This window comes from Streptomyces sp. NPDC005866, assembly GCF_040629895.1.
In the GTDB taxonomy this organism is placed as follows: domain Bacteria; phylum Actinomycetota; class Actinomycetes; order Streptomycetales; family Streptomycetaceae; genus Streptomyces.
In genome coordinates this window covers 113,545-226,977 of record NZ_JBEXWP010000004.1, presented here as the reverse complement: position 1 = coordinate 226,977, position 113,433 = coordinate 113,545, and the positions used below count along the sequence as shown (strand labels likewise).

Below are 113,433 nucleotides of genomic sequence, written 5' to 3'. Positions count from 1 at the left end.
CTCGATGTCCTCCGCAACGGCGTCAAGGACCGGGGTGTCCTGCTCCGCGTCGCCTACTTTAAGCCGAACCTCGTCGCCCACGACTCCGTGCTGGACGGCTACCGCGCCAACCGCCTCACCGTCGTCCGCGAACTCGAGTACGCGACGAAGCAGGCCGACTGGGGCAACCGGCTCGACCTCACCCTGTTCCTCAACGGAATCCCCGTCGCCACGGCCGAGTTGAAGAACCCGCTGACCAAGCAGGGGGTGGAGCAGGCCAAGGAGCAGTACCGCACCGACCGCGATCCGACCGAGCTGATCTTCACGCGCCGGGTCGTCGCGAACTTCGCCGTGGACCCGGACCTGGTCTTCGTCGCCACTCAGCTCAAGGGCAAGAACACCCGCTTCCTCCCGTTCAACACCGGCTCCAACGGCCCCGGCCAGCCGGGCGGCGCCGGGAACCCGGCCCCGACCACGTACGGCACGTACGCGACCTCCTACCTCTGGGAACAGGTCTGGCAGCCGGACAACTGGCTGGACCTGCTCCAGCGGTTCGTGCACCTGCACAAGAGCAAGACGCCCGGCGGCGGCAGCACCAAGACGATGGTCTTCCCCCGGTTCCAGCAGTGGGACGCGGTCAAGAAGCTCACCGCGCACGCCGCAACGCACGGCGCGGGCCACGACTACCTGGTCATGGCCTCGGCCGGCTCGGGCAAGTCGAACACCATCGGCTGGCTCGCGCACCGTCTCAGCGACCTGCACACCCCCACCGATCCCCGTGAACTCGACCCCGAGGCCGTGGCCAACGGCCTCAAGCCTGGCGTGCCGGTCTTCGACAAGGTCATCGTCATCACCGACCGCCGCAACCTGGACGCCCAACTCCGGGAAACGGTGGGCAGTTTCGAGCAGACCGCGGGCCTCGTCGTGAAGATCGACGAGAAGCACGGGGCGAAGGGCGAGCAGCTCGCCAAGGCCCTCTCCCGTGACACCGGGAAGATCGTCACCGTCACCCTGCACTCCTTCCCGGCACTGCTCGACTACCTCCAGCGCAATCCCACCGAGATCCAGGGCAGCCGCTTCGCGATCATCGTCGACGAGGCTCACTCCTCGCAGTCCGGTGACGCCGCCACCGCCGTACGGTCGGCCCTGCGCGATCTCGGCCTGGACTCCGACTCGGACGACGCGGGCGCGACCACGGTCAAGGCCGAGGCCGCCACCCTCGACGAGCAGCTCAAGAAGAGGGCCGAGCAGCGTTCCCGCGCCGCGAACCTCTCCTACTTCGCGTTCACCGCCACGCCGAAGGCCAAGACCCTCGAACTCTTCGGCACGCTCAAGGACATCGACGGCAAGGCGACCTACCGGCCCTTCCACACGTACTCCATGCGGCAGGCGATCGAGGAGGGCTTCATCCTCGACCCGCTGCGCAACTACGTCACGTACAACACGTACTGGAAGCTGGTGAACCAGAACCCCGACGAGCGGGAGGTCGACCCGTCGAAGGCGAACGGCCTGCTCGCCCGGTACGCGCTGACCCATGACTCGACGGTCGCCCAGCACGCCACGGTGATCGTGGAGCACTTCGTGGCGCACAGCCGGGGCCGTCTCGGCGGGCGGGCCAAGTCCATGGTGGTGACCGCCTCGCGGCAGTCCGCCGTGCAGATGGCGCGCGCGATCAAGAGCTACATCAAGGACCGGGACTACGACACCAAGTACCCCGACCTGGGTGTCCTCGTCGCCTTCTCCGGCTCGCTCACGATCGACGGCGAGGAGACCACCGAGCCGAAGGAGAACGGCGGGCTGTCGGAGAGCGCGCTGCCGAAGGCGTTCGCGTACACGCGTGCCGACGACAAGGCCGCCCGAGCCGGCGGTGCGGGCCAGCGCGAGTACAGGATCCTGGTCGTGGCGGAGAAGTACCAGACCGGGTTCGACCAGCCGCTGCTGACGACGATGTACGTCAACAAGTCGCTGACCGGCATCTCAGCCGTCCAGACCCTGTCCCGGCTGAACCGGACCGCGGAACGCAAGACGCAGGCGGACCTGGCGGTGCTGGACTTCGTCAACGACGCCAACGACATACAGGAGTCCTTCCGCCCGTACTTCGAGGAGGCGAACACCCTTCCCTCCGACCCCAACCTGCTCTACACCGCGCAGAGCCGGGTCATGCAGGCGGGGATCCTGGCCGGGCAGGAGATGGACGAGTTCGCCGCCGCGTACTTCGCCGCCAAGGAGAAGGCGGCAGGCTCACAGTCCAAGTGGGAGAAGCTGCACGCCGAGCTGTACCGGCTGCTCTCCCCCGCCGTCGCCCGCTTCACGCCCCTGCTCGAAAGCGACGACGAGGACGACCAGGAGACGGCGGAGGGCTTCCGCGCCGACCTCAACGACTACGTCAGGAAGTACGGCTTCCTCGCACAGATCGTCCCCTACCGGGACGCCGAGCTGGAGCGGCTGCACCTCTACGGCCGTTACCTTCTCAACCGGCTGCCGCGCCGCGCGGACGGCGGCGTGGACATAGGCGAGATCGACCTCAGCCATATGCGGGTGGAGAAGACCGGCGAGTACGACGTCTCCCTCACTGCCGAGGGGCCGACGACGATGCAGGGCTTCGGCGACGGCTCGGGCGGCGCGAAGGAGGCGGAGAAGTCGCTGCTCTCGCAGTTGATCGACAAGTTCAACGAACGCTTCGGCACCGAGTTCACCGAGCAGGACGTCATCCGGCCCTTCGAGGAGGCCAAGGCCGACCCGAAGGTACGGGCGGCGGCCGTCGTCAACGACGAGGACAACTTCGGCCTCGTCTTCGACAACGTCTTCGCGGACAAGATGGCCGACCACATCGACACCATCGCGGGCATGGGCCGCCAGTACTTCGGCCCCGACAAGGGCTTCAAGTCCAGCCTGGACCGCAGCGCCCGCAAGGCCGCCTGGCGGATGATCCGCCGCGAGGAAGGCCTGGACGACGACGTCTGATGCGTACGCCCCGGCCGGACGTGTCGGCCGGGGCACCCTTTGGCCTCGATTCGTCTGCGGCCTGACGGCCGTGGGTGATCTGGTGGGTTGCCCTGGTGATCGTCAGTTCACCGGCAGGCAGCGCCCGTAACCGAATGCACGAGGTTCATACCGTTCTTGTCTGATGTAAGCCATAGGTTCTTGTGGGAATAAAGGGGGAGACGATGACTGAAGACCGCAAGGCAATCGTTCCGGTGTGGACGCTGGCGACCGGTGACGTCCGGGCACCCGCATTGGCCGGAGGCGAGCCGATGACGGCTGAGCGCCTGGCTGAACTGCGCGGTGTGCTGGCCGCCCTGGCCGACGCGCCGATTGCCACGCTGGAGGTGCATCCGCTGCCCGACAAGCTCGACCGCAGTCGAGGTATCCCGCTCGATGCTGCGAGTCCCCTGGCGCAGCACCTGTCACAGTTCATCACGCAATCGACGCGAAGTTCCCTTACGGCGGCCAGGGCGACCGCTGCCGGCGAAAACCTGTATCGCATGGTGGTTCCGGCGAAGGTTGCCGCCCAGTTCGGTCAGGGCATCGTTCGTCCGATGGCATCGAAGGCGGCGGCCGGTGGCATCCACAGTGCACTCATGAACTCGACGGGCATCGCCGCCAATGCGACGTTCGTGCCAGTCGGTAAAGCGGCCGCAGCAGGCGCAGTCGGCGGAGCCGGTGCGACAGCCGGCGTCGCGGCCGCCGGCAGCGCGGCGCTCACCGTGGCCGCGCCGCTCGTGCTCATGGCCGTAGCGGTAGGGGTGAGCGCGCATGCCGACCACAAGCGCCAGCAGGCTATCGAACACATCACAGAACTGCTGGAGCAACTGCACGAACAAAAACTCGAAGAGGAGCACAGCGAACTCGACGGCTGCCGCGATGCCATCGACAAAGCCACCGCCATTCTGCTCGACCAGGGCAAGCTCGGTATCTCGCTGGGACTGGACTCGGCAGTGCATGCCATCAACACGGCGCTGGGCCGCGCTGACCGCCGCCTTGGCCAGTGGCAGAGCGCACTCGACAAGCTGGCCGACGACAAGCCCGTCGAGATCGGCACGCTGACCAAGTCGTTCCCCGGCGTCGACGAGCATGGCGGCACGTTCCGCACCCACCTGGAACTCGCCGCCTTGGCCATTGCGCTGAAGCGGCGGGTCGTCGTCCTGCAGGCCGTCGAGCATGCCCAGGACAACCCTGACAACCTGTTCGAGAACTTCACCCGCGCACTCAAGCGCGACCAGCAGCGCCTCGACGAACTGGAGTCGAGCATCGCCGGTGTCCTGCAACGCCTGTCGGCGCTGGAGCTGGCAGGCCCGCAAGGTTGGCGGCCCGTCTTCACGACCGATGAAGTCGATCGCCTGATGCGCGCGGCAAACCGTATTCGCAAGCTGGGCGACGGCGTCATGGTCAACAGCCGCAGGACAGACGTGGCGATCGAGATCGCCCGCGACAAGGACGGCTCGGTGGTCGTGTTCCCTGCGCTGCCCATGTAGGCGTAGGCGCGGCCGGATCTGGCCCGACCGGGCCACCTCCCGCGCCGAGGAGCACCGCCGCTGGTCACGCTACGCCACCACCGGGAGCGTTGGAGGCATGAACAGCGAGACCGCTCCCCCCGACCGCGTTCCCCGACCCACCAGCCCCACAGGCCACTTCGCGATGCGCTTCAGCTCCACCCCGCGCGGCGGACGATCCGCCGCGCGGAGGGCCTGGACGACGACATCTGATGCGTACGTCCCGGCTGGATACGCTGGCCGGGGCACCCTTTGGAGGACATCGTGAGCACACAGCCGGACCACGGCACGGAACTGGTCCCACGCCCGGAACGTACCCCCGACGCCGTCCGCGTGGCGCTCGCCCGGATCGCCCCTCACCGCCGGGACGAGATGGAGAAGCACAAGGAAGAAGCTCTCGCCGCCGCCATTCGGACCAGCAAGATCGGGCACCTTCAGCACTGGCTGACCCACTGGGCCGCTCAGGTGGAGATCGAGCGTCGGCCCGATCTCTCCGCACGCCGTAGCCGTGCTCTCGCCACGGTCCACGGCACGACCAGCAAGGACGACCCCGCATTCCGATCCGCCATGGACGAGCTGCGTGCCGTCGAGGACATGGCAACGCAGGCGGTGTCCGAGTGACGTGTTGGTGGAGTACGACCCCAGATGTGGGTGCCCAGTCGCACAGGCGGCTGGGCACCCACGGGCGTTACGAATGTCGGCTCAGATGGTCTGGTCGGCGGCCAGTCGGACGAGCCCGGCCCATGCGTCGGGGGCGACCGTCAGAACCGGTCCGGATCGGACCTTCGAGTCCCGGATGTGTACGGCCCCGGGAGCCTCGGCGACCTCGACGCATTCGCCGCCGTTGCCCGTGCTGTAACTGCTCTTGAACCAAGCGGCTTCCGGCACAGCCGCTCTGCTGCGCTGCACGTTCATGCCTCTCCCATCAGTTGCTCGATGAGCGCCGACGATTCGCTCGGGGTCAGCGCCTGTGATCGGAGGATGCCATAGCGGGCTTCGAGCGTACGGACGTACGAGGTATCGGTGTAGAGACGACTGTCGTCCTGGACCTCCGCATACGCGATGCGGTGCCCCTTGTCGGTGTCGATCAATGTGAAGGGGCCGCCAAGCGCGGCGTGGTCCTCGCGCCCGATCGGCATGACCTGTACTTCTACATTCCTCGATTGCCCAGTGAGCAGGATCTGTTCCAGGGTCCCGCGCATAGTTTTCGGGCCGCCGAGCTGCCGGCGCAGCACCGCTTCCTCGATGACGAAACTCATCAGAGGGGCCGGGCGACGGGTGAAGATGCTCTGCCGCACCATGCGAGCCTCCAAGCGCTGCTCGATCACGTCGTCCTCCAGCAGCGGGCGCTGCATCTGGAAGACAGCCCGTGCGTAGTCCTCCGTCTGCAATAGCCCGGGCACGGCATACACGGCATACACGTTCAGCGCCGTCGCCCGCGCCTCCAAGCGCGCCGCGTCCCGGAAGAACGCCGGATACTGTGCCCGCCCCACCTCCTCCTTCAGGGCCTTGAGGACGCCCCCGGCGTCCAGCACCTCGTCCGCGCGGTCGATGAACCTCGGCGGGGGAATCCGCCTCCCCTGCTCGAAGGAGGCGATCGACTGGGCCGCGTAGCCCGTGAGTTTCCCGAACTCCTGCCGGTCCAGGCCCGCCCGTACCCGCAGCAACTTCAACTGCCGCCCGAACGCTGTCACCACGCCCGATCCCGGCTCGTCCTCCTCCGGCCTCGGCCCGGCGTCTTCCCGCTCGCTCCCGCCCTCGCCGTGCTCCACCGACTCCATCGGCTCCACCGCCTCCCCGACCCGGTTCCCCGGCCCAACGCGCCCGCCCCAAGCCGGTAACGCGGCGCCCCTCGTACAGACCCGACGCCGCCGCGTACAACCAGAACGCGACGGCGCGTCACCACTGGTCACGCTACGCCACCGCCGGGAGCGTTGGAGGCATGAACAGCGAGACCGCTCCCCCCGACCGCGTCCCCCGGCCCACCGGCCCCACAGGCCACTTCGCGATGCGCTTCAGCTCCACCCCGCGCGGCGCGCGGCTCGCCCGGCGTCTTGCCGGGCAGCGGCTCGACGCGTGGGGCATCCCCTACGACTGCGACACGCACCACACGCTGACGCTGATCGTCGCCGAGCTCGCCGCCAACGCCGTCCGGCACGGCCGGGTCTCCGGCCGCGACTTCCATCTCTCGTTGGCCCGCGGTGCCACGACCGTACGGATCGAGGTCACCGACACCCGCACCGAAGGCGTACCGGTCGTGGCGACACCCGCGGACCTCCGCGACACGGGCCGCGGTCTGCTCCTGGTGGAGCACTTCGCCGACCGCTGGGACTGGCACCCGCGCCCCGGCGGCCCCGGCAAGACGATCTGGGCGGAGTACGTCCTGCCGCCGCGAGGCTGACCGGCCGCCGCACCCTCCGCCCGTCGTCCACCGCCGGCCCAAGCCCCTGTCGCACCGCGACCGCTGGACGGCGGATCGACGCAGCGGTCACACTTGACCCCTCACCGTGGCTGTTCTTCACGCACACCGGGGGCAAGGTGCCGCAGGAGGCGATCTCCGACCGTTACGAACTCCTGGAGGAGCTCAGCCACGGCGGCATGGGCGACGTGTGGCGCGGCTACGACGCCGTGCTCGACCGGCCCGTCGCCGTGAAGCTCATCCGGCAGGCGTCGGTCACCTCCCCGCAGTTGGCCGAGGAGTTCGCCAAGCGCTTCCGTCGCGAGGCCCGCATCACCGCGCGCATCCAGCACCCCGGCGTGCCGCAGGTGTACGACGCGGTGCTCGACGCGTCGTACGAGCGGCTGTTCCTGGTGATGGAGCTCGTCGACGGCGTACCGCTGTCCGCCTACCCCGACCCCGGCCGGCCGCTGCCGGTCAGCTGGGCGGCCGCCGTCGCCGCGCAGGTCGCGACCGTGCTGTCGTACGCGCACGACGTGCCGGTGATCCACCGGGACCTCAAGCCCGGCAACATCCTCGTCGCCCGTGACGGCACCGTGAAGGTCCTCGACTTCGGCATCGCGGCGATCCTGCGCACCGACGTCACCAAACTGACCGCCACCGGCAGCCCCATCGGCACCCACCAGTACATGTCGCCCGAGCAGGTCCGCGGCGGACGCATCACCCCGCAGACCGACCTGTACGCGCTGGGCTGTGTGCTGCACGAACTCCTCAGCGGGCGCGTCGTGTTCGAGGCGGAGAACGAGTACCTGCTGATGTACCAGCACGTCAACGCCGCCCCCACCCCGCTGCGACAGCTGCGGCCCGACGTCCCCGAGGCGCTGGAGGAGCTGGTCCTGCATTTGCTGCGCAAGGCGCCCGAGGCACGGCCCGCAGACACGCAGGAGGTGTACGCGCGACTGCTGCCGTTCCTCCCGCCGCCAGGCGCAGAACCCGGTACCTCCGATGCCGGGCCGGCCGGCGCACCCGACCCGACGGGCGTGTTCCGTCACCCTTTCGCGCCCCGCGCGCGCGCCCAGACCCCCGTACCCGGTGCTTCGGCGCCGACAGCCGTCCTCCCGGGGGCCCAGCCGGCGCCCGTCCCCGCCCGGCTACGCGAGGACATCAAGGAGGCGTACGCCCACTCCGACGCCCTGCTGGAGGAGCAGCGGTTCACACAGGCCGCCGAGGTGCTCGGCGAGGTCATCGAACCCGCGGCCCTCGCCCTCGGCTCCGAGAGCAAGCAGGTCCTGGCGCTGCGCCGCCAGAGAGCAGCGATCCGCCTCCTCGGCGGCGACTACCGGGCCGCCCTGCCCGAGTTCGACGCCCTCGCCGACGCGTACGCCCGCATCGCCGGACCCACCGGCGAGCAGGCCCGCGCCTGCCGCGCCCAGGCGGCCCGGTGCCGCGCCGAACTCGGCCAGGTCACCGACGCGCTCGCCGCGCTGCAGGGCGTGCTGAACGTCGTGCGGGCCGTCGACAGCGACGTCAGCGAGGAAGCCGTTGAGCTGCGGCACAACATCGGGATGCTGCTGCTCGCCCAGGGTCGGGCCGTCGAAGCCCGGCAGGTCCTCGAACCGCTCCACGAGGACATGTGCATGGTGTTCGGCCCCGACGACGAGATGACAGTCGAGATCGCCGAGGCACTCGCCGTGATCCGCCTCGGCCTCGACGGTTCTGCCTCCTGACCCGGGGGCCTCCAGCGACGGTGCCCCGTGAACGCCGACGTGCCGTCCGTCCATCGAACTGCGCGAATACGGCCGCTCGCGCGCCTACCGGCTCCCCGACGTCGTCGGGCAATTACCTGCGGCCTCCGGCATCGTGGACGCCGCGCCCGATCCCTGCAAGCCGGGCTGCTGACAGCTCAGAGCCGGCAGCACTGTGGGCGCGGCCACGCTCACCGTGCCGGGCGGTGGGGCGATCATTCTCCGGATCATGCGGAAGGTCCCCATCGCTCGCCTGTCCTTCCTCCTCGGCTACGCGCGCTGTGCGAACCGTCGCGGCGGCGGCCCGGGGTGAGCCCGTCCGTCTCACGGGGAATCGGCACTCTTCTCGCATCTCGGCGAGGTGCGGGTACTGCGCGCCCGAACTGCCTCCGAGTTGTCGATGGGCTTGTCAGCGACAGCGGCGTCCAAGACGGCAGGGTAATCCGGGTCGGTGAGCATCATATGATCCTCCTGACGGGCCACCGGCCAAAGACGTTGTCGCGCACGATCGGCGCATGCCTGGCACTCCCGGGTACCCAGTGGCCCAGGCGGAGAGGGTCTCAACGTGCCTGCTGGGACAGCCTGCAGGGCGGATAGCATCCGGCCGGACACGAGTAGGTCTCGCCGCCCAGCGTCCGGCACTCGCACACACCTATACCGTGGGCCACTTCACCGTGAAGTTCACCGAGGTCGACGTTGGCGACGTAGTTGTCGGGGAGCCGCAAACGTATGTCCTGGCACGGGTCACGTCCCACTCGTGCGACACAGCGATCTATGAGCAGCGCGGCATCGTCGTCTCGCTGATCAAGCCCTCCGGAGCACTGGACGTGCGCACCACCTTGTGCGTGGAACTGGCCGGCGACACCTACGGGGACTACGACACGACCCAAGGCGGGGGCAGCCCGGACCGGAGCGGCATCCGCGTCACGCTGAGCCCGACAGGGCGGCAAACCATGGTCAACAGCGGGCGCCAGGGTGGGCCCGAGATGGCGCCCTGGTACCTGTTACCGCTGGTCAGGCCCAACACGAGGCCCAAAGCGCTGTGATTCCCAAGCTCAGGTCCTGGAGCCGCCAGCTTGCGATACGGTGCGGCATCGTATGACGACCCCTCGGAGAGTCAGTGGATCCGCCGAACAGCCGCCTTGCCCACATTGCGGCCGCGATTTTGCTGGGCTTGGCTGCAATCGCTCTCGCTGGTTGCAACCCTGATCCGACCGATCCCGAGAACGTCGATCCGATCGCCCTGGTGAACGGCACATCCAACCCAGTGCACGTCTTCTGGTGTGCCGGCGACGGGGACGACGAATGCGCGGAGCAGCAAAGCCTAGGAGTCGTCCCAGCCAGGGCGGTTCGCAACGTGCATATCTCGTCCTACGAAGTAATGCTGCACGTCAAGACAGCTTCAGGCCCAGGGGGATACCTCTGCGAAGACGACGCTCCGGGGAGTCGAATAGCTCTGAGCGCCTCGTATCCCTCCATGAAGTCCGCCTACGACCACTGCCTGGACGGAGCTTCTCATACCACCTCGCCCCGCTGAGGTCCCGCGTGGACGTGCCCCTACCGGGACCCCTCGCGCCGTCGTCGGCCGTGCTGCCGATGAGGGCGGAGAGCTCCTCGGAGCAGTGTTCGGCTGCCGACCGCACCGCGCGTTCGGCCTCCGCGAGCCGGGCCAGGAGGTCCCTGAGCGCTGGATTCCCGAGGCGGCTGCGCAGCAGCGGATTGATGCGCAGCAGCCACAACGGCTCCTGGTGCGGGGCCGGGCGGGCCGACTGCGGTGCGGTGATGGCCGGCGTCTGAAGAGCGGTCACCGGACGGCCTCCTGGGCCTCGGCCCACCGCACCCGCCCCGTGGCCGGCCGCTCCTGCCAGGTCTCGCCGAGGACCTCGTCGATCGTCTCGGCGAGGGCATAGCACATGTAGTACCGCTGGATCGGGGAGACGGTGAGCAGGGGCAGCTGCTGGTAGAAGAGGTTGATCAGCATGCGGTACGCGGCGAACCACGGCGGCGGGTTGTCGATCACTCCGGATGCGGCGGTGGCCCGGTGGAACGCGGTGTCGGGGTGCTTGCCCTGCGGGACCACCTCGGGCGCGGCGGGCGGGCCCATGGCCGTGTTGTCCACGGAGGCGGTGACCGCGTCCAGCATCGCGGGCGTCAGCCGGCCCTCCATCACCGCGCTGTCCAGGGCGCCGGTGGCGTAGGCGAAGGCGGTACGCCACCCGGCCGCCGCCGCGCCGACCTCCCCCGCGAGCCGCTGCTCCACCACGGTGCGCAGCACGGACGCCTCCTTGGCCAGGCGCGTGGCGAACGCCGGGCGCATGTCCTTGCTGGGGGCCGCCCAGGCCAGGAGTGCCTCGGCGTGCGAGCGGAACGAGAAGGCACCGTGCGCCAGCCCCAGGACGTACGAGTCGCCCAGCGCGACGAAGGCCTCGGCGAGACGGGTGGTCGCCAGGGAGGGATCCCGGGTCAGTTCCTCGATGGTGTCCATCAGCGAGGGACACACCACCCCATGCACGACCTCGGCCCCCGCAGGCCGTGCAGCAGCGGGTCGCCCGGCGCCACGTCGTGCGGGCCGAGGAAGTCGACCTCCCCGTGCTCGCGCATCGGGAGATACGGCGGCGGCACCGCTTCCAGACGGCCGAACTCCCGTGCCTGCGCGAGATATGTTTCCTCGTCCAGCGCCCGGTCCCCGGGCAGGGGCCCGGCGTCGAGCTGCCGTGCGATGGCATCCCAGGGCAGTTCCTGGCCCAGCGCACCCCGGCCGATGATGTCCACGTGCGGGCCGTGCAGCCATCCTCGGCGCAGCCGTACGACGGCGCCCCCTCTGTCGCGCACGGCGCGGGCGTGGGGCGCCACGGACCTGGAGAGCCACCCCCGCGTCACCGGCGCCCTGGTGAAGAGCCGGACTCCCGCGGGGTGTTCTTCTGGCGCATTGGGACTCGTGGGCACTCATTTTTCAAGAATCGAATGCGATCAGAAAAGGACTGCCGTTACTTACTGACAAGCGTCATGCGCTTCGTGACACCTGTACTGCATTTCGGATGAAGCGCTACGGTAGGCTGGGCTGGTGATCAATGAATCCGGCAGCCGGGAATTGAGCGGAAACCGGCCCGTGCAAGGCGCGGTCATAATGTCCGTCTTCGCATCGATGTGGGAAGTCCTGGGGGTGTCAGGACTGATACCTCGAGTGTCCGATTTGGCGTTGCTCTGCATAGTCGCCCTCGCGGCGGCCGCGGCGGTCGCGGCGATGATCCTCACCGTCCGGTTCGGCGCACTGCCGGGCCGAAGGCGTGTGCGCCGGGTGGCACCGAACAGCTTCCGGGTTTTCGGCCAGGTGAACATCGGTCAGTCCGTGGCGGTCGTCGCGGCGATCCTGGTCCTCGGCCGGCTCGATCTGTGGCTCTACGTTCCCGCCGCGGTATGCATGATCGTCGGGCTGCACTTCCTCCCGCTCGCATGGTCCTTCGCGCAGCCGCAGTACTGGTGGACCGGAGCGCTGCTCATGGCCCTGGCGCTGATCGCGGTCCTGACGCTGGCCGGCGGCGTCGACGCCGCCAACGTCCGTGTCCTGCTGGGATTCGGGGCCGCCGCCATCCTGTGGGCCACCGCGCTGCACCTCGCCCGCCGCGGCTGAACCGCAGGCCCATATTTCGAATTTCCCGGCCGGAAACCAGTGTGCGGCGCCTTTGATTGACACTTGTCACGCGCGTGATTACTGATATCCCGAAAAGGAAAATGCAATTCTTTGTTCCGTCGACCGGGAAGCGAACGCCCCCGTCGAATCGGCGGGGGCATCAATCTGAATTGCTGTCGTTCGGTCAGGTCCGGCGCAGCTCCGCGCCGGCCCATGCCGCCCACTCGGGGTCGTTGACCCATTTCCAGCCCTGCTCCCGGTCCCAGATGCCAGGGTCGCCAGGCGGTCGGCTGCCCAGTATGAAATCGCCCACGGACGGCTCCTGCAGATAGTCGAGACCGGGGGCACGCGCCGCCATGTCGGCGTTCCCGATACCCAGACCGCACGGAGCCACCCCCATCGCCGTCGCCACCAGATACATGGTCTGGTACAGCACGCCGGTGTGCCGCAGGGTGGTCGCGTAGGGCATACCGCTGTACTTCCAGTACAGCCACTGGAAGCGGGAGGTCATCGTGATCAGGACGTCGGGGTCGGCCTCTCTGGACGTCGACACGGACGTCACTTCCAGCATCGACCTGCGGTCGAGGGGCTCGTCGTTCACCAGGACGAGCCGGTGCCCGACCGGGTCGTAGTAGTAGATGCCCGGGGCGATGCCCGTACACCGCTGGATGGTCAGGTACAGCTCGAAGGCCGAGCCGCCGGTCGGATAGGCGCGCGAGACGATCTCCCCGCCCGGTTCGTCGCCCTCGGACGGGACGAAGTGGGTCCTGACCCGGCCAACCCGGTAGAGGAACTCGCCGATCTGCTCGGCGGTGAGCGGCTGTTCGGCGTAGCTGCGGAACGACCTGCCGCCTTCCAGCGCCGCGGTCAGACCGGGATCGCGCCGGGTGACGTCGTCCAGCGAGGGGCGGTGCAGGGCGACCGAGGGGCCGCCGGGCAGCGGCTTGCCCGCGGGACGCGGGGGAATCTTCCCCCTGTGCGGGAACACGCCGCCGAGCGGTTCGTCGAACCGTCCGCTGCGGATGCGTGAGTGGAACAGCAGGTCGTGGAAGTCCCACTGCCGCAGGGCCACGTCCTCCTCCTGGTCGAAGCCCTCGTCGAAGTCGCCGTCGAACTCCTCGCCGGGAGAGCGGACTCCGACGAATCCGGCCGCAGGCCAGCAGGCCCAGCAGCGCGCCGGCCTCCTGCACCGTCAGGTCGCCGCCGGCCGACTCGGGGAGATCGCCGACGCGCGCAGGGGCCGCGAGCGACGCCACGAGCGCCCGGGCAGCCTTGCGCTCGGCTCGCCGGCCGGCCGGATCCGGCCGGGAAGGGTTCGGGTTGTGCTGCGGCGGGCCGGTAGTTGACGGGGCGCGCAGACAGTCCCGGTGGGCGGCGACACAGGTCTCCACGGCCCGGCCGAGGCCCTGCCACAGGTGGAACCGGTCTGCGATCCGGAGAGCGTCGAGGGCGCCGAGGCGGGCGCCCTCGCGTAGGCGCCCCGCCCGGTCCCGGCAGATGATCTCCACGCCGGGGTGAAGGGTCAGCCACGCGGCCAGCGGGGCCCGCTTCGCGAGTCGGAAGCACGTCGACCACTCGATGGGCTTCTCGGCAGGTCGGGATGGTGGAGTAGGTCTGGCCCCGGCGGATCGCGAAGTCGTCCACCCCCACCACACGCGGTGTGCTGACCTGCGGATAGGGCAACGCCATGACCGCGCAGCAAGGTCATCCGCCCCGCACCGAAGCCCAGTTGGGCGGCCAGCCGAGCGCCGACTCGTCTGGCGAGCGCCAGTCCGACGCGTTCCAGGTTGTGGTTGAGCCGCGTGGTGAACCGCGAGTAGGGGACGGTCAACTGGTCGAACGGCTCAGCGAACGTACGGCGCGGGCAGTCCGCCGATCCGCAGATGAAACGCCGGACCCACAACACGATCACGACGCTCTGCAGCGGGATCGGCCGCGGGTCAATCGACGCCCTGGGCCAGGGGCCGGGAGGTCGTCACCAGGTACGCCCCATCGTGTGATCCGCAATAACCGCAAACCTAGCTCAAATCAAGTTAGGTAACCGCTCGACAACGGAAGACTCCAACCGGAGTAGTAGCCCGGACAGTTGTGACTCCGGTCTAGAGATGGGGGCCTGATGGCACTGGAAGAGCATGAGCGCTTGAGTTCCGTCATCGACCTGCGGATGAAGGAGTACGAAACGCTCCGCACTGAAATCATCCAGAGGATCGCTGCTCGGCAGCAGATGGCCGGTTATGCCGCCGCGCTGACCGCGATCGCCGCGACCTTGGGTGGGAATCTGGGGTGGTGGAGGTACTTCATTGTAGTACTGGTTGTTCTTGGTTCGGCGCTGTACCTCCGGGACAGCAACAAGGGGATCCAGCGCATTGGTCTCCATCTGCAGGGCCTGGAGGCGGAGATCAATGCCCTTGCCGTCGAGCTCTACGCGCGGCCAGCTCTGTCCTGGGAAAATCGACGCCAGGGGCAGCGTGATCGGGAGCATTGGATCTGGAAGGCGGTCGGGATCTTCGGTGGGTGGCACTTGCGCAAACCGAGCAAGGAACTGCCCGGCCAGCGCACCGGCTCGAACACTCGCACAGAGAATCGACTCCCAGACCAGTAACCTATGCAGTCTCACCGGTTACAGCAGTCATACGGCGTTCGCGACCACTGACTGAGCGCTCTATGCTGTTCGTTTATGAGTCAACTCCTCTCTCTGGCAAGGCCGTCGAGTGCTCTCACTCGCCTCCTCGTGACGAGCCGTGGCACGTTCTCGGTGGTCGACATGCTCCCCGAAGGACCCACACCCAACGTGAGCACGGTGTTGATGGTTCCAGGCTTCATGGGTAGCAAGGAAGACTTCCTGCCCATGCTGCCAGCACTTGGTCGAGCTGGTTATCGGGTCGTCGCCATTGACGGGCGTGGGCAGAACGAAACCGGTGGCACCTACTCTTCTGCCTTGTACGCGAGGGAGGAGCTCGCTGATGACCTCGTTGCCATCGTTCAGGCTGTTGACGTCGGCCCTGTCCACATCCTCGGGCATTCATATGGAGCCCTCCTGGCACGACTTGCAGTAATCCGGACTCAGGGAAGCCCGGAACTGTGGAGGTCCCTGACGCTGATGAACTTCGGACCGGCAGAAGTTTCGGAGTTCCAATGCGAACGCCTGCGCCTGCTGCTTTCGGTGCTGGACTCGATGCCCCTCGAAGAGATCTGGGCCTTCCTTGATAGCTCCGATTCTGCAGTTCCTGATGACGTACGAGCGTTCATGCGAGCTCGGTGGCTGGCCAATGACCCTGGCCACATCAAGGCGGCTGCCGAGCATTTGTCCACTGAACCTGACCTCACGGCAGAACTCGCCGCGATTTCCCTACCCAAAGCCGTCGTCTCAGGTTCGCCCGATCTGACTTGGGAGCCAGCGGGCGTCCAATCAATGGCCAATTCCCTATCAGCGCACCTCATTACAGTGCCGGAGGGCGGCCATTCACCAAACGTGCATTGCCCAGACGAGACCGCGGCAGCGCTGATCACCTTCTGGAATACCTATGCCCATGCTGCGACCCCGAAACAGGTCACGCTATGAGTTGGGGGGGTGTGGCGATCTTGCGCTGATACGAGGCGCCACCACCGCGAAATCGCAGTGTGCCCGATCAGCAACCACAACCGAGCCTTCTCCTCTATGGTAAGCAACCACCCTCGCAGTGGGGCGGATTGGCAGGCATCATCCAGGCATTGGGCTCCGGCGGTGCCAACGCCGAATCGTTTCCAACTCACCTCCGACGGATGTACCTACTCCCTCTCGGTCGATGACCAAGGCGTGAGCAAGCACGTGGCAGCGGTCGATGTCCGTGCGGTATCCCACGATCTACCACGCGTCGTACTGCACCTGAGCCCGACCGGGACGTGGCCGGCCACGCTGAATCTGCTCGCCCAAGTCGAGATCGGTGTGCCTCCAGATCCTGGGCCGGCGGCTACCGCGTCCCTGGACGCGCTCGACCCGCTGGAAGTCGAGCGGGCCGCGCTCGCGGGGATGGACCTGGAGAACGTGCCGGTGGCGGCACGGCGGCGGTAGTGCGGCAGTTGGCGGAGTGGGCCCGTGGCGCTTGATCTGTCGGGTGTGCGCCGGGTCGTGGAGCGCCTTCTCGATGACGAGTTCGGTTGTGGCGACGCACGGACGGTGACTCGGGTGGCCAACTGGACCAAGCGATAGGCGAGTTGAGACCCGCAGGCCGAATTGGTCCAGGAGGCCGGCACACACTCGATCCTGGATATCTTCCGCGTCGTGGGACCCGACGACGCCCCGAACTACAACACCGTGCGCCCCGTAACGGCCGAGGAGGCAGACGAGTTGCTGGGGACGGAGAAGCTGACCCGCGTACACGTCAAGGGCTTCGACGTCTTCCCCCGGTCGCGATGGATCGGACGATGCACGGTGCTGCTGCACGACGACGAGGGCAATCCCCAGGAGATACTTCTGGGGCCACTCCGGCGACTGAACCGAAGCCAGTCACACGCGGCTGACATGCAGGCCTGACATCAACGAGGGCGTACGCCAGCACACCCAGGCGCCCGGCGGCGACGTTGGCAGGGGGAGCATCTCGCCGTTCTCCTCGGTGAAGACGCGTACGGACTCCGCCCAGGCACTTCCCCATTCCGTGTGGGGGTCCAGCGCGATGGTCCGCGTGCCGGCGTCGGTCTTGGGGGCGTCCCCGTACGCCTCTCGTCTCTCAGCCCCCGGAACGTGGTCAGCGACGTGTTGGTTGGCGTCCGGTCGCGGCCGCTGGGTCGGGGCAGCCGGCCACGACGGGGCCGCGGACGGCGGACGGCACATCGTGGCCAGTTGCTCAGTCCCGCCCTCCCGGCGGAGCGTTTCGTACCGCCCGTCCCACCTCCGTGCGCAGCGCCACGAAACCGGGAGAGCTGCGCGTGGTGATCTGGTCGCGCTTGCCCGGCAGGGCGACCGGCAGGTCCCGGACGACACGGGAGCCGGGGCCGGGAGAGAGGACGACTACACGGTCGCCGACGTACACGCTCTCGTCGATGTCGTGGGTGACGAACACGATGGTCGTGTCGTCGGCGCGATGGACCTCGAGGAGGAGGTCCTCCAGATCCTCGCGGGTGCCCGCGTCCAGCGAGCCGAACGGCTCGTCCATGAGCAGCAGCGAGGGCCGGCAGACGAGGGCGCGGGCGATGGCGACGCGCTGCTGCATACCTCCGGACAGCTCCCGGGGGTGGCGCCGGGCGACCCCGTGCAGCCCGACCCGTTCGAGGATCGTCTCGGCCTCGGTCCGGCGGGCGGCGCGGGCCAGGCCCCGGCGGCGCAACGGCAGGGCTACGTTGTCACGGACGGTGAGCCAGGGCAGCAGCGAGCGGCCGTACTCCTGGAAGACCACCGCGAGCCGCTCCGGCACGCCGGTCACCGGTGTCCCGTCGACCGTGACCGTGCCCTGCTGTGCGGGCAGCAGCCCGGCGACGGTGCGCAGCAGCGTGGACTTGCCGCAGCCGGAGGGCCCGACCACGCTGAGGAGTTGCCCGTCGGGCACGGTCAGGCTGATGCCGTCCAGGACGTGCTGGTCACCGAAGTGCCGGCTGACGGAGTCGAGGCGCAGCATCCCTCACCCGGCCCAGGGCTCGTACAGGGTGCCCGCGCTGCCGGTGACCGCGACGTGCAGCAGGAAGGGGCCGGTGTCGTCGCCCCGGCCCAGGGCGTGGTCCAGGGCGGCCGGCAGTTCCTCGGGGTGCTCGACGCGGGCCGCGGGGCAGCCGAAGGACTCCGCGAGTGCCGCGAAGTCGATGCCCGTGATGTCCGTGCCGGGGACGGGCGCGATGCCGATCCGGCGACCCAGCGCGCGGACGGCCGCGTAACCGCCGTTGTCCAGGAGGACGTAGGTGACCGGTGCCGTGTGGCGGGCCGCGGTCCACAGGGCCTGCACCGAGTACATCGCCGAGCCGTCCCCGACCACGCACACCACCCGGCGTCTGTCGGCGAGGGCCCGGCCCACCGCGAGGGGCAGGCCCCAGCCGAGCGCCCCGCTGCCCGTGGTGAGGAAGCCGCCGCTCAGTTCGACGGGCACGCGCGCGTGGAGCGCGTCACGGTGGCTCGGTGCCTCCTCGACGAGGACCCGGTCGCGCGGCAGCCGGGCGCGGAGCAGGTCGAAGAACAGCTCCGGGGTGAGGTGTCCCTCGTCGCGGGCCGGGACGGGTGCCTGCCGGGGCGGCGGCGGGGCTCGGTCGGGTTCTTTCAGAAGCCCGGTGAGCCTTTCCAGGGCGGGCCGCAGGGTGGTGACGATGCTGGTGCCGGTGGGCAGCCAGGCGGCCTGGCCGGGGTCGCAGTCGAGATGGAACAGCTCGGTACCGGGCGCGAGCGGTGGTCCGCCGTCCGCCACGTGATAGGTGAACACCGGTGCGCCGAGGGCGACCACCACGTCGTACGGCGCGAGACGCGCGGCCAGTTGGCGGGCGACCGGCGGCAGGAAGCCCTGGAACAGTGGATGCGACTCCGGGAAGCCGGAGCGGCCGGAGAGCGGGCTGATCCACACCCCGGCCCGGATCCGCTCGGCCAGCGCCCGCACCTGGTCCAGCGCGTCCTCGTCGTCCACGCCCGGACCCACCACGAGCGCCGGGCGCCCACAGGTCTCCAGCCGGGCGGCGAGCGCGTCGAGGGCGGCCGGGGCGGCGGTGAAACCCGAGTGCACCGTGCGGGGCGTGACGGGCTCGGCGGGCCGGTCCCAGTCGTCCTCGGGCACCGACACGAACACCGGGCCGCGTGGCGGCGCCATCGCGATCCGGTACGCCTCGGCGAGCACGGCCGGCACGTCCTCGGCCCGCTCCGGCTGGCGCGCGTACTTGACGTACGGGCGGGGGAACAGGGCCGGTTCGTCGGCGCCGAGGAAGGGCCGCAGCTGGATCAGCGAGCGCGCCTGCTGGCCCGCCACGATCACCAGCGGGACCCGGTCGCGGAAGGCGTTGAAGACCGCGCCGAGCGCGTGCCCTACCCCGCCGGCCGAGTGCAGGCTGACGAACGCCGCCCGCCGGGTGCCGAGCGCGTGCCCGGCCGCCATGCCGACGGCGACGGACTCCTGCAGACCCAGCACATAGGTGAAGTCGTCCGGCCAGTCGCGGAACATCCGCAGTTCCGTGGAGCCCGGATTGCCGAAGACCGTGGTCATGCCGGTGTCGCGCATGAACCGTACGACCGCCTCGTGCACGGTGGCTGTCGTCATGCTGTCCTCCCTGCGGACGATCCCGGGCCGACGAGCCGCTTCTCGACCGCCAGCAGTCCGGTGTTGAGGAGATATCCGAGTGTGCCGAGCAGCAGCAGCGCCGACCACACCGTGAGCAGGTCGGAGCGCGTCTGGGCGTCGGTGAGCGTGAACCCGATGCCGTCGTCACTGCCCGGCAGCAGCTCCGAGAACACCATCAGGATCAGGCACAGCGACAGGCTGAGCCGGAGCCCCGCGAAGATCCGGGGCAGTGCCGAGGGCAGGATCAGGAACCACAGCCGCTCGGGTGCCGTCAGCCGCAGCACGGCCGCCACCTGGAGCCGCAGCGGATCGGTGGCACGGGCGCCCTCGGCCGAGTTGATCAGCACCGGCCACACGGCGCCGAACACGATCGACGCCACCTGCATGGGCGTACCGACATCGAAGACGACGACGAACACCGGCACCAGCGCGGGCGGTGGCACGGCCCGCGCGAACTGGAGCACCGGGTTGCACAGCGCGTACGCCCGGCGTGAGCGGCCCACCGCGATCCCCAGGGCGATCCCGGCGACGGCGGCGAGCGTGAACCCGGCCGCCATCCGGCCCAGGCTCGGCAGGATGGTGCCGACGGCGCCCGAGGTGAGGAACAGATGGCCGGCAGGGCCCGAGAACCACAGGTCGCGGGCGTGCCCGGCGATCCGCAGCGGCGGCGGGAAGTACACGCTGTCCTGCGCACGGGCGGCCAGCTCCCAGCAGAGAACGGCGCCGAGGAACACCGACCAGCGCAGCAGGAAAGGCACGGCGGCGGTGCGAGGCGAGCCGGGTGCGGATCCGGGCCGTGCGCTGCCCCGCGTCTGCGGCGACTCCGGCTGCGACTGCGGCTCCGGCTGCGACTGCGTCATGGGCGGTCCCGCTCCGACTTCCCCGCCGCTGGGCGGGGTTCCCGCGTCCAGGCGAACAACCGCCGCTCGGCGCCGACCAGTAGGCCGTTGATCACCAGCCCGAGACCGCCCGCCCACACCACCCCGGCCAGCACGTCCCGCGTGCCGTCGGTCCCGGTCTGGGCCTGGGCGATGAAGATACCGAGGCCCTGGCCGAAGCCGGAAAGGATCTCCGTGGCGACGGCGAGGATCAGGGCGACCGCGGCCGAGATCCGCACGCCGGCGGCGATGAACGGGGCGGTGGCCGGCAGCTCCACCCGCAGCAGCACCGCGAGCCGGCCGAACCCGAAGGCGCGCAGGGTGTCCCTGGCCAGCGGGTCGGTCTCGCCGAGGCCATAGACGGTGTTGAACAGCACCGGCCACAGCGAGGCGTACGCGATCAGCGTCACCTCGGTCTGTGTGCCCGACCCGAGCAGCAGTGACACCAGGGGGATCAGCGCGACGGACGGCAGGGGCCGCAGGAACTCGATCACGGCGCGTGCGGCGGCCTCCGCCACCGGCACCGCGCCCAGCAGCAGTCCCAGCGGCACCGCGAGCGCACAAGCGAGCCCGAGGCCGAGCGCCCACGCCCGCAGGGTCACCCCGATCCCGTCGAGGAAGGCCGGGTCACCCGCCAAGTGCGCGGCGCGGTCGAGGACTTCGGATGCGGGCGGCAGATAGCTGCGCCGGACGATCCCGGCCCGGGCCACCGCCTCACAGATCCCGAAGGCGACCGTGGCGCCGAGCAGACCCAGCAGGAGTTCCTGACGTCGTGTCATTTCACCAGCAGGGGTGCCGGGTCGATGTCCTTGCTCAGCATTCCCTGGGTGCGCATGAGCCGGACGAGCCGTCGCAGGGCGGACGGATCGGCGGCCGGTGGATAGGCCGGCAGGTGGATCGACGCGGCCTGGTCCGCGGTCACCTTGGTGTATTTGGGCAGTTCGGTGCGCACAGCCGCCGGGTCCTCGGCAGCCAGCTTGGATGCCGCCTCGATGGCACGCCGGAAACCCGCCGCTGCCTTCGGGTTCTTCTTCACGAAGTCGGCCGTGGTGATGTACCCGCTGGCGGGCAGGCCGCTCGCCGGCCCCGATCCGCCGTCGAGCAGCACCCTCGCGCCCAACTCGCCCTGGATGGCCGTGTCGAAGGGCTCGACCGCGTGTGCGGCGTCCACCTGGCCCCTCTGCAGAGCGGGGCCCATCTGCGGGAACAGGATCTGCCGGTAGACGGGTCGCCCGGCGTGCCGGGCGTCGAGGATCGCGTTCAGGGTCAGGGACTGGACGTTGTTGAGGACGGCGACGGCGACCTTCTTGCCGGCGAGGTCCGCGGGCGACTTCAGGGCGGAGTCCTTGGGCACGAGGACATCCATCATGTGCGGGGCGATCCGCACCCCCTCGGCCAGAATGCGCAGGTCCAGGGTGCCCTTCTCGTACGCCTGGAAGTAGGTGACGTAGTTCGCGCTCGCGATGACGCCCACCTGACCCTTGAGCAGCGCGGGCAGCGCCTGGATGCTCTGCTGCACGGGCTGGATGCGCACGTCCAGGCCTTCCTTGGCGAACAGCCCACGGTCCCGGGCCAGGTAGAGGGCGGCGGAGTCGGTGAGCGGCAGTGCCGCCACGGTCAGCTGCTGCCGGCCGTCACCGGAGTGCGGTGTGCCGCCGCTGTCACAGCCGACCAGGATCAGCGCCGCGGCGGCGGCGAGGGCGGCGAGGCGTTTGGTTCCCGAACGCGATCGACGTGAAGGCATGTCGGCATGCCTACCCGAATTTGTCATGATCGCTACAGATCAGGGGCGGGTTTCCGGGGTCTTTAAGAAACGCGAACGAGCGCCGGGGAGCCGCGCAAACCGGGCGGGGGCGGGAGATGGTTCGCCGGGCCTCGATGCGGCAGGGGCGGGACGGTGCGGATGCGATCTTCGAAGCTGCCTACGCCCCCGTCGACGGGGCGTCTGCTCCCGGGATGATCAGGCCGGTCTCGTAGGCCACGACGACGGCCTGGGCGCGGTCGCGCAGGCGGAGCTTGGCGAGGATCCGGGCCACGTGGGTCTTCACGGTGGCCTCGCTCAAGCGGAATCGGGCAGCGAGTTCGGCGTTGCTCAGGCCGCCGCCCAGTGAGCGGAGGACTTCGAGTTCGCGGGGCGTGAGTACCGCCAGGTCGCGGTGCAGGGCGACGGACCCGGTGTGGCGGGAGACGAACCGTTCGACGAGGCGTCGGGTGATGGCCGGGGCGAGCAACGCGTCACCGGTGCGTGCGAGGCGGACGGCGGCGACCAGGTGTTCGGGCGTGACGTCTTTGAGGAGGAAGCCGCTCGCGCCCGCGGTGAGCGCGGCGTAGACGTAGCGGTCGAGGTCGAAGGTGGTCAGCATGATGACGCGGGGCGGATCGGGCACGGTGCCGGAGAGGATGTGGCGCGTGGCTTCCAGACCGTCGGTCCCTGGCATCCGGATGTCCATGAGTACCAGGTCGGGGAGGGTGCGGCGGACCGCGTCGATGGCCTGGTCCCCGTCGGAGGCTTCGGCGACGACCTCGATTCCGTCCGCCGCCAGAATCATGCTGAAGCCGGTACGGACCAGCGCCTGATCGTCGGCGATCACCACACGCGGCGGCTCGGTCACGCACACTCCTCGACCGGTATGACGGCGCGGACCTGAAAACCGCCGGTGGGACCTTCGCCCGCCTGGAGGCTGCCTCCGTAGACGGCGAGGCGTTCACGGAGGCCGGTCAGTCCGCGGCCGCCGCCGGGAGCGACCCGTGCCGCGGAGGTGCCGCCGGTGTCGGACACCTTGATGTGCACGGCGCCGGGGAGATGGTCGATGGCGATCCGCACTCGGGCGCCGACGGCATGCTTGACCGTGTTGGTCAGCGCCTCCTGCACCACGCGGTACGCGGCCAGGTCGGCGCCGGCGGAAAGTGGCGCCGGGGTGCCGGTGACGGTCAGCTCGACGGGGACGCCGGTTTCGCGTATGCGGTCGGTCAGGACCGCCACCTGGCCGAGGCCCGGTTGCGGCGCCAGTTCGGCCTCGGCGGCCTGCCCCTCGTCGGCCATGGTGAGCAGGCCCATGGTGTGGCGCAGTTCGGCCATCGCGGTGCGCCCCCCGGCCTCGACGGCCAGCAGTGCGTCACGGGCCCGGTCGGGCGCGGTGTCCATCACCTTGCGGGCCGCACCCGCCTGGATCACCATCACACTCACATTGTGGGTGACGACATCGTGCAGTTCCCGCGCGATCCGGGAGCGTTCGCGGTGCACCGCAAGGCGGGTGGCGGCCTCGTGGTCTTCCTGCAGGACCCGTAGGCGCTGCTTCCAGGTGTGGACCGCGTTGGCTCCGAGCCCCACCCCGAGCAGCGCGAGGAACGGCACCAAACCCGGTGTGAAGTACGGGAAGTTCTCGTCGTGGAACACGGCGAGCAGGCAGGCTCCGGCCACCAGACTGGTGAGCGCGGGCGCCCGGTACGGGCTGTAGACGGCGGCGCTGTAGGCGGCGACCACGCACGACAGGAAGGTGTACACGGTCGGGTCGCCGCCGCCCAGGCGCTGGTTGAACAGCAGGCTCGCCCCGGTCACGGCCCAGAACGCGGACAGCGGATACCGTCGGCGCACCACCAGGGGCAGCGCGGTCAGGGCCGCCAGCACCAACTGCCCGGGCTGGACGGCCACGAGATGCTCCGCCACGCTCACCGGCGGCAGCGGAACGGTCGGCGCGGTGCCCGGTACCGGCGGCGTAGGCACCAGAACCGGCGGCGCCGGGTCGGTGATCCCGCCCTGCCTGTGGGCAGTGCTGCCCACCGTGCAGGCGGCGAGGACGAAGGCGAGGATCGCGTCGGCCGTCCACATCCACCGGGACGGGCGCGGCAGCGGGCTGCGGCGCAGCAGCGCCGCGACAGCTGTCCGCCACCGCTCGACGATCTCCGCCCGAACAGGTCCGCCCATGGGCACAGTGTGGCAAGTCCCGTACCCGGCCACATCCCACCCGGCGCTGACGGATGCCCGCATCCCCTACATCCCCCGCGTACATCGCAAGGATGACGTGCTCGGCGGGTCATCCCTGGACGGTAGGCGGTCTCGCCGTCGCAGGCGACGCCCCCGGCCTGCCCCCGCCCCTACCGTCGGCCCGAACCGTCAACCACCGGCCCATGGAGGCACCGTGGCAGCGACCGCGCCCGTCATCGACATCCGCGATGCGACCAGGACGTACGGGGACGGGCCGCCGGCCCTCGCCGACGTGACACTGAGCGTGGCCGCCGGAGAGGCACTCGCCGTCCTCGGGCCGTCCGGCAGCGGCAAGTCGACGCTGCTCAATCTGATCGCCGGACTCGACCGGCCGAGCGCGGGCAGCGTCACGGTCGACGGGCTGCGGGTGGACGAGCTGAGCGAGACCGGGTCGGCGGAGTACCGGCGGACGAGGATCGGCATGGTCTTCCAGTTCTTCAACCTCCTGGACGACCTGACAGTCACCGACAACGTACTGCTGCCGGCCCAGTTGGCGGGCATGCCCCGGGCCGAGGCCCGCAGGCGTGCCGCCGGTCTGCTGGAGCACCTCGGCATCGACCGGCACGGCGGCGCCTACCCCGGCACGCTGTCCGGCGGGGAGCGTCAGCGGGTCGCCGTCGCGCGGGCCCTGATGAACCGTCCGGCCCTGCTGCTGGCCGACGAGCCCACGGGCGCGCTGGACACCGCCTCCGGCGAAGACGTCCGCGAACTGCTGACCGAACTCAACGCCGAAGGGCAGACGATCGTCCTGGTCACCCACGATCTGGGCCTGGCCGAAACCTGCGCGAGCCGCACCGTCGAGCTGGTCGACGGCCGGATCGTCCGGGACACCAGGCATGCGGCGACGGTGACCCGATGAGCGCCCTGGGCCGGGTGGTACGCGCCGGAGTCGCACGGCGACGCGTGCAGACCGCGGTGATGATGCTCACCACGCTCATGGCCGTCACCGCCTCGGTCCTCGCCGCCGGACTTCTCGTCGCCTCCCAGGCACCCTTCGACCACGCCTTCGCCAAGCAGCACGGCGCCCACCTGACCGCGCAGTTCGACGGGACGAAGGTCACGGCCGCGAAGCTCATGGCAACCGCCCACGCGTCGGGCGTGACCGCCGCGGCCGGACCCTTCCGGGCCGTTTCCGTACGCCCGCGCACGGCCTCGCGCTCGGATGTCCTTCCGGCCGGTGTCGATCTGCCGCCGTTGACGGTCGTCGGCCGGGCGGATGCCGCGGGCCGCGTCGACAGGGTCAGCCTTGTCGCGGGCACCTGGGCCACCCGCCCCGGCCAGATCGTGGTCGCCGACGGCGAGGTGCCCGTACAGCCGGGCGCGCGGCTCACGCTCCCCGCCGCGCCGGGCGGCCCCACGCTGACCGTGGTCGGCATCGCCCGGTCGGTGACCGGCACCGCGGATGCCTGGGTGACTCCCACACAGGCCGAGGCACTGACCGCGACAAGCGGCACACCCACGTACGAAATGCTCTACCGCTTCCGCCATGCGGACACGGACGCCCAGGTGGCCGCCGACCGCGCCGCGGTCACGACGGCGGTACCGAAGGGCGCACTGACCGGGTCGCAGTCCTATCTGGCCGTCAGGCAGCAGGAGACCGCCAACGCGAAGGCGTTCGTGCCCTTCCTGGCCGCTTTCGGTGTCCTCGGACTGCTCCTTTCGGTCCTGGTCATCGGCATCGTGGTCAGCGGCGCGGTCGGCGCCGCGACCCGGCGCATCGGCATTCTCAAGTCCCTCGGCTTCACCCCCGGGCAGGTAGTACGGGCCTACGTCGGGCAGGCACTGATCCCGGCGGCGGCCGGCTGCGCCCTGGGGCTGGTGCTGGGCAACCTGCTGGCCATACCGGTGCTCGGGGAGGTCGGCGCGGCCTTCGACGGCCCGGCGGCATCGATTCCCTTGTGGATCGACGCCGTTGTGCCCGCCGCGGCCCTCGCCCTGGTCGCCTGCGCCGCTCTGGTGCCCGCCCTGCGCGCCGGCCGGCTGCGCACCGTCGAGGCCATCACCGTCGGGCGTACACCCGGCACCGGCCGGGGGCGCCTCGCGCGGCGCCTGACGGGACGGCTGCCGTTGCCGCGCGCGGTCAGCCTCGGGCTGGCGAACCCCTTTGCCCGCCCGGCACGTTCGGCGACGACGGCCGCCGCGGTCGCCTTCGGCGCCGCCACCGTCACCTTCGGGGTCGGGCTCGCCCTGACGCTCGGGGCCGTCCAGTCGGGCCGCATGCTCGACTCGGCCGGTTCGGTCGTGGTGGGGACCGGCGGCGGGCAGGCGCCTCCCGGCGCCCAGGCGGTCCACGCGGGCGGTGGGCCCGCCGCGCCGAAGACGGACCCGGCCGAGGTCGCCGCCGCACTCCGTGCGCAGCAGGGGACCCGCCGGTTCTACGGAACGGCCCAGGCGCAGGTGAGCGCATCCGGGGTCACCGGCGCCACCACCGTGGTGGCGTATCAGGGCGATGCTTCGTGGGCCGCCCCCCAGCTGGTCTCGGGCCACTGGCTCGACGGCCCGGGCCAGGCGGTGGTCACCACCCGGTTCCTGAAGGCCGCCGGAATCCGTGTCGGGGACACGGTGACCCTGACGGAGCAGGGGCGGCACGCCTCGGTAGGGATCGTCGGCGAGGCGTTCTTCACCGAGGGCGACGGCATGGAACTCCTGACCCCGACCTCGACCCTCGCGGCACTGGGCCTCGACGCGAAACCGGGCCGGTACAACGTGGAGACGAAGCCGGGCACGGATCTGGCGCACTACCTGACCTCGCTGAACGGCGCACTGGACCCGGTCGGCGCTGTAGGCCTGGCCAACACCGCCAACCCGTCCGGTGTGATCGCGACCATGGACACGCTGGTCGGGATGCTCACCCTGATGCTCGTCGCGGTCGCGGGCCTGGGCGTGCTCAACACGGTCGTCCTCGACACCCGCGACCGCGTCCACGACCTCGGCGTCCTCAAGGCCCTGGGCATGGCCCCCCGCCAGACCGTGACCATGGTCGTCACCTCGGTCGCCGGAATCGGCTTGCTCGCCGGAGTGGCGGCGGTCCCGGCCGGTGTCGCCCTGCATCGCTGCATCACACCGCTCATGGGCGAGGCCGTCGGCATGAACCTGCCCCCCTCGGACATCGCCGTCTACCGCGCGCCCGAGCTGGCCCTGCTCGCCCTGGGCGGGCTGGTCATCGCGGTGGCGGGCGCACTGCTCCCGGCGGGCTGGGCCGCCAAGACCGGCACCGCCACCGCGCTGCGCACCGAGTGAGCGGTGGCCTGAGCAGCCGACGGTCCCTCGGACGGGTGCCGTAGAGAACGGATGCGGCACACATGAGGACGTACTCGTGTGGCGCGGTCGGCCCGGCGCGGACCGGCAGCTGATGAGCCTCCACCTGAGGTCGACGCGGCGCCGCCCGGCGGTGAACCCCTCACCGTCCTGGAACTCGATCAGGACCTCGCTGTCGATGAGGTAGATCCAGCACCTCAACACCACTCCGGTCCAACGGCGACGACCCCACAATCCCGAAACGGCACAGCACGGCAGGGACGATCGCTACCTGTCAGGATTCGATCCCGCTCAGGCCCGGGAGGCAGGGGTCACTCGCTGTGCTGGAGGCGCAGGGCCAGTGCCGGGCACTGGTTGACGGTGCGGCGGGCGGCGTGCTCCTGCCAGGGAGCCACCGGGATGGTGGTGGACGTGGGGTAGCCGTGCGGGCCGAGGCGGATGAGGTCCGGGGCCAGCACGGTGCACAGGCCGTGGCCGGAGCAGCGGGACCAGTTCACCTCCAGCCGGGCGCCCTTCGTAGGGGGGAGCGGCAGCACGCCGTGCACCGGGCGGCCGCAGCCGGGGCCGGAGACGTGGACGTCGACGTCGGCGGCGAAGACGTCGAGCGCGGTGAGCACGAAGCGGGCCGTGCCGTCCGGGTGCGAGCAGGCGCCACCGCGCTGGGCCGCGCCGACGGCACTCCGGGCGTCCTCCAGCACCGCGGCGTCGGCGGCGCCTGCGGCGAGCAGGGCGAGGGCCTCGGCGGCAGCGGGCAGGCCTCGCTTGCACGGTCCGCACTGGCCGGCGGACTCGGCCGCCAGCCAGGCCGCGACCTGGGCTGTCTCGCCGAGCGGGCAGGTGTCGTGCGGCAGGGTGACTATCGCGCCCGCGCCCAGCGTCCCGCCGAGGCCGGCGAGGCCGGCACGGGAGAGCGGCGCGCCGATGGCGTCCTCCGGACGCAGCCAGGCGCCGTGGTAGCCGCCCACCAGTACTCCGGCACCCGGCTCGAGGCCGCAGGCGTCCAGCAGCGGACCCAGCCGGGTCCCCGCCGGGGCCTCGACCACCAGTGGACCGGCGCGCGGCCGGTTGACGGTGAGCAGGACTGTGCCGGGTTCGGCGGCGGTGCCGACGGCGGCGTAGGCGTCGGGGCCGAGCCGGGCGGCGATGGCGAGCTGGGCCCAGGTTTCGGCGTTGGAGAGCAGTGTGGGGCGGCGCCGCACGCCGCCTGTTCCGCCCTCGGCGGCGCGGGTCTTCAGCGGCGTCGGCAACACCGGCAGGCCGTTGACGCCGCGGATCAGGGCCCCGGACTCGCCGGAGACGAAGCGCTCGGGCAGACAGAGGGTCCGGGCCGGGCAGGGGAGCTCACGCTCGGCGAGGGCGGCGGGTATCGAGATCTCGCCGGGGCTGCCTGCGGCGACACCGATCACGATCTCCTCGGCTCCGAACGCAGCCGCCGCCAGGCAGGCCCCGTCCAGCACCAGGTGCGGCGCGCGGGCGAGCAGCATCTTGTCCTTGGCGCTGGGCGGCTCGCCCTCGGCGCCGTTTACCACGATGACCGGCGGCGCGCCGACCCGGTCGGCGGTGGTCAGCGCGGCCCGTGCCTTGCGAGCGAAGGGGAAGCCGGCGCCACCGCGGCCGCGCAGGTCGACGGCCTCGGCCAGGGCGAGCAGACCGTCCCGGTCCAGCCGGGGAAGCGGCGGGTGGACGCGGTGGTGCGCGGCGAGGTCCAGTCGCCGGTGACGGTCCAGGCCGGCGGTCAGCCGGGCCGACCCCAGCCGGCGCACCTCCGGCAGCTCCAGCGTGGGCCCCTTCACCGGCCGCTCCTGGGCTGGGCCAGTCGCAGCGGCCGGAGCTCCGGCGGCGCGGCGTGCTTGGGCTGCCGGGCCGGGTCGGCGTTCGGCACGTACTTGGGGCCTGCCTCCGTCGGCGGCGTGGGCCGGGCTGCGCGTGTGAGAGGGCGGGCAGCGGTGACGGTGCGGCGGGACGGCGTGGACAGACCGGCGAGTGCGGCCGGGTGTGCGGCGGCGGGTCGGTACGCCCTGGAGCCGCGCCGGCGCCGCCTCAGGGCCCGGCGGTAGCCCAGGTAGGACAGGGCGCGGACCATGAGCGCGAGTGCCACCCCGGCCGCGCACAGGCCGTAGCCCCCCAGTACCCATGCGTGCGCGCGACGCCCCGCAGTCAGCCCATGGGCCAGCGCGATCGGCCAGCAGGCGTACGCCATGGAGTGCAGAACCCGCCACAGCCACGGGCGCCGGCTGCCGGCGAACCGGCCCCGGAGCACGCCGGTGGCCGCGACCAGGATGAGCAGGTCGGCGGCGACCGTGCCCAGGCTCACCGCGAAGAGGGTGCCGCCGCTGAACGGCACCACCGCGGTCTGCGGGGCGGCGTGCCGCTCCGCGACCTTGACCGCGACGTGGATCACCAGGAAGCCGAGCGCCGCGACGGCGGTCGCCCGGTGCACCGACTGCACGGCCACCCGCAGCCGGCGGGTAAGCACCAGCCGGTCGGTGGCAGCGAGCCCGCACACCACCGCGGCGGTCAGCGAGAGCAGGGTGAAGACGCCGGCGAAGTAGTCCAGGAAGGCCATCGTCCGGTCAGCTGCTGCGGCCAATGCGGCGCCGACCGAGGAATCGGCGAGCAGGACATGGCTGAACAGGGGGACACCTCTTTCCATGGGCTCGGGTGACGCGACCGCAAGACCGGATCGGTACGCGGCCCGATGTGCCCACGTCGGAGGTGGGCGCCGCGGTATGGGACCGGCGGCACTGCACGGCATCGCCCATTCTTAACCCGCGCACATCCAGCGCCAACGGTCCCTATTACGAACAATGGCCGTAGTTAGCCCCTGCGGAGGCACCGCTTTCTCGCCCGGACGGTGCGCAGTGGCACCTACGACCGTCCGTAGTAGGCCCAGTGAGCGATGTGAGTGGGCTCACCCCCGCGGGGGCCCGAGACCCCGGACGCGCTTCGCCACGCACTGGGACGAGCTCACCCTCGACACGGACATGGCCGACGGAGGCACCTACCGTTTCCGCCGCTACGGCCAGTTCGAGCTCGCCCCGGCCGCCGACGCGCTCCTAGTGCTCGCGGGCACGGCGTGGGGCCGTAGCGCCGCCACCCCGCAGCAGGCGTCAGTCGTCGAGCCAGCCGAGCCGGACGACGCAGATCCCGCTCCGGAAGCGGCTGGCCGCGCCTAGGATGCCTGAGCGCCGTCGCAAGGCCACGTGTGATGCCGGGCGCTCATCTTTCAAGAATCGAATGGGATCGGAAAATGAGTGCCGTTACATACTGACAAGCGTCATGCGCTTCGTCACACCTGTACTGCATTTCGACAGAAGCGCTACGGTAGCCTGGGCCGGTGATCAATGAATCCGGCAGCCGGAAATTCAGCGAGAACGGGCCCGCGCAAGGCGCGGTCATAATGTCCGTTTTCGCATCGATGTGGGAAATCCTGGGGCTGTCCGGACTGATACCTCGTATGTCCGCTCCGGTGTTGCTCTGCATAGTCGCCCTGGCGGCGGCCGCCGCGGTCACGGCGGTGATCCTCACCGTCCGGTTCGGCGCGCTGCCGGGCCGAAGGCGCGTGCGCCGGGTGGCACCGAACAGCTTCCGGGTTTTCGGTCAGGTGAACATCGGTCAGTCCGTGGCGGTCGTCGCGGCGATCCTGCTCCTCGGCCGGCTCGGTCTCTGGCCCTACGTTCCCGCCGTGGTGTGCATGATCGTCGGGCTGCACTTCCTCCCGCTCGCATGGTCCTTCGCGCAGCCGCAGTACTGGTGGACCGGAGCGCTGCTCATGGCCCTGGCGCTGATCGCGGTCCTGACGTTGGCCGGCGGCGTCGACGCCGCCACTGTCCGTGTCCTGCTGGGATTCGGGGCCGCCGCGGTCCTGTGGGCCACCGCGCTGCATGTCGCCCGCCACGGCTGAACCTCAGGTCCGGTCCCGGGCGGACGACGTATCGCCGTTGCCGCCGGAGCGGCCCATCTCGGGCAGGGGCCGGCGCCTTTTATCGACCCTTGTCACGCGCGCGATCACTGGTATCACGAAAAGAAATGGAATTCTTTGCTCCGTCGACCGGGAAGTGAATACCCGGGAAGCGAGTGCCCCTTTCGAATCGGCAGGGGCATCAATCTCATTTGCTGTCCGATGCCAGGGTCGCCAGGCGGTCGCCCCGTCTCCGCTTGCCGTTCCCGCTATGGCTCCTGTGGCAGCCCGTCGGCGCGACGGTTGTTGTGTTCGATGGCCGGCATGTGCTGCTCCGCCCACATCCGCAGGCCTTCGAGCGGGCCGTCCAGGGAGAGGACCAACTCAGTAGGAGCCGAGTACTTCCTCGCCGGCGGCGCTCCGTGGTGGTTCGGCTTCCACGCCGTTCCGGGCCTCGCGGAAACCGTGGTGGAGGGCAATGAGGCCCGCTACATCGACTGGTTCCCCAGCACGGGCACCCTCGGCGACGGCGAGCGTCCGCCGATACGGGACGCGTTCGTCCGCGCCTACACCGGATGTGAGGCACTGCGCTGCGCGTTCGCGTACTACCGGGCGCTGCCCGAAACCGCGGCGCAGATCGAGCGGGCCGTCGCCACCGCACGGCTGGCGGTTCCCACGATGGCCATCGGCTCACACCCGGTCCCGCTCGTTTTTCTTTACGCACTCCTGACGCCCGGCCCCGCATCCTGAGGGGGCCGTCCGGTGTCCTCATCCTTGCCGGATCATTGTCCGGATCTCGTCGGAGAATGGAGTGAGTGCTGATGGACGGCGCCGTCGTAGGGATCGTAGTGGTCGTCGTGCTGGCTCTGCTCGTGCTGCGCAGTGGTATACGGGTGGTCAACCAGATCGAGCGCGGGGTTGTGTTCCGGTTGGGCAAGGCGCTGCCGGCGTACCGCCACCCGGGGATCACCTTCCTCATTCCCTTCGCAGACCGGATGCGCAAGGTGAACGTGCAGGTGGTCACGATGCCGGTGCCCACGCAGGAGTGCATCACCAAGGACAACGTGTCCGTGAAGGTCGACGCCGTCGTCTACTTCCGGGTCACCGACCCGGTGCGCGCGGCGATCGAGGTGCAGGACTACGTCTTCGCCGTCGGGCAGGTCGCCCAGTCGTCCCTGCGGTCCATCATCGGCAAGAGCGATCTCGACGACCTGCTCACCGACCGCGAGCGGCTGCACCAGGGGCTCGCGCTGATGATCGACAGCCCGGCCGCGGAGTGGGGCATCCACATCGACCGCGTCGAGATCAAGGACGTACAGCTTCCGGAGTCGCTGAAGCGGTCCATGTCCCGGCAGGCGGAGGCCGAGCGCGAGCGGCGGGCCCGCGTCATCACCGCGGACGGCGAGTTCCAGGCCGCGCAGCAGCTCGCCAACGCCTCCCGGATCATGTCCGACTCGCCGGAGGCGATGCAGCTGCGGCTGCTGCAGACCGTCGTCGAGGTCGCCGCCGAGAAGAACTCCACGCTTGTGATGCCCTTCCCGGTCGAGTTGCTGCGCTACTTCGAACGCGCGACCAAGCGGCTCGACCAGGAGGTCGAGAAGAACGAGCGGGAGATGGAGGCACCCGAGGGACAGGCCGCGCTCAAGGCCGGGATCGAGCAGATCGCCGCCATCGCCGACAAGTTCGGGCCGACGGCGGAGCTCAGCGCCCCGCGGGAACCGGCGGCGCCGGAGCCTTCCGCTCCTGCCGACCAGCAGTAGCCAGCGTCAGCGTCACCGCGAGTGACGCGAACGCCATGAGTGTCATCGCGCCAGCGGGCGAGGTGAGTTGGGCCACCGAGCCCGCCAGCGTGGCGCTCACCCCCTGCATGGTCAGCATGCCGGCCGAGTGCAGCCCGAGGGCGTGGCCGCTGAGTTCGTCGGGGGTCAGTCTCATCAGCCGCTCCTGCTGGACCAGGCTCGCGCCGAAGCCGACGGAGGCGACGGTGGCGCAGCCGGCGGCGAGGACCAGCGGCGGGTGCAGGAAGAAGAGCAGGTAGGGCGTGGCCAGGAGCAGCAGCAGCGGGGTGGCCATGCGGGTACGGACGGCGGACGGGAGCAGCCGGCCGACGGTGACGTCACCGGCCAGCATGCCGAGGGCAGCGCAGGCGAACAGGGCGCCGGCCGCGTCGGGGGCGTACGACACGTACAGCGATTCGCAGCCGACGACCAGGCCGTTGGGCAGCCACAGGCCGAGATAGGTGAGGCGGCGCGGGCGGGACGACCACAGCAGCGCGTTGGTACGCCGGGTCGCCGCGACGGAGGGCCGGCCGGCGGAACGGGGCGGGCGCGCGGTCAGACCGAGGCGGACCACGACGGCGGACGCCAGATAGAGGGCCGCCGCGAGCAGCAGACAGGTGCGCGGGGAGACGGCGGCGAGCAGGGCGCCGCCGGTGGCGTAACCGGCGATCTGCACCAGCCCGCTCATCATGTTGAACAGCGAACGCCCGGGCAGATAGCCGTCCTTGGTGAGGATCTCGTTCAGCAGGCCCCAGCGGACCCCGCCACCGAGCGCGGCGACGAGGCCGAGCAGCAGAACGGCGGCGAGCAGCGCGCCGGGCGGGAGGCCGGGCAGTGCCATGCCGGCGGTGGCGACGGCGAAGGTGAGCGAGATCGCGGCGAGGGTGGTGCGTGGGGGCAGCCGGTCGGCGCCGGAGAGCAGGAAGGTCGCGCCGAGCACCTGGGCGAGCGAGGGGCCGAACATGCTCAGCGCGGAGAGGAGGGGGGAGCCGGTGGTGCGGTAGACGAGCGTGCCGAGCGCGAGCCCGCCGACGGTACCGCCGGCGTTGTGGGCGGCCGAGCCGAGGAAGAGGGGGGTGAACTCGGGTGTGCGGAAGAGGGATCGGTAGGTGGTGGGCATGGTCGGGAGTCTCGGGGGTGGTTGTAGCGGGCGTTATTGTTTCGCGCGGACGCGAAAGGTTCTAACGGGCACCAAGCCCCTCACGGAAGCGAGAGGCCCTAACCGCAGGGAATCCCCTCACGACAGCGAGAGGCTCTAACAACAGGGAGACCCCCTTGGGTTGGTGGCAGCTCAACGCGGACACGCTCGCCCGTAGCCGCTTCCTGCTCTCCCCCTTCGCCGAGACCTTCGCGAGCCTCAGGCTGCTGCACGACGGCACCGCCGCCCACCCCGGCGAGCGGCGCTGGCTGGACGAGCATCTGCCCGCCTACCGGGCGCGGCTCGCCGCCGACCCCGTCACCGCGCTGCTCGTCCGCTCCGGTCTCGGCCGCGTGTGGACGGCCGATTTCCTGACCCCCACCCCCCGGGACGGGGAGAGCGCCGAGGCCGGTATCGCGCGGGTACGGGCGGCCCGCCCCGACGACGCCCGCGCGCACCTCCGGCTCGCTCTCGCCGGTCCCCTCCCCGCCGCCCTGGACCGGGACGACCTGCCCGGCCGCGCCGCCGAGTTGCTGACGTACGTGTGGGAGGCGACCGCACGGCCGTACTGGGAGCGTCGGCGGCGGATTCTGGAGGCGGATGTGGTGGCTCGGACCGCGCAGGTCAGCCGGGGCGGCTGGGCCGAGGTGCTGGACTCCGTGCGGCCGGGGCGGACCCGCTGGCTCGGTGCCAACCGGCTCCAGGTCAATCTGCACGAGTATCCGCCCCGCGAGATCTCCGGCGCCGATCTCCTCCTCGTCCCCGTCACGCCCAGGACCGGCTGGGTCTCCTGGGAGGAGCCGGATCGTTACGCCCTGGTCTACCCCTGCGCCGGCGCGCTCTCCGACCCCACCGCGCAGACGGTCCCGGCGGCCCTCACCGCGCTGCTGGGCGGCGCGCGCGCCGGCGTGCTGGTGCAGCTCGACGCCCCGCTGAGCACGACCCATCTGACTGCGGTGACCGGGCAGGGGCTGGGTTCGGTCGGACGGCATCTGAGGGTTCTGCTCGACGCCGGGCTGGTGGAGCGCCGGCGGGCCGGGCGGTCGGTGCTGTACTCGCGGACGGCGGCGGGGGACGTGCTCGTGGAGGCCGGGAACCGTTCCGCCACGCGGCGGAGCTAGCATCCGCTTATGACGACTACTGAGAACAACGGGTCCGTGCTCGACATCGAGATCGGTGCTCTCCAGGGCGGTTCCGCCGGCCTGCCGGGCTACACCGGCAAGGCTGTGCTCATTGTCAACGTGGCTTCCAAGTGCGGTCTGACCCCGCAGTACAGCGGCCTGGAGCGACTCCAGGAGCGGTACGCGGCGCAGGGCTTCACCGTGCTCGGGGTGCCCTGCAACCAGTTCCTCGGCCAGGAGCCCGGCAGCGCCGAGGAGATCGCCGAGTTCTGCTCGGCGACGTACGGCGTGACCTTCCCGCTGACCGAGAAGGTCGAGGTCAACGGTGAGGACCGGCACCCGCTGTACGAGCGGCTGGTCGGGTTCGCCGACGGCGAGGGGCACAGCGGGGACATCCGCTGGAACTTCGAGAAGTTCCTGATCGGCCGGGACGGCCAGGTCGTCGGCCGGTTCTCGCCGCAGACCGAGCCGGAGTCGGCGGAGGTCGTGGCCGCGGTGGAGAAGGCCATCGGCTGACTCCGGCAGACAGGCAGGCCCGGCGGCGGTCATGGGAGACGGTGTCCCGTGACCGCCGTCGGCGTTCCCGCCGCTTGACCTTCCCCCTGGGGCAGGGGCGAGCGTTGGTCGCGCCGGGCCACAGGCGCTCGGTGACGGAGGATGTGGGCGTGAAGGACGAGGAACTGCCCGTCCGGTAGTCGACGCGATCGTCTAATCGACGCGATCGTCTGGTCGACGTGATCGTCGATGGCACAAGCCGAGCCCCCTCGGCAAGGACGGCGGGCTAGTCGAGAGGGCTCTTGGGGTGATGCTTGTGCAGTTGTCGTTGTCGGGAGCGCGAGCGGTGGGTCAGCGAATGCCCCCTTATGCCTTGACCGAAGCCACGAAGGCATTCCAGGCGCCGGTCGGAAACGCGAGGACCGGGCCCTCCTCAACCTTGGAGTCGCGTACGGCGAGTCCAGCGGTCGTCGGCGACTTCACCTCGACGCACGCCCCGTTCCCTGCGGAATAGGAGGACTTCGTCCACGTCTCCGTGGCGCCCTGAAGCAGTGCCATGTCCACTCCTGTAGCGAGTTGCTGTGGTGCTTGCTGTGGTGTTGCTGTAGAGCGATTCACGCCAACCCTCTTGACCGGCTGGCGTGATCGACGCTACTAGCCAACTCCCTCGCCCGGAGCACTCGTTCACTCGACCGGATGGCATATTCCAGGGGAGACTTCCGCTGGAGCGTTGCGCCGGTGTACGATCCGGCGCTCGCCCCTCCGGAAGGCCCATGGAGACCCCTGGAGACCCCCTGGAGGCCTCCCGGAAGCTCCCAGGAGGGCTCAGCGGGCGTACTCCTTGGCCGCGTCGGCGATGAACTGCCGGGATGCCTCGACGTTCAGCGACTGGGCCCGCAGGTGCTCGTACATCACGGCGTACTTCTGCACGTCGTGGGCCTTCTCCAGGTACAGGTCGCTGGTCACGCCCTCCAGGTAGACGACGCTGGAGTCGGCCGCGTCGGCGAACTCCAGGATCGCGTACTGGCCGTTGAGCCCGGGATGCGCGCCCACCTCGAAGGGCAGCACCTGGACGGTGATGTGCGGCTGCTGGGACATCTCGATCAGGTACTCCAGCTGCTCGCGCATCACGAGCCTGTTGCCGACGAGCCGGCGCAGCGCGGCCTCGTCGAGTACCACCCACAGGCGAAGGGGGTTGTGTTCGGCGGTGATACGTTCCTGTCGCCGCATCCGCACCTGGACCCGCTTCTCGATGTCGGCGGCGGAGGTCTCCGGCAACGCGCCCTGCACCAGGGCCTCCGCGTACGCCCGGGTCTGCAGGAGACCGGTGACCAGCTGGGGTTCGTAGACCCTCAGCGACTCGGCGTCCGTCTCCAGGCCGATGTAGACGCTGTACGGAATGTCCCCGAACGCATGCCACCATCCTTGCTGCCGCGAATCCCTGGCCATCTCCATAAGGGACTCGACGACCCGCTGGTCCTCGACCTCGTAGACCCCGCACAGGTCGCGGACATCGCGCTGGCTGATGCTCCGGCGCCCGTTCTCCAGCCGGCTGATCTTCGACTGGGAGACGAGCAGCCGCTCGGCCACCTCCTCCGCCGTCATGCCCTTGAGCTCGCGGAGCCTGCGCAGCTCCTGGCCCAGCCGGCGCCGCCTGACGGTGGGATTGACATTGGACGCCACGGGACGTGCACCTCCGGCTGTCTGCCTGTAACTACCACTTTGTGTATCTGCTGTTGAGCAGACTGCCACCAAGGTGCTTCCTACCGCTGAGAAACGGTGGATATGCGGCGCGTACGCGTCGGTTCGGGCACGCTCCGGATTCCCCAGCCGGATTCCCCGGACTCCGGACGAGGACGGTGGGACGAGGAAAGCCGAGCGGGGCGGCGGGGCGCGTACTGCGTGCGCCTCACCGCCCCGCTCGGACCAGCGGCTCCCGAACCGGGTCTCAGGGGTGCTGTGTTGCCGGCTGTCGCTGCCGTGGCACTGCGGCTCAGTGCACCACGGCTCGCGCCATCGCGCCCGCACCTCGGTGCGGCTGCATCGGAACACCGCGGGCGGGTTCCGGCGCACCGGACCTGGCAACTGGTCCGGTCTGCCGCCCGGCCGGGGCGGCCGGGCTACGGCGTGGCTGGGCGCCCGCGCCGTTCTGCACGTCCATGACGGCGTGGGCCACGAGCCCGCCCATCGGGTCGTGCCGGATCAGGTCCCGCAGCCGGGAACGCGAGGAGCGTCCCTCGTTCCCCGGATACAGGTGCTTGCCGAGACCGACCGCGTGGGCCAGGGCGGCGAGCGCCGCGGTCCGCGGGTCCGGCGGTACGCCGGTGCGGATCGCCGAATCCAGCCGGCCACGGATGTCCCGGCAGATCTCGTTGTCAGTCGCCTGATAACGAGTCGTCGGCAGCACCCCGCACATCTGGCCCGCCACGGCATGCACCATGCCGCACCGCTCCAGATGCGAGAGATACGTCTGGCGAAGTCCCAGACGTGGCCCGCCGATCCAGTTCACAGCCCGCACGGGAGCGCCACGCCTTCGCAGCAACTCCAACGCGCAGTCCAAAGTCGGATCTCCAGTCGGCCGTGGCTGCACCACGGCGATACGATCCCCGTCTGGGGCTATCCGTCCGGCCAGCGCCAGCTCCACTAGCTGTGCTCCGGCCAGACCGAGGTCGAGCGACTGCGGCTGTGCAGTGGTACCCGTGGTCGGGTCCAGTGCCAGCAGCAGAAGCTCCTCCGGAAGTGTTCTGCGGCTCCTGCCCATCCATGCCTCCCCGCGTGGATGAATGACAGGGTGACCCCTCTCACATTGGTCTGTCGAGAGTGCGTGACCGGTTTGTAAGGGAACCGAAGGTATGTCGTTCTCGTCTACCGCAGGGGCTAAGCCCGCACACAGGACACTGGTACATGGTTCGGACAGCGCACGGCAACGTGCGGAGCGTGGAGGAGGCATCGGTGGCGGGCGAGTCCCCCGACAGGTCGAAGCAGCGCGAGTCGTCGGCAGAACCGACGTCGGGGAGCGGGGGAACGGTTCCCGAACCACGCGATCCGCGACTGACGGTGGCCGCCGAGGAGGGGAACGAGAACGAGACGGCCGGCGGCGTGGACACCGCGACCCGGATCTTCTCGGTACGGGACCTGAAGACGGCCGACGAGGACGACACGAAGCTCCGCCAGGCGGTGGCGGCGTGGGTGCGCACGGGGCCACCGGCCGAGGGAGCCGAGGGTGCCGAGGACCCCGGGAAGGACGCGGAGGCGTCGGAGCGGCCCGTGGCGGCCGCCACGGAGGCCGAGGAGGGCCCTGAGGGCGCCGAGGAAGGGCAGAAGGCCCCGGAGGCGCCGGAGGACACCGACAAGCCCGTTACGGCGCCTCAGGCAACGACCGAGGCGAAGCCGCAGCACCAGGCCGAGCCGCAGGACCAGGCCGAGCCCGAGCACACCGAGCCGGAGCACACCGAGCCGGAGGACGCCCCGAAGTCCGCCGCCGAGCCCAAGGACGCCCCGAAGGCAACTCCCGAGCCCAAGGACGCCGCACCCGAAGGCAAGCCCAAGGCCGCCGCCGAGCCCAAGGACGCCGCACCCGAGGACGCCCCGAAGGCAACTCCCGAGCCCAAGGACGCCGAGCCCAAGGACGCCCCGAAGGCAACTCCCGAGCCCGAGGACGCCGCACCCGAAGGCAAGCCCAAAGCCGCCGCCGAGCCCGAGGACGCCACCTCCGAAGGCAAGCCCAAAGCCGCCGCCGAGCCCGAGGACGCCACCCCCGACGACGAACCCGCGGCCGCCGACGGCGAGGACGCCCCGCAGGGGCCACCCGCAGCCGACGACGAGACCCGCACGGGTGGTGCGGGTGGGAACGCCAAGACCGCAACCGACGACGAACCCGCACCCGCCGACGGCGAAGGCACCCCGCAGGGGCCACCCGCAGCCGACGACGAGACCCGCACGGGTGGTGCGGGTGGGAACACCACGGCCTTCGAAGGCGAAGCCGAGGCCGCCGTCGACCAGCCCACGACCACGCTCAAGGCACCCCGCGCACCGCAGGTGGACCAGCCCACCACCATGCTCAAGCTGGGCTCCGAGCCCGAGTCCAAGTCCAAGCCCAGGACTCCCGAGTCCGACGACCCCGAGCGCACCAGCAAGTTCGTCGCCCTCAAGTCGGACCTCAAGCCCACCCCCAAACCCGCACCCAAACCCGCACCCAAAACCGCATCCACCCCCCAGCCGGACGCGAAGCCCGGGACGGCCTCCACCACGCGCACCACCGCCATCCCCCAGATCGGCCCCGAGCGCACCACCCAGCAGCCGCTCCCCCCGAAGCCCCCGCTGGACCTGCTCGCCGAGTTGACCAACACTCCCCCGCCGCCGGAGACCCCGGTCAGGACCATCGTCCGGCGGGTCAAGATCTGGACGCCCCTGGTCATCGTCCTCCTGATCATCTTTGCGGTCGTACAGACTGTCCGCCCGCTCCCGCAGCCCACCCTCGACCTCACCGCGAAGGACGCGTACACCTTCCAGGGCAGCAAGGCGGCCATCCCCTGGCCGGCCGACGGTCAGGCCGCCCTGGACGTCCAGGGCATCGGCTCGTTCGGTTCGTCCGGCGACCAGAAGCCCGTGCCGATCGCGAGCGTCGCCAAGGTGATGACCGCGTACATCGTCCTGCGCGACCACCCGCTGAAGAGCGGCGCCGCCGGCCCCAAGATCAGTGTCGACCAGGCGGCCCAGGACCAGGCGAACGCCGGTCAGGAGTCCACCGTCGACGTGACGGCCGGAGATTCGATCACCCAGCGCGAGGCCCTGGAGGGCATCCTCATCGCCTCCGCCAACAACGTGGCACGGCTGCTGGCCCGCTGGGACGCCGGCTCCGAGAAGTCGTTCGTGGCGAAGATGAACGCCACCGCGAAGAAGCTCGGCATGACCAACACGACGTACACCGACCCCTCCGGCCTCACCAACTCCACCGTCTCCACGGCCGTGGACCAGGTGAAGCTGGCGAAGGCGGCGATGGCGCAGGAGCCCGCGTTCCGCGAGGTCGCCGCGATGATGTCGTACGACGACTACAAGGGTGCCAACCACTCCAACTGGAACCAGCTGGTCGGCCACAACAACGTCGTCGGCATCAAGACCGGCACCACCACCTCCGCCCTCGGCAACCTGGTGTTCGCCGCGAAGAAGACGGTCGGCGCCGAGACCCGCACCATCATCGGCGCGGTCATCCGGCAGCCCGCCGGCGGCACCGACAACACCATCCTCAGCGCCGCGCTCACCGGCGGCGACAAGCTGATCCGGGCCGCACAGGGCGCGCTGGAGTCGGCGACGATCTACAAGAAGGGCGATGTCGTCGGCTATGTCGACGACGGTCTCGGCGGCCGTACCCCGGTCGTGGCGACCAAGGACGTGGCCGCGGTCGGCTGGTCGGGCCTGAAGGTGAAGCTGTCGTTCGAGGCCGCCGACGTGCCGCACACCGCGAAGGCCGGCACCAAGGTCGGCACCCTCACCGTGGGTGACGGCTCCGGCTCCGCGGTCCAGGTTCCGGTCGCCCTCCAGAAGGATCTGGCCGAGCCCGGGTTCTCGAGCAAGCTGACCCGCCTCGGCTGACACAAGACACGCATTCCGCCCCCGCACCCCGCCGATGGCGGCCCACCCCAGGGCCCCGCGGCGGGGTGCGTGCTAGCGTCACGAATCGGGGCAGGTCGCCGGTCGTCGGGACACGGCCGCGAACTGGACGAGAAGCGGCCGGTAACACCGGGGAACGCGGCCGAGAACAGAAGACGGGACACGGGGAGTGCCTTCAGGTGGCCACAGCGGAGCCGACACGCGCCGACGACGCCGATCCGGGCCCGGTGCCCGGCTCGCGAATAGCCCTGCCCGAGACCGGCCCGCACGGCGCGCCCAGTACGCAGCGTGCAGAAACCACGCAGAGTACGCAGAGCGCGCAGGGGCTGCCGACTACGCGGCGTAGTAGCAGGATCCGCCGTCTCCTGGACCTGAACGAACCCCTGCGCGGGTGGCCGTCGCGCCACCCGGTGCTGTCGGTCACGGCCCTCGCCGGCATCCTGCACATCATCTGGCTGTTCACGTTCGCGAACAGTGGTGGGGATCTCGCGGCGCAGGACGCCTGGGCCGAGTTCGTCGGCCGGCACCCCGACTCGGCGTACAACCTCGCCTGGTACGGCGGTATGCACCCGGTGTCGTACAGCGTGGTGTCGCCGTACCTGATGTCGCTGCTCGGCGTCCGTACGACGATGATGATCGCCGGCACGGTCTCGGCCGGGCTGCTGGCTCTGCTCCTCATCCGCAGCCGCGCGGTGCGCAACCCGCTGTGGGCCGCGCTCGCCGGGGTGTTCGCGCTGATCTGCAACGCCCTGTCCGGCCGGGTCACCTTCGGGCTCGGCACGATGTTCGCGCTGGCCGCGGTGGGGGCGGTGTTCTGCTGGCCGTACCGCTGGCGCCACAAACGCTGGGCGAAGGCGCTGGTCGCGGCCCCGCTGGCGGCGCTCGCCACCATGTCGTCCCCGGTCGCCGGTCTCTTCGTCGGCCTGGTCGCGGTCGCCCTGTTCCTGCAGAAGCGGCGCCCCGGCGCCTGGGCGCTCGGCCTGGCACCCGCGGCCGTGGTCGCCGTCTCGGCCTGGCTGTTCCCGTTCGCCGGCACCCAGCCGATGACCATCCCCTCGGCGCTCCTGCCCCTGCTGTACGGCCTGCTCTGCCTCTTCCTCGTCCCCAAGGAGTGGAAGACGGTCCGGCTGACGGCGGCCGTGTACAGCCTCGGGGTCGTACTGGTGTGGGTGGTCAGTTCGCAGATCGGCTCGAACATCGCGCGGCTGCCGATGCTGTTCGCGGGCGCCACGCTGATCGCGGCGCTCCCGTACACCGGGCCGCGCTCGCGCAAGTTCTACGTCACCGTCCTCGCGTTCCTCGGCTTCGTCGGCTGGATCGGCTTCAAGTCGGTCGACGACATCGTCCACACGACTCCGGCGGCGTCCTGGGCCCGCGAACTCGCCCCGCTCGTCCACCAGCTCCAGCAGGTCGGCGCCGAGAAGGGCCGTGTCGAGGTGGTCCCGGCCCGCTCGCACCGGGAGGCGTCCGCGCTCGCGCCGTACGTCAACCTGGCCCGCGGCTGGAACCGCCAGGCCGACATGGAGCGCAACCCGCTCTTCTACGACGACACCCTCAACTCCGCGAACTACCACGAGTGGCTGCAGCGCTGGGCCGTCCACTTCGTGGTGCTGCCGAAGGACGAGCCCGACGGCGACGGCGGCGAACGCGAGCGGGCGCTGGTCCAGCGCGGGATGCCGTACCTGAAGCAGGTCTGGGGCGACGCCAACTGGCAGTTGTTCCGGGTGACCGACGCGGCGCCGCTCGCCGAGCCGAACGCGGTGGTGGACAGCGCCGAGCAGGGCGAGCTGACCATCGAGGTCCGCAAGGCCGGCCGGATCCTGATCCGGATCCCGTACTCGCCGTGGCTGAGCATCGTCGGCGCGGACGGCAAGAGCCTGAAGCCGCCGCAGGAGACCCAGGCGTCCAAGCACCGGGCCGACGGGCAGCCGAAGACGTACGCCAACGTCAACGGCTGCCTGATGGAGACGCCGGAGGACGCGAACAGCGACAGGTGGACGATGCTGCTCGCGCCGAAGGCGGGGACCTACCGGCTGGCGGCTCCTTACCAGCTGCCGCGGGGCACACCGTGTCCCGACGAACTCAAAAAGCCTTAGCCTTCCCATCCGGCTCGGCCGGTCGAGAGGCGGAGCTGCTACCTGGCTTCCCTGAGCTCCGCCACATACCGGTCCGTGCAACACCGTGGCGCGGGGAGCGGGCAAGGACCGCGCTCCGGGTCCTGCGGGCGCACCTGACCTTGGGGCACGGCCGGAAGGGCTCCACCTGATGCCTGAACCTGGGCAGTCCTCACCGGCATTCGGGCACCGCTGTGTTGTCTCCTTGCCGTACCACTCAGTACCCGCCGGCCCGGCGCTTTAGGAGTGGCCCACCACTGAGACCGGCGCGGCCGCCGGCATCGACTCCACCGCCCTGGCCCGACGGCCCGCCGGGAGGCGGAGGCAATGGCGGCCGGCGTGCCGGCGATCGCGGCCCGGCTCGCCGAAGACGCCCCCGACACCTTCCCACCCGCCGAGCGGGTGTGAGCGGACTGGTTGTACGGAGAGCACTCGGCTGGCCACCGCCGCCAGGTGCTGGATGAATTGGCCTCGGGTTTCCTCGGAAAAAGCCGTCAGATGCCCGCTGCTTCACGGGTGTTGAGCTCCGTTCGAGTTCTCGGGGAAGGCGTCGATACCGCCGAATGCGACGCGGTGCTCTTCGCCGACGCGCGCGGCAGCATGATCGATATCGTACAGATGGTCGGGCGAGCGCTACGTATGCAGCCAGGTTCCGGAAAACTCGCCACGCTGATCGTGCCGCTGTTCCTGGAGCCGGACGAGGACGCGAATCAATTGCTCACCTCGGACGCCTACGGCACCCTTGCAAAGGTCCTCGGAGCCCTGCGTGCACACGACACGGACACGATTGAAGCCCTCGCCAACCCAAGCCTCCGCGACGCTCGCTTGCAAGTTGAACGGGATGGCGACGATGGGCAGTTGTCCGGCGTCGTCGAGGGTCAGAGGCAAGGCGAGGAGGACTCCGCGCGGGTGAGCGAGCGAGCGGCCGGGGTGCTGCGGTTCATGGAAGAACGCGGCTCACCTTCGCTCGCACGGAGAGGACGCCATGCCCAGTATCACGACGGGCTCTCTGTCCTCTCCGCCCGGGACCGACTTCTGGCGGCCAACGGAGACGGCAAAGCGACAGGGATGACATTCTGCAGGTCGCTCTGCCCCGTCGTCACCTGCGGCCCGTGGCGTCCCCCCGGCCGGACGGCAAGTCAGGGAGAACGACGCCGTCATCCGTCCAACGCGGGGTCGGTCGTCTGGCTTTCGAGAATCTGCCGGTCAGCCCGGAGAACGGCTCGATCCACTTCGGATCATCCGCTGAGATCACCTCACCCATGACCGAGCAACGCACCAAGCATCACACCAGTTACGCGACAGCCTTTAGGCGGGGCGGGCGTGACTGGCGTGGGATCGGATGAGGTCCGGGTCGGAGGGCGGCTGAACGGCGGGCTTCTGTGATTTGATCACGCCCGGATCGATATGGATGACGTGGGCGTAACCGTCCGCGTCGAATTTCTGGTACGTGCGTCGGTAGTGCGCTTTGTTGTGGGCGTCGACGGTCGAATCCGCGTCGCCCTTCACCTCTTGCGCCACGAGACCCGTGTGCAGCTTGTCCGAGTAGTCCGAGTTGAAGATGACCACCACGTCGCCGGGCTGAGCCTTGGCGGGATCGTTACCGACGTCCGCGCCGAGATCGTAGTCCATAATGAAGTCGTACAGGCTTCGGTAGCCGATGACGTCCGAGATCAGCAGGAGATCGTATTCCTTACCGTTCGGTGCCTTGTAGTGGTAATAGGAGTCCTGAGGATCACCCGGCTTCAGTCCGGGGACGAGGCCGCCCGCGGCAAAAGCGCGAGCGACGAACTCGGCGCACTCGAAATAGGGTTGAGCCTGGCCGTCCTTCGCCCGGGGGGTGCTGTCGTCCCATGTGGTCCAGTTCCAGTGGGCGTCCGCGTACTGGACGGCCGTCTCGCGCCATTTGTCGGAAGCCCGGGCGGGTTTCTGTGTTTTCTGGTGCCCGACTGGAACCGCTTGCACGGGACCGACACTCATCCCCAGAAGTGCAACTCCCAGGGTGACGGCGGGAAAAGTGCGAAGAGATTTTCCCAGGAATGACATGGCGGTCACCTCTCGGCAGTTCCAGGTATGGGCGCGCGGTTGTGCACTCGCGCGGCGACACGCTACCGCGCCTCAGGACGATACTGTCCGCGGAGCAACCTTTTACCAGGGGTCTGGATCGAAAACTCACTCGGTAGGCCGAAGGAAATCCCCTCCGCGCACTCTCAATTCCGCAAGGCTGCTGTAAACGGGATCTCGGCCGATGCGGCTCCGCTCAGCGATCCCTAACGTCGCCGTTTCGGTTGGGGTGATGAGGCGTCTCTGATCGTCAACTGTCGGGTGGGCGAGTGTTTTCACTGCTTGGTCATGGCGGAGTCCCAGCGTGGTGGCCGGGTTCTCCAAGGTCTTTCGGGTCGTGGGCGGGCAGGGGTTTGCCGGTCAGCCAGTGGGACGGGGCAGTGCGGTGAGGCGGTGGAAAGCCGTGGCGAGTTCTTCGGCACGGCAGCCGCGAGTCCACCGTCCGGCAGCGGGACGCGCATCCAGGCCGGCAGGTCGATCGCTGCGAGGCTGAGTTCGAGCCAGGCTGCGTTGACGTTGAAGTCCCGGAGGCGGCCGAAGCCGGTGGTCCTGCCGCACCGGATGTGGTCCTCGACGCATGCATGGCCGCGGTGACGGTCCTCCAGGAACTGTGCGGAGCCGCCATCGGGGTAAGGGGTGCCGGTGAGGAACACCTGATGCCGCAGGCCCTCGTCCTGGTCGAACATGGGCAGCTTGGCTCCGGGATGCGGCCGGTGAGGTCAAAGCTGGCGCGATCCGGTCGACAGCTCCGTCGACCACGCCGGAGTTCAGCTTGAGGCCAACCACCGCGGCGTGAGGGTGAGAAGGTCCGTGGAACGACCTGCCCACCCGATTCGACCCCGATTCGACCCCGTGAGCGCACAGAGCAGTCCAACGCTCTGGCCAGGGTCAAGGGTGGTGTGGCGGACAGACCGCTTATGACGAGCGGTTGTACGCGTACTCGTGGCCGGGGTGCGGCTCGACCATGGTGATGAGGGCGTGGCCAGGGCGGACGCCGTACGGGCCGACGGCGGCCAGCTCGGCGTACACATCGCTACGCGTGTCCTCACTCATGCACCCTCCCTTCCTTCCGTCTGCGCTCGCCCATACCCCGACGCTCCGTCAGATAGAGCGCCAGAGCCGGGAGGTCATCGATGTCTCTGCTCATGGGCAAGACGGTCGTCGTCTCCGGGGTCGGTGCCGGGCTCGGCCACCAGGTCGCGGCGGACTTCGTACGGGACGGCGGGAACGCCGTGCTCGGCGCGCGGACCGAGGCGAACCTCGCCAAGCGCGCGGCCGGGATCGATCCGGAGGGCGGCCGGACCGCGTACCGCCCCCTCGACATCACCGACGAGGGCCAGGGCGAGGCGCTGGCGGCGTCGGCCCGGGAGCGTTTCGGGGGCATCGACGCGGTGGTGCACGTGGCCGCCTGGGACTCGTACTTGGGCGGGGTTGGAGGACGCTGACTTCACGACCTGGGCCTCGGTGGTCGACGTGAACCTGCTGGGGACGCTGCGGATGACCCGGGCGTGCCTGCCGGCACTGAAGGAGGCGGGCGGCGGATCTGTGGTCTTCGTCGGGACGCAGTCGGCCGTCGCCGCGCCCTCGCAGGTGAAGCAGGCCGCGTATGCCGCCTCGAAGGGGGCGCTGACCAGCGCGACGTACTCGCTGGCGCGGGAGCTGGGGCCGTACCGGATCCGGGTCAACACGGTGCTGCCGGGCTGGATGCGGGGGCCGCCGGTGCAGGCGTACGTCCAGTTCACGGCGCACACGGAGGGGGTGCCGGAGGACGAGGTGCTGGGGCGGCTGACCGGGCGGACGGCGCTGCCGGACCTGGCGACGGACGGGGATGTGGCGGACGCGGCGGTGTTCCTGGCGTCGGACCTAGCGCGGGCCATCACGGGACAGTCGCTGCTGGTCAACGCGGGGGAGCTGATGCGCTGAGGCAATGATTCCGGCCGCCGGGGCGCTCCAGATCGTTCATACACATGAATCAAGGTCAGAAAGCAGAACGATTTTACTGCCCCTTGACCTTACGCCCGCTTGTCGTGCCCGTGTGACCGAACCCACGATGAGCGGGCACTTCGCGGCCTTCCTCGTCCTGGCTCCGCTTATGCGAAGTGCCAGCCAGCTGAGCGGAGTTCAGTAGGCGGACCCTGGAAGGGGGGCGTATGAACGGGCTCGACTGGGCCGTGCTCATCGGCTACTTCGGCGTGATGGTCGCGATCGGCGTCTGGTCGCACAAACGTGTGGACAACGTCAGCGACTTCTTCACGGCCGGCGGAAAGATGCCCTGGTGGCTCTCCGGCATCTCGCACCACATGTCGGGCTACAGCGCGGTGATGTTCACCGGGTACGCGGGCATCGCCTACACCTACGGCGTGACGTCGTTCATCACCTGGTCCTTCCCGATCGCGCTCGGCATCGCGATCGGCTCGAAACTCTTCGCACCGCGTATCAACCGCCTGCGCTCCCGCCTCCATGTGGCGTCCCCCCTCGAATACCTGAAGAACCGCTACAACCTGTCCACCCAGCAGGCGCTGGCCTGGTCCGGCATGCTGCTGAAGATCGTGGACGTGGCCGCCAAGTGGGCCGCGATCGCGACCCTGCTGTCGGTGTTCACGGGTGTGTCCCTCAACCAGGGCATCTTCATCACCGGCGCGATCACCGCGGTCTACTGCACCATCGGCGGCCTGTGGGCGGACGCGCTGACCGAACTGGGCCAGTTCATCATCCAGTTGCTGGCCGGCGTCTCGATGTTCGTCGCCGTCGTCCTGAAGCTGAATGACAAGGGCATCGGCTTCTTCGACGCCTGGGACCAGCCGGCCCTGCACGGCCACGGCAAGCCGCTGGTGGGCCCCTACGGCACGGTCTTCCTTCTCGCCTTCCTCTTCATCAAGCTCTTCGAGTACAACGGCGGCATGCTCAACCAGGCCCAGCGCTACATGGCGACGGCCGGACCGAAGGAGGCCGAGCGCAGCGCCCGCCTCTCCGCGGCGCTCTGGCTGATCTGGCCGGTGGTCCTCTTCTTCCCCATGTGGATGTCGCCCCTCCTCGTCCACGCACAGAAGCCGGACGGCTCCGACTCCTACGGCCTGATGACCGAACAGCTCCTGCCGCACGGTCTGCTGGGCCTGGTCGTCGTCGGCTTCTTCTCCCACACGATGGCCATGTGCTCCTCCGACGCCAACGCGATCGCCGCCGTCTTCACCCGGGACGTGGCGCCGGTGCTGTCGTCGAAGGCGCGGGCGTGGAGCGAGCGCTCGGGCCTGATCGCGGCCCGCGTGACGACGGTGGTCTTCCTCGGCCTGTCCATGGCGGTGGCCACCCAGGTCAACTCCCCCACCTTCAAGGACATCATCACCGTGGTCATCAAGTGGGTGGCCGGTCTGATGGGACCGATCGCGATCCCGATGATGCTGGGTCTGCTCCGCACGTTCCGCCGCTCCGGCCCGACGGCCGCGCTCACCAGTTGGGCGGCGGGCCTGCTGGCCTTCTGGCTGGTCAACTACCCGATCAACTGGAGCGTCGACGGCGGCGTGCCGTTGCAGTACCAGGTGTCGGTCCCCCTGGCCGTGTCGCTGGTCCTCTACATCCTCATCGGCTATCTGAAGCCGGAGGACACCCCGGAGCGCCTCGCGATCATCGAGACCGTCAACACGGACGGGGACGGGGCGGCGTCGATCCCCGTACCGGCGCAGGCCCCGGCAGGCGGGGGCGAGGTCGTGCGGGACTGACTGTCTACGAACGGCTCAGGCGCCCCGCGGATAGCGGGCCAGCCATCCGGGGGCCGCGCCCGCCGGGCTGTGCAGGGCCGGCCCCTGGGTCATCTCCATCGCGAAGTCGTCGGCCAGCTCCAGGATCGTAGGACGGCCCTCCAGTTCGGCCACCCAGGCCGGCGGGAGGGCCGTCTCGCCGTGCAGGGCACCGAGGAGGCCGCCGGTGAGCGCGCCGGCGACGGCGGAGGGGCCGGCATGGTTGACGGCCAGGCAGAGCCCGTGCCGTACGTCCTCGCCGACGAGGGCGCAGTAGACGGCGGCGGCGAGCATCCCGTCGGCGGCGCCGTCCCCGGTCAGCTCCTCCACGCGGGCCGGGGACGGCATCCCCTGCCGTACGGCGCCGAGCGCGTGCTGGAGCGCGTCGGAGACGGGCTGATGCCCGGGCCGGGCGGCGAGCAGTGCCAGTGTCTTCTGCACGGCGGCGTCGAGACTGTCGCCCCGGGCCAGCCCGTGCACGATCACGGCGTACGCGCCGGCGGACAGGCAAGCCGTCGGATGCCCGTGAGTCTGGGCCGCGCACTCCACTGCGAGTTGTACGACAAGTTGCGGCTCCCACCCCACCAGCAGCCCGAACGGCGCGGAACGGGCGACGGCCTCGGGCCCCACGTCACCCGGGTTCTTGGGCGACTCCAACGTCCCCATGTTCTCGTCCCCGAAGCCGACCAGCAGCGCCCGCGTGGGATCTCGCCGCGCGTACAACCACTCCTCCCTCGCCAGCCACCCGTCGTCCTTCCGCCGCTCGTCGGGCCCCCAGTCCCGCTGGGTGGCCGCCCACCGCCGATAGGCGCGATGCAGGTCGGTCGGCGGATGCCAGGCGCCGGTATCCCTTCTCACCTGGGCTCTTATCAATCCGTCCACGGTGAAGAGGTTGAGCTGGGTGTGATGGGTCACGGCCCCGCGCCGCCCATGCCCGAACCCGAGGTCGACCACCCCCTCCGGCCCGTACGACGTCCGGATCTCCTCAAGGGTCAGCCCGTCCACGGGCCCGCCGAGGGCATCCCCGACGGCCGCGCCCAGCAATGTGCCCCGCACCCGGCTCCGGAAGTCCTGCTGCTCGGCCCGACCCCAGACGGCACCCGGTGTCACACCCACCATGACCTCCTCCCGGGCACCGTCCGTACGTGCGACAGCACAGCACTGTAATCGACCGGGAATGATCCGTTCAGGGCGCAGTTAGGTATGCGAAGTGGGGGTTGTGTGCTCCAAGTGGCCTGTTTTCGGCCAGGCCGGGGGTGTGGGCGGGGTCGTTCAGACGGCGCGGTGGTGGTCAGCCGTACCAGGTGACGTTGCACACGTACACGCCTCCGCCTCGGCCGCCTCCCGGATCGCGCGGATCTCGGCGATGGCGGCCGTCGGATCCTGTTCCACCGCGTCCACGATCCGCCCCAGAGCACGCAGGCGTGCAGCGCGGTCCGGATGGCGTTGGATCGCCGCGAACACGGCCCACGAGTGCACGAAGGCGCGCAACGGGGCGAGGCTCTGGGTCTGCTGCGCGTTCGTCGCCGCCTCGAAGAGGTGCTGGGTGAGGGCCGGGATCCGGCTCGGGGCGATCCGCGCCACCTCCGCCCGCAACGCGTCCGGCGTCAGCTCGGGCATGGGAATCAGCGGTCCTGAACGTTCGGCCGTCATGTTTTGGGCAGGAAGCCGTGATCCCTCAATTCCTGGAGGGCGGCGGCGATCTCGAACTCGCTGTCTCCGAGCTGCGCTGCCAGCGCCCGGACGCTCTTAGCAGCCCCCTCGGGCAGCGTCCGGAGGTGGATGCCGACGCCCATCGGCATGAGGGACAGCCCCGGGCACCGGGCAAGGTCCTCGTGGCCCGCAAAGATGCGTGCCTTGTCCGTGGGCCTGAACGTGTGGGTCATCGGGAAGTGTCCCTTTCCTGAAGTGGGCTTGCTGGTCAAGCGGCTCTCTCGGCCCGTGCCCGGCAGTCGCGGCAGCGGCCGGGACGGGCCGGCCGGAACGCCCGCTCGCAGCCCTCGCACGTCTGGGACGGATCCGGGCGGGCCGGCGCGGACGTGTCCCGAGGGACCGGAACCGGGACCGGAAGGTGGGTGGCAGCTGGCTGGCGAGGCGACGGGCCAGGAAGGCGGCCGGGTGCTTGATCGGATCCTGGGGCAGGTCGGTCGTGAGAGCGCGTACGACGGCTGTGGGCGGCACGCCACGCTCCAGCCACTGATGCCCACGGACTGTGAGGACCACGCCGGCATGGGCGGCTCGCTTCAGCTGCTGAAACTCCGAGACGGCAAGACCCTGGGGCACTTGGAGGTCCAGTTCATCAGTCGGCTGATCAGCGATCCAAGTGAGGCCCAGACCCTGGAAAAGCACTATGGAATGATCCGGGCCCAGGCGCTCATGCCCCAAGAATCGCTGGCCTTCATCGAGAAAGGACTGGAGTGGGAGACATGACCGCCCTCAAGTGGTTCAACAGCAGCTACAGCGGCAACGAAGGCCCCGAGTGCGTCGAGGTCGCCATAGCCCCCGCCGACACCACCGTCCACGTCCGCGACTCCAAGGACCAGGACGGCGTCCGGCTCGCGTTCACGAGCCGTGCATGGTCGGCGTTCGTCGGGGTCGTCCCGTCAGGCCAGTCCTAGTCCTGCGCCTCGGCTCGGCGTAGGTCGTCAGGTGTGCCTGGCAGGTCGCCGAGCCCGCGTCGTACCCGGGTCCGGGTCGCCAGGGCCCAGGAGTAGGCGGGAGCCAGCTCGATGGCTCGGTCGAGGTCGCTCAGGGCTTTTTCGTCGCGGCCCAGTTCGTGGAGGGCCGCGCCACGGCCGGCAAGGGCCGAGGGGTAGTCGGGCAAGAGGGTGATGGCTCGGGTGAGTTCGGTGACCGCGTCCTCGTACCGGGCCGCCCGCCGGTAGGCGTCGCCGCGTTCGGAGGCCAGCCAGGGCGAGTCGGGTGCACGCCGAACCGCCTCGTCCAGGTCAGCGAAAACCTCGTCCCACTTCTCCTTGGCAAGGTGCACGCGCGCCCTGCGTGCCCGCGCCCACAGGTGGCCCTCGTCGAGGCTCAGCGCGCGGTCGAAGTCGCTGAGGGCGGCGTCGTAATGCTCCTGCGTGTACTGGCACACTCCCCGGCAGGCGAGCGTGTCAGCGTCGGTCGGGTCCAGGGTGAGGGCCCGGTCGAACTCGGCCAGCGCCTCTGTGTTCCGGCCCGCCTGCCGGTGGGTCTCGCCCCGGGCTGCGATGAACAGCGCGGTGTCGGGCATCAGTTCCTCCGCACGATCCAGAGCTGCGACAGCCCCGGTGAAGTCACCCAACGCCCGGCAGACGATGCCGCGTTCGTAGTGGGCCATCGGCCGCCCCGGATCCAGTTCGATCGCTCGGTCGTACTCGGCCAGGGAGCGGCCGAAGTCGCCGGCGTTCCGCAGTTCCCGGCCCCGGACGACGTGTGCCAGCGCCCGACCGGCACGGTCCAGTTCGGGCCCGGCGAGGAGCAGGTCCATGGCCCTGGTCACTCCGCCGGCCAGGGCCTCGTTCAGGCGACGGCCCCAGTCCCGCACGATCGGGGCGTCGGCGGTGACGCCCGCTTCCACCAGCGTCATCGTCCAGCGACGGCCGGCCGCAGGATCCGCGACGCAGGCGAGCAGGAAAGTGTTCAGTGCCGCGGCAAGCGACGTATGCGGCCGCGCGCACAGCCGGTGATACGTCTCCTCCAGCAGCAGTTCGCGCCATGGCTCGTGGTCCCATTCCGCCCCGGGCCGGATGCCGCTCGCCGCCTCCGCACGCCAGCTGCCGTAGGCCTCCGCGAGCCGCTCGTGGTCCCGGGTCCAGTCGCGTGGGGAGTGCCGCTGGCGCAGGCGGAGCATCGCTTCGCGGACCAGGCCGTGGTAGCTGATCCGGTCGGGGCGATCGGTCACGAACGGCAGGCCGCGCAGCCAGCCGAAGAGCGCGTCGGCGTCCTCGTCCGGGCAGTCCACGGCCGCCCGGAACACATCCAGATCGAGGCGCCGGGGCAGCGCGCAGGCGAGCGCCACCGACCTGCGTGCCGGGTCCGGCTCCCACTTCAGGAAGCGTTCCACGGCGGTGGCGCTGGGGTCGCCCACGTCGTCCGGGGCGGTGGGGCGCTGCTCGGCGAGGGCCGTGACGAGGACGGGGAGTCCGCCGCTGAGCCGGAGCACCTCCGTGACCACCGGTTCGTCCCGTAGCCCCTTGTCCGCGAGCAGGCCCCGCGCCTCCGCCTCCGTGAACGGGCCGAGTGGCAGGTCGGTCATGAAGTCGGCGAAGCCGCCCCAGCGGGCGGTGTCGAAAGGGTGCTGGCCGGAGGTGACCAGGACGACGTTGGCGGGGAGGGCGCCGTACCGGTCGGTGGTCATGACGTCGTGCAGCCAGCGGTCCAGGAACGGGCCGGTGCGCTCGTAGGTGTCGAGGAGGAGGACGATCCAGGGGACGGTGTCGGCGGCTCCGGCCAGCTCTGTCAGGAGCACCGGGGTCAGTGCCCGTTCGGGCGACAGCACCAGTTGGGCGTCCTCCTGGCTGCGGAAGCGGGCCCGGAGCCGGTCGGCGCCCTGGGCGAGCCGGTCCGCGTCCAGGGCGGCGGCGAAGGCGCCGGCCACCGGGACCATCCCCAGGCCCACCAGCCCGGCCCGCGCCACCGCGAGGCTGCCCGCCGACGGCCCGTCCGGCTCCGCGGGCTCGCCCATCACCAGGGCGGCCTCCGCCTCGTGCCGGCGCTCCCGGTGCGCGGCCAGCAGCCGCTCCAGCTCCTTGAACCGCCGCCCCTGCATGGCGAATTGACGTGTCATGGCCGTCATGGCCTCGGGCACGCTGCCCGCGCCCTCGTCGACATACGCGGTCAGCGCGCCCGCCTCCCGGGCGATCTGCTCCAACTCCCTTACCAAGAAGGTCTTCCCGACTCCCGCGTCACCGTGCACATGGAAGAGAAAGCGGTGCCGCTCGTCCTCGGACGCCAGGTCGAGGTTCCGCCGGAAGGCGGCCCGCTCGTCAACCCGTCCGACGAACCCTGCCCTCCTGCGCCGCCCGATCAGCTCCTGCATCGATAGTCGCGTCGACCCCATCCACACACCTCCGCAGCCGGCTCACGCCAAGCCTGTCAGAGGCCCTGGCGTCCGGACGGCCAACCCATCGATTGACTTCGGAATACGTTCCGAAGTATCGTCGAACCATGTCCACTCCCACGGTCGCCTTCTCAGAGCTCTCCAAGAACTCCAAGCGGGTCGCCGAAACGCTCGACCGAGCCCAGCGAGTGCACATCACCCGCCGGGACGGCGAGGACCTCTACCTGACGACAGCACGCCACGACCAGCAACGCGAGGAGACGGCGGACATCACGGCCCGCCTTCTCGGCGCGCTCGTCCGCAGTGACGCCGGCGAGCGAGCCATACAGCGTGCCCTCCCCTCGGTCTTCCCCTGGGTCCGTCATCTGTCGGCGGACGAACTGAAGCAGTTCGTCGCCGAGCTCATCGACGCCACCTATGACGCGGCACAGCTCGACGTTCACACCAACCTCCACCGGGTCGTCGTCGAATGGCACGCCACGGCCCGGATTCTCGCCGACCCCGAACTCACCGCCCAGCTCACCCGGCGACTGCCGGACGAGGACCACGGCGAGGTGACCGCCCCGTGAGCCCCAAGCGCGGCGACGACGCCGCTCCGCCGCCGGTTGGTGACGAATGGCGCCTGCGCTTCGCGACCAACGAAGCGGCGAAGGGCTGGGGCGAGCTGGGCGCGGAGGCGCCGGGGAACACGCGGCGCTGCTTCGAGGCACTGCGGAGCGACCCCGCGTCGCGGGCGGACCCCGATCGCCAGCACCGGCTGCGGGGTCGGCTGGCCACGGGCCACCTCGGTCAGGAGTACCCGCAGTGGGAGTACGAGGTGACGGTGGGCGGTCGCGTGCGCTACCTCATCGACGAGGCGCGCCGCACTGTCCATCTCGTGTACGCGTCCACGCGCCATCCCAAGGACACCGACTGACCCTCGGCGCGCTCACAAGTGATCCAGGCCATCTCGAACCGGGGGATGCCGAGAGGGTGTGAACGGGGATGGCGGGGAAGGACGGTGACATGTCCACCTCCCACGCGCCTCGTGCGCTCTCGCTCGCCGCTGCCCTTCTCACCGGCACCGTCGCTCTCTACATCGCCCTTGTCGCCCTGGGGAACATCACCGACTTCGGCACCAACCAGGCGTTCGTCCAGCATGTGCTGGCCATGGACACGACGTTCAAGGACGACGACCTGATGTGGCGGGCCATTAGCAACAAGGGGCTTCAGAACACCGCATACGTCGCCGTCATCGTGTGGGAGACCGTGGCCGCGCTCGTGCTCACCGCCGGGACCGTGCTGTGGTTCCGGCGCGACAACGGGCTTGCGCGGCGCCTGTCCACGTACGGTCTGCTGATGCTGGTGCTGCTCTTCGGTGCCGGGTTCGTCGCCATCGGCGGTGAGTGGTTCTCCATGTGGCAGTCGAAGACCTGGAACGGGCTCGACGCCGCGACCCGGGTGTTGGTGCTCACCGGCATCGCGCTGATCGTCGTACAGCTGAGTCCTTCGGGCCGGGATCAGGACGCCTGAGCCACCGCCCGCTACTTGACGACCGTCACCTTGGTGTTCGGTTCCGTGCCGAACGTCCACAGGGCTGTGCCGTCTGCCTTGTGCAGGCGAATGCCGCTGGTCTGCTTGCCCGCGGCGGGCGGTGGGGAGGAGCCGTCGACCGCGTTGGAGAAGGCGATCGACAGTCCCGACTTCGCGGCGAAGTAGAGGATGTGCTCGATCTGGACGCCGTCCGAGCCGGTCGTGGACGACAGGGTCTTGGAGATCGTGTACGTGCCGGGGTCGGGGCTCACCGTCCCCGGCCACACCGTGAACGTGCGGATCGCCTTGTCGCTCGCGTCGACCGTCCACACCCGATTGTCACCGAGCGAGTAGACGATACGGCGGCCCGTGCCGGAGGCCGCCGGTACCTCGGGGGCCTTCGTGGGGGCCGGTGACGCGGCGGGGTGGGCGCTCGCCGACGGGCGGACCGCCGCGGCCGTTGGGTGCGGTCCCTTGTCGGCCTGTACGGCGAGGAAGACGACGGCCACCGTCGCCCCGGCCGTCAGACCGGTGGCCCAGACCCAGGAGGGCAGCAGTCGGGCAGCCACGGGTACGCATCTCCTCCGTTATGAGGCCCCCTACGTATTCGCACAGGGGTCGGATCATCGTACTGTGCGCTGCCCGCCCGCTTGCCGCTCAGTCCAGCACCGGCAGCAGCTCCGGCAGATGCCCGTCGGAGGCCTCGGCCGCCCGCTGCCGCTCCTCGGACACCTCGCCGTACACCGTCGTACGGGGCTTCGCCGGACGGCCGGCGGCCTCGGCCACGGCGATCAGGTCCCGGACCGACTTGTACGAGCCGTACGACGAGCCCGCCATCCGCGAGATGGTCTCCTCCATCAGCGTGCCGCCCAGGTCGTTCGCGCCCGAGCGGAGCATCTCCGCCGCACCCTCCGTGCCCAGTTTCACCCAGCTTGTCTGGATGTTCGGCACCCAGGGGTGGAGGAGGAGGCGGGCCATCGCGGTGACGGCCCGGTTGTCGCGCATGGTCGGGCCCGGGCGCGCGATGCCCGCGAGGTAGACGGGGGCGTTGGTGTGGATGAAGGGCAGGGTCACGAACTCGGTGAAGCCGCCGGTCTGCTGCTGGATGCGGGCCAGGGTGCGCAGATGGCCCAGCCAGTGGCGGGGCTGGTCGACATGGCCGTACATCATCGTGGAGGAGGAGCGGATGCCCAGCTCGTGGGCGGTGGTGACGACCTCGATCCAGGTGGCGGTGGGGAGCTTGCCCTTCGTGAGAACCCACCTCACCTCGTCGTCCAGGATCTCCGCCGCCGTCCCGGGGATGGTGTCCAGGCCCGACTCCTTCGCCACGGTCAGCCACTCCCGGATCGACATGCCGGTGCGCGTCGCGCCGTTCACGACCTCCATCGGCGAGAAGGCGTGCACATGCATGCCGGGGACCCGCTCCTTCACCGCCTTCGCGATGTCGAAGTACGCCGTGCCGGGCAGGTCGGGGTGGATACCGCCCTGCATGCAGACCTCGACCGCGCCGACCTCCCATGCCTGCTGGGCCCGGTCGGCGACCTGGTCCAGGGAGAGGGTGTAGGCGTCGGCGTCCGTGCGGCGCTGGGCGAAGGCGCAGAACCGGCAGCCGGTGTAGCAGACGTTGGTGAAGTTGATGTTGCGGGTGACGATGTAGGTGACGTCGTCGCCGACCGCCGACCTGCGGACGTCGTCGGCGATCCTGGTCAGCGCGTCCAGTGCCGGGCCGTCCGCGTGGAGGAGGGCGAGGGCCTCGGTGTCCGTCAGCTTCGTGGGGTCGTCGGCCGCGGCCGCCAGGGCCTGGCGGACGTCCGTGTCGATGCGCTCGGGTGCCATGCCGGGGGCGGCCGCCTCGCGCAGGGCGCCCCAGTCGCCGTACACCTCGTCGAAGTCGTCGCGGCGGTCGGCCGTGCGGCCCTCGGTGTCGATGGTGGTGTGCAGGTCGGTGCGGCCGGAGGCGGTGAAGACCTCCTCGGGCTCCTGCCAGGGGTGTCCCTCGACGACCGCTTCCGGGACCGCGAGGCCCGTCTCCGGGTCCGCCAGCGCGGCCACGTGCGGGCGCAGCCGCGGGTCGAGCCAGGGCTCGCCGCGGCGGACGAACTCCGGGTACACGCAGAGACGTTCCCGCAGCTCGAAGCCCGCGGCGGCCGACTTCCGGGCCAGTTCCTCGATCTGCGGCCAGGGGCGTTCGGGGTTGACGTGGTCGATGGTGAGCGGGGAGACCCCGCCCCAGTCGTCGATGCCGGCCGCGATGAGGCGCTCGTACTCTCCCCCGGACTCCGTCTGGGAGGTGCCCCCCTGGACGAGGTTGGGCGGCGCCTGGATGTTGCCGGCCGGGCCCATCACGAGGCGGGCCACCGCGACCGCCGCGACCAGTTCGTCCAGCTCGGCGTCCGGCATGCCGCGCATCGCCGTGTCCGGCTTGGCGCGGAAGTTCTGGATGATCAGTTCCTGGACGCCGTGGTACGAGCGGGCGACGCGGCGCAGCGCGAAGAGGGACTCGGCGCGCTCCTCGTAGGTCTCGCCGATGCCGATCAGGATGCCCGAGGTGAAGGGGACCGAGGAACGGCCGGCGTCCTCCAGGACGCGCAGCCGGACGGCGGGTTCCTTGTCGGGGGAGCCGTGGTGGGGGCCGCCGGGCTCGGACCACAGGCGGGTCGCCGTCGTCTCCAGCATCATGCCCATGCTCGGCGCGACCGGCTTGAGGCGCTGGAAGTCGGTCCAGGACATCACGCCCGGGTTGAGGTGAGGCAGCAGGCCCGTCTCCTCCAGGATGCGGATGGAGATGGCGCGGACGTAGGCGATGGTGTCGTCGTAGCCGTGCGCGTCGAGCCACTCGCGCGCCTCCGGCCAGCGGTCCTCGGGCTTGTCACCGAGGGTGATCAGGGCTTCCTTGCAGCCGAGGGCCGCGCCCTTGCGGGCGATGTCGAGGACCTCGTCCGGTGACATGAACATCCCGTGCCCGGCCCGGCGGAGCTTGCCGGGGACGGTGACGAACGTGCAGTAGTGGCACTTGTCGCGGCACAGGCGGGTGAGGGGGATGAAGACGCTCTTCGAGTACGTGATGACACCCGGGCGGCCCGCTTGTTCCAGACCGGCGTCGCGCACCCGGGCGGCGGACGCGGCGAGGTCGTCGAGAGCCTCGCCGCGCGCCTGGAGCAGAACGGCGGCCTCGGAGACGTCGAGGGCGACGCCGTCCCGGGCGCGTTTGAGGGCGCGACGCATGGAGTTCTCGGTGGGGCCGGCTCCGGAGGTCCCGGACGTTCCAGAAGTCGCGGAAGTCGTCATTCCTTGAGCATACGTTCGGGGTGATCGGGACGGCTGGGGTGCCTGGTGGCGCCCCGAAGGGGTGCGGGGCTCCTTCACATGTGCGGCTCCGCCGCGTGGGCGCGAGCAACCACAACGCACCCGCAGCCGCCCACCACCCCGGCCCGGCTAGGGTGATACCGGTGCCGAGGCCGAGGCACTCCCGTGTGTGAGGACACGCACGGCATCGGCAGACGCGCGCTGTTCGTGACGGGCGCGGCGGCAGCCCTTACGTTGGGAACCGTGAGCTTCGCAGCGGCGGACGGTCAGGACCAGGAGACCCGGACGATACGCGGCACGCTGCCGCCCGGCTGCCCGGACTTCGTGTACGTACCGGTCGAGGTCCCCACCGGCGTCCGGGAGATCAAGGTCTCCTACACCTACGACAGGCCGAGCGTCCCGGCCGGCACCGCGGGCAACGCGCTCGACATCGGCCTCTTCGACCAGCACGGCACCGAACTGGGCGGCAGTGGCTTCCGGGGCTGGTCGGGCGGCGCGCGCACGGAGTTCTTCGTCCGCGCCGACGACGCGACCCCCGGGTACCTTCCCGGCCCGGTCGGCGCGGGCACCTGGCATGTCGCCCTCGGCCCCTACACGGTCGCCCCGCAGGGTCTGACGTACGAGCTGACGATCACGCTGACGTACGGCGAGCCCGGCACCCCGCTCCGCCCGGTGTACCCGCCGGAGCGGGCCAAGGGCCGGGGCCGGGACTGGTACCGCGGCGACTGTCACCTGCACTCCTGGTACTCCGACGGCCGCCGCACCCCGGCCGAGATCGCGGCGCTGGCCCGCCAGGCCGGCCTGGACTTCATCAACTCCTCCGAGCACAACACGCACTCCTCGCACGCGCACTGGGCGGACCAGGCCGGCGACGACCTGCTGATCATGCTCGGCGAGGAGATCACGACCCGCAACGGCCATGTAGTCGCCCTGGGCACCGACCCGGGCACCTTCGTCGACTGGCGCTACCGCGCCCGGGACAACCGGTTCGGCAGGTTCGCCCGCCAGATCCACGAGGCCGGCGGTCTGGTCGTACCGGCGCATCCGCACGCCACGTGTGTCGGCTGCGCCTGGAAGTTCGGGTTCGGGGACGCCGACGCGGTCGAGGTGTGGAACGGCCCCTACACCCCCGACGACGAGGTGGCCCTGTCCGCCTGGGACGCCACACTGGTCGCCTCGGTGCGCGACGACCGGGAATGGCTCCCCGCGATGGGCAACAGCGACGCGCACCGCTCCCCGGACGCCGTCGGCATGCCCCAGACCGTCGTCCTCGCCGACGACCTGACCCGCGAGGCCATCCAGGACGGCCTGCGCGCGGGCCGCTCCTACATCGCCGAGTCGAAGAACGTGAAGGTGAACTTCACGGTCACGGGCGGGCGCGGCGAGCGGGCCGGGATCGGCGAGCGGCTGGAGGTGGCCGCCGACACCCCGGTGACCGTCCGCCTGGAGGCCTCCGGCGTACCGCGCTGCACGGTCCGCTTCGTCACGGACCAGGGCGTCCTGCTGACCAGCGACCCGCTCCCGGTGGCCGGCTCGGGCGTGGTCGAATGGCAGACGACCCCGCAGTACGCGGCCTACGTCCGGGCGGAACTCCGCCACGAGACGGCAGCGGGCCCGGTACCCGGAGGCTTGGCGGCGCTGACCAACCCGATCTTCCTGGGGCGTCGTTGAAGTGCTCTCCCTCGTAAACGAGGCAGATTCCTGCCTACCTTGCGGTGGCGGGCTTGACGCCCCGGGGACGCCTGACGACTGCCCTCCCGGCAGCCGGGATGAGCGCGTGGCCCATCCGGTACAGGTGCAGGATGTTCCGGGCTGCGTTCCAGTCGGCGTTGCCCGACCATCCGCAGTCGGGGTTTGTGCACACGAACGTGGCCTGGGACTCCCGGCTGCCCGGTCTGGTGAAACCACAGGCTGAGCAGCGCAGGGAGGTGCCGGGGGCAGGGACCTGGTGCAGGGTGCCGCCGTGGCGGGCGGTCTTGTACGTCAGCATCGTCACGGTGCGGCCCCATGCCTCCTGGCTGATGGAGCGGTTCAGGCCGGACTTCTGCGTGACGTTCCTGCCGGGTTCCTCCATGGTGCCCCTGGCGGACTTGACCATGTTCTTGATGTTGAGCTGTTCGACCACGACAGTGCTGTATTCGCCACCACAGGTTCCAGGTCACGACCCGCATCCGCACCCACCGCCTCAGTCGCGCGCGTGTCGGGGACCATTGGAGCCACGGCAGCAATCATGCGAGCCAGAGATCAGAGACGCGAAGGAGTCGCACGGACCATGCCACGCCCCGCTGACGCCCGTTTCCGCGCCACCACCGCCTTCCAGCGCCATGTCGCCAACCCGCTGACCCGGCTGATGCCCTTCCAGACCCTCCTGGAGACCACCGGGCGCACCTCCGGCCTGCCCCGCCGCACGCCGCTCGGCGGCCGGCGGGTCGGTGACTCCTTCTGGCTGGTGTCGGAGTTCGGCGAGCACTCCCAGTACGTCCGCAACATCAAGGCCGACCCTCGGGTGCGGGTCCGTATCCGCGGGAAGTGGCACGCGGGTACGGCCCACCTCATGCCCGACGACGACCCGGTGGCCCGCCTGCGCACCCTGCCCCGGGGCAACAGCACCGCCGTACGGCTGCTCGGGACGAACCTGCTGACGGTGCGGGTGGACCTGGACGGCTGAGCGTCGCGGGTGCGGCGCCTACCCCTTTCCGGCCCGCAGTCCCGGCGTGGCTTCGACCAGGCTGTCGATGCCCGACGGCGGGCGGCCCAGGAGTTCCGTCACGTCGTCGGTCGCCCGGTCGTAGCGGTTCTCCCCGTGCAGGCGGGCCATCGTGGCGACGTGGGCGAAGACGTGCGGCGGCAGGCCCAGCGGCTTGAGGTCGCGCTCGGCCCATTCGTCGTACGGCACGTCGACGTACGTCACGGTGCGTCCCAGCGCGTCGGAGAACTCGGCGGCGATCGCGGTCATGTCGCGGGAGGCGGCGCCGGTCAGTTCGTAGACCCGGCCGAGCGGTGGTGCGGGGTCGAGCAGCAGTCGGGTGACTACCGCGGCCACGTCGCGGGCGGCCACCGGCGAGGTGCGTGCGCTGCCGAAGGGGAGGCGGATGGTGTCGTCGCGCTGGATGGATGCCGTGGCGAGCACGCCGAAGAGTGGGTTCTCCATGAACACCGTCGGCCGGAGGTGGATGACGGGCAGCCCGGACCAGTCGAGGACGTGTTCGGAGAGCCAGTGCAGCCGCTGCTGGCGTGACTCCGCGCTGCTGGTGAGGTCCATCTGGGAGACGGTCATCTGTGACATGTTCACCAGCAGGTCGAGCCGCCCGCTCTCAAGGGCCGCCGCCGCCACGGTTGCCGTGGCCTCCAGGTAGTCGGGCGACGGGCTCATCCCGAAGTAGGCCCTGCGGCAGCCCGCCAGTGCCGCGACCACGTCCGCGCCGCGCGTGAGGTCACCGGCCACCACCTCGACGCCGCCGACCGCCCGCAGAGCGGCGGCACGGTCGTCGTCGTGGTGCACCAGGGCTCGCACCGGAACTCCGTGTCGGCGCAACTCCCTGACGACGGTCCCGCCCACGTCTCCGACGCCACCGGCGGCACCGGTGACCAGGATCGGATCAGCACTCGGCACGGCGTCCTCCCGCAGTCGGCAACTCGCTCCGTCTTTCTACGGCACGCGGACCGCCCCCGGCACGCCCCGGCCGCGGAGGCCACCCGTCAGGAGTAGCGACTTCGGCCGTCCGTCGGGAACCCGGCGTCGCGCCCGTCCGCGGATGCTCAGCCGGCCCAGGACGAGTTCACCCTTCTCTTCCCTATTCACCACAGCCTGCTCGACGGACGGTCGCTGACCACCCTGCTGCGTGCCCTCCTGGACGGCTGCGCGCCAGTGGACGCCGGCGCCTCGGCGGCCGGGCCGGGCGCGGTCCGCCGGATGCCCGCGCCCGGCACCCAGCCGGGGCTGCTGACGGCCGGCCTCGCGGTGCCGTTGCCGGGGAAGGGCGAGCGGAGGACGGCGTACTCCGTCGTACGACTGCCCCCGGACCTCATGCGGGCCGCGCGCGGGCACGCTGGGGCGGCGACCACCAACGCGGTATTCCTGGCGGCCGTTTCGGGCGTACTGCGCTCCTGCCTGTCGGCGTCCCCCGCGGGCCCCGAGGTGACCGGGCCGGTCCGGCTGTCCGTCCCGGTCGATCAACGCCCCGCCGACCGGGGCGACTTCCCGGGCAACGCGTTCTGCAATGTCCGGCTGGCCGCGCCGGTGGCCCTGGCGGCGCCGGCGGACCGTCCCGCCGCGTGCACCGGGCTGCTGCGGACCGTCACCCGGCCGTCGAGCACGGCCGAGAAGGTGTTCGAGGCCGCCCTCACCGCCCTGCCCGGCCCCGCCCGGGCGCTGGCCCGCGGGCGACTGTTCGTCCCCGCCTACGCGCCCGCCGCCTGCACCTACGTCCACCTCCGCGAGTCCGGCAGTACGCTGGCCGGGCGCCCGCTGCGCCGGGTCACCGTGGTGCCCATGGTGCCTCCGGACGGCACGGTCACCTTCGCGCTGGGCGGCTGCGCCCGCGGCCACACGCTGAGCGTGTGCACCAACTCCGGTGCCCAGGACGCGGATCTGCTGGCGGAGGCGTTCCGTCATGAACTGGGCCTGCTCGGGGAGGCCACTTCCGTGTGAAGGGTATGTGGACCACCGCGTGTCGCCCTGTGATCGGTGTCTCGCCAGGCTGACGCAACTCCCCTGAACAAGGCAAACTGACGGGGTGGATCGGGATGTCTAGGGGGACGGGCATGGACGGTGGACCGCGGGTACCGGAGCAGCGGCGACCCTCCTCCTCGGCGGAGGCGGCGGCGTTGCGCTTCAGTGTGCTCGGTCCGGTGCGCGCCTGGCGGGAGGGGCAGCCGCTCAACACCGGCTCACCCCAGCAACGCGCGCTGCTCGCCGCCCTGTTGCTGCGCGAGGGCCGCACGGCGACGGCGGCCGAGCTGATCGACGCGCTGTGGGGCCCCGAGCCGCCGTCGCAGGCGCTGGCGGCGGTACGGACGTACGCGTCGCGGCTGCGGAAGATCCTGGACCCGGGCGTCCTGGCCAGCGAGTCCGGCGGCTACGCGGTGCGCGGCCTCGGCGAGGGTGCCCTGGACCTGGCGGTGACGCAGGACCTGGCGGCGGAGGCGGAGAAGGCGCGCAGCGGCGGGGACCTGCGCCGGGCACGGGAGTTGCTGGGGCGCGCCCTGTCCCTGTGGGACGGCGAACCCCTGGCCGGCGTCCCCGGCCCCTACGCCGACGCCCACCGGGTCCGCCTGGAGGAGTGGCGCCTCCAACTCATCGAGTCCCGCCTGGACATGGACCTGGAGCAGGGCTGCCACGCGGAGGCGGTGTCGGAACTGACGGCGCTGACGGCCGCCCACCCGCTCCGCGAGCGCCTGCGTGAACTGCTGATGCTGGCCCTGTACCGCAGTGGCCGCCAGGCGGAGGCGCTGGCCGTGTACGCGGACACCCGCCGTCTGCTCGCCGAGGAACTGGGCGTCGACCCGCGCCCGGGCCTGCGGGACCTGCAGCAGCGGATACTGCAGGCCGACCCGGCGCTGGCGGAACCCTCTTCCCCCACGGCGGACCCCCCGGCCACCCTGGTCCGGCCCGCCCAGCTCCCCGCCACCGTCCCCGATTTCACCGGCCGCGCCGCCTTCGTCACCGAACTGGGCGAGGTGCTGGCGTCGGCGGAGGGCCGGGTGATGGCCGTGTCCGCGCTGGCGGGGATCGGCGGCGTGGGCAAGACGACCCTCGCGGTCCATGTGGCCCACCAGGCCCGGTGGGCCTTCCCGGACGGCCAGCTGTACGTGGACCTGCAGGGCGCGGGCCCGCGAGCCGCCGAACCGGAGACGGTCCTGGGCTCCTTCCTCCGCGCCCTGGGCACCCCGGACTCCTCCGTCCCGGACTCCCTGGACGACCGGGCGGCCCTGTACCGATCGGTCCTGGACGGCCGCCGGATCCTGGTCCTCCTGGACAACGCCAAGGACGCGGCCCAGATACGGCCGCTGCTGCCGGGCACGGAGGGCTGCGCTGCCCTGGTCACCTCCCGCGTCCGCATGGTCGACCTGGCCGGGGCCCACCTGGTGGACCTGGACGTGATGTCCCCCGACGAGGCGCTCCAGCTGTTCACCAGGATCGTCGGCGAGGAGCGGGTGGCCGCCGAACGCGAGGCGGCCCTGGACGTGGTGGCCGCGTGCGGCTTCCTGCCCCTGGCGATCCGCATCGCCGCGTCCCGTCTCGCGGCCCGCCGCACCTGGACGGTCTCGGTACTGGCGGCGAAGCTCGCGGACGAACGCCGCCGCCTGGACGAACTCCAGGCCGGTGACCTGGCGGTGAAGGCGACGTTCGAACTGGGCTACGGCCAACTGGAGCCGGCCCAGGCCCGCGCCTTCCGCCTGCTGGGCCTGGCGGACGGCCCGGACATCTCGCTGGCGGCGGCCGCGGCGGTCCTGGACCTCCCGGCGGAGGACACGGAGGACCTCCTGGAGGCCCTGGTCGACACGTCCCTGCTGGAGTCGGCGGCCCCCGGCCGCTACCGCTTCCACGACCTGGTCCGCCTCTACGCGCGCGCGTGCGCGGAACGGGACGAACAACCGCCGAGCGAGCGGGAGGGGGCGATGTCACGGCTGCTGGACTTCTGTCTGGCGACGGCGGCGGGAGTGTACGCGATCGAGCGGCCGGGGGACCGGCTGGTGGACCATCTGGAGCCGACCTCCTACCCCGGCCTCGTCTTCACGTCGCCGGGCGCGGCTCAGGACTGGCTCTACAGTGAGGCCAACTGCGTGATGGCGTGTGTCCGGCAGTCCGTCGGCCCCGAGAGGCTGCGCCGGGCGGTGGACCTCCTGTGGGCCACGAAGGACCTCGCGGAGTCGGGTGCCAACGCCCGCGAGTACGAGGTCGCGGCGACCGCCGTACGGAACGCGGCGCATGCCGCCGGCGATGCCCGGGCGGAGGGCCGTGCCCGCACCACGCTGACCAATGTGCACCTGGTCGCGGGCCGCTTCGACGAGGCCGACGGCGAGGCACGCCTCGCCATGAAGCTGGCCGACGACGCCCAGGACCCGCTGCCCAACTGCTGGGCGCCCAACGACCGCGGCATCATCGCCCTCTACCAGAACCGGCACGCTGACGGCGAGACCTACCTCCAGCAGGCCATCGACAACTTCCGGGCCGACGGCAACAACGTCGGCGAGGCCAGCGCCCTGTGCAACCTCTCCCGGATCCGGCTGGCCATGGGACAGACCGCGAGCGCGATCGAACTCGCCGAGCAGGGCATCGGCATCTACGACCGCATGGGCCTGACCCTGCGTCTCGCCAACGGTCGCTATGCCCTCGGCATCGCCCTCACCCAGGCCGGGCGCCTGTCCGAGGCGCTTGACCAACTCACGGACGCTCTGGCCCTGTTCCACGACAACCGGCAGCCCCTGTGGGAGGGCGTCGCGCACTTCCGGATCGCCGAGGTGCATCTGGCGGCGGAGCGCTTCACCCCCGCGGCACTGCACGCGGAGCAGGCGATCGCGCTGCGTGGCATCGGTGGCGAGTGGCGTCGGGGGACGGTGCTCACGGTCCTCGGCAGGGCACTGGCCAGGCTCGGCCAGCCCGACCGTGCGAACGCCTGCTGGCGTGAAGCCCTCTCCATCTACGAACAGTTGGGCTCCGCCGAGGCGGCCGAGGTGCGCTCTCTCCTGGCACCGGCGCAAGCCGCGTAGCGGAGCGGCCGGCACCGTTCATCGTTCGTTTATCGCGGCTCGGCAGGCTTACGTACATCGATCCGTCGCGTCGGGGGGCAGACGGATCACGGAGTGGCCTCACCGATTAGGGTGAACGGCCCACACGCCCGTCCGACGGCCCCCGGGGGAGCCGTCGGACGGGCCGTTTCCCAGCTTTTCAGCACGAACAGCCGGAGTTGATCATCATGGCGCAGGACGAGAAGACCGCCGACGTCGTCAAGCCGCTCGACAACCACGCCTCCGCCGTCGAGGAGAACCTCCTCGACACGGCGGAGGCCCCTGTGGCGACGCCCGCGACGCCTTCCGAGGACGACGGGATCACCACCCTGGACAACCACGCGTCGAGCGAGAAGGCCGCAGCCGTTCTCCTGGACAACCACGCCTCCGACGAGACCGCCTGACCAGACCTTTCTCCAGACGGGGACCGGCCGCGGCGGCGCCGAGGGGGAGCCGCCGCGGCCGAGGTGTGTCCGGCGAGAGGGTCAGACGCGCCGGCGTTTCCGTGGCGGGCGGCCGGCCCGCCCTCCTCGCCGGCGTCAGAAGCGAAGCGCTGCGTCTCCGTAGTCGCTCGAATACGTTCGCTCGGCGGTCACCCGGGTTTCGCACCCGGGGGCCACGCTCGGGTGTCATGGCATCGGCATCCGATCTGAGGGCGTGCCGGGCTCCTGGCCGTCCTCGGCGATCGTCAAGTTCGTGCAGTTCGTCCCCCTGGGGGTGGTCGACGTCGTACTGCTGGACGCGGCCACCGACTTCTTCCCCGACGACGCGATCGTGGGCATCGTCACCCCGACGCGCCTCGCCCTGCTCGCCGGGCTGATCGCGCTGCCGGTGCCGGTGCCGCGACGGCCACGGGCCCGGCTCCGGGACTTCCGGACCCGGCTGGACCTGCCCGTCGCCCTGCTGCTGGTCGCCTCGGTGGCGACGACCTACCTCGGCGGTCATCCCACCGCCCCGCTGCGCGGCCTGCTGACCGTCCTCGCCTGGTACTACCTGGTGGTCGGCGTGCGCCGTACCCAGCCCGAGTCCTGGCGGGCCGTCGCCCTCATGGCCGTGGCCGGGCTCGCGGCGGCCGGCACCAGCGCCTTCTCCCAGTTCACGAACGACACCCCGACCGGCTTCTGCCGCACCGGCCTGCTCACCGACGTCGCCTGCGACTCGGGCGGCGGCAATGTGCTGATCCGGGCCGTCGGGGCTTCGCCAACCCGAACCTGCTGGCCGCCTTGCGTCGTGGCTCGTCGCACAGTTCCCCGCGCCCCTGAAGGGGCGCTGGAGTGGTGCGCCTTCAGGGGCGGCACTCACGCCGTGCGCGCCGTCCCCGTCCCCTTCTCCGCGTCCAGCGCGTACACGCACCGGTCCTTGCTGCACGCGTACACGACACCGTCCCGCACCACCGGCGACCCGGTGATCTCCCCACCGGTCGCCAGCTTCCACCGCAGCCGCCCGTCGTCGGCCTTCAGCGTGTACAGCAGATGGTCGGTGGACCCGAAGTGGATCCGGCCCTCGGCCACCACCGGCGCGCCCACCACGTCGCCGCCCGCCTGGAAGCGCCACTTGGGCGTACCGGTGACCGCGTCCAGGGTGTACAGCCCCTTGCCGCTGCCGACGTGCACATGGCCGGCGGCGACGAGCACCGGCTCGATCGACGCGCGGGCCTCCGTGGCGATGCGCCAGCGGTCGCGGCCATCGGTGGCGTCGAGGGCGTACACGGTGCCGAGATAGTCCGCGAGGTAGACGCCGCCGCCGGTGACCGCGGGGCCGGGAACGAAGGCCGGCGGGGAGAGGAAGACCGCCGGCGCCTCGAAGTGCCAGCGGACCCGGCCCGTCGCCGCGTCGAGGGCGATGACCCGGGTGCCAGCGGAGGCGTACACGAAGCCGTCGGGGGCGTGGGTGAGGCGGACCGGGACGCCGCCGCAGGAGGCCGCGTCGCCGATGGGGTAGGACCAGCGCTCCTCGCCGGTACGGGCGTCCAGCGCACGCAGGCGTGCGTCCTGCCAGACGAACACCGTGCCCTCATGCAGGGAGGGCCCTGACTCGGGGGACTCGAAGTCGGTCTGGGCGCCGGACAGCTCCCACAGTTTCCGCCCGTTGGCGGCCTCCCAGGCCTGGACCCCGCCGCCGCGGGTGCCGGTGACGAGGGTGCCGCGGTCGGCCATGAGGGCGTACACCCAGGCGTCCGTGGACAGCCGCCACAGGTCGCCGCCCTCACGGGCCTCCAGGGCGAACAGGGTTGGCCCGTCGGAGGCGTGGATACGGCCGTCGGCGACCGCCATGGACCAGGCGACGTCACGGGTCTTGAAGCGGCGGCGGCCGGTGGCGACGTCGAGGGCGTGTACCTCGAAGGAGGTGACGTAGACGAGGTCGCCGTCGACGGCCGGGGTGCCCCAGACGTCGTTGGACATGCGGAACCGCCAGGGGCGCCAGCCGGACGCCGTCTCCGGGGGCTGGACGGGCACGGGCGGTACGGCGGGGTCGGCGCCGTTGACGCCGGGGTGCGGGCGGGACCAGTTGGCCACCAGGCCGGCCTCGGGCGGGGGCGCCTTGACGGCGGCGGCGCGGGCATCCGCGACCCGGGGGCCAGGGCCGATCGACACCTGGGCGCCGGCCAGTCGGACCGGACCGCCGTCGGGGCCGGGGGCCGGGGCGCCGACCGGGACCGGGGCCGGGACGACGGGGTCGTAGGCGGGCGGCGGCGGGACGGCGAGCCTGCCGCCGCCGAGGCCGCCGGACGGGTTGGCGGAGGCTTTCACGGCCGGGCGGCCGCCGCGGCGGGACTCGATCAGCGCGACCGCCTTCTCGGGCAGCCACGCGGACGCCGTACCGCTGTCGTCGGAGCCGGAGCCGAAGAGGTGGGGGGCGAGCTGGGCCTGGAGGTCGGCCGGGTTGGGGCGGCCGGTGGCCTCCATCTGCATGCAGGACTCGATGAGGGGGCGGAGTTCGTCCGGGAGGCCTTCGAGGTCCGGGCCCTCGCGCAGCAGCATGAAGACGGTCTCGACCGGGTTGGCGCCGTGGAAGGGCGGGTGGCCGGTGGCGGCGAAGACGAGCATGGAGCCGAGCGAGAAGACATCGCTGGCGCCGGTGACGCTGCGGGAGTCCTTGGCCTGCTCGGGGGACATGTAGGCGGGGGTGCCGACCGCGACGTTCGTCATCGTCAAACGGGTGTTGGAGACGCCGGACGCGATACCGAAGTCGATGACCCGGGGGCCGTCCTCCACGACGAGGACGTTGGAGGGTTTCAGGTCACGGTGGACCAGCCCGGCCCCGTGGATCGACTGGAGCGCCTCCGCGACGCCTGCCGCGAGCCAGCGCACCGCCTGGGCGGGCAGCGGCCCGCAGTCGTTCACTATTTCCTCGAGGGAGGGCGCGGGCACGTACGCGGTCGCGAGCCACGGCACCGCCGCGCGCGGGTCGGCGTCGACGACGGCCGCCGTGTAGAAGCCGGAGACCGCGCGGGCCGCCTCCACCTCACGGGTGAAACGGACCCGGAACAGCTGGTCCTCGGCGAGTTCGGTCCGGACCGTCTTGATCGCCACGCGCCGGCCGGACGCCGAGCGCGCGAGATAGACCAGCCCCATGCCGCCGGCCCCCAGCCGTCCCAGCACCTCGAACGGCCCGATCCGCCGCGGATCGTGCTGCGTCAGCTGATCCACCACTTGCCTGCCACCTCCCCGTACGGGCCCGTCCACCCACATATGTACGCGACCCCGTGCAGCGTCTCACCACCGCACCGCCATGGCGGCACGCACCCCGATTCTTCCTGGCCCGGGCGCAGGTTGCGAACCCGGGGATCAATCGGGGTGTCCTGTGGCAAAGTGAGACATTTATCCGCCGAGAGCCGCCCTTTTATGGCCTCAGCGTTGCAGCAGCGCGAAGGACGCCCCCTGATTGTCGGTCACGACGGCCACTTTTCCGTACGACGTCTCGAAGGGCGGCGCCTGGACCCGGCCCCCCAACTGCCGCACGGCCCCGACCGCGGCCTCCACGTCCCCGGTGCGGAAGTGGACGACGAAATGCGGGGGCATCTTGGCGTAGAAGACGTCGGTGACGGGGGCGCGGCCGAAGTCCGGGTCGGCGTCGGTGCCGAAGAGGGCGTCGGTGAAGAGGCGGCCGTAGAAGTCGTTGGCCGCGTCGGTGTCGCTGGTGTACAGCTGCGCCCAGGCGAAGGCGCCGGGGGCGTGCCGGAGGCCGAACCCGAGGTGGCTCGCGGGCTGCCAGAGGCCGAAGACGGCGCCCTGCGGGTCGGCGACCAGGGCGGCGGTGCCGAGGTCACGGACGGGGGCCGGGTCGTTCACGATCTGCCCGCCGGCCGCGAGGATCCGCCGGGCGAGGTCCCGGGCGTCGGGGGTCGCGAAGAACACCGTCCAGACGGTGGGCATCCGGCCGTCCGTCTTGTGGGCCAGCCTGGCGACGTCCTCGCCGGCCAGGCGGGCCCACACGGAGCCCCCTCCGGCGTCCTCGAAGGTCCACCCGAAGAGCCCGCCGTAGAACCGCTTGCCCGCCTCGACGTCGGGAAGCTGCACGTCCACCCAGCACGGGACGCCCTCTGTGTATTCGGATGCCCTGTTTTCGGCCATGTCGTCAAAGTAACCGCCCGGCCCGCACCGCGCAGACCAGCCGCACCACCTGGAGTGGCACCCCGCAGGCACCCCTCCATACACCCGTGCACCCCATTTGCAGTCGGCCGAATCGCGCTCCGATCACCCCTCGGTAAGCTGACGGCATGACAGGACAAGTGCGTACCGTCGACGGCCGAGTGGCCGGCCGACGTGGGCAGGCGACCCGGCAGAAGCTGCTCGACTGCCTCAGCGAGATGCTCAGCTCCTCCCCCTACCGGGACGTCAAGGTCATCGATGTCGCCCGGAAGGCGGGTACTTCGCCCGCGACCTTCTATCAGTACTTCCCGGACGTCGAGGGCGCCGTCCTGGAGATCGCCGAGCAAATGGCGACGGAGGGCGGCCAGTTGGCCCAGCTGCTGGAGGGGCGCTCCTGGGTCGGCAAGGCCGGCTGGGCGACCGCACAGGAACTCGTGGACGGATTCCTGGAGTTCTGGCGCAAGCACGACGCGATCCTGCGTGTGGTCGACCTCGGCGCCGCCGAGGGGGACAAACGATTCTACAAGATCCGTATGAGGATCCTGAACTCGGTGAACAACTCCCTCGCCGACTCCATCAAGGAGTTGCAGTCCAAGGGCAAGGTCGACAAGGACGTGAACCCGGCGGCCATCGCCGGTTCGCTGGTCGCGATGCTCGCGGCGGTCGCCTCGCACCAGAAGGGCTTCCAGTCCTGGGGCGTGAAGCAGGCCGAACTCAAGCCGAACCTCGCGCTGTTGGTGCACCTGGGCGTGACCGGGAAGAAGCCCACGAAATAACCCGCACCCTGGTCCTGTCTGGCAGGCGGTGGTTCACCCGAGCTCGAACAGCTCCGCCTCGTCGGCGGCGTGCCCGCGCAGCCGGTGCACCGGCCCGAACAGCAGCTCGTCCCCGGCGGCCCGCTTGAAGTACAGATGTGCCTCGTGCTCCCAGGTGAAGCCGATCCCGCCGTGCAGCTGGATCCCCTCCGCGGCGGCGGTCAGGGCACCCTGGGGAACGCCGAGCCGCCGTACGACGTGCTGATGGCGCGGCCGCGCGAGGCCCCCCCCCGGTGATACTCGGCACATGGCAGCAACGGATCTTCACACGCTCCTCAAGTCGCTCCGGGTCTGGTCCCCCGAGACCACGGAGCTACGGCCGTTCGACCCGGCGTCGGCGCCCGATGCCCCCCTCCCCCTCTTCACCACGTGGTTCGCGGAGGCGGTGGCGGCCGGGCAGCCGGAGCCGCACACCATGTCGCTGGCCACGGCGGACGAGGAGGGCCGGGCGGACGTACGGATCGTGATGCTGCACGGCGCGGACGCCGACGGCTGGTCCTTCGCGTCGCACCTGACCAGCCGCAAGGGGCACCAGTTGAGCACCCGCCCGTACGCGGCACTGGCCTTCTACTGGCCGGTGCTGGGCCGCCAGGTCCGGCTTCGCGGGCCGGTCACCGCGGCCCCGTCGGAGGAGGGGCAGGCAGACCTGCACGCCCGCTCGACGGGCGCCCTGGCGGCGGCGCTCACCGGCCGGCAGAGCGGGATCCTGTCCTCGCTGCAGGAGCTGCGGGAGGAGTCGGAGGCGGCCTGGGAACGGGCCCGCGCCGACCCGGCCGCCCCCTCCCCCACCTGGACCCTCTACCGGCTGCGCCCGGAGGAGGCCGAGTTCTTCCAGGGCGACCCGGAACGGCGGCACGTCCGCCTGCGGTACGTCACGGAAGGGAACCGCGCTTGGCGGAAGCAACTGCTGTGGCCTTGAGTGCCGGCTACCCGTGGACGCCGGTCCGCGAGTGGCGGTCCGCGAGTGGCGGTCCGCGTGCGCCGGTCCGTGAGTGGCGGTCCGTGAGTGGCGGTCCGCGTGCGCCGGTCCGTGAGTGGCGGTCCGTGAGTGGCGGTCCGCGTGCGCCGGTCCGTGAGTGGCGGTCCGCGAGTGGCGGTCCGCGAGTGGCGGTCCGCGGGCGCCGGTCCGCGGGCGCCGGTCCGTGAGTGGCGTCCTCACACCTCCCGCTCCCCGAAGTCGTACACCGCCCAGTCGGCCACCTGCCGGTAGCCGATGCGCTGATAGAGCGCGTTACTCGTCGGGTTCGCGAGGTCCGCGACGAGAAGGACCTCGCCGACGCCCCGGGCCAGGGCCGCCCGGCTGACCTCCGCCGTCACCGCGCCGGCGTAGCCGCGGCCGCGCAGCTCGGGTGGGGTGTAGACGGGCGCGATCCGGGCCTGGCCGGCGACCGCCGGGGTCACGCCGGCCATGGACACCGGGGTGCCGTCGGGGGTCTCCCAGAGGGTGATGCCGCCGTAGGAGAGCCGGAAGTCGGCCCAGTCCCCGGCGTCCCGGCCGGCCCGCAGGCCCGCGTCGGCGACGAAGCCGCCGTACCAGCGGATCAGCAGGTCCCGGTCCGAGGGGCCGGCCACTCTCGCCCGGCCCTCCGGCACCGGGCAGGGGGGCGTCAACTCGGCCAGCCGGTAGAGCCGTTCGAGGTCGTGGAGCTTCCCCGGCATCCCGGTCCGCCGTTCCCAGGCCGCCGCGAACGCCTCCGCCGTGGCGCGTTCGGCGGCGAATTCGGGGACCGGGTGGCCGAGGGCGAGGAGACGGGAGGCCAGCGCCTCGGTCTCGTCGGCCGTGAGGCGGGTGGTGCGCAGGGCGTGCGGCGGGGTGTGCAGCAGTGCCGCGCCGACGCTGCCGTCGCTCCGGGTCAGGAAGCCGAGGAACGGGGGCTGGTCGCCGTACGCCGACGGGCCGTCCGGCCGCAGCTGCTGGGTCACCGTCAGATGGACGGTGTGCAGGTCCGGGCGGGAGTGGAGGAAGTCGTGGGCGCGGGCGAGGAATTGGTCCACGTCGCTGGTGAAGTGCCAGTCCGGTGCGGGCGTTTGGGAGGCCATAGTCGATGATCGCGGCCGATCGCCCCGCCCCGCACGTGAATTAATCCAGGGACGGCTCCGGGTCCGGGGCGAGGCGGGCGTGCAGATGGGCGTCCCGGAACGCGTTCGGCCGGCCCGCCTCGAACATCGCGCCCCGCAGCGTCCCCTCGTACGGGAAACCGCATGTCTGCGCTATACGGCAGGACGCCTCGTGGCCGAGGGCGTGCCCCAGCTCCAGGCGGTAGAGCCCCAGCTCGGTGAAGGTCCAGCGGGCGGCCAGCGTCAGGGCGTGGGTGGCCACCCGGCGGCCCCGTGCCTCGGGGAGCACCCAGTAGCCGACCCGGGCCGAACGGGACACCCGGTCGATCATGTTGATGCCGATGTGGCCGAGGGTCGCGCCGGTCTCCGCGTCCGCGATCCGGAACGGCACGGAGGTGCCGACGGCCGCCTGTTCGCGCTGCCGCAGCAGGCCCGCACGGGCGCCGGCGAGGTCGATGTCCGGCTTGAGCGGGGTGTTCCAGCGGAGGAAGTCCAGGTCGGTACGGCCACGCAGCCAGGCCTCGGCGTGGGCCTGGGAGTCCGGGTTCCAGCGGTCTAGGCGTAGGCCGTGACCGTGCGGGGTGACGTCGGGGCGGCTGGCGGTGGGCTGTTCGTCGGTCTCGGCCATGGGGCCATTGAAACCTCTGCGCCGGGTGGTGGCCCAGCCCGTATCCGCGTGTCTCCCTCGCAGCGCACCCCGTTTCAGCGCGCCCCCGTTCAGCGCGCCGCCGTTTCAGCCGCCGTTTCAGCGCGCCACGGGGCGGAACACCGGCACGCCCTCCCGGAAGGCCTCCAGCTCCAGACCCGCGCGCGGCTCGGGCGCGTCCACCAGTTCGGTCATCATGCGCGGGCCTCCTCGCACGTCATCTCCGCGAACCTGGCCGCCCGCCTGGACAACCTCGGTGACGATGTGAACCACCTCTTCTACTGGGACCAGGGCCGTGGCGCCAACACCGACCCGGGCGACCTCATCACCTGGATCGCCGCAGTGACGGGCTATGGCAAGGGCAAGAAGCCCACGCGGGACTAAGACACCGCTGGGGAAGTAAGAGCCTCTCGCAATCGAGATAGGCCCCTCACGACCGCGACAGCCTCCCCGAACGCGGTGTCCTTTTCCCGTCTGTCCAAGGACACCGCCCACCGGGGCCGGACCGTCGGGCTCCAGCGCACCGGAGCCCGACGGCGCGGGCCTTTTCATGACCCTTTCGCAGCCCCCTCTTCCGCTTCCGTTCACACCGATCCGTTCAGACCAAGTGGGCTACGTCACAAATCCCACCCACTTCTCCTACGGGTGTGATCAATCCGCAATCAATTCCGGTCTTGACCGAGACCCATCAACGTGGCGCGTGATTACGCTCCCCAACATGGCCGTGCTTCCCTCCTCCGTCTCGCCCGTATACGTCATCGGCGCCGGCCCCGGAGGACTCGCCGCCGCGTACGCGCTGCGAGCCCGGGGCATTCGCGCCGTCGTCCTGGAGAAGTCCGACGATGTGGGCGCGTCCTGGCGCGGGCACTACGACCGCCTCCATCTCCACACCACCCGCCGCCTTTCCGCCCTGCCCGGGCTGCCCATACCGCGCCGCTTCGGCCGCTGGGTCTCCCGCGACGACGTGGTGCGCTATCTGGAGAAGTACGCCGAGCACCACGAACTGGAGATCGTCACCGGCGTCGAGGTCTCCCGCGTGGAGCCCTCGCCCGACGGTGACCGCTGGCTGCTGCACGCCACTGGCGGCCGTGAGCTGACCGGCTCCGCGGTGGTGGTCGCCACCGGCTTCAACCACACCCCGCGCATCCCCGACTGGCCCGGCCTGGACACCTACGGCGGCCGGTTCCTGCACGCCGGCGAGTACCGCGACGCCGAACCCTTCGCCGGCCAGGACGTCCTCGTCGTCGGCGCCGGCAACACCGGCGCCGAGATCGCCGTCGACCTGGCCGAGGGCGGCGCCTCCCGGGTACGGCTCGCCGTCCGCACCGTCCCGCACATCGTGCGCCGCTCCACCGCCGGCTGGGCCGCCCAGTACAACGCGATCCTGGTACGACGCCTCCCGGTGTCCCTCGTCGACCGGCTCGCCCGCACGCTGGCCAAGGTCAGCGTGCCCGATCTGGCCGCCCAGGGCCTGCCCCGCCCCGACACCGGCCTCTACAGCCGGGCCGAGGAGGGCGCCATCCCGATCCTGGACGTCGGCCTCATCGACGCGGTGCGGGAGGGGAGGGTCGAGATCGTGGCCGCCGTCAACGGCTTCGAGGACCGCAAGGTCACCCTCGCCGACGGCACCCCCGTCTCCCCCGACGCGGTGATCGCCGCGACCGGATACGTGCGCGCGCTGGAGGGCCTGGTCGGCCACCTCGACGTCCTCGACGACAGCGGCAACCCGGGCACCCACGGCCCCCGCACCCCGAAGAACGCCCCCGGCCTCCACTTCATCGGCTACACCAACCCCATCAGCGGCATGTTCCGGGAGATGGCGATCGACGCGGAGAAGATCGCGAGGGCCCTCGCCAAGCAAAAGCGGGCGGCTTAGGCCGCACCGCCCCCCTCGGGTGGCTGGCGCCTTCGCCCGCAACTTTGCGTGCGGACCACTTCCTGACGCAGCGTCAGTTCAATAACCTGACACAGCGTGCGCTGGACGCGCTGCGGTGTGCCGCTGAGATGAACATGCTCAATTCCCCCCGTGAGCCTTCAAAGAACGAAGAGCCGGAAATTTCCGTTGAGTCATTGGTACTGCACGCCACTGACAATCGGGTCGGGCACATCACCCTCAACCGCCCCGCATGGCCGCGCATCGCCCGCGCGGGCGTCTTCTGCGTCAACGTGCTCGGCGCCGGACACGGCGAGCTGTGCCGTGCCTTCGCGGTGTGCGGCGCGGACAAGTTCGCGGGCGTGGCCTACGACGCGGCCCCGGTGTCGGGCGCGCCCCGACTGGGAGGCGCCGCGTGGATCGACTGCGCGATCCACGCGGTGCACACGGGCGGTGACCACCTGATCGTGGCCGGCCGTGTCGACGCGCTCGGCGCGGCCGAGGCCCCCGGCGGCCCGCTGCTGTTCCACCGGGGGCGATTCGCCGGGCTCGGCGGGCTCGGCCGGTTCGGGCTGGACGGCTAGACAGCCAGAACGGGCACCAGGGTCGCCGGCCGCCGCCGGATCACCAGTGCCATCAGGGCCGCCGCCGCGCACAGCGTGCCGGAGGCGTACCAGACCATGTCGTACGTGCCGAAAACGTCGCGGGCGACACCGCCGAGGTAGGCGACGAGGGCCGCGCCGATCTGGTGGGAGGCGAGGACCCAGCCGAAGACGATGGCGCTGTCTTCGCCGTAGTGCTCCCGGCACAGGGCCAGGGTGGGCGGGACGGTGGCGACCCAGTCGAGGCCGTAGAAGACGATGAAGAAGATCATCGGGGGGTGGACGGAGGGGCCCAGCAGCATCGGCAGGAAGAGGAGGGAGAGGCCGCGCAGGGCGTAGTAGACGGCGAGCAGGCGGCGGGGTTCGAAGCGGTCGGTGAACCAGCCGGAGGCGATCGTGCCGACGACGTCGAAGACGCCCACGACCGCGAGCAGCGAGGCCGCCGTGGTGACCGGCATGCCGTGGTCGTGGGCGGCGGGCACGAAGTGGGTCTGCACCAGGCCGTTGGTGGAGGCGCCGCAGATCGCGAAGGTGCCGGCGAGCAGCCAGAAGGGCCCGGTGCGGACGGCGGAGAGCAGCACCCCGACCGTCCGGCGCGCGGCTCCGGTGACCGGCGCCGGCTTCGGCACGAAGTCCGCCGAACCGTACGGCTTCTGGCCCACGTCGGCCGGGTGGTCGCGCAGCAGCAGCCAGACGAAGGGGACGACCGCGAGGGCGGCGAGGGCGACGGTGACGGCGGCCGGGCGCCAGTCGTACGTCTCGACCATCCAGGACAGGAGCGGCAGGAAGATCAGCTGGCCGGAGGCGGAGCCGGCGGTGAGGATGCCGCTGACCAGGCCGCGCCGCGTGGTGAACCATCGGTTGGTGACCGTGGCGGCGAAGGCGAGGGCCATCGAGCCGGAGCCGAGGCCGACCAGCAGGCCCCAGCACAGCAGCAGTTGCCAGGCGGCCGTCATCCACACGGTGAGGCCCGAGCCGACCGCGATCACGGTCAGGGCCACGGCCACCACCCGGCGTATGCCGAAACGGTCCATCAGCGCGGCCGCGAACGGCGCGGTGAGCCCGTACAGCGCGAGGTTGACGGAGACGGCCGCGCCGATCGTGCCGCGCGACCAGTCGAACTCCTGGTGCAGGGGGTCGATGAGCAGGCCGGGCAGGGAGCGGAAGGCGGCCGCGCCGACGATCGTGACGAAAGTGACGGCGGCGACGAACCAGGCACGGTGGATACGCGGTGAGCGGGTCGGCTTCGAGGCCTCAAGGGCAACTGCGGCGGCTTCGCTTGTCTGGGTCACGACATCAAGCTTCGGCCGGCCCGTCCATCCCATCGAGTGGCCCGGAGGACAGCATTCGCTAGAATCGGGCCATGAGCAGTGACCGTGGCTTCCGCCCGCACCGAGTCGTCGTCCTCGCCCTGGACGGCCTGCTCCCCTTCGAACTGGGCATCCCGCACTGCATCTTCGGCCGGCCCAAGGACCCGCGGGGGCGGCATCTGTACGAGGTCGTGACCTGCTCGGTCCGGCCGCCGGGGCCGGTCGAGACCGACGCCGACTTCGCGATCCACGTGGCGCACGGCCCGGAGGCGCTGGCCACCGCCGACACGGTGGTCATCCCGGCGTCGTACGAGCTGGGCCCGGTCTTCGAGAAGGGCGTCCTCACCCCCGAGTTGGCCGCCGCCCTCGCCCACATCCGCCCCGGCACCCGGCTCGCCTCCATCTGCACCGGCGTCTACGTCCTGGCCGCCGCCGGTTACCTGGAGGGCCGCCCGGCGACCACGCACTGGGCCGAAGCGGACCACCTCCAGAGGCTGTTCCCACAGGTCAAGGTGGACGCGGACGTCCTCTTCATCGACGACGGCGACGTGCTGACCTCCGCCGGGGTGGCCGCCGGCATCGACCTGTGTCTGCACATGGTCCGCCGCGACCACGGCACGGCCGTCGCCAACGAGGTGGCCCGCCGTACGGTCGTGCCCCCGCACCGGGACGGCGGCCAGGCCCAGTACATCCACCGCCCGGTCCCCGACCCGCAGGTCGCCACGACCACGGCGGCCCGCGCCTGGGCGCTCGGCCGCCTGCACGAGCCCATCCAGCTGCGGGACATGGCCGAGCAGGAGGCCATGTCGGTACGGACCTTCACGCGCCGCTTCCGCGAGGAGACCGGCATCAGCCCCGGCCAGTGGCTCACCCAGCAGCGCGTCGAACGTGCCCGTCACCTCCTGGAGTCCACCGACCTCTCCGTCGACCAGGTGGCCCGGGACGCCGGCTTCGGCACGGCCCAGTCGATGCGGCAGCACCTACAGACAGCGCTCGGCGTCACCCCGACCGCCTACCGCCGGACCTTCCGGACCGCCGCCGGCGAAGCCCGGAGCCACGGCGATGCCGGCCTCCCGCACTGACCTCGTGACCGGCCGGAACCGCCGGTTCGTCAGAACCGCCGGCTCGTCAGGGCCGGCCGTTCGCCAGAACGTGAGCACCCCCCGTGCGGCCACGGGTACGGCTATCCGTCGCCGGGGCTGTCGGTGCGCACCCCGGAGTGGTTCCACGCGCGCGATGTGGCCGCCTTCGCCAACGACACCCTCACGTTCGAGATCTTCCCGCCCGAGTTCGAGGACCTGTGGCTGCCCGTGCACGCCCTGGACCTGGTGGAGACGGGGATGCTGCAGGGCCAGAACTGGAATCTCGAAGAGTTGTCCACAGCCTGTGGAGAAACCGGCCGCGTTCCTGCTGTCGGCGATGCCGGAGCCGTTCGTCGGGGCGACGGGCACCCCGGTCGCACCCGTGGCCGTTCTCTGACGTTCGCGTGCCGCCGTTCTTCGGGGGCGGTGTCACGCCGGAACCGGCGTGACACCGCCCCTCCCCCATTCCCCCCTGAATCCGGACGGCTGCGCGCACCGGCCCGCCCCGAGCCCGGTCCCGCACGCCTCCGTCCGGCTCGACCCACGCTCGACGAGGGCGTCCGCCAACAAGACCCTCGCCGTCCCCTCGCGGCGAATCGCAGACCTCAAGCGTGAGCAAACGGTCACAAGGCGTCAACGCCTGTTCAGGGTTTTAGGACTTATGCCCCGGTTCATCATGGGCGCGCACAGATGCATCCCCCGGCGCATCACCGCACACCGGGATCACACCGCCTCGAACGCCAGCCCCTCGAACGAGGTCAGCCCGCCTCCGTACGCCACCGCCGCGCCCTGCCGGGATTCCGCACACCGGTCGAGTTCGCACCAGATGCGCTTGCCGGCGCCTTCGGGGCTCCAGCCCCAGCGGTCGGCGAGCCCGTCGACGAGGGCGAGGCCCCGGCCGCCGGTCGCGTCACCGTCGACGCACCGCGGTACGGGCGCGCGGTCGCTGGTGTCGACGACCTCCAGCCGTACGGTGACGGATTCCCCGGCGCCCTTGCCGTCCTTGCCCGGCAGCGAGAGCCGCAGCACGGCCGGACAGCCGGTGTGCACGACAGCGTTGGTGACCAACTCGGAGACGAGCAGGATCAGCGTCTCGGCCAGCGACTCGTCCGCCGCTATAGCGGACCCGGCGAGGCGCGAGCGCGCCCACCTCCTGGCGCGTCCCACCTCCGCGGGGTCGGGCCGGATCTCCAGCTGCACTTGAAGCACCTGCACCGCTCACACCATCCGAACCGGCGGACACATGAACCCGCGCCGAGCGAGCGCCACGACGAGGATCGCGACGACAAGGACGACGATGGCCACGATCGTAGCCATTTTCTGCATGGCCAGAACAACGGCCAGAGCAAGGGTCACGGAACGTGATTCCCTTGCGAGACAGCATGGTTGACGTACAGTCACCCCAACAAGCGCTTCGGGCATATTCCAACGCGAAGGAGTACGCGTACGGCATACTGTGCGACGCTCGCTGCGGGGGGTCGAACAAGCGGGGGCACAAGCCCTTACCGCCCTGCGAGCAGCGGTGCGCACCCTGAGCCGCGGGGCCGCTTCGACGGCACCGCCGGCATGGCTCGTCCTCGGAACCACTCGCATCCCACAGAAGGTACCCGAGGGGGCACCCGACTCCAGGCCGTGACGAGTCACGCGTTGGACACAACCCGATATCAACGCTCCGTGATGCCGATATGCCACAATCCGTGACATCGGCGCGCCAGGACCTCCGATTCCGCAGACCAGAGCCGTTTCGAACACTCACCCGAGCAATGCGGCGGCGAGCTTTCCTCACTCTCCGTGACACCTTCACCGCGTTGAGCCCTTAACCAGGCCCGTTTCATGTGCAGATGCACCTCCGCCTCCCAGGTGAAGCCCCTCCCGCCGTGCACCTGGAGGCAGTCCCGGGCGCCGCGCACGGCGGCCTCGTCGGCGAGCAGCCGGGCCGCCGCGATGTCCGCACCCCTGGACCGACAAGGCGACAGTATCTAAGATCTGACCACTCGTCAGTTGACGGCAGGGGCTGGCTGCTCTCGGCCATGGACGAGGAGATCGAGGACCTGCTCGCCGCGCATCCGGCGGTGGGAGGCGCGGCGATGGGGCTGCCGGACGCGGAGCGCGGGGAGCTGGTGTGCGCGGTGGTCGAACAGCCGCCGGGGGCCGCCGCGTTGACGCTCCCGGAGGTGGTGGCGTACCTGCGCGGGGAAGGGCTGTCGGTGCACAAGCTGCCGGAGCGGCTGGAGGTGATGGCCGCCCTTCCGCGCAACGAGACCCTGCGCAAGCTGCTCAAGTACAAGCTGCGCGAGCGGTTCTCGGCGACTTCGGCGCCGGGAGCCGGGAGACTTCCGGGCCGGGAGCCGGGAGATTCCCGGGCGGGGGAGCCCTACTCCGGGATCGTGAAGTACCGGGCGAACGCCGGGACGATCTCCGCCTCCGCGACCTTCCCGTCGCCGTCGATGTCGAGGCCGGCCGCGACCGTCTGCGCGATTTCCGGGGGGACCCCGAGGACGCGCAGCACGCGCACGGTGTCGGCGACGGGCGCCGTGCCGTCGCCGGCGGTGTCCGCGAGGGCCAGGGCCGCGTGCAGGAAGGGGCGGGCGATCTCGGCGAACCGGTCGGGATTGTCGTGCAGCCGCTTGACCGCGCCGCTCACGAACTCCTCGCGGGTGATGCGCTGGTCGCCGTCCCGGTCCGCCATGGCCGCCATGCCCTGCCAGAAGGCCTCCGCACCGGCGTACAGGGCCTGGCCCTTGTCGGAGCGGGCGGGGGCGCCGAACTCGGCGAGCAGTGCCTTGGCCGCCGAGTTGAAGTCCTCGCGGTCGATCCAGCCGTTGCCGTCCTGGTCGAAGGTTGCGAACCGGGCGGCGATCCGTCGCTCGTACTCGGTGCTGACCATGTCTGTTCGGGCCGCCTTACGTGACGTGGGGGTTCCTCTCCCAGCGAGCGTACGACGCGGGCGGCGGCCGGTGAGCCGGAAAACGACCCTTGTGCCAAGACCGGGGGAATTCTGCGACAACAATGTGGCACTGTCGTAATCGTCGGCTATGAAGGGTGCGCCGCGGTCGCCGGCCATGGAGGGCGCGGAGCCGGCTACGCCGAGAGCGGGCCCTCCTCGTCGCTGACCGCGCTGTCCATGTCGGGGTACACGTCGAACAGCCGTCGTACACCGAGCGCGCCCAGGACCCGGTTGACGTGAGAACCGTCACTCGCGCCCTGAGCGGGCAGTATCAGCCGCAGCCGGCCCCGGCAGGAGCGGATCAGGCGGCGGGCCGCGATGAGGACGCCGACCCCGCTGGAGTCGCAGAAGAAGACGTCGGAGAGGTCGAGGACCAGGCTGTGATGGCCCTCGGCCACCGCGTCGTGCACCCGCTGGCGCAGCACCGGCGAGGTCACCAGGTCCAGTTCGCCCGACACCCCGAGCACGGCCCACTCACCCTGTTCGACGCCGGTCACCTTGAAAGCCACGGCTCAGCCCTTCGCTCGCCGGATCTCCGGAACCGCCCGGAAACGGAGCCAGTTCCTTCGCTTCTTTTCGCGCGGCTGCCCAGCGGCCGTTCCCCGAAACCACGAATGACAAACGAGAGACGATCAAGAAGGGTCTTGTTTCGGTCACTGACGATCCTGTTCGATCGGAAACGGAGGGTTCGATCGGGCACGAATGAAGAGGGGTCCACTACCACCCGCGGTCCCTCAGGGGGCGCGCATTGCCATAAAGGGGCGTGCGCTGTCGGACGTGCCGACTACATTCGAGGAGACTGTGGAGACACGCTGGAGTCGGGCACGGGGAGGGGGCCGCATGGCGAAGAAGGACGTACCGCCCCGCTGGGACCGCAAGATGCAGCAGCGACTCGCGCGCGGCGAGGCGGCCGCCCTCGGCGAGCTCTACGACCGCTTCGCCTCGCTCGTGCACGGCCTCGCCCACCGCGTCCTCGGGGACGAGGGGGCCGCCGACTCCATAACCCGCGAGGTCTTCGCCCATGTCTGGGAGCATCCGGACGCCTACCACCCCAGGCAGGGCCCGCTGCGCTCCTGGGTCGCCGCGCTGACCCACCGGCTCGCCGTGCGGCGCCTCAGGGCCACCGAGACCGCGGCGCTCACCCCGGGCGACACCGGCTCGGAGGCCAGGGAGGAGCTGGAGCGCAAGGTGCGGCGCGCCTCCGTCGCCGCCCGCGCGGACTACATCGTGCACTCCATGCCGACCCCACTGCGCGCCGCCCTGGACCTCGCCTACTTCCAGCGCCGTGACTACCGCCGGACCGCGGTGGACCTCGGCGTCACCGAGGACGAGGCCCGCCGCCGGCTGCGCCTCGGACTGCAACTGCTGTCCACCGCGCACGACGCCGGGAGACCGCCCGGATACGGAGGTGCGGTGTGAGCGGCACCGACCCCTTCGAGGCGCACGGCACGGGCTCCGGAGACGGTGACGTGCCGCCCGGCAGCGACGCCGAGCCGGGCGGGCGGCCGCGCGTACCGCTGCCGCGGGCCTCCGTCGAGGACGGCGGGCGGCCGCTGCCCGAACTGGACGAGCTGCTGCCCGTACCGCTGGAGTTGCCGCACGATGTCCTGAAGTCGCTCCTCGGGGCCTGGGCGCTGGCCGCCTGCTCGGCGGCGGAGGCCCTCGCCGTCGAGGTCCATCTCGGCGACTGCGGCTCCTGTGCGGACGAGGCGCGACGGCTGCGCGAGGCGGTCGGCCTGCTGCACCAGCCGGAGAGCCTCGATCTCGACCCCGGCCTGCGCACCCGCGTCCTGGAGGCCTGCCTGGACCGCCGGCCGCCACGTATCCCGGTCCCCGAGTGGGCGGCGCCCTACGACGCCGAGACCGCCCGCCTGGACGCCCTCCTCCAGGACATCGCCGACGCGGAGTGGCACACGCCTGTACGGCTGCGCTGGTTCGACGGCGCGGCGACGACGAGCCGCCGTACGACGGTCGCCGGGGTCATCGCGCACCTGCTGTCCGTGGACGGTCTGGTGGCGGCGGCGCTCGGCCTGGACGACCCCGTCGGAGAGCTGCCCGCGCAGGGCCCCTCCGCCCGTACCGAGGCCTTCTGGGAGGCCTCGCACTTCCCGCCGACCCGTGCGGTGCGGGGTCCCTGGCGGGAGCAGAGCCACCGGCTCGTGCAGACCGTCTCCTTCACCGGCGGCGGCGCCGGGCGTCTCGGGGTGTCGTACGGCGACTTCGCCCTGCCGTTGCACGACGCGATGCTGGACCGCGCCTTCGAGTGCTGGGTGCACGCGGAGGACATCGCGGATGCCGTGGACTATCCCTACGGGCCGCCGGCCGCGAGGCATCTGCACAGGATGATCGACCTCGCGGCGCGGATGCTTCCCGGTGCGCTGGCGGCGCGCCGGCAGGCAGGGCTGGCGGCGCCCGGCCCGACCCCGCACCTGGTCCCCGCGGGACAGCCGGGCCGAAGCCTGCGGCTGGAGATCGAGGGCAACGGGGGCGGCGAGTGGCTCATCCCGCTGGACTCGCCGGGGGCGGTGGGCTCGACGGAGTTCGAGGTGGCGCATGTGGCGCTGGACGACGTGGAGTTCTGCAGGCTGGCCGCGGGGCACGTACCGCCGGAGGACGCTGCCGCGGGGCAGCTGGGAGACAGGGCGGCGATCAGGGACGTGCTGTTCGCGGCGGCGAGTTTGAGCAGGATGTAGGCGCCCGTTCGCCCAAGGAGCGGGGTGGTTCTGTGGCACGTCGACTGCGGGTGGTGCGTGGCTGGTCGCGCAGTTCCCCGCGCCCCTTACGGTGACATCCGTCAGGCGAAGACGACCGTCCGTCGGCCGTTGAGCAGGATGCGGCGCTCCGCATGCCACTTCACCGCCCGCGCCAGTGCCTGGCACTCCACGTCGCGCCCGATCGCGACCAGCTGGTCCGGGGTGACGCCGTGGCCCACCCGTTCGACCTCCTGCTCGATGATCGGCCCCTCGTCGAGGTCCGCCGTGACGTAGTGTGCCGTCGCCCCGATCAGCTTGACGCCCAGCGCATGCGCCTGGTGGTACGGCTTCGCGCCCTTGAAGCTCGGCAGGAACGAGTGGTGGATGTTGATGATCCGGCCGCTGAGCTGCTTGCACAGGTCGTCCGAGAGGACCTGCATATAGCGGGCCAGCACGACCAGCTCGACGTCCTGCTCACGGACGAACTCGAGCAGCCGCGCCTCCGCGTCCGCCTTCGTCTCCTTCGTCACCGGGATGTGGTGGAAGGGGATGTTGTACGAGCCCACCAGCTCCGCCAAGTCGGTGTGGTTGGAGACCACCGCGGCGATCTCCACCGGCAGCGCGCCGGTACGCGCGCGGAAGAGCAGGTCGTTCAGGCAGTGCCCGAACTTGCTGACCATCAGGACGACACGCATCCGCTCGTCGGCCCGGTTGATCTGCCAGTCCATGTGGAAGGAGTCACCGACCGCCGCGAAGCTGGCCCGCAGCTTGTCGACCGTCACCGGCGCCTCGGCCGAGAAGTGCACGCGCATGAAGAACAGACCCGTGTCGTGGTCCCCGAACTGCTGGCTGTCCTCGATGTTGCAGCCGGTCATGAACAGGTAGCTCGACACGGCGTGCACGATGCCCTTCTTGTCCGGGCAGGAGAGGGTGAGGACGTACTGGTCGGCCAGGGCGGCCTGGGCTCGGGTGGACTGCTCAGTCATGCACCACAGAATCTCATGCCCGGCCGCCCCCGTCGGCCCCTGTCCGCTCCGCGGACCTCCGCAGCCGGCCCGTCGTTCAGAGTCCGCGTCCGCGTCCGCTCCGCGGACTCACGCCGCCCGTGTCATGATCCGCAGCACCTCGAGGCTGCGCGGCGGAATGTCCGGGTCGTCGCCGTCGCTCGCCGCCAGGCGCACGTGCGCGTCCCGGGCCGCCCGGACCGCGTCCGGCCACGCCTGGTGCTCGAGGTACGCGGAGACCGGCGCGTCCGGCCCGACCTGGTGCATGATCCGCAGCACCCGCAGCACGGCGGTGTCGACGAGCGCCGCCTCCTGCGAGTCGCGGAATATCGTCCCGACGTATTTCTCGGCGGACCAGTTGTCGAGCCAGGTGTCCTCGACCAGCCGGTAGACAGCGTCGGTCACATCGCCGTACCCGTCCTGGCCGGCCAGCCAGACGTTCCGCTGGAAGTCCGGGTCGGAAAGCATGTGCAGCGCGGAGCGCACATTGCTGCGCCAGCGCCACCACGGCATGTCATTGAGTGGCATGCCGCCCATGGTGGAGGAGCGACGGCCGCGACGGGAAGAGTTCTCCGAACCTTGCACGGTCATCGATCGTACGTTCCTCGCCACACGCTCTTAACCGGCCCCCGTAATTCACCCGCACGTCACCCCTTGTTGATCATGGGGAACTCGCCGGTTAGTGATGTGACGGAATCGTGCGTGTCCATGACCGGCAGGCGCCACACCCTCAGCACCATCCTCCCCACGACTCACCGGCGCGTCAGAGCCTCCGCCATGTCCGCGGTGGCCATGACGGCCTGTGCGTCACTGGCCGCCGGCTGTGGGGTCATCCCAGGATTGTCGGGCTCGGGGGACGACGAGATCAAGGTGATGACCTGGGCGCCCCAGAACACCAGCGCCACCAACAAGCCCGGCATGCCCGCCATGGCGTCGGCCATCGTCCGCTGGATCAACTCCCAGGGCGGCATCAGCGGCCGCAAGCTCAAGCTGCTCACCTGCAACGACAACAACACCAGCGTGGGCGCCGCGAACTGCGCCCAGAAGGCGGCCGACCAGAACGTCGTCGCCGTCGTCGGCTCCTACAGCCAGTTCGGCGACTCCTACTTCGCCCCGCTGGAAGGCGCGGCCATCCCCTACATAGGCGGCTACGGGGCGTCGAACCAGGAGTTCACCAGCCCCGTCTCCTACCCCGTCAACGGCGGCCAGCTCACCCTGCTGGCCGGACTCGGGGAGGCGCTGGCCGGCTCCTGCGGCCCGGTGACCCTGGTCCGCCCGGACAGCATCGCCGGCGACCAGCTGCCCCAGCTGCTCGACTCGGGCCTCAAGGCCGGCGGTCACGCCAAGTCGATCGACCAGCGCGCGGCCGAGAACCTCAGCGAGTACGACCAGCAGTCGCAGAAGGCGCTGGGGAACGCCACCTCGGACTCGCTGAAGACGGGCTGTGTGGTGCCCGAGCTCGGTGACCGCACGGCCACCTTCATGGACAGCTTCCAGCGTGCCCGCCAGGACTACCCGAAGGTGAAGACGGCCGCCGAGGTCGGCAGCGTCGACCAGACGGTGATCAACTCCACCGGCGGTGCGTCCGGCCCGTACGAGGGGTCGTACATCACCGGCTGGTACCCGGTGGCCTCGGACTCGCGGTGGGACGAGATGAAGAAGGTCATCAGCAAGGAGGCCTTCGGCGACAACCGGATCGACCCGGCCAACGCCGGCGTGCAGACCACCTGGGTCGCCTACAAGGTCCTGACCGCCGTCCTGAAGAAGATCGGCACCGGCGAGGTCAGCTCCGACAGTGTGCGCCGCACCCTCAACGGCGGCCTGAAGGCCTCCACCGGTGGCCTCACCCCGCCCTTGTCCTGGCCCTACCAGGGCAAGCTGGCCGCGGCCGGCTTCTCCCGGCTGGCCAACACCGACGTGAACGTCCAGACCGTCAAGGACGGCCTGCTCCGGTCGGCGAACAAGAACGCCCTCGACATGACGAAGATCCTGGAGAACGCCGACCTCGGCTGACCGGCTCTCCCGGCCGACCCGCTCTCAGAGCTCGGTCGGCTGCCGCCGGGTCAGCCCGTACTTGCCGGCGATCGTGTTCCAGAGCGCGGCCGCCTTCACCTTCTGGGAGCTGGCGGTGCCGCTCTCCCGGTTGCCGGCCGCGGTCTGGCCGGTGGTGCGGGCCTGGCCCTTGCGGCAGCCGTGCTTGCCCTTGGCCTGGTCGGCCCAGGCCGCGTAGTGGTTGTCCGCGTTCGCGGAGGCCTGCCAGGCCTCGGTGAGGGCGGCCGTCAGCTCGGCGTTGCTCGGCAGCTTGTCGACGGACAGCTTGGACAGCCGGGTGACCAGCGCGGCGCGCTGCGTGGCGGCGGTGCGCAGATCGGCGGCGGCGCCGTCCAGGTTCTTGCACTGCTTCACATTGGCGACCGCGCCGATCACCGTGGCCCGGCTGCTGCCGCTGTCGGCGAGCAGCTTGTCCAGGGCGGTGGCCTGCGCCTTCGCCGGGTCGGCCGCGCTCGACGAGGACCCGTCGGTGGCGGAGACGGTCGCGGCGACCGTCTTGTTGGCGTCGTTGGAGCCCCCGCCGCCCCCGCTGAACAGGGCCCCGGCCCCGACCCCGAGGACGACGATCCCGATCCCGACGGCCGCGATCAACGGCACCTTCGACCTGGTACGACCACCCCGGCCACCCCCGTCCCCGTCGTACGACGGCGGGGGCGGGGTGTACGCGGGCGGCTGCTGGAAGTTCTGCGGCTGCTGCTGGTAGCGCGGCATCTGGGCCGTGGGCGCGGCCGGGGGCGCGCCGCCCGGCGTGCTGCGGAAGAGGTTGTCGAACTCGGCGGGCGGCTGCCGGTCGGCGTCCTGCGGGCCACCGGCCGGGTACGGCGCGATGTACTGCGTGGCCTCGGCGTCGGGGTGCGCGGCGGGGGCGGACTGCCGGCCCAGGAAGGTGGTCTGCTCGTTGGTTCTCTCCGGCGGCAGCGCACCGGGGCCCATCGGCGGGATCAGCTGGGTGGCCCCTTCGGGGGCCGCCGCCACGGGCGGTATGTACTGCGTGGCCCCCTCGTCCACCGGCGCGGCGGGCACCGGCGGGATGTACTGGGTGGCGCCTTCGTCGGCGGCCGGCAGGGCGCCGGGGTGGCTGCCGTGCGGGACGGCGGGCGGCAGCGCGGCGCCCGGAGCGCCGTAGGGGTCCTGGCCGGCGGCCGGGGGCAGCGGGGCGCCGTACGACTGCTGGGGCTGCGCGCCGTAGCCGTACGACTGCTCGTAGCCGCCGTACGACGGGGCGGGCGCCCCCTCCGGCGGGAGCGGGCCGGCGCCGGAGGCATGGGACTGGGACGGGAACGGGGTGGCGTGGGCCTGGTCGTTCCAGGCGGGCGGCTGCTCCGGGGTGTTCCACTCCTGGCCGGCCGCCTGCGGCCAGCCCTGCTGGGGCTGCGGCGCGCTGTGCTGGTGGCCGGGCCCCCACGGCTGTCCCCAGGCCTGGCCCTCGGAGGGCGCGGTGGTCGGGGCCGGGGCCGGCGCGGGCGGCTGCGATATGGGGACGGGAACGCCCGTCATGCCCGGCAGCAGGGGCTCGCCGCCGTCGGAGGGCAGCACGATGCCTTCGCGCGCGGGCTCGCCCTGTCCACTCTGCGTCACCGGGACTCCTACGAATGGGGGACCTTGGGAATCGTCGGCTCACGCTACCGGGTCCCCTCAGCCGGGTGCCACGCGCCCAAGGGGGCGATCTTCTTCCCGGTGACAGCAGTAACAAAACCGCCCCGCGGTGCGCTGTATATGCCGCCTCCTGAACGGCAAGGTGTGGTTTCCCACACGTTCACGCAGCCGCGGGGCATGAATTCATGCGGCCGCCTGCAGATCCAGGCGGGCGCCGAACTCCCTGACGACCGGTTCGTCCCGGAATGGCTCCAGGCGCTGCTGGAAGTCCTCCAGGTACTCGGCTCCCCGGTTGGAACGGACGGTCTCCAGCAGTTCCACCGCCTTCAGCCCGGTGGCACAGGCCTGTTCGATCTCGCGCTGCTGCACCTGCGCCGTGGCGAGGAGCACATAGCCGATCGCGCGGCGCCGCGCCCGCGTCCGGGGGTGCCCGGCCAGCGACTGCTCCGCGCTCCTCGCGGCCGCCTCGGCCTGGCCCAGGTCCCGGTGGCAGTGCGCCAACTCGTCGGCGAGATAGGCCTCGCCGAAGTGCGCGATCCACGCCGGGTCGTCCCCGGAGAACGGATCGGCCGCCTCCATCGCCGACACCGCGCGCCCGGACGCCAGTTGCGCCGACCGCGCGTCGCCCAGCAACGCGTGCCCACGGGCCTCGGCCGCGTAGAACATCGCCTCCGCGCGCGGGGTCACGTGCCCGCGCGCCCCCTCCTGCGCCGCCCGCGCCAACTGGGCGATCTCCCGCGGGTTTCCGAGCTGTGCGGCGAGATGGCTCATGGAGGCGGCGAGCACATAGCCGCCGTAGCCACGGTCGCCGGCCGCCTGCGCGAGACGCAGCGACTGGATGTAGTACCGCTGGGCGAGCCCGGGTTGACCGGTGTCGACGGCCATGTACCCGGCGAGTTCGGTGAGCCGGGCGACGGCGGCGAACAACTCCCGCCCCACGGACTCCCGGTAGGACCCGGCGAGCAGCCCGGAGACCACGCTGTTGAGGTAGTGCACGACGACCGGGCGCATGTGCCCGCTGCCGTACTGGTGGTCCAGGTCGGTGAGCGCCTGTGTCATGGCCTTCACGGCCGCGACGTCCGACTGCCCGACCCTCGGCCCGGCCTGCCGAGCCACCTGCGCGTCCGGCGCCGAGATCAGCCAGTCCCGGCTGGGCTCGACCAACGCGGACGCGGCGACCGAGGAGCCGGACAGGAAGTCCCGGCGGCCCACGTCACTGCGCCACAGCTCGCAGACCTGCTCGATGGCCCCCAGTACCGTCGGCGAGAACTGGAGACCGACGCCCGACGCGAGGTTCTTGCCATTGGCCATGCCGATCTCGTCGATCGTGACCGTGCGGCCCAGCTTGCGGCCCAGCGCCTCGGCGATGATCGCGGGCGCCCGGCCGCGCGGCTGCTGCCCGCGCAGCCAGCGGGCCACGGACGTCTTGTCGTACCGCAGGTCGAGACCGTGCTCCGCGCCGCACATGTTGACCCTGCGGGCGAGCCCGGCGTTCGAGCACCCCGCCTCCTGGATGAGCGCCTGCAACCGTTCGTTCGGCTGCCGCGCGACAAGCGGCCTTGCGGCCATGGCGTACCCCCTGCGAACTCCCTGTAGGGAAAAGATCCGGCCTTGACGATCACTGCCCAGCGGACATACCGAAAATGCGGGACATGCGAGGATTGCCGGGTAAAGGCGGCGGAATTGCGGGTACGACCGCTGCCAACCCCCCACTTCTGACTACCCGCTCACGCCCCGGTTCCTCCTGCGCGCCCCCACACGTGCATCCATGCGCCCCGGTTGCGGAATCGATGCTCCTCCCCCGCGCGCGCTACGCCCGTAACTCCAGGTGGGTGAGGGAGTTGTGTTGGGCGTGGAAGAGACGATCGTCGGCACCGAAGCCGCTCAGATTCCGAAGCAGCGCGGGGAATCGCTGCTGGAGACCGCCGTCCGCTACGCCGAGGAGCGCCACTGGGACGTCTTCCCGGGCACCTGGCTGGAAGCGGTCGAGGGGGTGCAGCGCTGTTCCTGCGGGGAGGTGGTGTGCGCGGCGCCCGGCGCGCATGCGGCGCGTCCGGACTGGGCGACGCAGGCGACCGGTAGTACGACGGTGGCGCGCCGGATGTGGCAGAAGCAGCCGACGGCGTCGATCCTGCTGCCGACGGGGCGGACCTTCGACGCGTTGTCCGTCCCGGAGACGGCCGGGTTTCTCGCGTTGGCGCGCATGGAGCGGATGGAGCTGACGCTCGGGCCGGTGACGCTCACCCCTGACCGGCGGATGCAGTTCTTCGTGCTGCCGGGTGCGGCGGTGAAGGTGCCGGATCTGGTACGGAAGCTGGGCTGGTCGCCTGCGTCGCTGGACCTTACGGCGCTGGGCGAGGGCGCGTACGTGCCCGCACCGCCGACGCGGTACGGGTCGCGGGGCGCGGTGCAGTGGGCGAGCCGGCCGACGCCGGCGAACAGGTGGCTGCCGGACGCGGAGGAGCTGATCTCGGCGCTGGCTTATGCGTGCGGGCGGGACCGCTGAGGTGCGTGGTTCCCCGTGCCCCTGAAATCGGCCTGGCCGTAGGGTTCTGGTATGACCGATGCCGTTCGTGTTCGTGGGCTCTGGAAACGCTTTGGGCAACAGGTGGCCGTCGGCGGGATCGATCTGTCGCTGCCCGCCGGACAGTTCGTCGGGCTGGTCGGGCCCAACGGAGCCGGGAAGACCACCACCCTCTCCATGGTGACCGGGTTGCTCCGGCCGGATCAGGGGAGCGTCGAGGTCGTCGGGCACGACGTGTGGCGGGACCCGGTGGCGGTGAAGGCCCGCATCGGCGTGCTGCCCGAAGGACTACGGCTCTTCGAACGACTCTCCGGACGTGAACTGCTCGGCTACAGCGGCCGGCTGCGCGGGCTGCCCGGCGCCGAGGTCGACAAGCGGGCCACCCAGCTCCTGGACGTGCTCGATCTCGCCGGAGCCCAGCACAAACTCGTCGTCGACTACTCGACCGGCATGCGCAAGAAGATCGGGCTCGCGGCCGCTCTCCTCCACAACCCCGAAGTCCTCTTCCTGGACGAGCCGTTCGAGGGCGTCGACCCGGTGTCCGCGCAGACCATCCGGGGCGTCCTGGAGCGCTACACATCCTCCGGCGCGACCGTCGTCTTCTCCTCCCACGTCATGGAACTCGTCGAGTCGCTGTGCGACTGGGTGGCGGTGATGGCCGCCGGTCGGATCCGCGCGACGGGCACCCTGGAAGACGTGCGCGGGGCGCACGCCACCCTCCAGGCCGCGTTCCTCGAACTCGTCGGGGCGAGCGGCCGGGACGCCGGGTCGGACCTGGACTGGCTGGGCGGCGGGGCGGCCCGATGACGGATGTGACCTCCACCGTCGTACGGCTGAAGCTGTCGCTGTTGCGCAACGGGCTTCGGCAGTCCGGTGGCCGGCGGGCCGCGTTCGTCGCGTCGGCCGTCATCGCGCTGCTGTTCGGAGCGTTGCAGTTGCTGGGGCTGGTCGTGCTGCGCGGGCATGCGCACGCGGATGCCGTGGCCGTGCTGGGTGCGGCCGTCCTGGCCCTCGGGTGGGCGGTGATGCCGCTGTTCTTCCCGAGCGGTGACGAGACCCTGGACCCGACCCGCCTGGTGATGCTCCCGCTGCGGCCACGACCGCTGGTACGGGCCCTGCTGGCCGCCTCCCTGGTCGGTGTCGGCCCGCTGTTCTCGCTGTTGCTGCTGGTGGGCTGTGCGGTGTCCGTGGCGCACGGGTCGGCGGGGTACGGCGTCGCGGTCGTCGCCGTCGCCGTCGCGCTGTTGATCTGCGTGGCCCTCGCGCGGGCCGTGGCCGCCGCGAACGTACGGCTGCTCAGCAGCCGCAAGGGGCGGGACCTGGCCGTACTGAGCGGCCTGGTCATCGCGATCGGCGCGCAACTGGTCAACTTCGGGGCTCGGAGCCTGGGTTCGGCCGGGCTCGGGGAGCTCGCGCCGGTGGCCGACGTGGTGGGCTGGCTGCCGCCGGCGTCGGCGATCGGCGCCGTGCACTCGGCGAGCGAGGGGTCGTACGGGACGGCCGCCGCGCAACTGGGCTTGTCCGTCGTCGCGCTGGTGTTGCTGATCGGCGCGTGGGCGCGGACCCTGACCCGGCTGATGACCTCGCCGGACGGCTCGACGCTCCAGGCGCCCGACTCGGCCGGGCGGAGCCGTTCCTCCGACGGCGCGGGCCTGGGCCGGCTGCTGCCCTCAGGCCGCACCGGAACGGTGATGGCGCGCAGCCTGCGCTATGTCTGGCGCGACCCGAAGACCAAGGCCGCGTGGGTGACCTCGCTGGCCATCGGGCTGATCGTGCCGGTGTTCAACGCCCTGCAGGGCACCGGGTCCATCTACTTCGCGTGCTTCGCCGCCGGGATGCTCGGCATCCAGATGTACAACCAGTTCGGGCAGGACACCTCCGCCTTCTGGATGGTCGCGATGACCATCTCGTCCCCGCGGGACGCCTATGTCGAACTGCGCGGGCGGGCGCTGGCCCTGCTGGTGATCACCCTGCCGTACGCGACGCTGGTGACCGTCCTGACCACGGCCATGCTGGGCGACTGGCCCCGGCTGCCCGAGGTGCTCGGCCTGTCCTTCGCCCTGCTCGGCGCGATGCTGGCGACCGGTGCCTGGACGTCGGCCCGCTTCCCGTACTCCATCCCCCAGGAAGGCCACAAGAACGTCGCCCCCGGCCAGACCGGCCTCGCCTGGATCGCGATCTTCGGCGGCATGGTGTCGGCGGCCCTGCTGTGCGCCCCCCTCATCGCCCTGACGATCGCACTGAACGTGAGCGCGGGCGGGGCGGGCTGGACGTGGGTGTTGTTGCCGGTGGGGGCGGCTTATGGGGCGACGATCACCTGGACGGGGCTGCGCCTGGCGGCACCGCGCGCGGCCGCCTACGTGCCGGAGATCCTTACAGCTGTCAGCAGGGGGTGACTGCAGCGCCCCGGAAGGGGCGCGGGGCTGTATCGACGTGCGGCTATCGCCACCAACAGGCGCCCCTCATTCCCCCACCCGATCAAGAAACGGCTCCACAGCCGCCCGCCAAGCCTCCGGCCGGTCATACGGCAACAGATGCCCGGCCTCGGCCACCTCGGCGTACTCCCCCTTGGAAAGGACCCGCACCATCTCCTGTGCCTCCGCACGCCCCAGGTCCCCGTCCACCCCGCGTACGACCAGCGCGGGGCACGGCACCTGGGCCAGTTCCTCCCAGTGCGCGTCGTACACCCAGGTCTCCCGGGACTTCAGCATCTGGCCGGGGTCGAAAACGGGCCGCCAGCCGTCGGCGCCCTCGTGCATCACCTCGGCGTAGAACTCCCCGCGTGCCGGGTTCGGCCGCTCCACCCAGGGATCGTCCTCGCCGAACCACTTGCGTACGTCGGCGAGCGTGGTGAAGGGAACGGGCCAGGACCTGAACCACTCGGCCCACTCGCGCTGCGAGGCCGCGCCCAGCGCGGAGGCCCGCATATCGCAGATGATCAGGCCCCGGACCAGTTCGGGGCGCTTGGCGGCGAGCTGCCAGGCGGTCAGCGCGCCCATGGCGTGGCCGATGAGCACGGCCGGGGCGAGGCCCAGCTGCTCGATGGCGGCCGCGGCGTCCTCCACGTACGCCTCACGGGTGTAAGCGGCCTGTGGGGGCTTGTCGCTCTGGCCGTGACCGCGCTGGTCGAGTGCGACGACCCGGTGCCGGTCGGAGAGCCAGCGGGCGGTGGAGGCCCAGTGCGAGGCGCGGCCCATCAGGCCGTGCAGTAACAGCACGCCGGGGACCGAGTGGTCCGGGTCGGCGCGGTCGCCCTGCGGCGGCTCCGGATCGTCCTTCTTGGGCGGGTCCGCGAACTCCCAGGCGGCGAGGTATACGCCGCCGGCTCCTGTCACGTCGATGCGTCGTGCCATGGGCCTGGCACCCCCCTAGCTCCGCGTGCCTAGTGTCGCCTCGTATCGCTTCGTGATGCTTCGGTACCGCTGCAGACTATCGAATACCTATTCGAAAATCGGGTCCCTGCGGGCAACACCCCTCGTTCGAGTGACCCCTCCCCAGGCATGATCGGCGCCGCCAGGGGGATTTGTTCTGCGGGGGGCGGACCGCTCGGGGAAGACGGTCCGAGGGGATGACCCTGAGAGCTCGGGGCTCCGGGTCAGAACTGGGGAGGACAGGCCCCGGCACCGAAGGGTGCCGGGGCCGACCCCAGATCCATTCCCATGCCTTCGGCACATCCTCCCGGCCCCCTCAGGTCATATGCCTCTCGCGACAGCCTCGCACGCGAAACGTTCGAGCGCTGCGATTCGGCGCACCGGGTCTTGGATTCGACACGTTCGACAAACCCGGGAGCGACACCGAAGGAGGGCGCCAACTTCCGCACGAGAAACGGAAGTTGAACGACCCTCTGGTTCAGTGCTCAGCTGGTTCAGTGCTCAGCGCTTCGCGACGAACACATGGGAGGCGACGTCCGCCTCCAGCTCGGCCGCCTCGCCGCCGCTGCCCACCAGCACCCCGCCGGCCGCCTCCGTCACGCTCACCACCGAACCGGGCTGCACACCCGCCCGCCGCAGCGTGTACATCAGCTGCGCGTCGGTCTGGATGGGCTCCCCGATCCGGCGTACCACCACGGTCTTGCCGTCCGCGCCCGGGTCCAGGTCGGCCAGCGACACCATGCCCTCGTCAAGGAACGGAACCGCGCCGTCCTTCTCGCCCAGCTCCTCCAGGCCCGGGATCGGGTTGCCGTACGGCGACTCGGTCGGATGGCGCAGCAGCTCCAGCACCCGCCGCTCCACGGCCTCGCTCATCACGTGCTCCCAGCGACACGCCTCGGCGTGCACCTGCTCCCACTCCAGGCCGATCACGTCGACCAGCAGGCACTCGGCGAGCCGGTGCTTGCGCATCACGCGCGTCGCCAGCCGGCGGCCCTCGTCGGTCAGCTCCAGATGGCGGTCGCTGGCGACGGACACCAGACCGTCCCGCTCCATCCGCGCCACCGTCTGGCTCACCGTCGGCCCGCTCTGGTCGAGCCGCTCCGCGATGCGGGCGCGCATGGGGACCACGCCTTCCTCTTCGAGCTCGAGGATGGTGCGGAGATACATCTCCGTGGTGTCGATCAGTCCGGACATACGTGCCCCTCGATTACCTCTGCCGGAAGCCGGCCGCGTGCGTGCGTGCGCTGGCCCTGCCACCAATTCTGCCGGATCCCACTGACAAGCGGGGGACGCCGGGAGAACGGAGGGGCCGCGCATCCCGGCCCACCACCGCCGCCCCCGGCCGTATTGACACCGAGATGGTCCAGACCGGAGGGTGATCCGCGACACAGACATCCGCGACACAGACAACGGCGTCGACCGCGCAAAGGGGCACCGCATGAGCGACGGCACACCGGCCGACCTGTTCTTCGACGCCGCCATCGGCCTCCTGCAACGCGTCCGCGACGAGGAGGCCGAGGCCATCACCGCCGCCGGCACCCTCCTCGCCGACACCGTCACCTCCGGCGGCCGGCTGTTCGCCTTCGGCGCCGGGCACTCCTCCCTCGCCGCCCAGGACGTCGTCTACCGCGCGGGCGGCCTCGCCCTCATGAACCTCCTCGCCGCCCCCGGTCTCGTCGGCGTCGACGTGATGCCCGCCACCCTCGGCTCCCGCCTGGAACGCGTCGACGGACTCGCCACCGCCGTCCTCGACACCTCACCCCTGCGCGCCGGCGACACCCTCGTGATCATCTCCCTCTCCGGCCGCAACGCCCTGCCCGTCGAGATGGCCGTCACCGCCCGCACGCGCGGCGCCAACATCATCGGCGTGACCTCCGTGGCATACGCCGCGCAGACCACGTCCCGGCACTCCTCCGGCACGTACCTCAAGGACCACTGCGACGTCGTACTCGACTCGAAGATCGCCATCGGGGACGCCGAACTCACCCTCGACACCATCCCGGCGCCCTTCGCCCCCGCCTCCACGGTCGTCACCAGCGCCCTGCTCCAGGCGGTGCTGGCCACCACCGCGGCCACCCTCGCCGACCGCGGCATCGAACCCCCGCTGCTGCGCTCCGGCAACGTCGACGGCGGCCACGAGTGGAACGCCCGCATGTTCCAGGAGTACGGCGACCGGATCTTCTACCAGCACTGACACGCCGCTACGGCCGCACCGCCGCTGCTCTTTCTACTGCTGCTGCTCCTTCGCCAGCTGAGCCAGATCCAGCGCCGTCGCGATCCGCACGGCCACGTCCTCCGCGTACGTCGCGTCCACGCGCTCGAAGCGGCTGCGCCCCGACCCACGCAGGAACGTCAGCACGCCCAGCGTCCGCCCACGGCTGCGCAGCACCGCGCACAACGCGTGCACCGCGTCCCCCGGCCACTGACGGTCCAGCGCCCACGCCCGCGCACGGTCCGCCGGCACCGAACCGGCGTCCGCCCGCACACTCCCGGCCCGCGCCACGCACTGCAGCGCCGGATGCCCCTCCTCATAGCGCACCGGCAGCCCCGCCGCGCCCGTCAGCAGGCTCGGCCCCGGCGCCCCGGAGGGCGTGGCCGCGATCCGCACCAGCCGCACCGGACCCACGTCCCCGTCCTCCCGGGCACCGCCCACCACCCGGTCGACCACCGCATGATCGGCGAACCCGGCCAGCGCGAAGTCCAGATGGACGGTGGCCGCCTCCACCGGATCCTCGCACTCGGCGGCCGCGCGGCCCGCACGATGCAGCTGGTTCGCGCGGAAGCGCAGCATGGCCGCCTCCTGCTCGCTCTGCTTGGCCTCCGTGACGTCCTGGAACAGCCAGCCGACCCCGAGCGGCACCGGCTCCTCCGCGAGCGGTGACGCCAGCCGCAGGAACCCGGACCGCCAGCAGCGCCGCTGCTCGCCGCCATCCTCCGCCCGCACGCTCACCCACATCTCGGCCGGCGCGGGCGGCGCGCCCTCGGCCAGCACATGCGTGAGCGCGCCCTCCAGATCCTCCACACCCTGCGCGAGCAGCTCCCCGAGCGGGCGCCCCAGCCCCGACGTACGCCCGATGCCGAGCGCCCGCGCGGCATGCGCGTTGACGACGGCGGGCCGCAGATCCGCGTCCACGAGTACGACACCCCAGGCCGCGTCCTCGAACAGCGCCTCGCTCAGCGCGATCGACCGCTCCAGGTCGATCTGCGTGTGCACCTCGCTGAAGGCGCAGTACACACCCGCCGGCTTCCCGTCCGGGCCGCGCACGGCCGCCGACTGCGTGCGGACCAGCACCCGCCCGCCGTCCTTCGTGAGCAGGGCGAACTCGTGCACCTGGCGCCCCGGGGCGTGCATGGCCGACAGCAGCCGCCCCTCGACCTCGTCGGCATCCGCCTCGCGCACCGCCCAACCGGCGAACCCGTGCCGTCCCACCGCCTCGGCCGCCGTCCACCCCAGGATCCGCTCGGCCTCACGGTTCCAGTGAGTGACGACGCCGTCCGCGTCGAAGGCGCACAGGGCCGCGTCCATGCCGTCAAGCAGGGCGGCGAGCAGGTCTGAGCCGCCCGAGTCCTCCGGACCGTCCCGCTCCGGTTCCGGCTCGGGCTCGTCGGGCCCCAGCTCGTCGGTGGTCCCACTACGCCGGGAAGCACTCACCTGGACCCCCATCCGGCTGCGTCCGCACGCACGGCGCGTCGGTTACTCGCTGCCCTTCATTCAACTCGAACGTGACGCAGCCCACACCTTGTTCCCACAAGATTGAAGGAATCGTTGCAAGCCGCCGCTCACAGCCCGAGCCGAAGATCCACCCACTCATCGTTCCCTCCGTCGAGCACATACCGCTCCACCTCGACGAACCCGCACCGCCCGGCGAACCGCAGCCCGTCCTCGTCAACGGCCGGCACACACGTCTCGACGGCCTCGGCACCCCGCACGCGCGCGTGCGCGAGCCCACGCTCGTACAACGACTTGCCGAACCCACACCGCCGAAACCCCGGCAGCACCCGCGCGATCACGGGCCGCACGGTCGAACACCCCACGAGAACGTCCCCGAGATACGCGTTCTCCAACCTGTACCCCCGGGCCAGCCGCTCCCGCGCCTCCCCGCCCACACCGCGGCAGGCGGTACGGCGACGTTGTGCACGTACCGCCACTCCTCCAGCGCCTCGTCCCCGCCCACGGGAACGACCCTCAGCACACCCCTCACGCGTCCCCCTCCCCCACTGCCGCCCGCCGCGCATACACCTCGATCTCGATCTTCATCCGGGGATCCGCCAGCCCGCACACCATCATCGTCGCGGCCGGCCGCACATCCCCGAACACCCGCCGCAACACCGGCCAGCACGGCTCGAAATCCTCCCGCGCGGGCAGCAGATACCGCACCCGCACCACATCCTTGAACCCACACCGCGCCTCGGCCAGCGCCGCCCCGATGTTCCGCAGACACTGCTCGGCCTGCTCCACCACATCCTCGGAGATGGTCATGGTGGCGTAGTCGAACCCGGTGGTCCCGGACACATGCACCCAGTCCCCGTCCACCACCGCCCGCGCATACCCGATCCGCTCCTCGAACACGGAACCACCGAGAATCACCTGCCGCACTGTCATGTACGAAACGCTAGACGACACCCGCGAGAAGCCGTGGCGGCAGGCATCTCAAAAAAACACTTGAGCCGGCTCCGGCAGCTTCTTAGTGTGTGGGGCACACGAGAAGGGAGGTGGTTCGGCAGATGTATGAAAACCGGACGCGTGAGGTGGCTGCGGGCTAGCGGCCCGTCACCACACCCAGTGCGGTGCCGGACCAGCACGTGACAGACGCGTGCAGCCGGCCCAATCCCAGGCAGTCACCCGACCCGCGAGCTCGCCGGTACGTCCGGCCGGCTTCTTCGCCGTATGGCGGAGGGACCTCGAGCTCGCGGGTCGTCTGCGTTGTCTGGCCCGCTGGAATGTCAGGGGCTGAGACGTTCCACGTGCCAGGTGCCGTCGGGGGCGGTGACGTAGCGGAGGCGGTCGTGGAGGCGGTTGTGGCGGCCCTGCCAGAACTCGACCGTGCGGGGTGCGATGCGGAAGCCGCCCCAGTGCGGGGGGACCGGGACCTGTTCGCCCTCGGGATAGCGGGCGCTCAGTTCGGCGTAGGCGGTGTCAAGTTCGGTGCGGGAGTGGATGACCGAGGACTGGGTGCTGGCCCAGGCGCCGAGTTGGGAGCCGTGCGGGCGGGTGCGGAAGTAGGCGGCGGTCTCGTCGTGGCCGGTGCGGCGGGCGGTGCCGGTGACGATGATTTGACGGGCGATCGCGTGCCAGGGGAAGAGCAGCGAGACGTGGGGGTTCGCGGCGAGGTCCTGGGCCTTGCGGGAGTCGTAGTTGGTGTAGAAGACGAAGCCCTGGGTGTCGTAGTGCTTCATCAGGACCGTGCGTGAGCTGGGGTGGCCCTCGGTGTCGGCGGTGGAGACGATCATCGCGTTGGGTTCGTAGATCATGCCGTCGGCGGCCGCCCGCGCGGCTTGTTCGAACCAGCGGTTGAACTGGTCCATGGGGTGTGCGGCGAGGTCGTTCTCGTCGAGGCCCTCGGCCCGATAGTGCTTCCGCATCAGCGCGGGGTTGAGGATGGGGTCGGAGGCGGCGGCGTCGGGGTCGGTCACGCGGTCATCTTGCCGTATGCACATATGGGTCGGGGCCACATGTGGCGCAGAGCTATCGTGGCACTGAGTGCCGCTGGGGCTCCCCAACTCTGGCACTCGGCGTTATGGTGCAGGTGCCTCCGCCGTACACCTCATGAGGAGCCGCCCCATGTCCGACTTCGTACCTGGGCTCGAAGGAGTCGTCGCGTTCGAGACGGAGATCGCCGAACCGGACAAGGAGGGGGGTGCCCTGCGGTACCGGGGTGTCGACATCGAGGATCTGGTCGGGCACGTCTCGTTCGGGAACGTCTGGGGGCTGCTGGTCGACGGTGCCTTCAATCCCGGTCTGCCGCCTGCCGAGCCGTTCCCGATTCCTGTTCATTCGGGTGACATCCGGGTGGACGTCCAGTCGGCGCTCGCCATGCTCGCCCCGGTGTGGGGGCTCAAGCCCCTTCTCGACATCGACGCGGCGCAGGCCCGGGAGGACCTGGCACGGGCCGCGGTCATGGCGTTGTCGTACGTCGCCCAGTCCGCGCGTGGGCAGGGGCTGCCGATGGTGCCCCAGCAGGAGATCGACAAGGCGAACTCGGTGGTGGAGCGGTTCATGATCCGCTGGCGCGGTGAGCCGGATCCCAGGCATGTCGCCGCCGTCGACGCGTACTGGACCTCCGCCGCCGAGCACGGCATGAACGCGTCCACGTTCACCGCGCGTGTCATCGCTTCCACCGGCGCGGATGTCGCCGCCGCGCTGTCGGGTGCGGTGGGCGCCATGTCGGGGCCGTTGCACGGGGGTGCGCCGTCCCGGGTGCTGGGGATGATCGAGGAGATCGAGCGGACCGGGGACGCGGAGGCCTACGTCAAGCAGGCCCTGGACCGGGGTGAGCGGCTGATGGGGTTCGGGCACCGGGTGTACCGGGCGGAGGATCCGCGGGCGCGGGTGCTGCGGCGGACGGCCCGGGAGCTGGGGGCGCCGCGGTTCGAGATCGCGGAGGCGTTGGAGAAGGCGGCGCTGGAGGAACTCCACAACCGCCGGCCGGATCGTGTGCTCGCCACCAACGTGGAGTTCTGGGCGGCGATCATGCTGGACTTCGCGGAGGTGCCGGCGCACATGTTCACGTCGATGTTCACGTGTGCGCGCACGGCTGGGTGGTCCGCGCACATTCTTGAGCAGAAGCGCACGGGGCGGTTGGTGCGGCCGTCGGCGGAGTACGTGGGGCCGGGGCCGAGGAAGCCCGAGGACATCGAGGGGTATGTGGATATCGCCCATTGAGGGGGCTGCCCGGGGCGCGTGGGCGACTGCGGGTGGCGCTCAGCCCAGGACCTCGTCCAGCAGTGCTGCCCACTGGGCCACCACGCGTTCTCTCCTCGCCCCGTCGTCGGTCAGCAGGTTGGCCAGGCCCAGGCCTCTTGCCATGTCCAGTAGGCCCTGGACGGTCTCCCGGGTGCCCGGACGGGATTCGTCGGCGGCCAGGAGGTCGACGGCGATGCGGTGGGTCTCGCGGCCCACTCGGGCTTCCAGTTCGGTGACCTGGGGGCGGAGCTGGTCCTCGTTGGAGGCGGCGACCCACAGGTGGAGGGCGGCGCGGAAGAGGGGGCCGGTGTAGAGGTCGACGAGGGCGTGGACCACGGCTCGGCGGTCTTGGGCCGCGCCCTGCGGGAACAGGGCGCGCAGGGCTGTCGACCGTTCTTCGGCGACGTATTCGACGGCGGCCGTGAAGAGGTCCTCGCGGGTCGGGAAGTGGTGCTGGGCGGCGCCCCGGGAGACGCCGGCGCGTTCGGCGACGACGGCGACCGTGGAGCCTGCCCAGCCGTGTTCGGCGAGGCAGGCCACGGCGGCTTCCAGGAGCCGTTGCCGGGTGGCCCGGCTGCGGTCCTGTTTGGGGGCGCGGTCCTGTTGAGGTCCGCGCGCGCGTTCCGCCGTACTCACACCACCCACGCCGCATCCCGTCGTTCGAGGAAGGCCGTCATCCCCTCGTGGGCCTGGTCGGAGGAGAACAGCCGGGCCGAGAGTGCGGTCAGGGCGGCCGCGTCCCGGTCGAATGTCTCCAGCACCCTAGCTGTGAGCAGCTGTTTCGTTGCGGCCAGGGCCTGGGGGGCGGAGCGGCGGAGGCCGTCGAGGATGGGTTCGAGGGCGGTGTCGACGTCGTCGGCGGTGGTGGTGACCAGGCCGAGGCGTACGGCCTCGGGGGCTTCGAAGCGTTCGCCGGTGAGGTAGTAGCGGGCGAGGGCGCGGGGGTCGGTGCGCGGGAGGAGGGTGAGGGAGATGACCGCGGGGGCGACTCCGATGCGTACCTCGGTGAAGGCGAAGGTGGTTTCGGTGGTGGCGGCGGCGATGTCGCAGGCGGCGAGGAGGCCGAGGCCGCCGGCGCGGACGTGGCCGGTGACGCGGGCGACGACCGGTTTGGGGAGTTCGACGATCTGGCGGAGGAGGCCGACTAGGGCGTCGGGGTGGGGTGGGTCGCGCAGGTCGGCGCCGGCGCAGAAGGTCGTACCGGTATGGGTGAGGACGACCGCGCGGATCTCGGGGTCCTTGGCGCAGTCGGTGAGGGCCTCGGCGAGTTCGGTGACGAGGGCGGCGGACAGGGCGTTGCGGTTGGGGGTGGAGTCGAGGCTGAGGGTGGCGACGGCACGCGCGCGTGTCTGTCCGATCAACGTCATGGCCGCTCCCCGGGTTCCCCGGTCCGCCCGGGTTCGCGCAGTGCGCGCAGTTCGCGGCGGAGTATTTTCCCGGAGGCCGCGCGGGGCACTCCGGCGATGAAGGTGACCTTGCGGACGCGTTTGTAGGGCGCGACGCGTTCGGCGACGTAGAGCATGGTCTCGTTCTCGGTGAGGTCGGGGGCGGTGGGCTGGCGGACGACGAAGGCGTGCGGGATCTCGTTGCCGTCCTCGTTGTAGGCGCCGACGACTGCGGCGTCGGCGATGCCCGGGTGGGTGAGCAGGAGTGCCTCCAGTTCGGCGGGGGCCACCTGGAAGCCCTTGTACTTGATGAGTTCCTTGACCCGGTCGACGACGAACAGCCAGCCGTCGGCGTCGACGTGGCCGACGTCGCCGGTGTGCAGCCAGCCGTGGGTGTCGATCATCGCGGCGGTGGCGTCGGGGCGGCCGAGGTAGCCCTTCATGACCTGGGGGCCGCGGATGAGGATCTCGCCGGGTTCGCCGGTGGTGAGGTCCTTGTGCGGGTCGTCGAGGGAGACGATCCGCATCTCGGTGCCGGGGATGAGCTTGCCGACGGTGCCGGGCGGCGCCTGGTGCATGGCGTCGAGCGGGACGACGTGTGTGCCGGGCGACAGTTCCGTCATGCCGTAGGCCTGTGCGACGGGCGGCAGGCCGAGGCGTTGCGAGCAGGCGGCGGCGAGGCGGGCGTCCAGGGGTGCGGCGGCGCTCATGACGTACTTCAGGCAGGACAGGTCGTACTGCTCGACCAGGGGGTGCTTGGCGAGGGCGAGGACGATCGGCGGGGCGACGTACAGGCCGGTGATGCGGTGGTTCTGGATCGCCGCTAGGAAGGTCTGCAGGTCGAAGCGGGGCAGTACGACCACGGTGGCACCCAGCCGCAGAGGTGCGTTCATGAGCGCGGTGAGGCCGTAGATGTGGAAGAGGGGGAGTACGGCGAGGATGCGGTCGCCGGGGCCCGTGGGGACGGGGGGTTCCAACTGGGCGAGGTTGGTGGCGATCTGCCGGTGGGTGAGCATCACGCCCTTGGGGATGCCGGTGGTGCCGGAGGAGTAGGGCAGTGCGGCGAGGTCCTCGGCGGGGTCGATGTCGACGTGCGGTTCGGGGGCGTCCCCGGCGATCATGTCGATCAGCGAGCGATGCCCGGGCGCGCTGTCGCAGACGAATATCTCCGCTATGCCGCCGGCGAGTTCGGCTGCCCGGCGGGCAACCTCCAGCAGTGGTGAGACGGTGACTATCCAGCGGGCCGCGGAGTCCCTGAGCTGTTTGGCGAACTCCTCGGGCGTGGCGAGCGGGTGCACGGTGGTGACGGCGGCGCCCGCGCGCGTGGCCGCGTAGAACGCCGTCGGGAAGGCGACCGTGTTCGGGCTGTGCAGGGCGAGCACATCGCCCTTGCGGACGCCCGCGTCGGCGAAGGCGGCGGCGATCCTGCGGTGGAACCGGTCCAGTTGTGCGTACGTGAGGGTGGTGCCGTCGGTGCCGTCGGTCAGGGCGGGCGCGTCACCGAACTCGGCGGCCCGGCCCAGCACCGCCTCGTGGATGGGGAGTTCTACGGGCGGGACGTCTGCGTACTCGCTGCGGAACACGGTTCCTCCAGGCGGCTGCCGGTGCCAGTGAGTGGCCTAGTACGACTTGGGAAGGCCCAGGGTCTGGTGGGAGACGTAGTTGAGAATCATCTCCCTGCTCACCGGAGCAATACGAGCCACACGCGCGGCCGTTATCAGTGAGGCGAGTCCGTATTCGCGAGTGAGTCCGTTGCCGCCGAGGGTGTGCACGGACTGGTCGACCGCGCGGACGCATGCCTCGCCCGCCGCGTACTTGGCCATGTTGGCGGCCTCGCCCGCGCCGACGTCGTCGCCTGCGTCGTACAGATGGGCCGCCTTCTGCATCATCAGGCGTGCGAGTTCGAGGTCGATGTGCGCCTGGGCGAGGGGGTGTGCGATGGCCTGGTGGGCGCCGATGGGGGTCTTCCAGACGGTACGGTCGCGCGCGTACTGGATCGCTTTGGACAGCGCGTAGCGCCCCATGCCGATCGCGAAGGCGGCCGTCATGATCCGCTCCGGGTTGAGTCCGGCGAACAGTTGCAGCAGCCCGGCGTCCTCGTCGCCGACGAGTGCGTCGGCGGGCAGCCGTACGTCGTCGAGAACCAGCTCGAACTGCTTCTCTGCCGCGTTGAGTTCCATGTCGATGGGCTGCTTGTGGAAGCCCTCGGCGTCGGTCGGGACGATGAACAGGCAGGGCTTGAGGCGTCCGGTATGGGCGTCCTCGGTGCGGCCGACGATCAGGACGGCGTCGGCCATGTCGACGCCGGAGATGAAGACCTTGCGGCCGGTGAGCAGCCAGTCGCCGGTGTCCGGGTCGCGGCGGGCGGTGGTGGTGATGCGGTGGGAGTTGGAGCCTGCGTCGGGTTCGGTGATGCCGAAGGCCATGAGGCGTGAGCCGTCCGCCAGCGCGGGGAGCCAACGGGTCTTCTGGGCGTCGGTGCCGAAGCGGGCGATCACTGTGCCGCAGATGGCGGGAGTGACGACCATCATCAGAAGGGGCGCTCCCGTGGCGCCCAGCTCTTCCAGGATGATCGACAGTTCGGCGATGCCGCCTCCGCCGCCTCCGTACTCCTCGGGGAGGTTGACACCCACGTAGCCGAGTTTCGCGGCTTCCTGCCAGAGTTCGGTGGGGTGGCGGCCCTCCGAGACGACGGTCGTGATGTAGTCGCGGCCGTACTTCTTGCCGAGGGCGGCTACCGCTGCACGGAGTGCCTTGTGCTCGTCTGTTTCGATTTGGGGGGTCAACGTGGCTCCTTCGCGTGCGGGTTGTCGGTGGCTGGTCGCGCAGTTCCCCGCGCCCCTAAGTTGCTTGCACTACCGCCAGTAGAGAGCCGGGCTCTACCTGCTGCCCAAGGACCACCTTCAGCTCGCTCAGCGTCCCCGTGACCGGCGCTGCGATCTGGTGCTGCATCTTCATCGCCTCCAGCCACAGAAGAGGCTGGCCGGCCTGCACGGTGGTGCCCTCCGTCAGCCCTTCCGCCACCCGGACCACCGTCCCCGGCATCGGTGCCAGCAGGGATCCCGGCGCCAGCTGGGCCTTCGGGTCGGGGAAACGCGGGAGGGCGGTGAGCGCGATGTTGTTGACATGGACCTGGTCGCCGTATCTCGTCACCTCGAACTTCCGGCGCACGCCGTCGATTTCGAGTACGACCAGACGCGCGCCCGCGTGCACGACCCGTACGCCCTCTGCCGTGAGGCCCTCGCGCGCGTGCCGGTAGTGGACCTCGTGCTCCTCGCCTGCCATCAGGTAGCGCTTGGTCTGCGGCTGGGAGGGAACGTTGCGCCAGCCGCCGAAGCGGGAGCGGCCTTGGGCGTCGGCCAGGGCGGCCGCGAGGGGGGCGTGCGGGTCGGGGGCGGGCGCCGTGAGGGTGGTGAGGTGGCGGTCGTAGAAGCCGGTGTCCATGCGGGCCGAGGCGAACTCCTCGTGGCGCAGGGAGCGGACGAGGAGGTCGCGGTTGGTGGTGGGGCCGTGCAGGGTGGTGTTTTCGAGGGCGCGCGCCAGTGTGCGCAGCGCTTCCGCGCGCGTGGGGGCGTGCGCGACCGCTTTCGCGAGCATCGCGTCGTAGTGGACGCCGATCTCGTCGCCGTCGGTGTAGCCGGTGTCCAGGCGGACGCTGCCGGGGACGGCGAGGCGGTACAGGGTGCCGGTCTGCGGGGTCCAGTCGCGGGCGGGGTCCTCGGCGTAGAGGCGGGCCTCGACCGCGTGGCCGTGCGCGCGGGGGGCCTGGAGCGGGAGGGCGTGGCCCTCGGCGACGCGGATCTGTTCGGCGACCAGGTCGATGCCGAAGACGGCCTCGGTGACGGGGTGTTCGACCTGGAGGCGGGTGTTCATCTCCAGGAAGTGCGCATTTCCGTCGGCGACGAGAAACTCGACGGTGCCCGCGCCGACGTAGTCGACGGCGTGTGCGGCGCGCACGGCCAGCGCGTACAGCTCCTTCGTGAGCCCTTCGGGGAGCCCGGGCGCCGGCGCTTCCTCGATCACCTTCTGGTGTCTGCGCTGGAGTGAGCAGTCGCGTGTGCCCAGCGGCCACACCGTGCCGTGCGCGTCGGCGAGGATCTGCACCTCCACATGGCGGCCGCGCTCGATGTAGGGCTCGACGAAGACCTCGCCGTCGCCGAAGGCGCTCGCGGCCTCGGCGCGTGCGCCGTCCAGTGCGGCGCTCAGCTCCTCAAGGCGGCGCACGATGCGCATCCCGCGCCCTCCGCCGCCCGCGGCCGCCTTCACCAGTACCGGCAGGTCGGACTCGGTGACCTCGCCGAGCGGCGCTATCCCCATCAGCTCCTTGGCTCGCGTCTTGGACGCCATCGCCTCGATCGCCTCCGGGGGCGGCCCGATCCAGACCAGGCCGGCGTCGAGGACGGCCCGGGCGAAGTCGGCGTTCTCGGAGAGGAAGCCGTACCCGGGGTGCACGGCGTCCGCGCCGGCGCTCACGGCGGCCTTCACCACCAGGTCGCCGCGCAGGTAGGTGTCCGCGGGTGTCGCGCCCGGCAGTCGTACCGCGGTGTCGGCCACGCGCGCGTGGAGCGCGTTCTCGTCGGCGTCCGAGTGCACGGCCACGGTCCGGATGCCGAGTTCGGCGCAGGTGCGGAAGATCCGGCAGGCGATCTCGCCCCGGTTGGCGACCAGCAGAGTGGAAATCATGAGCCTCACATCCGGAAGACGCCGAAGCCGCCCCGCGCGCCCTCGTAGGGGGCGGTGTGGATGGCGGACAGGCACAGGCCGAGGACGGTGCGGGTGTCGCGGGGGTCGATGACGCCGTCGTCGTACAGCCGCCCGGACAGGAACATCGGCAGCGACTCGGACTCGATCTGCTGCTCGACCATGGCGCGCAGGGCCGCGTCGCCGTCCTCCTCGTACGGCTGTCCCTTCGCTGCGGCCGACTGGCGGGCGACGATCGAGAGCACGCCGGCGAGCTGCTGCGGGCCCATGACCGCCGACTTGGCGCTGGGCCAGGCGAACAGGAAACGGGGGTCGTAGGCGCGCCCGCACATGCCGTAGTGGCCGGCGCCGTAGGAGGCGCCCATGAGGACGGAGATGTGCGGTACGCGGCTGTTGCTGACCGCGTTGATCATCATCGCGCCGTGCTTGATGATCCCGCCCTGCTCGTACTCCTTGCCGACCATGTAGCCGGTGGTGTTGTGCAGGAAGAGGAGCGGGATGTCGCGCTGGTTGGCGAGCTGGATGAACTGGGCGGCCTTCTGCGACTCCGCGGAGAACAGGACGCCCTGCGCGTTCGCCAGCACCCCCACGGGATAGCCGTGCAGGGTGGCCCAGCCGGTCGTCAGACTGGCCCCGTACAGCGGCTTGAACTCGTCGAAGTCGGAGGCGTCGACGAGCCGGGCGATCACCTCGCGCGGGTCGAAGGGAATCTTGAGGTCGCCGGGGACGATGCCCAGGAGTTCGTCGGCGGAGTACTTGGGAGGGTCCGCCGGACCTGGATCCTCGTATGCCTTGCGGTGGTTGAGGCGGGCCACCACGCGGCGCGCCTGCCGCAGCGCGTCCGGTTCGTCGACGGCGAAGTAGTCGGCGAGTCCCGACACGCGCGCGTGCATCTCCGCGCCGCCCAGGGACTCGTCGTCGCTCTCCTCGCCGGTGGCCATCTTCACCAGGGGCGGTCCGCCGAGGAAGACCTTCGCGCGCTCCTTGACCATGATCACGTGGTCGGACATGCCGGGGATGTAGGCGCCACCGGCGGTGGAGTTGCCGAAGACGACGGCGACGGTCGGGATTCCGGCGGCCGAGAGCCGGGTCAGGTCGCGGAAGACGGCCCCGCCCGGGATGAAGATCTCCTTCTGCGAGGGCAGGTCGGCGCCGCCCGACTCGACCAGGCTGATGCAGGGCAGCCGGTTGGCGAGGGCGATGTCGTTGGCGCGCAGGGCCTTCTTCAGCGACCAGGGGTTGCTGGCGCCGCCGCGCACGGTCGGGTCGTTGGCGGTGATCAGGCACTCCACGCCCTCGACGACCCCGATCCCGGTGACGAGCGAGGCCCCGACGGCGTAGTCGCTGCCCCAGGCGGCCAGCGGCGACAGCTCCAGGAAGGGGGTGTCGGGGTCGAGGAGAAGTTCGATGCGCTCGCGGGCGAGGAGTTTGCCGCGCTTCCGGTGCCGTGCGACGTACTTCTCGCCGCCGCCCGCGAGGGCCTTGGCGTGCTCGGCCTCCAGGTCGGTGAGCTTGGCGAGCATGGTGTCGCGGTTCGCCCGGTAGTCGGGGGTGTGGGTGTCGAGCGTGGTCTCGATGACCGTCACAGCAGGGCCTCCGGGATGTCCAGGTGGCGGGAGCGAAGCCATTCGCCGAGGGCCTTGGCCTGGGGGTCGAAACGGTGTTGGGTGGCCACACCCCGGCCGAGGATGCCTTCGACGGTGAAGTTGAGGGCGCGGAGGTTGGGCAGGAGGTGCCGGGTGACGGTCAGCTCGCCGCTCTCCGGTATGAGGTGCCGGAACGCGTCGACGGTCAGGGTGTGCGCGAGCCAGCGCCAGGCCTCATCCGAGCGCACCCAGACGCCGACGTTGGCGTTCCCGCCCTTGTCACCACTGCGGGCCCCGGCGACAAGGCCGAGGGGCGCCCGCCGGGTGGGACCGGCCGGGAGCGGCTCGGGCAGCGGCGGTTGCGGCGGATCCTGGAGTACGAGGGTGTCCTGGGTCGGCGGCACAGGGATCCGTCGCCCGTCGTGGAGGACGGCCACATGGGGCACCACGCCCTGGGGGACGTACACATCCTCGAAGACCCCATAGGGTGCGCCCTTCCCAGGTGGCGCAAGCACATGGAAGCCGGGGTAGCTGGCGAGCGCCAGTTCCACGGCGGCTCCGCTCAGCGCCCGCCCGACGGTCTCCTGGTCCCGGTCCCGTACGACGAGCCGCAGCAGCGCGCTGGCCGTCTCCTCGGTGTCCGCGTCGGGACGGTCGGTGCGCACCAGTTCCCACCGCACCTCCTCCGGCGGCGACTTGGCGAGGGCATCCGCCATCTGCCCGCGTACCAGTCCCGCCTTGGCCTCGACGTCGAGCCCGGTGAGGACGAAGACGACCTCGTTGCGGAAGCCGCCCAGCCGGTTGCGGCCGACCTTGAGGGTCGGGGGAGGTGCCTCGCCCCGTGCGCCCTCGATCCGTACCCGGTCCGGGCCGTCCTGGCTCAGCCGTACGGTGTCGAGGCGGGCGGTGACGTCGGGGCCCGCGTACCGGGCGCCGCCGGTCTCGTACAGGAGCTGGGCGGTCACCGTGCCGACGTCGACGAAGCCGCCGGTGCCGGGGTGCTTGGTGATGACGCAACTGCCGTCCTCGTGGAGTTCGGCGAGCGGGAAGCCGGGCCGCCGCATGTCCCGGCCGGCCCCCGCTTCGGCTTCGGCGAAGAAGGCGTAGTTGCCGCCGGTGGCCTGGGTTCCGCACTCCAGGACGTGTCCGGCGACGACGGCGCCCGCGAGCCGGTCGTAGTCCCCCGGCCGCCAGCCGAAGTGGGCGGTGGCGGGCCCGGTGACGAGAGCGGCGTCGGTGACCCGGCCGGTGACCACGATGTCGGCGCCGGCCCGCAGGCACTCGGCGATCCCGAAGCCGCCGAGGTAGGCGTGGGCGGCGAGGCTGCCGGGGTGGGCGGCGGTGAGGTCGTCGCCCTCCACATGTGCGACGCGCACAGGGATGCCGAGCCGGTCGGCCAGTTTCCGCACAGCGTCGGCGAGACCTGCCGGGTTGAGGCCGCCGGCGTTGGTGACGATCCGTACGCCGCGTTCGTGGGCGAGGCCCAGGCAGTCCTCCAGCTGGCGGAGGAAGGTGCGGGCGTATCCGGCGCCGGGGTCCTTCAGCCGGTCGCGGCCCAGGATGAGCATGGTCAGCTCGGCTAGGTAGTCGCCGGTGAGGACATCGAGTTCGCCGCCGGTGAGCATCTCGCGCAGGGCGTCGAAGCGGTCGCCGTAGAAGCCGGAGGCGTTGCCTATGCGCAGGGTCACGCGGTGCCGCCCTTCGGGGTGCGGCCGGTGCCGGGCGGCCCCGCGAAGGCCTGGGCGATGTCGAGCCAGCGGTCGGCGTCGGGGCCGACGGCCCGCACGGCGAGGTCGCTTCGGTGGGCGCGCTGGGTGACCAGGAGGCAGAAGTCGAGTGCGGGGCCGGTCACGCGCTGCGGGGCGTCTTCGGGGCCGTAGCTCCACAGTTCGCCGCCCGGGCCGGTGATCTCCACCCGGAACTCCTCGGCGGGCGGGGTGAGGCCGTGTGCCAGGTAGGCGAAGTTCCTCGCGCGCACCCCGATGCGGACCACATGTCCGAGCCGGGCGGTGGGGGTGCGGACCACACCCAGGGCGTCGGCGATGTCCTGGCCGTGGGCCCAGGTCTCCATAAGCCGGCCGGTGGCCATGGAGGCGGCGGACATGGGTGGCCCGAACCAGGGGAAGCGGGTGCCGGGTGCGGCCTCCCGCAGGGCCCGGTCGAGCGCGGTCCGGCCCTCGCGCCACCGCGACAGCAGTTCGGCGGGCGGGAGTCGCGCGCCGTCCTCGGCGCCCTCGTCGACGAAGGTGTCGGGCGCGGCGAGTGCCTTCTCGGCCTCCGCGCGGAAACCGTCCTCGTCCGTCACGGCGAGCAGTGCCGCGCGGTCGGTCCAGTGCAGATGGGCGATCTGGTGGGCGATGGTCCAGCGGGGCACGGGGGTGGCGAGAGCCCACCGCTCGGTTCCCGACTCGGCTACCAGCCGGTCGAGTTCCGTGCTCTCCTCACGCAGGTCGTCGATGACAGGCGTCGGCTCGGACATGGGGAGGAGCATGGCAGCGGCCCCAGAAACAATCAAGCACGCTTGCATGAATTTGCTCGACTTCCTGGGCCCATCCCT

At 70.9% G+C, this 113,433-nt stretch carries 99 protein-coding genes and 8 pseudogenes (1 of these 107 only partly in view); 48 read left to right on the top strand and 59 right to left on the bottom strand.

Annotated features, from left to right (window positions below):
* From ABZ396_RS07975 to ABZ396_RS07965, 3 genes are all read left to right on the top strand, one after another.
* Positions 1-2,943, top strand: the 3' portion of a protein-coding gene (locus ABZ396_RS07975; RefSeq protein ID WP_358920702.1) for a type I restriction endonuclease. Its footprint begins 255 nt before the window's first position; the window shows 2,943 of its 3,198 coding nt (coding positions 256-3,198); its start codon lies beyond the left edge, outside the window; the stop codon is at positions 2,941-2,943.
* A 203-nt stretch (positions 2,944-3,146) separates the two neighbouring features.
* Positions 3,147-4,454: a hypothetical protein gene (locus ABZ396_RS07970; protein WP_358920703.1), complete on the top strand. Its 1,308-nt coding sequence runs from the start codon at positions 3,147-3,149 to the stop codon at positions 4,452-4,454.
* A gap of 282 nt (positions 4,455-4,736) precedes the next feature.
* Complete coding sequence (locus tag ABZ396_RS07965; protein ID WP_358920704.1) at positions 4,737-5,093, top strand: hypothetical protein; 357 nt, start codon at positions 4,737-4,739, stop codon at positions 5,091-5,093.
* Positions 5,094-5,174: 81 nt separating this feature from the next.
* Here ABZ396_RS07965 and ABZ396_RS07960 read toward each other — a convergent pair whose 3' ends face one another.
* Positions 5,175-5,387: a DUF397 domain-containing protein gene (locus ABZ396_RS07960; protein ID WP_358920705.1), complete on the bottom strand. Its 213-nt coding sequence runs from the start codon at positions 5,385-5,387 to the stop codon at positions 5,175-5,177.
* Positions 5,384-6,253, bottom strand: a complete 870-nt coding sequence (locus tag ABZ396_RS07955) for a helix-turn-helix transcriptional regulator (protein WP_358920707.1) — start codon at positions 6,251-6,253, stop codon at positions 5,384-5,386. Before ABZ396_RS07955 ends, ABZ396_RS07960 begins: the two co-directional genes overlap by 4 nt.
* Positions 6,254-6,414: 161 nt before the next feature.
* On the opposite strand from ABZ396_RS07955, the gene ABZ396_RS07950 reads away from it, so the two are divergent.
* The 3 genes from ABZ396_RS07950 to ABZ396_RS07940 all read left to right on the top strand — a co-directional run bounded on the left by ABZ396_RS07950 (position 6,415) and on the right by ABZ396_RS07940 (position 9,661).
* Complete coding sequence (locus ABZ396_RS07950) at positions 6,415-6,873, top strand: ATP-binding protein (RefSeq protein ID WP_358920709.1); 459 nt, start codon at positions 6,415-6,417, stop codon at positions 6,871-6,873.
* Positions 6,874-7,010: 137 nt separating this feature from the next.
* Positions 7,011-8,597: a protein kinase gene (locus tag ABZ396_RS07945; RefSeq protein ID WP_358920710.1), complete on the top strand. Its 1,587-nt coding sequence runs from the start codon at positions 7,011-7,013 to the stop codon at positions 8,595-8,597.
* 677 nt (positions 8,598-9,274) lie between these two features.
* Positions 9,275-9,661 carry a hypothetical protein gene (locus ABZ396_RS07940; protein ID WP_358920712.1) on the top strand — a complete coding sequence of 129 codons (387 nt, stop codon included), beginning with the start codon at positions 9,275-9,277 and terminating at the stop codon, positions 9,659-9,661.
* Positions 9,662-10,419: 758 nt separating this feature from the next.
* Here ABZ396_RS07940 and ABZ396_RS07935 read toward each other — a convergent pair.
* Together ABZ396_RS07935 and ABZ396_RS07930 are read right to left on the bottom strand one after the other, a co-directional pair.
* Positions 10,420-11,100, bottom strand: a complete 681-nt coding sequence (locus ABZ396_RS07935; protein WP_358920714.1) for a hypothetical protein — start codon at positions 11,098-11,100, stop codon at positions 10,420-10,422.
* Positions 11,100-11,447 carry a hypothetical protein gene (locus ABZ396_RS07930; protein ID WP_358920715.1) on the bottom strand — a complete coding sequence of 116 codons (348 nt, stop codon included), beginning with the start codon at positions 11,445-11,447 and terminating at the stop codon, positions 11,100-11,102. Before ABZ396_RS07930 ends, ABZ396_RS07935 begins: the two co-directional genes overlap by 1 nt.
* Before the next feature lie 367 nt (positions 11,448-11,814).
* Between ABZ396_RS07930 and ABZ396_RS07925 the strand changes: the two genes are divergently transcribed.
* Complete coding sequence (locus ABZ396_RS07925; RefSeq protein ID WP_358920717.1) at positions 11,815-12,246, top strand: hypothetical protein; 432 nt, start codon at positions 11,815-11,817, stop codon at positions 12,244-12,246.
* A 184-nt stretch (positions 12,247-12,430) separates the two neighbouring features.
* Here ABZ396_RS07925 and ABZ396_RS07920 read toward each other — a convergent pair whose 3' ends face one another.
* Positions 12,431-13,318, bottom strand: a complete 888-nt coding sequence (locus ABZ396_RS07920; protein ID WP_358920719.1) for a SagB family peptide dehydrogenase — start codon at positions 13,316-13,318, stop codon at positions 12,431-12,433.
* Between the two features lie 1,044 nt (positions 13,319-14,362).
* Here ABZ396_RS07920 and ABZ396_RS07915 point away from each other — a divergent pair.
* The 4 genes from ABZ396_RS07915 (at position 14,363) to ABZ396_RS07900 (ending at position 16,759) form a co-directional block, all read left to right on the top strand.
* On the top strand, positions 14,363-14,848 hold the full coding sequence (locus tag ABZ396_RS07915; RefSeq protein WP_358920721.1) for a hypothetical protein: 486 nt from the start codon (positions 14,363-14,365) through the stop codon (positions 14,846-14,848).
* Positions 14,849-15,037: 189 nt separating this feature from the next.
* Entirely contained in the window at positions 15,038-15,808 is a 771-nt protein-coding gene (locus ABZ396_RS07910; protein ID WP_358920723.1) for an alpha/beta hydrolase, read from the top strand.
* A 234-nt stretch (positions 15,809-16,042) separates the two neighbouring features.
* Positions 16,043-16,297, top strand: coding sequence for a hypothetical protein (locus ABZ396_RS07905; RefSeq protein ID WP_358920724.1), 255 nt, complete (start codon positions 16,043-16,045; stop codon positions 16,295-16,297).
* A gap of 210 nt (positions 16,298-16,507) precedes the next feature.
* Positions 16,508-16,759, top strand: a complete 252-nt coding sequence (locus tag ABZ396_RS07900) for a hypothetical protein (RefSeq protein WP_358920725.1) — start codon at positions 16,508-16,510, stop codon at positions 16,757-16,759.
* A 310-nt stretch (positions 16,760-17,069) separates the two neighbouring features.
* Here ABZ396_RS07900 and ABZ396_RS07895 read toward each other — a convergent pair whose 3' ends face one another.
* The 7 genes from ABZ396_RS07895 to ABZ396_RS07865 form a co-directional block, all read right to left on the bottom strand.
* Positions 17,070-17,837: an ABC transporter ATP-binding protein gene (locus tag ABZ396_RS07895; RefSeq protein ID WP_358920727.1), complete on the bottom strand. Its 768-nt coding sequence runs from the start codon at positions 17,835-17,837 to the stop codon at positions 17,070-17,072.
* Positions 17,838-17,840: 3 nt separating this feature from the next.
* Positions 17,841-19,448: a benzoylformate decarboxylase gene (gene mdlC, locus ABZ396_RS07890; protein ID WP_358920729.1), complete on the bottom strand. Its 1,608-nt coding sequence runs from the start codon at positions 19,446-19,448 to the stop codon at positions 17,841-17,843.
* On the bottom strand, positions 19,445-20,329 hold the full coding sequence (locus ABZ396_RS07885; RefSeq protein ID WP_358920731.1) for an ABC transporter permease subunit: 885 nt from the start codon (positions 20,327-20,329) through the stop codon (positions 19,445-19,447). The genes mdlC and ABZ396_RS07885 overlap by 4 nt, the downstream gene beginning before the upstream one ends.
* The gene (locus tag ABZ396_RS07880) at positions 20,326-21,126 is read right to left on the bottom strand and encodes an ABC transporter permease (RefSeq protein ID WP_358920732.1); all 801 of its coding nucleotides are present in this window, start codon (positions 21,124-21,126) and stop codon (positions 20,326-20,328) included. Before ABZ396_RS07880 ends, ABZ396_RS07885 begins: the two co-directional genes overlap by 4 nt.
* Positions 21,123-22,091, bottom strand: a complete 969-nt coding sequence (locus ABZ396_RS07875) for an ABC transporter substrate-binding protein (RefSeq protein WP_358920734.1) — start codon at positions 22,089-22,091, stop codon at positions 21,123-21,125. The genes ABZ396_RS07880 and ABZ396_RS07875 overlap by 4 nt, the downstream gene beginning before the upstream one ends.
* 178 nt (positions 22,092-22,269) lie before the next feature.
* Positions 22,270-22,959 carry a response regulator transcription factor gene (locus ABZ396_RS07870; RefSeq protein ID WP_358920736.1) on the bottom strand — a complete coding sequence of 230 codons (690 nt, stop codon included), beginning with the start codon at positions 22,957-22,959 and terminating at the stop codon, positions 22,270-22,272.
* Positions 22,956-24,272: a histidine kinase gene (locus tag ABZ396_RS07865; RefSeq protein WP_358920738.1), complete on the bottom strand. Its 1,317-nt coding sequence runs from the start codon at positions 24,270-24,272 to the stop codon at positions 22,956-22,958. Before ABZ396_RS07865 ends, ABZ396_RS07870 begins: the two co-directional genes overlap by 4 nt.
* Positions 24,273-24,486: 214 nt before the next feature.
* On the opposite strand from ABZ396_RS07865, the gene ABZ396_RS07860 reads away from it, so the two are divergent.
* On the top strand, positions 24,487-25,191 hold the full coding sequence (locus ABZ396_RS07860) for an ABC transporter ATP-binding protein (RefSeq protein ID WP_358920739.1): 705 nt from the start codon (positions 24,487-24,489) through the stop codon (positions 25,189-25,191).
* On the top strand, positions 25,188-27,572 hold the full coding sequence (locus tag ABZ396_RS07855; protein ID WP_358920741.1) for an ABC transporter permease: 2,385 nt from the start codon (positions 25,188-25,190) through the stop codon (positions 27,570-27,572). Before ABZ396_RS07860 ends, ABZ396_RS07855 begins: the two co-directional genes overlap by 4 nt.
* A gap of 329 nt (positions 27,573-27,901) precedes the next feature.
* Here ABZ396_RS07855 and ABZ396_RS07850 read toward each other — a convergent pair whose 3' ends face one another.
* Both ABZ396_RS07850 and ABZ396_RS07845 read right to left on the bottom strand, forming a co-directional pair.
* Positions 27,902-29,383, bottom strand: coding sequence for an NADH-ubiquinone oxidoreductase-F iron-sulfur binding region domain-containing protein (locus tag ABZ396_RS07850; protein ID WP_359184097.1), 1,482 nt, complete (start codon positions 29,381-29,383; stop codon positions 27,902-27,904).
* A complete protein-coding gene (locus ABZ396_RS07845; protein WP_358916728.1) occupies positions 29,380-30,243 on the bottom strand; it encodes a hypothetical protein in 864 nt (287 codons plus the stop codon). Before ABZ396_RS07845 ends, ABZ396_RS07850 begins: the two co-directional genes overlap by 4 nt.
* An 804-nt stretch (positions 30,244-31,047) precedes the next feature.
* Here ABZ396_RS07845 and ABZ396_RS07840 point away from each other — a divergent pair.
* The 3 genes and pseudogenes from ABZ396_RS07840 (at position 31,048) to ABZ396_RS07830 (ending at position 33,251) form a co-directional block, all read left to right on the top strand.
* Positions 31,048-31,494, top strand: a complete 447-nt coding sequence (locus ABZ396_RS07840) for a hypothetical protein (protein ID WP_359184094.1) — start codon at positions 31,048-31,050, stop codon at positions 31,492-31,494.
* 387 nt (positions 31,495-31,881) lie between these two features.
* A pseudogene (locus ABZ396_RS07835) lies at positions 31,882-32,193 on the top strand (alpha/beta hydrolase); the annotation flags it as partial.
* A gap of 119 nt (positions 32,194-32,312) precedes the next feature.
* Positions 32,313-33,251, top strand: coding sequence for a slipin family protein (locus ABZ396_RS07830; RefSeq protein ID WP_358916726.1), 939 nt, complete (start codon positions 32,313-32,315; stop codon positions 33,249-33,251).
* Here ABZ396_RS07830 and ABZ396_RS07825 read toward each other — a convergent pair.
* Complete coding sequence (locus ABZ396_RS07825; protein ID WP_358916725.1) at positions 33,193-34,389, bottom strand: MFS transporter; 1,197 nt, start codon at positions 34,387-34,389, stop codon at positions 33,193-33,195. The genes ABZ396_RS07830 and ABZ396_RS07825 overlap by 59 nt on opposite strands.
* A 155-nt stretch (positions 34,390-34,544) precedes the next feature.
* Between ABZ396_RS07825 and ABZ396_RS07820 the strand changes: the two genes are divergently transcribed.
* Complete coding sequence (locus ABZ396_RS07820) at positions 34,545-35,528, top strand: winged helix-turn-helix domain-containing protein (protein ID WP_358916723.1); 984 nt, start codon at positions 34,545-34,547, stop codon at positions 35,526-35,528.
* Between the two features lie 9 nt (positions 35,529-35,537).
* The gene (locus tag ABZ396_RS07815) at positions 35,538-36,044 is read left to right on the top strand and encodes a glutathione peroxidase (RefSeq protein WP_358916721.1); all 507 of its coding nucleotides are present in this window, start codon (positions 35,538-35,540) and stop codon (positions 36,042-36,044) included.
* 345 nt (positions 36,045-36,389) lie between these two features.
* On the opposite strand, the gene ABZ396_RS07810 is transcribed toward ABZ396_RS07815, so the two are convergent.
* The 3 genes from ABZ396_RS07810 to ABZ396_RS07800 form a co-directional block, all read right to left on the bottom strand.
* Positions 36,390-36,581: a DUF397 domain-containing protein gene (locus ABZ396_RS07810; RefSeq protein ID WP_358916720.1), complete on the bottom strand. Its 192-nt coding sequence runs from the start codon at positions 36,579-36,581 to the stop codon at positions 36,390-36,392.
* Between the two features lie 267 nt (positions 36,582-36,848).
* Positions 36,849-37,706: a helix-turn-helix transcriptional regulator gene (locus ABZ396_RS07805; RefSeq protein ID WP_358916718.1), complete on the bottom strand. Its 858-nt coding sequence runs from the start codon at positions 37,704-37,706 to the stop codon at positions 36,849-36,851.
* 310 nt (positions 37,707-38,016) lie between these two features.
* Complete coding sequence (locus ABZ396_RS07800) at positions 38,017-38,784, bottom strand: GPP34 family phosphoprotein (RefSeq protein WP_358916716.1); 768 nt, start codon at positions 38,782-38,784, stop codon at positions 38,017-38,019.
* A gap of 143 nt (positions 38,785-38,927) precedes the next feature.
* Between ABZ396_RS07800 and ABZ396_RS07795 the strand changes: the two genes are divergently transcribed.
* The 3 genes from ABZ396_RS07795 to ABZ396_RS07785 all read left to right on the top strand — a co-directional run bounded on the left by ABZ396_RS07795 (position 38,928) and on the right by ABZ396_RS07785 (position 45,013).
* Positions 38,928-41,615 (top strand): D-alanyl-D-alanine carboxypeptidase, encoded by a 2,688-nt coding sequence (locus tag ABZ396_RS07795; protein ID WP_358916714.1) that lies wholly within the window; start codon positions 38,928-38,930, stop codon positions 41,613-41,615.
* 197 nt (positions 41,616-41,812) lie between these two features.
* On the top strand, positions 41,813-43,729 hold the full coding sequence (locus ABZ396_RS07790) for an MFS transporter (RefSeq protein WP_358916712.1): 1,917 nt from the start codon (positions 41,813-41,815) through the stop codon (positions 43,727-43,729).
* A gap of 435 nt (positions 43,730-44,164) precedes the next feature.
* On the top strand, positions 44,165-45,013 hold the full coding sequence (locus ABZ396_RS07785; protein WP_358916710.1) for a helicase-related protein: 849 nt from the start codon (positions 44,165-44,167) through the stop codon (positions 45,011-45,013).
* A 42-nt stretch (positions 45,014-45,055) separates the two neighbouring features.
* Here the strand turns inward: ABZ396_RS07785 and ABZ396_RS07780 are convergent, their stop codons facing one another.
* The 3 genes and pseudogenes from ABZ396_RS07780 to ABZ396_RS07770 all read right to left on the bottom strand — a co-directional run bounded on the left by ABZ396_RS07780 (position 45,056) and on the right by ABZ396_RS07770 (position 46,864).
* The gene (locus ABZ396_RS07780) at positions 45,056-45,727 is read right to left on the bottom strand and encodes a hypothetical protein (RefSeq protein ID WP_358916708.1); all 672 of its coding nucleotides are present in this window, start codon (positions 45,725-45,727) and stop codon (positions 45,056-45,058) included.
* Positions 45,728-46,171: 444 nt separating this feature from the next.
* Positions 46,172-46,524, bottom strand: a pseudogene (locus ABZ396_RS07775) (IS1380 family transposase); the annotation flags it as partial.
* A gap of 202 nt (positions 46,525-46,726) precedes the next feature.
* Positions 46,727-46,864, bottom strand: coding sequence for a hypothetical protein (locus tag ABZ396_RS07770; RefSeq protein ID WP_358916739.1), 138 nt, complete (start codon positions 46,862-46,864; stop codon positions 46,727-46,729).
* A gap of 80 nt (positions 46,865-46,944) precedes the next feature.
* On the opposite strand from ABZ396_RS07770, the pseudogene ABZ396_RS07765 reads away from it, so the two are divergent.
* Both ABZ396_RS07765 and ABZ396_RS07760 read left to right on the top strand, forming a co-directional pair.
* Positions 46,945-47,734, top strand: a pseudogene (locus ABZ396_RS07765) (SDR family oxidoreductase).
* 227 nt (positions 47,735-47,961) lie between these two features.
* On the top strand, positions 47,962-49,527 hold the full coding sequence (locus ABZ396_RS07760; protein WP_358916706.1) for a sodium:solute symporter family protein: 1,566 nt from the start codon (positions 47,962-47,964) through the stop codon (positions 49,525-49,527).
* Between the two features lie 15 nt (positions 49,528-49,542).
* On the opposite strand, the gene ABZ396_RS07755 is transcribed toward ABZ396_RS07760, so the two are convergent.
* The 3 genes from ABZ396_RS07755 to ABZ396_RS07745 form a co-directional block, all read right to left on the bottom strand.
* On the bottom strand, positions 49,543-50,661 hold the full coding sequence (locus ABZ396_RS07755; protein WP_358916737.1) for an ADP-ribosylglycohydrolase family protein: 1,119 nt from the start codon (positions 50,659-50,661) through the stop codon (positions 49,543-49,545).
* 156 nt (positions 50,662-50,817) lie between these two features.
* Entirely contained in the window at positions 50,818-51,165 is a 348-nt protein-coding gene (locus ABZ396_RS07750; protein WP_358916704.1) for a hypothetical protein, read from the bottom strand.
* Between the two features lie 29 nt (positions 51,166-51,194).
* Entirely contained in the window at positions 51,195-51,431 is a 237-nt protein-coding gene (locus ABZ396_RS07745) for a hypothetical protein (protein ID WP_358916703.1), read from the bottom strand.
* A gap of 232 nt (positions 51,432-51,663) precedes the next feature.
* Here ABZ396_RS07745 and ABZ396_RS07740 point away from each other — a divergent pair, with 232 nt between their 5' ends.
* Together ABZ396_RS07740 and ABZ396_RS07735 are read left to right on the top strand one after the other, a co-directional pair.
* Complete coding sequence (locus tag ABZ396_RS07740) at positions 51,664-51,975, top strand: Scr1 family TA system antitoxin-like transcriptional regulator (RefSeq protein ID WP_358916702.1); 312 nt, start codon at positions 51,664-51,666, stop codon at positions 51,973-51,975.
* Positions 51,972-52,163 (top strand): DUF397 domain-containing protein, encoded by a 192-nt coding sequence (locus ABZ396_RS07735; protein ID WP_358916700.1) that lies wholly within the window; start codon positions 51,972-51,974, stop codon positions 52,161-52,163. Before ABZ396_RS07740 ends, ABZ396_RS07735 begins: the two co-directional genes overlap by 4 nt.
* Here ABZ396_RS07735 and ABZ396_RS07730 read toward each other — a convergent pair.
* Entirely contained in the window at positions 52,160-54,586 is a 2,427-nt protein-coding gene (locus ABZ396_RS07730; protein ID WP_358916699.1) for a tetratricopeptide repeat protein, read from the bottom strand. The two genes, ABZ396_RS07735 and ABZ396_RS07730, sit on opposite strands and share 4 nt — an antisense overlap.
* 107 nt (positions 54,587-54,693) lie before the next feature.
* On the opposite strand from ABZ396_RS07730, the gene ABZ396_RS07725 reads away from it, so the two are divergent.
* From ABZ396_RS07725 to ABZ396_RS07715, 3 genes are all read left to right on the top strand, one after another.
* Entirely contained in the window at positions 54,694-55,155 is a 462-nt protein-coding gene (locus ABZ396_RS07725; RefSeq protein ID WP_358916697.1) for a prevent-host-death family protein, read from the top strand.
* The gene (locus tag ABZ396_RS07720) at positions 55,152-55,502 is read left to right on the top strand and encodes a hypothetical protein (protein ID WP_358916696.1); all 351 of its coding nucleotides are present in this window, start codon (positions 55,152-55,154) and stop codon (positions 55,500-55,502) included. The genes ABZ396_RS07725 and ABZ396_RS07720 overlap by 4 nt, the downstream gene beginning before the upstream one ends.
* Before the next feature lie 89 nt (positions 55,503-55,591).
* Positions 55,592-56,098, top strand: a complete 507-nt coding sequence (locus ABZ396_RS07715) for a DUF2165 domain-containing protein (protein ID WP_358916694.1) — start codon at positions 55,592-55,594, stop codon at positions 56,096-56,098.
* A gap of 11 nt (positions 56,099-56,109) precedes the next feature.
* On the opposite strand, the gene ABZ396_RS07710 is transcribed toward ABZ396_RS07715, so the two are convergent.
* Together ABZ396_RS07710 and ABZ396_RS07705 are read right to left on the bottom strand one after the other, a co-directional pair.
* Positions 56,110-56,667, bottom strand: a complete 558-nt coding sequence (locus tag ABZ396_RS07710) for a hypothetical protein (RefSeq protein ID WP_358916693.1) — start codon at positions 56,665-56,667, stop codon at positions 56,110-56,112.
* Between the two features lie 88 nt (positions 56,668-56,755).
* Positions 56,756-59,386 (bottom strand): bifunctional FO biosynthesis protein CofGH, encoded by a 2,631-nt coding sequence (locus ABZ396_RS07705; protein ID WP_358916692.1) that lies wholly within the window; start codon positions 59,384-59,386, stop codon positions 56,756-56,758.
* 183 nt (positions 59,387-59,569) lie between these two features.
* On the opposite strand from ABZ396_RS07705, the gene ABZ396_RS07700 reads away from it, so the two are divergent.
* Positions 59,570-61,075 (top strand): CehA/McbA family metallohydrolase, encoded by a 1,506-nt coding sequence (locus tag ABZ396_RS07700; RefSeq protein ID WP_358916691.1) that lies wholly within the window; start codon positions 59,570-59,572, stop codon positions 61,073-61,075.
* A 34-nt stretch (positions 61,076-61,109) separates the two neighbouring features.
* Here the strand turns inward: ABZ396_RS07700 and ABZ396_RS07695 are convergent.
* Positions 61,110-61,541: pseudogene (locus tag ABZ396_RS07695) on the bottom strand (transposase); the annotation flags it as partial.
* A 135-nt stretch (positions 61,542-61,676) separates the two neighbouring features.
* Here ABZ396_RS07695 and ABZ396_RS07690 point away from each other — a divergent pair.
* Positions 61,677-62,072: a nitroreductase/quinone reductase family protein gene (locus ABZ396_RS07690; protein WP_358916690.1), complete on the top strand. Its 396-nt coding sequence runs from the start codon at positions 61,677-61,679 to the stop codon at positions 62,070-62,072.
* A gap of 18 nt (positions 62,073-62,090) precedes the next feature.
* On the opposite strand, the gene ABZ396_RS07685 is transcribed toward ABZ396_RS07690, so the two are convergent.
* A complete protein-coding gene (locus ABZ396_RS07685) occupies positions 62,091-63,017 on the bottom strand; it encodes an NAD(P)H-binding protein (protein ID WP_358916688.1) in 927 nt (308 codons plus the stop codon).
* A gap of 255 nt (positions 63,018-63,272) precedes the next feature.
* Here ABZ396_RS07685 and ABZ396_RS07680 point away from each other — a divergent pair, with 255 nt between their 5' ends.
* The 3 genes from ABZ396_RS07680 (at position 63,273) to ABZ396_RS07670 (ending at position 67,539) form a co-directional block, all read left to right on the top strand.
* Positions 63,273-64,055 carry a hypothetical protein gene (locus ABZ396_RS07680; RefSeq protein ID WP_358916686.1) on the top strand — a complete coding sequence of 261 codons (783 nt, stop codon included), beginning with the start codon at positions 63,273-63,275 and terminating at the stop codon, positions 64,053-64,055.
* Positions 64,056-64,168: 113 nt separating this feature from the next.
* Positions 64,169-67,117, top strand: a complete 2,949-nt coding sequence (locus tag ABZ396_RS07675; RefSeq protein WP_358916684.1) for a BTAD domain-containing putative transcriptional regulator — start codon at positions 64,169-64,171, stop codon at positions 67,115-67,117.
* A gap of 206 nt (positions 67,118-67,323) precedes the next feature.
* Complete coding sequence (locus ABZ396_RS07670; protein ID WP_358916683.1) at positions 67,324-67,539, top strand: hypothetical protein; 216 nt, start codon at positions 67,324-67,326, stop codon at positions 67,537-67,539.
* Positions 67,540-68,124: 585 nt separating this feature from the next.
* Here ABZ396_RS07670 and ABZ396_RS07665 read toward each other — a convergent pair.
* The 3 genes from ABZ396_RS07665 to ABZ396_RS07655 all read right to left on the bottom strand — a co-directional run bounded on the left by ABZ396_RS07665 (position 68,125) and on the right by ABZ396_RS07655 (position 71,709).
* Positions 68,125-68,277, bottom strand: coding sequence for a hypothetical protein (locus ABZ396_RS07665; protein ID WP_358916681.1), 153 nt, complete (start codon positions 68,275-68,277; stop codon positions 68,125-68,127).
* 156 nt (positions 68,278-68,433) lie between these two features.
* On the bottom strand, positions 68,434-70,788 hold the full coding sequence (locus ABZ396_RS07660) for a serine/threonine-protein kinase (RefSeq protein WP_358916679.1): 2,355 nt from the start codon (positions 70,786-70,788) through the stop codon (positions 68,434-68,436).
* Between the two features lie 198 nt (positions 70,789-70,986).
* Positions 70,987-71,709: a VOC family protein gene (locus ABZ396_RS07655; protein WP_358916677.1), complete on the bottom strand. Its 723-nt coding sequence runs from the start codon at positions 71,707-71,709 to the stop codon at positions 70,987-70,989.
* Positions 71,710-71,855: 146 nt separating this feature from the next.
* Here ABZ396_RS07655 and ABZ396_RS07650 point away from each other — a divergent pair, with 146 nt between their 5' ends.
* Positions 71,856-72,503 (top strand): TetR family transcriptional regulator, encoded by a 648-nt coding sequence (locus tag ABZ396_RS07650; RefSeq protein ID WP_358916676.1) that lies wholly within the window; start codon positions 71,856-71,858, stop codon positions 72,501-72,503.
* Between the two features lie 33 nt (positions 72,504-72,536).
* Here ABZ396_RS07650 and ABZ396_RS07645 read toward each other — a convergent pair.
* Positions 72,537-72,704: pseudogene (locus ABZ396_RS07645) on the bottom strand (acyl-CoA dehydrogenase); the annotation flags it as partial.
* Positions 72,705-72,789: 85 nt separating this feature from the next.
* On the opposite strand from ABZ396_RS07645, the gene ABZ396_RS07640 reads away from it, so the two are divergent.
* On the top strand, positions 72,790-73,461 hold the full coding sequence (locus tag ABZ396_RS07640) for a pyridoxal 5'-phosphate synthase (RefSeq protein WP_358916675.1): 672 nt from the start codon (positions 72,790-72,792) through the stop codon (positions 73,459-73,461).
* Between the two features lie 236 nt (positions 73,462-73,697).
* Here ABZ396_RS07640 and ABZ396_RS07635 read toward each other — a convergent pair whose 3' ends face one another.
* Positions 73,698-74,582, bottom strand: a complete 885-nt coding sequence (locus ABZ396_RS07635; RefSeq protein WP_358916674.1) for a GNAT family N-acetyltransferase — start codon at positions 74,580-74,582, stop codon at positions 73,698-73,700.
* 40 nt (positions 74,583-74,622) lie between these two features.
* Positions 74,623-75,228, bottom strand: coding sequence for a GNAT family N-acetyltransferase (locus ABZ396_RS07630; RefSeq protein WP_358916673.1), 606 nt, complete (start codon positions 75,226-75,228; stop codon positions 74,623-74,625).
* Between the two features lie 736 nt (positions 75,229-75,964).
* On the opposite strand from ABZ396_RS07630, the gene ABZ396_RS07625 reads away from it, so the two are divergent.
* Both ABZ396_RS07625 and ABZ396_RS07620 read left to right on the top strand, forming a co-directional pair.
* Entirely contained in the window at positions 75,965-77,122 is a 1,158-nt protein-coding gene (locus ABZ396_RS07625) for an NAD(P)/FAD-dependent oxidoreductase (protein WP_358916672.1), read from the top strand.
* Between the two features lie 44 nt (positions 77,123-77,166).
* Positions 77,167-77,703: a flavin reductase family protein gene (locus tag ABZ396_RS07620; protein ID WP_358916671.1), complete on the top strand. Its 537-nt coding sequence runs from the start codon at positions 77,167-77,169 to the stop codon at positions 77,701-77,703.
* On the opposite strand, the gene ABZ396_RS07615 is transcribed toward ABZ396_RS07620, so the two are convergent.
* Positions 77,700-79,013 (bottom strand): MFS transporter, encoded by a 1,314-nt coding sequence (locus ABZ396_RS07615; RefSeq protein WP_358916670.1) that lies wholly within the window; start codon positions 79,011-79,013, stop codon positions 77,700-77,702. The genes ABZ396_RS07620 and ABZ396_RS07615 overlap by 4 nt on opposite strands.
* Positions 79,014-79,084: 71 nt before the next feature.
* Here ABZ396_RS07615 and ABZ396_RS07610 point away from each other — a divergent pair, with 71 nt between their 5' ends.
* Positions 79,085-80,113 (top strand): helix-turn-helix domain-containing protein, encoded by a 1,029-nt coding sequence (locus tag ABZ396_RS07610; RefSeq protein ID WP_358916669.1) that lies wholly within the window; start codon positions 79,085-79,087, stop codon positions 80,111-80,113.
* A 102-nt stretch (positions 80,114-80,215) separates the two neighbouring features.
* A pseudogene (locus tag ABZ396_RS07605) lies at positions 80,216-80,510 on the top strand (cyclase family protein); the annotation flags it as partial.
* Positions 80,511-80,836: 326 nt separating this feature from the next.
* On the opposite strand, the gene ABZ396_RS07600 reads toward ABZ396_RS07605, so the two are convergent.
* The 3 genes and pseudogenes from ABZ396_RS07600 to ABZ396_RS07590 all read right to left on the bottom strand — a co-directional run.
* Positions 80,837-81,313 carry an ATP-binding protein gene (locus tag ABZ396_RS07600; RefSeq protein ID WP_358916735.1) on the bottom strand — a complete coding sequence of 159 codons (477 nt, stop codon included), beginning with the start codon at positions 81,311-81,313 and terminating at the stop codon, positions 80,837-80,839.
* 18 nt (positions 81,314-81,331) lie between these two features.
* Positions 81,332-81,469, bottom strand: a complete 138-nt coding sequence (locus ABZ396_RS07595) for a hypothetical protein (protein ID WP_358916667.1) — start codon at positions 81,467-81,469, stop codon at positions 81,332-81,334.
* Positions 81,470-81,891: 422 nt separating this feature from the next.
* Positions 81,892-82,062 (bottom strand): annotated as a pseudogene (locus tag ABZ396_RS07590) (acyl-CoA dehydrogenase family protein); the annotation flags it as partial.
* A 72-nt stretch (positions 82,063-82,134) separates the two neighbouring features.
* On the opposite strand from ABZ396_RS07590, the pseudogene ABZ396_RS07585 reads away from it, so the two are divergent.
* Positions 82,135-82,419: pseudogene (locus ABZ396_RS07585) on the top strand (cyclohexanecarboxylate-CoA ligase); the annotation flags it as partial.
* A gap of 68 nt (positions 82,420-82,487) precedes the next feature.
* Here the strand turns inward: ABZ396_RS07585 and ABZ396_RS07580 are convergent.
* Both ABZ396_RS07580 and ABZ396_RS07575 read right to left on the bottom strand, forming a co-directional pair.
* On the bottom strand, positions 82,488-83,000 hold the full coding sequence (locus ABZ396_RS07580) for an EF-hand domain-containing protein (RefSeq protein WP_358916665.1): 513 nt from the start codon (positions 82,998-83,000) through the stop codon (positions 82,488-82,490).
* Positions 83,001-83,194: 194 nt separating this feature from the next.
* Positions 83,195-83,569: an STAS domain-containing protein gene (locus tag ABZ396_RS07575; protein WP_358916663.1), complete on the bottom strand. Its 375-nt coding sequence runs from the start codon at positions 83,567-83,569 to the stop codon at positions 83,195-83,197.
* A 331-nt stretch (positions 83,570-83,900) separates the two neighbouring features.
* Here ABZ396_RS07575 and ABZ396_RS07570 point away from each other — a divergent pair, with 331 nt between their 5' ends.
* Both ABZ396_RS07570 and ABZ396_RS07565 read left to right on the top strand, forming a co-directional pair.
* Positions 83,901-84,479 carry a sigma-70 family RNA polymerase sigma factor gene (locus ABZ396_RS07570; RefSeq protein ID WP_358916661.1) on the top strand — a complete coding sequence of 193 codons (579 nt, stop codon included), beginning with the start codon at positions 83,901-83,903 and terminating at the stop codon, positions 84,477-84,479.
* A 50-nt stretch (positions 84,480-84,529) separates the two neighbouring features.
* Positions 84,530-85,753: a maleylpyruvate isomerase N-terminal domain-containing protein gene (locus ABZ396_RS07565; RefSeq protein WP_358916733.1), complete on the top strand. Its 1,224-nt coding sequence runs from the start codon at positions 84,530-84,532 to the stop codon at positions 85,751-85,753.
* Positions 85,754-85,854: 101 nt separating this feature from the next.
* Here the strand turns inward: ABZ396_RS07565 and purU are convergent, their stop codons facing one another.
* Both purU and ABZ396_RS07555 read right to left on the bottom strand, forming a co-directional pair.
* Positions 85,855-86,739 (bottom strand): formyltetrahydrofolate deformylase, encoded by an 885-nt coding sequence (gene purU / locus ABZ396_RS07560; RefSeq protein ID WP_358916659.1) that lies wholly within the window; start codon positions 86,737-86,739, stop codon positions 85,855-85,857.
* Between the two features lie 108 nt (positions 86,740-86,847).
* The gene (locus ABZ396_RS07555) at positions 86,848-87,348 is read right to left on the bottom strand and encodes a hypothetical protein (RefSeq protein WP_358916658.1); all 501 of its coding nucleotides are present in this window, start codon (positions 87,346-87,348) and stop codon (positions 86,848-86,850) included.
* A 117-nt stretch (positions 87,349-87,465) separates the two neighbouring features.
* Between ABZ396_RS07555 and ABZ396_RS07550 the strand changes: the two genes are divergently transcribed.
* Positions 87,466-88,770 (top strand): ABC transporter substrate-binding protein, encoded by a 1,305-nt coding sequence (locus tag ABZ396_RS07550; RefSeq protein ID WP_358916656.1) that lies wholly within the window; start codon positions 87,466-87,468, stop codon positions 88,768-88,770.
* 24 nt (positions 88,771-88,794) lie between these two features.
* Here ABZ396_RS07550 and ABZ396_RS07545 read toward each other — a convergent pair whose 3' ends face one another.
* Together ABZ396_RS07545 and ABZ396_RS07540 are read right to left on the bottom strand one after the other, a co-directional pair.
* Positions 88,795-90,387, bottom strand: coding sequence for a hypothetical protein (locus ABZ396_RS07545; protein WP_358916654.1), 1,593 nt, complete (start codon positions 90,385-90,387; stop codon positions 88,795-88,797).
* Positions 90,388-90,588: 201 nt separating this feature from the next.
* Entirely contained in the window at positions 90,589-91,974 is a 1,386-nt protein-coding gene (locus ABZ396_RS07540; RefSeq protein WP_358916652.1) for a transcriptional regulator, read from the bottom strand.
* A 274-nt stretch (positions 91,975-92,248) separates the two neighbouring features.
* On the opposite strand from ABZ396_RS07540, the gene ABZ396_RS07535 reads away from it, so the two are divergent.
* Genes ABZ396_RS07535 through ABZ396_RS07525 form a run of 3 tightly spaced genes read left to right on the top strand, consistent with a single transcriptional unit; the run spans position 92,249 to position 95,325 of the window.
* Complete coding sequence (locus tag ABZ396_RS07535; RefSeq protein WP_358916650.1) at positions 92,249-92,911, top strand: bifunctional DNA primase/polymerase; 663 nt, start codon at positions 92,249-92,251, stop codon at positions 92,909-92,911.
* 51 nt (positions 92,912-92,962) lie between these two features.
* Positions 92,963-93,736, top strand: a complete 774-nt coding sequence (locus ABZ396_RS07530; RefSeq protein WP_358916648.1) for an ABC transporter ATP-binding protein — start codon at positions 92,963-92,965, stop codon at positions 93,734-93,736.
* Positions 93,733-95,325, top strand: coding sequence for a transporter (locus ABZ396_RS07525; RefSeq protein ID WP_358916646.1), 1,593 nt, complete (start codon positions 93,733-93,735; stop codon positions 95,323-95,325). The genes ABZ396_RS07530 and ABZ396_RS07525 overlap by 4 nt, the downstream gene beginning before the upstream one ends.
* Before the next feature lie 66 nt (positions 95,326-95,391).
* On the opposite strand, the gene ABZ396_RS07520 is transcribed toward ABZ396_RS07525, so the two are convergent.
* Both ABZ396_RS07520 and ABZ396_RS07515 read right to left on the bottom strand, forming a co-directional pair.
* Positions 95,392-96,282 (bottom strand): alpha/beta hydrolase, encoded by an 891-nt coding sequence (locus ABZ396_RS07520; RefSeq protein WP_358916645.1) that lies wholly within the window; start codon positions 96,280-96,282, stop codon positions 95,392-95,394.
* A gap of 519 nt (positions 96,283-96,801) precedes the next feature.
* Complete coding sequence (locus ABZ396_RS07515; RefSeq protein ID WP_358916643.1) at positions 96,802-97,494, bottom strand: metal-dependent transcriptional regulator; 693 nt, start codon at positions 97,492-97,494, stop codon at positions 96,802-96,804.
* A gap of 244 nt (positions 97,495-97,738) precedes the next feature.
* Here ABZ396_RS07515 and ABZ396_RS07510 point away from each other — a divergent pair, with 244 nt between their 5' ends.
* Positions 97,739-98,494 (top strand): SIS domain-containing protein, encoded by a 756-nt coding sequence (locus tag ABZ396_RS07510; RefSeq protein WP_358916642.1) that lies wholly within the window; start codon positions 97,739-97,741, stop codon positions 98,492-98,494.
* A 33-nt stretch (positions 98,495-98,527) separates the two neighbouring features.
* Here the strand turns inward: ABZ396_RS07510 and ABZ396_RS07505 are convergent, their stop codons facing one another.
* The 4 genes from ABZ396_RS07505 to pdxH form a co-directional block, all read right to left on the bottom strand.
* Positions 98,528-99,952, bottom strand: coding sequence for a PAS domain-containing protein (locus ABZ396_RS07505; RefSeq protein WP_358916641.1), 1,425 nt, complete (start codon positions 99,950-99,952; stop codon positions 98,528-98,530).
* Positions 99,953-100,080: 128 nt separating this feature from the next.
* Positions 100,081-100,320 (bottom strand): GNAT family N-acetyltransferase, encoded by a 240-nt coding sequence (locus ABZ396_RS07500; RefSeq protein ID WP_358916639.1) that lies wholly within the window; start codon positions 100,318-100,320, stop codon positions 100,081-100,083.
* Positions 100,321-100,498: 178 nt separating this feature from the next.
* Positions 100,499-100,903 carry a RidA family protein gene (locus ABZ396_RS07495; protein ID WP_358916637.1) on the bottom strand — a complete coding sequence of 135 codons (405 nt, stop codon included), beginning with the start codon at positions 100,901-100,903 and terminating at the stop codon, positions 100,499-100,501.
* 341 nt (positions 100,904-101,244) lie between these two features.
* The gene (pdxH, locus tag ABZ396_RS07490) at positions 101,245-101,958 is read right to left on the bottom strand and encodes a pyridoxamine 5'-phosphate oxidase (protein ID WP_358916635.1); all 714 of its coding nucleotides are present in this window, start codon (positions 101,956-101,958) and stop codon (positions 101,245-101,247) included.
* Between the two features lie 124 nt (positions 101,959-102,082).
* On the opposite strand from pdxH, the gene ABZ396_RS07485 reads away from it, so the two are divergent.
* Positions 102,083-103,183: a citrate synthase 2 gene (locus tag ABZ396_RS07485; protein ID WP_358916633.1), complete on the top strand. Its 1,101-nt coding sequence runs from the start codon at positions 102,083-102,085 to the stop codon at positions 103,181-103,183.
* Between the two features lie 39 nt (positions 103,184-103,222).
* Here ABZ396_RS07485 and ABZ396_RS07480 read toward each other — a convergent pair whose 3' ends face one another.
* The 8 genes from ABZ396_RS07480 to ABZ396_RS07445 are packed head-to-tail and all read right to left on the bottom strand — an operon-like array spanning position 103,223 to position 113,355.
* Positions 103,223-103,849 (bottom strand): TetR/AcrR family transcriptional regulator, encoded by a 627-nt coding sequence (locus tag ABZ396_RS07480; protein ID WP_358916631.1) that lies wholly within the window; start codon positions 103,847-103,849, stop codon positions 103,223-103,225.
* A complete protein-coding gene (locus ABZ396_RS07475; protein WP_358916629.1) occupies positions 103,837-104,571 on the bottom strand; it encodes an enoyl-CoA hydratase family protein in 735 nt (244 codons plus the stop codon). Before ABZ396_RS07475 ends, ABZ396_RS07480 begins: the two co-directional genes overlap by 13 nt.
* Positions 104,568-106,172 (bottom strand): 4-coumarate--CoA ligase family protein, encoded by a 1,605-nt coding sequence (locus ABZ396_RS07470; RefSeq protein ID WP_358916628.1) that lies wholly within the window; start codon positions 106,170-106,172, stop codon positions 104,568-104,570. Before ABZ396_RS07470 ends, ABZ396_RS07475 begins: the two co-directional genes overlap by 4 nt.
* 36 nt (positions 106,173-106,208) lie before the next feature.
* A complete protein-coding gene (locus tag ABZ396_RS07465) occupies positions 106,209-107,375 on the bottom strand; it encodes an acyl-CoA dehydrogenase family protein (protein ID WP_358916626.1) in 1,167 nt (388 codons plus the stop codon).
* 55 nt (positions 107,376-107,430) lie between these two features.
* Positions 107,431-109,272 carry a biotin carboxylase N-terminal domain-containing protein gene (locus tag ABZ396_RS07460; RefSeq protein ID WP_358916624.1) on the bottom strand — a complete coding sequence of 614 codons (1,842 nt, stop codon included), beginning with the start codon at positions 109,270-109,272 and terminating at the stop codon, positions 107,431-107,433.
* 5 nt (positions 109,273-109,277) lie between these two features.
* Complete coding sequence (locus ABZ396_RS07455) at positions 109,278-110,876, bottom strand: carboxyl transferase domain-containing protein (RefSeq protein WP_358916622.1); 1,599 nt, start codon at positions 110,874-110,876, stop codon at positions 109,278-109,280.
* Positions 110,873-112,564, bottom strand: coding sequence for an acyclic terpene utilization AtuA family protein (locus ABZ396_RS07450; protein ID WP_358916620.1), 1,692 nt, complete (start codon positions 112,562-112,564; stop codon positions 110,873-110,875). The genes ABZ396_RS07455 and ABZ396_RS07450 overlap by 4 nt, the downstream gene beginning before the upstream one ends.
* Complete coding sequence (locus ABZ396_RS07445; protein ID WP_358916618.1) at positions 112,561-113,355, bottom strand: TIGR03084 family metal-binding protein; 795 nt, start codon at positions 113,353-113,355, stop codon at positions 112,561-112,563. The genes ABZ396_RS07450 and ABZ396_RS07445 overlap by 4 nt, the downstream gene beginning before the upstream one ends.
* Positions 113,356-113,433: the final 78 nt, after the last annotated feature.

Excerpts from the sequence above, each read along its gene's own strand:
- ABZ396_RS07970 (WP_358920703.1), top strand. The coding sequence starts at position 3,147 with ATGACTGAAGACCGCAAGGCAATCGTTCCGGTGTGGACGCTGGCGACC.
- ABZ396_RS07960 (WP_358920705.1), bottom strand. The coding sequence starts at position 5,387 with ATGAACGTGCAGCGCAGCAGAGCGGCTGTGCCGGAAGCCGCTTGGTTC.
- ABZ396_RS07955 (WP_358920707.1), bottom strand. The coding sequence starts at position 6,253 with ATGGAGTCGGTGGAGCACGGCGAGGGCGGGAGCGAGCGGGAAGACGCC.
- ABZ396_RS07950 (WP_358920709.1), top strand. The coding sequence starts at position 6,415 with ATGAACAGCGAGACCGCTCCCCCCGACCGCGTCCCCCGGCCCACCGGC.
- ABZ396_RS07935 (WP_358920714.1), bottom strand. The coding sequence starts at position 11,100 with ATGGACACCATCGAGGAACTGACCCGGGATCCCTCCCTGGCGACCACC.
- ABZ396_RS07915 (WP_358920721.1), top strand. The coding sequence starts at position 14,363 with ATGGCACTGGAAGAGCATGAGCGCTTGAGTTCCGTCATCGACCTGCGG.
- ABZ396_RS07895 (WP_358920727.1), bottom strand. The coding sequence starts at position 17,837 with ATGCTGCGCCTCGACTCCGTCAGCCGGCACTTCGGTGACCAGCACGTC.
- mdlC (WP_358920729.1), bottom strand. The coding sequence starts at position 19,448 with ATGACGACAGCCACCGTGCACGAGGCGGTCGTACGGTTCATGCGCGAC.
- ABZ396_RS07885 (WP_358920731.1), bottom strand. The coding sequence starts at position 20,329 with ATGACGCAGTCGCAGCCGGAGCCGCAGTCGCAGCCGGAGTCGCCGCAG.
- ABZ396_RS07880 (WP_358920732.1), bottom strand. The coding sequence starts at position 21,126 with ATGACACGACGTCAGGAACTCCTGCTGGGTCTGCTCGGCGCCACGGTC.
- ABZ396_RS07875 (WP_358920734.1), bottom strand. The coding sequence starts at position 22,091 with ATGCCTTCACGTCGATCGCGTTCGGGAACCAAACGCCTCGCCGCCCTC.
- ABZ396_RS07865 (WP_358920738.1), bottom strand. The coding sequence starts at position 24,272 with ATGGGCGGACCTGTTCGGGCGGAGATCGTCGAGCGGTGGCGGACAGCT.
- ABZ396_RS07855 (WP_358920741.1), top strand. The coding sequence starts at position 25,188 with ATGAGCGCCCTGGGCCGGGTGGTACGCGCCGGAGTCGCACGGCGACGC.
- ABZ396_RS07845 (WP_358916728.1), bottom strand. The coding sequence starts at position 30,243 with ATGGAAAGAGGTGTCCCCCTGTTCAGCCATGTCCTGCTCGCCGATTCC.
- ABZ396_RS07840 (WP_359184094.1), top strand. The coding sequence starts at position 31,048 with ATGTCCGCTCCGGTGTTGCTCTGCATAGTCGCCCTGGCGGCGGCCGCC.
- ABZ396_RS07830 (WP_358916726.1), top strand. The coding sequence starts at position 32,313 with ATGGACGGCGCCGTCGTAGGGATCGTAGTGGTCGTCGTGCTGGCTCTG.
- ABZ396_RS07825 (WP_358916725.1), bottom strand. The coding sequence starts at position 34,389 with ATGCCCACCACCTACCGATCCCTCTTCCGCACACCCGAGTTCACCCCC.
- ABZ396_RS07815 (WP_358916721.1), top strand. The coding sequence starts at position 35,538 with ATGACGACTACTGAGAACAACGGGTCCGTGCTCGACATCGAGATCGGT.
- ABZ396_RS07810 (WP_358916720.1), bottom strand. The coding sequence starts at position 36,581 with ATGGCACTGCTTCAGGGCGCCACGGAGACGTGGACGAAGTCCTCCTAT.
- ABZ396_RS07800 (WP_358916716.1), bottom strand. The coding sequence starts at position 38,784 with ATGGGCAGGAGCCGCAGAACACTTCCGGAGGAGCTTCTGCTGCTGGCA.
- ABZ396_RS07795 (WP_358916714.1), top strand. The coding sequence starts at position 38,928 with ATGGTTCGGACAGCGCACGGCAACGTGCGGAGCGTGGAGGAGGCATCG.
- ABZ396_RS07780 (WP_358916708.1), bottom strand. The coding sequence starts at position 45,727 with ATGAGTGTCGGTCCCGTGCAAGCGGTTCCAGTCGGGCACCAGAAAACA.
- ABZ396_RS07770 (WP_358916739.1), bottom strand. The coding sequence starts at position 46,864 with ATGAGTGAGGACACGCGTAGCGATGTGTACGCCGAGCTGGCCGCCGTC.
- ABZ396_RS07760 (WP_358916706.1), top strand. The coding sequence starts at position 47,962 with ATGAACGGGCTCGACTGGGCCGTGCTCATCGGCTACTTCGGCGTGATG.
- ABZ396_RS07750 (WP_358916704.1), bottom strand. The coding sequence starts at position 51,165 with ATGCCCGAGCTGACGCCGGACGCGTTGCGGGCGGAGGTGGCGCGGATC.
- ABZ396_RS07745 (WP_358916703.1), bottom strand. The coding sequence starts at position 51,431 with ATGACCCACACGTTCAGGCCCACGGACAAGGCACGCATCTTTGCGGGC.
- ABZ396_RS07735 (WP_358916700.1), top strand. The coding sequence starts at position 51,972 with ATGACCGCCCTCAAGTGGTTCAACAGCAGCTACAGCGGCAACGAAGGC.
- ABZ396_RS07730 (WP_358916699.1), bottom strand. The coding sequence starts at position 54,586 with ATGGGGTCGACGCGACTATCGATGCAGGAGCTGATCGGGCGGCGCAGG.
- ABZ396_RS07725 (WP_358916697.1), top strand. The coding sequence starts at position 54,694 with ATGTCCACTCCCACGGTCGCCTTCTCAGAGCTCTCCAAGAACTCCAAG.
- ABZ396_RS07715 (WP_358916694.1), top strand. The coding sequence starts at position 55,592 with ATGTCCACCTCCCACGCGCCTCGTGCGCTCTCGCTCGCCGCTGCCCTT.
- ABZ396_RS07705 (WP_358916692.1), bottom strand. The coding sequence starts at position 59,386 with ATGACGACTTCCGCGACTTCTGGAACGTCCGGGACCTCCGGAGCCGGC.
- ABZ396_RS07690 (WP_358916690.1), top strand. The coding sequence starts at position 61,677 with ATGCCACGCCCCGCTGACGCCCGTTTCCGCGCCACCACCGCCTTCCAG.
- ABZ396_RS07675 (WP_358916684.1), top strand. The coding sequence starts at position 64,169 with ATGGACGGTGGACCGCGGGTACCGGAGCAGCGGCGACCCTCCTCCTCG.
- ABZ396_RS07670 (WP_358916683.1), top strand. The coding sequence starts at position 67,324 with ATGGCGCAGGACGAGAAGACCGCCGACGTCGTCAAGCCGCTCGACAAC.
- ABZ396_RS07655 (WP_358916677.1), bottom strand. The coding sequence starts at position 71,709 with ATGGCCGAAAACAGGGCATCCGAATACACAGAGGGCGTCCCGTGCTGG.
- ABZ396_RS07650 (WP_358916676.1), top strand. The coding sequence starts at position 71,856 with ATGACAGGACAAGTGCGTACCGTCGACGGCCGAGTGGCCGGCCGACGT.
- ABZ396_RS07640 (WP_358916675.1), top strand. The coding sequence starts at position 72,790 with ATGGCAGCAACGGATCTTCACACGCTCCTCAAGTCGCTCCGGGTCTGG.
- ABZ396_RS07635 (WP_358916674.1), bottom strand. The coding sequence starts at position 74,582 with ATGGCCTCCCAAACGCCCGCACCGGACTGGCACTTCACCAGCGACGTG.
- ABZ396_RS07630 (WP_358916673.1), bottom strand. The coding sequence starts at position 75,228 with ATGGCCGAGACCGACGAACAGCCCACCGCCAGCCGCCCCGACGTCACC.
- ABZ396_RS07625 (WP_358916672.1), top strand. The coding sequence starts at position 75,965 with ATGGCCGTGCTTCCCTCCTCCGTCTCGCCCGTATACGTCATCGGCGCC.
- ABZ396_RS07610 (WP_358916669.1), top strand. The coding sequence starts at position 79,085 with ATGAGCAGTGACCGTGGCTTCCGCCCGCACCGAGTCGTCGTCCTCGCC.
- ABZ396_RS07580 (WP_358916665.1), bottom strand. The coding sequence starts at position 83,000 with ATGGTCAGCACCGAGTACGAGCGACGGATCGCCGCCCGGTTCGCAACC.
- ABZ396_RS07570 (WP_358916661.1), top strand. The coding sequence starts at position 83,901 with ATGGCGAAGAAGGACGTACCGCCCCGCTGGGACCGCAAGATGCAGCAG.
- purU (WP_358916659.1), bottom strand. The coding sequence starts at position 86,739 with ATGACTGAGCAGTCCACCCGAGCCCAGGCCGCCCTGGCCGACCAGTAC.
- ABZ396_RS07555 (WP_358916658.1), bottom strand. The coding sequence starts at position 87,348 with ATGACCGTGCAAGGTTCGGAGAACTCTTCCCGTCGCGGCCGTCGCTCC.
- ABZ396_RS07550 (WP_358916656.1), top strand. The coding sequence starts at position 87,466 with ATGACCGGCAGGCGCCACACCCTCAGCACCATCCTCCCCACGACTCAC.
- ABZ396_RS07540 (WP_358916652.1), bottom strand. The coding sequence starts at position 91,974 with ATGGCCGCAAGGCCGCTTGTCGCGCGGCAGCCGAACGAACGGTTGCAG.
- ABZ396_RS07530 (WP_358916648.1), top strand. The coding sequence starts at position 92,963 with ATGACCGATGCCGTTCGTGTTCGTGGGCTCTGGAAACGCTTTGGGCAA.
- ABZ396_RS07525 (WP_358916646.1), top strand. The coding sequence starts at position 93,733 with ATGACGGATGTGACCTCCACCGTCGTACGGCTGAAGCTGTCGCTGTTG.
- ABZ396_RS07520 (WP_358916645.1), bottom strand. The coding sequence starts at position 96,282 with ATGGCACGACGCATCGACGTGACAGGAGCCGGCGGCGTATACCTCGCC.
- ABZ396_RS07515 (WP_358916643.1), bottom strand. The coding sequence starts at position 97,494 with ATGTCCGGACTGATCGACACCACGGAGATGTATCTCCGCACCATCCTC.
- ABZ396_RS07510 (WP_358916642.1), top strand. The coding sequence starts at position 97,739 with ATGAGCGACGGCACACCGGCCGACCTGTTCTTCGACGCCGCCATCGGC.
- ABZ396_RS07495 (WP_358916637.1), bottom strand. The coding sequence starts at position 100,903 with ATGACAGTGCGGCAGGTGATTCTCGGTGGTTCCGTGTTCGAGGAGCGG.
- pdxH (WP_358916635.1), bottom strand. The coding sequence starts at position 101,958 with ATGTGCATACGGCAAGATGACCGCGTGACCGACCCCGACGCCGCCGCC.
- ABZ396_RS07485 (WP_358916633.1), top strand. The coding sequence starts at position 102,083 with ATGTCCGACTTCGTACCTGGGCTCGAAGGAGTCGTCGCGTTCGAGACG.
- ABZ396_RS07475 (WP_358916629.1), bottom strand. The coding sequence starts at position 104,571 with ATGACGTTGATCGGACAGACACGCGCGCGTGCCGTCGCCACCCTCAGC.
- ABZ396_RS07460 (WP_358916624.1), bottom strand. The coding sequence starts at position 109,272 with ATGATTTCCACTCTGCTGGTCGCCAACCGGGGCGAGATCGCCTGCCGG.
- ABZ396_RS07445 (WP_358916618.1), bottom strand. The coding sequence starts at position 113,355 with ATGTCCGAGCCGACGCCTGTCATCGACGACCTGCGTGAGGAGAGCACG.